The sequence below is a fragment of the Roseivirga ehrenbergii genome (assembly GCF_001593005.1).
GTDB classification, from domain to species: Bacteria; Bacteroidota; Bacteroidia; order Cytophagales; family Cyclobacteriaceae; genus Roseivirga; species Roseivirga ehrenbergii.
The window spans coordinates 346,030-441,156 of sequence record NZ_LQZQ01000001.1 but is presented as its reverse complement, the minus strand read 5'-3'; the positions used below and the strand labels follow the sequence as shown (position 1 = coordinate 441,156).

Sequence of the window (95,127 nt, the reverse complement as noted above, 5' to 3'; positions counted from 1 at the left end):
TATGACCTTTACTTTGGGAGGAAGACGCTTGTCGACAGTTTCAAGAACGCTTTTAAGGAAATTTGTTTCAAGGAATTCAGAAATTCTGTATTATAGTGAAGAATTTCTATTTGTATAAAGCAGTAGTAATTTCTACCTTGAACTGAACGCCTCAACTCGATGATCCAGATACGTATATGTCACTATACGACAAAAATATTTTTTGCACTATTTTTTTGTTTCACATTTATCCTCGTTACAAGTTCTCCGTTACACTCTCAATCTGAGAAAATTTCTGAATTAATAGAGCTGTCTAAACGAAATTCACGGTACCCAGATAGTTTAGCACTTTTTGGAAGGGAACTCATTTCATATAGTGATTCTCTTGCATTGACGGAAGGCCATTTTGCCATTGGTTATGCTTTTTATCAAAGGGGAACAATGGAAGCAGCAGGTTTACATTATGACAGTGCGTTAAACTTCATTGATTCTTCTAAGGATTACTTAACCTACAGCAGAATTAAAAGAAATAGGGGGATAGTTTACCAGAGGCAGGGTGAGTTCACAAAGGCGAAAGAAGTTTTTGAAACACTATTTCAGGAGGCTCAAGATCAAAAGAATGAATTGGGTCAGGCTTTGATGTACAATCAATTAGGGATTATTGCACAGTCGCAGGGTAATTATAATGAAGCCGCTGACGACTTTAATAGGGCTATTGAGATATATTCAAAGAAGGATTCTGCCAATGTAGCCAATACATTAATGAATTTAGGTACCCTATATGGGAGAATGAACCTGATTGACCAATCTAACCAGAAACTGTTGATCGCTGCTAAGATTGCGGGAAGCTATAAGCAGTGGGTAATACAGGCTAGATGTTTTAATAATATTTCTGTCAATTATAGAAAGGTATCCAAGCTTGACTCAAGCAATTATTACCTTAGTTTAAATGAACAACTATACAAAAGGTTGAATAATAAATTAGCCTTGACAGAAGTGTATCAAAACAAAGCGAGTAATTTTTTAATAGCTAAGAACGCTGATAGTACCTATTACTTTTTAGAGAATGCACTTTCGTTAGTTACACCAAATCAAGATTTATATAGAGAGTCTCAACTGGCTTTTTTAAGAGCTAGGGTTGAGTTGGAGTTTGGGGATGCGAAGTTAGCCATTCAATATGTGAATGAGGCTATTACTAAGGCATTAGAGCAGAATAGGGTTGATGACCTTAATGATCATTATGTTTTGCTTTCTGAGGCATATGAAAAAGAAGGCAATACAAAGGCAGCTTTGGCTATTATGAAGAAGTGGAAAAGTTTGAATGATAGTCTTGAAATATTTAAGAGTATTAAAACTATTCAAGAAATAACTTCTGCATATGATTTTGCGAGGTCTGAAGAAGTTATACAACAGAGTCGAGAACAAGCTAGTTTTTTTCAGAGATTAAGTACTCGTTTAGCTATAGGAGCCGTTATTCTAGCCGCTTTAAGCGTGTTGCTGTATTTTAAATTCAGGAAAAAGAGTAATGAAGCAGAGCTCAGAGAGAGTGAGGTAAATGAATTGAAGTCGAAAATATCAGAATTACAACAGAAAGTTAAAAAGTCAACTGAGAACTTTATTACCCTTAAAAGTAAAGCAGTAATTCCTCTTAACAAGTTGATGTTTGTTCAATCCGATGGACCATATCTGGAGTTTTTCCTAGACAATAAAGAAAGACCAGAGATTGATAGAGGTACGCTTAAGGATTTAAAATCTGATTTACCAATCAATACTTTCATCCAAGTTCACAGGTCCTATATCATCAATATTCACTTTATTCGTGAGGTTTATTCCAATAGGGTTGTTTTACAAAACGGCCACGAATTGAATATTTCAAGGAGTTTTAAGACGAACATGGAGGAGATTTTTCAGACGAAAGTTTCTTAGCTCCATTTTTGCTAAAAGAAAAACTTAAAAAAAGAGTGTCATTCATTTCGGTTTTTAGGTGATCCATGACAAAATCTTTCAATTCTACCTTATTTCGATATTCATAGTATTTCCATTCGTGTTAAGACTACTGTCACTCGTGACTTTTTTTTTGAATACCCCTTATTCCTATCGACCTTTTCCTTACAACAACTAGTACCCGAATTAGGGTAGATTTTAACACGCTTATGACTATTGTAAGATTTCGAGAAACTCGAAAATCTATTATTGAAATACTTTCTAATCGAGAAATGGAGGTTCTACTCAGGCTTGCAAAAGGAGAAAGTAGAAAAAGCATTTCGGAACAGTTAGGTATCTCAGTTTTGACTTATGATGAACATCGAAAAAATATAAAGCAAAAGCTGCGCCTAAAAACTCAGGCCGACTGGGCTTCTGCTATTGTGCTTTTTAGGAATACACGTTCGATAAGTATAGAAAAGGAAATCGATAAATAAATATCAAACACATAATAACCCACTCATGAAAAAACATTTACTACTCTTAACATTGTTTAGCGCCTTAATGCTTTTTAATGGCCTCAACAGTTATGCAAGTCCCTTTCAGGAGACAACGGTACCAGCAAATGCTGGTATGAAAATGAACTTTCAAGGAACACTTTATGAAAATGGTGAACCTGTGAATGGAGATAGAAGTATGACTTTCAGTATTGATATTGAAGGTACAGCATGGAGTGAAACCCAAACGGTTCAAGTAATTGAAGGCTTGTATTCGGTTACTTTAGGAGCTGAGAACCCACTTCCGGAAAGTTTATTTTATAACGTAGCCGAGAGGAGTCTTACAGTGAGTGTAGGAAGTAACACACTTGGGACTGTTCAACTTTTGACTCCTTTTTCACCTAAGGAAATTGGCCCAGCCAATGATTTACCTAGAAGAATCGAAATAGATAATGAAAAGGCTAATTCAGATACTATTTTTCATTTTGCTATGAGTTCTGATAATCTGACTAATGGAGCTCAAAGAGGTCTTCAGATTGACATGACCGGTGTAGGTTTCAAAATGGCGGTTAGAGGAAATATTGCATCTCAGGCTGAAGACGCGACTACTAAAATTGGATTAATAGGTAGCTCAATAGGTGAAGGTACGGGCAATCATTATGGAGTTTACGGCCAAGCTTTTGGAGCTGGTAAAACGAACGCTGCAGTTTACGGATTAGCTGGAGGTTCTGGAAACGGGGATGAAGGTTACGAAAATGGTTCTTACAACAATGGTGTGCTTGCCTATGCTCAGTCTAATCCTTGGGGGAATGTTGGAGTTGCAGGGTATGCTACAGGAACCGTTGGAGTTGACAATATTGGTGTTGCTGGTATTTCTGGAGTTGGTCAGGCAGGAAATACAGAAATTGAGAATAAAGGAGTTTTAGGTAGAGCCGAAGGGCTAGGTATTAACAAAGCAATTTGGGCTAGTGCTACAAATGGTGTTGAAAACTGGGCTGGCTGGTTTGAAGGCGATATTGCTATTAGAGGTGGCAGAAACTTGAAAATCTTTGGGCCGGAAGAAAATCTAAAGGCAGATTTAAACTATTATGAACCAAATAATGCAGGTTCTTTGGTTTTGTACGGCCATAATAACACTAGACGAGTAATTCTTGGTAGTAACTCAGGGGGACAGGCCGGATTTTTAGGACTATATGATTCACTAGATGTTAGTCGTGCGGTATTAAGGGCTTACCCATCTGGAAATGGATTTTTTAGTTTGGCAGGTAAGAACTCAACAAATATTGAGGCTGGCGCGAAATTCTGGGAAGAGAACTCAGGTTTAGATTTAGGCTACTTCAAAATTCAAGGCTCAACCCAAGTAGACGATGGAAATGGTGGAACTTATTTTCCAGATTTAGTTTGGATGGATGCTCAGAGATGGGAAGATGGTACCGAACTGGGTTCAATAGAATTTAGATCTACTGACGGTGCGCATTTCGGAATGAATGCTTACGGTTTAACAGGCAATAGACCTATTGAAATACATGATAATGAAGGTGCTGTTAAGTCTGCGCTTAGGTTTGATGAAGGTTATAACTCAGGTATTCTAGAGCTATTTGGAGCCACAAGTGATCCAGATATAAAAATGGGATCTTTTGGTAGTAGCCCGGGAGGCCGTTTGCAAATGTACAGAAGAAGCGATGATAATAGTTTTGTAAGAAGCGCTATTGCTGCGGCTGCATATGGTGAAGGGATGTCTTATTTAAACTTATACGCTGAAAACTTTACGGCAGATAATAATGCAAGATTAGTCGATTTATACACTTACAATAGAGACATTAATAATAACCCATACTCTGATAACTATAAGCGGTCGGGTATAGATTTTTATGATAACCAAGGTACGAGGTTGGTAGCCGTTGGTTCAGATAGAGAAGAAGGAGGAGCAGACCCAACTGGCAGGTCAGGCTTTATTTACTTATCTGGAACAAACTCTCCGAACGTAGAAATGTCAGGAAAAAGAGGTGAGAATAATGACTTGGGAGCCATTAGGGTTTACGGAAATACCTCAGATGGAGGTGCTTGGTATCATGCGAATGCTTCTATGGAAGTAAATACTGATGGAACCAACCAATGGGGAAGATTAAGCTTAAATAAGACAGAAATTGCGAACAGCACATCTAGCGAAAATATTGTTCTAGATGCCAACTCAGGAGATATTGTAATATCAGGTTCTTTATCTCAATCATCTGATGTGCGTCTTAAAAAGAATATTTCGACTTTAACTTCTGGCCTAGCCACAGTAAATAGATTGAGAGGAGTACGCTATAACTGGAAAGATTTATCTCAACCAGAAAACAAAATAGGCTTCATAGCACAAGAGGTAGAAAACATACTTCCAGAACTGGTAAACACAAAATCAGATGGATTTAAAACAGTGAATTACGCTGAAATGACAGCCGTTTTAGTAGAAGCAGTGAAAGAACTTAGTCAGCAAATTGAAGACTTAAAAAAGGAAAACACTTCTTTAAAAGCTGAGCTAACAAGCGTAAAGGAAATGGAAGATCGATTGGCCAGAATTGAGGCTTTATTGGGCGCACAAAACACAACTCAAAAAACTGATCAGAAATAATCATGGTGGATTTAAAAGGAATATTTAATGTGTTCCTGAAATCCATATGCTGCCTATCTCTATTGCTTTTGACATATCAAGTAGAAAGTCAAGAAGTTAATAAAGATGAGTTGCGAAACCGTAGGGTGACCAACGCAAGAGGTGGAGAATGGATTTCAGGAGGAATATACACCGGTTATACTTCGGTGGGTCAATATGGTTCTTCTAGTGTGTTAACAGTTACCGATGGACAAACAGAGCTCAAGGGTTCTTTTGGCTTCGTTATACCGTTATTTAATCTTGAAGAAAACAACGCGCCAATTGCGATTGTACCCAGTTCAGAGGTGTTTTACAATTTGGGTAGCAGTATTGAACTGAACGGATTCGATCCTGATGATGACGAAATTACTTTTGAAATAACGGGTAATCCAATGTTGGGGGATTTGACAGCTGTTGAAGGCTCTGATTATGAGTTTCAATTCTCGCCTTCATCAAGTTTGGCCGCTGGGTCAGGTTATAAGGATACCATAAGGTTTAAAGTGAATGAAGTTGAAGGTGAGCTTTCTTCAGAGGTTGCCACTTTCCCTTTTACATTTAACGTTGAAGATAAACCTCATGCAATTACAGACTTTCAGGTAATTACGGCTTCAGCCGATAGCAAAACACTAGGGCTTAGTTTTGAGGATGATCGATTCAATTCAAGTTACGATGTAAAGATTAGCTATATCGATTTGTCGCAACCAGGAGCTGTTACGCTGGTAACTTTGGTTGATCAAACGTACAAATTAGCAGACCTAACAGCATCAGGAAACAAGCTAACGGTAAATGTAAATGCAGCCAAAGCGCAATTCCCATATCTCTTTTCAGCATCACAAGTATTTATTACGGCTGAAGTGAGTGTTAACAATGGCTATGAGGATGACGAGGCCTTTGTTCTTAGCAATTCGGCCGATGGTAGTTCGAGTGGAGCCATAGCAAATTCGGAAAACACATCGGGTTTGTTTGATATTTCTTCGACAACTGCAGCCACTGGCGTAGATACACAAACCTCTGCTGATGGACAGTTTTTTACTTTTGCTACTAGAAAATCGACTCCTGAGAACCAAACGGTTGAATTGAATTTGTATGCTGTAGAGTTAGGTGCTTTTGACCTAACGCAAGCTTCAATTGAAATTCCAACACTTCCTAAAATAGGGAGCAATGAAAGTCCTGTAAAGGTAAAAAACACGGCTAATTTGGTTCAATGGTCAGTAAAGTATAAGCCTAAAGGAGAAAGGGGCTACTTAGATTCTTTACAGTTCGCGGTGAATAATACGGGAAGAGATTTCACTTCGAAATCATATGCTGTGGTGCAGGTAGTGGATGTCAACGATCCGCCAACGATGAGTGATATTCCAAACCAACAATTGAATGAGGATGGAAGTCTTACACTTACCTTGGCTTATACAGATGTTGATAGTGAATTGACCGTAACGGCCAAATCATCGGATAACACTAAGGTGGGCACTACAGTTAATGGAAACCAGTTAACTATAACCCCAGCAGCAAACTTCAATGGCAATGCGAATATTTCTGTTCAAGTGTCCGAGACGGGTACAACCGAGGCATATTCTGTTGTAAAAAGCTTTACTGTAAATGTTCTACCAGTGAATGACGCTCCTATCATTGCAGATATTAATGATGTTACTATTGATGAAGACAACTCGGGAACAATTAACATTTCAACCACAGATGTAGATTCTAAGATTTCCGTTTTCAACTATACTGTAACACCTGACAAATTAGGTGTGGTTGATATTTCGTTCTCGGGGAATACAATGAAGGTGACACCTAAACCTAATTATAATGGTACGGTGAGTTTTAGTGTAAAGGCCGATGATCGACTAGGCACAGACCAATCTATTTCTCAGCCTAAAACCTTTAACTTAGTGATTAACCCAGTAAACGATGTGCCAATTGTTGAACAGGTTATTCCTACTCAGAAGATACTGAAAAGTTTCCCTACTTATACCTTAGAGCTAGGGCGCTTTTTTCAAGATGTTGAGACTACGGATGCTAATCTTACATACAGCTTGAGCAATAGCTCATTATTTACATTATCCGAAGCTAATGGTGTGTTGAGCATAAGTCCTAAAAATGTGGCTGCCGGAAATGAGTCGGTTACAATTACGGCAAGTGATGGCACTGCGAGTGTAAGCCAAAGTGTGTCTTTCGTATTAGAAGAACTGGCAGCCGATATTCAAGTGGCGAATCCTATTTCTAACCGAAATGAAAATGAAGACTTCGGTCAATTGAGTTTTGATATTAGTAATGTGTTTACTGATGTGAATGATGCGAATGCAGTTTTCACCTATGAAGTTACAGGTAATTCATCCATTGGTGCCAGTATTTCAGCAGACGGTAAATCCCTAGTTCTTACTTCGCCTCAGAACTATTCAGGAACAGAAAAAGTGTTTTTGGTTGGTAAGACTGAGGCAAAGTCTGGATTCGTATCTTTTGACATCACCGTCAACCCAGTAAACGATGCTCCAACTTTAGGAACTGTTTCAAATCAGACGGTTCAAGAGGATTTTGCATTGAACGGACTGTTTGTATCATATGAAGATATAGATAACAGCTTAAGCGAAATGACCTTTACGGCTTCATCTTCTAACCAGAGTTTGATTAAAGATGGAGCAATTACGCTAACCCCGAGCGAAACAGGAGTGTTGGTTTCTTTAAATCCAGAAGTCAATAAAAATGGAGTTGCAGCCATCACGTTAAACGCGTCTGATGGAAATTTAAGTGCAAGCCGCACTTTTGATGTAACGGTTCAATCTGTCAACGACATCCCAACCGTAGTTTCAACAACGGTGGCTGATGCAACCGAAGATGTAGCCTATACGATAGACCTATCAGCGCTATTCAACGATGTAGACAACGATAAGCTTACATTCACTTTTGAAAACAAACCTAAATGGTTAACCTTTAGCGGAAACCAACTGGTAGGAACACCTACTAATGAGAATGTAGGGACAGCAACCTTCTTTGTAACAGCGGATGACGGAAGTGGCGGGAAGGTGCGTCAATCCTATAGTTTGAATACTATTAATGTAAACGATGCTCCAACATTGGTTACTGCGTTGCCAGCCATTAATGCTACCGAAGATGTGTTGCTGAGTGTAGCGTTGAATGAAGCTTCTTTCCTCGATGTGGATGGAGATAACCTTACTTATTCAGCTACTTTTAGCGGAAATAGTTGGTTAAGCTTCGATGCGGCTACAAAACGCTTTACGGGAACCCCAAGTAACGATAATGTTGGAGATGTTACCGTTACTGTAACGGCCACCGATGGTTCGAATATAAGTGTTAATGCTACATTCCAGTTGAAAGTCATCAATGTAAATGATGCACCAACGGACATCACTATACCTACTTTAACTATTGCAGAGAACGCAAGCTTAGGCGTTGTTTTAAGTGCGCTTTCAACAGCCGATGTGGATGCTGGTGATACGCATACTTACACTTTGGTTTCTGGAGAAGGCTCAGACGATAACGGTGTATTCAGCATAAACAACAATAATTTGCAAACAGCTTCTGCTATCGACTTTGAAAGTAAATCATCATTAAAAATCAGGTTGAAATCTACCGATGGAAGCGGAGCCAGCATTGAGAAGGCCTTTGTGGTTACGGTAACAAATATAAATGAAAGTCCAGAAGCAATAGTTTTAAGTGCTAACAGCATCGAGGAAAACAAAGCTTCTGGAACAGTGATTGGCGCATTAACCACAACCGATCCAGATAACGGTGATAGTCACACCTATTCATTCGTGGCTGGTGCCGGAGATACAGATAATGCTTTGTTCGAAATTTCTGGAGGCAATTTGGTTAATAAGTCGGCCTTTAATTATGAGACAAAAACGGCTTATTCGGTACGTATTAAAACAACAGATGCTGATGGATTGAATTTTACCCAAAATTTCACAGTGAGTGTTCAAGATGTGAATGAAGCCCCAAGTGCTGTGGCTTTGAGTAACCTGTCTGTTTTGGAAAATGAAGATGCAGGAACTTTGGTTGGGAATTTAAGTACTACCGATCAAGATGCGGCTGATAGCCATACCTATGCCTTTGTGAGTGGTGAAGGAGATGGTGATAACAGTGCCTTTATTATTAATGGAAATCAATTGGTAACGGCTCAGACTTTCGATAGAGAAGCCAAGGGTGCGTATACCGTGCGGGTGTCAACCACTGATGGAGGTGGGTTGAGTATTGAAAATAGTTTCACCATTGAAATTTCGAATGTGGCAGAACCTAATTTGAAAGTAGAAGGCGATCTAAGCTTTAACCAAACGGATATTGGTATGAGTAGTGAGTTGACTTTCACCATTACCAATAATGGAGATGGAGACGGTTTGGAGGTTACTAGTATTCAAGTGCCAGAAGGCTTTAGTGTAGATAAGAGTACCGTTAGTCTTTCAGCAGGAGCTTCTGAAGAAGTGAAGGTTATATTCAGTCCTACGGAAGGTAAAACCTATAATGGTCAAATCTCTATAAGCTCTAATGCTGGAACTGAAAGTTTGAATGTTTTAGGTGAAGGAGCAATAGTAACAGATATTGATGATGATTTAATAGATCAGGATGAAGTTCAACTCTATCCGAATCCTTCTAGAGATATTGTTACAATTGACTTAAGCCTTGCCCCTGTAGTAGCTCCAGATGTTGCCATTGTAGACATAAACGGAAATACGGTTTGGTCACTGAGTAAAGTGAAGGAACGCAAGATTCAAGTGACTGTGAGTCAGTATCCGGCAGGCACCTATTTGGTGAGAATATCTTCAGAAAAAGGTTCAGTAATTAAAAAGCTAATGATAATTAAATAGTCATGTATACTTTCAAAAATAAAATATCGAGACACTTTGAATTACTATTGTTAGCTATTGTAATTCTACTAATTACCGCCTCCTGTGGGGGAGGCGGTGGTGGTGATGATAACCCAGGTCCTTCCGAACAAGAGTTAGCCTTTGACAAGCTTAAGGGGGATTGGGGAATTACCAATAATGGTAAAATTGAACTGGATGGAGGCGATGTAGCCGCTAATTATGTGGGGTTTACACTTTCCTTTACAAATGGCGCATTCACAACTACTAATGCTGGCGATCTTTTTCCGGCAACTGGAACATGGGAGTGGGTTGGAGAAGGAATCAATCAAATCCGTACAGGACGAGGGAAGCTTGTTACAATTACATCGCTTACCACAACAAATTTTGAATTCTCTTTTACAAAAACCGCAAGTAATTCCGTAGCTGGTGTAAGCGGAAATTATGTAATTAAGGTAACTAAATAAACTTCTATTATTATGATGGAGAGGCCAATGGTCTCTCCATTTTTAATTGAAAAAAGTAAAAATACCCTAAACTGGGTATTGATACTGGAAGCCAAAAAACTCAATTTTGAATTACTAGTTGGGATTAACACTTCATATAGTAGTCTGATTTTAGTTGAGTCTCTTAGGGTATTGCGTACGGCAGTACCCTTTCTTTTTGTCCTATCATTAATAGGCATAAAAAAAGGCATCACTGATGATGCCTCTTTCATTTTGATGAGCTTTTAATATTTACATGTCTTCATCATCCTTACCAAAGTCTCCGCGAACAGCCTCGCTTACATTGATAACGTGATCTCCAATCTTTTCTGCAGCAAAGAATAAATCTCTATAGATGATTCCACTTTGAACATCATATTCTTTTTTCTCAGTGCTCTTTAAATGCTGCTTTCTCATTTTCGTTTTAAGTGCATTAATGGCCATTTCTGTTTCAATAGCTCCAGAAATATCTACTTTACCATAAACGCCATTTAAGTTGGTAATCATTTGTTCAATAGAAAGATCAACCAATCCAAATATCTCCTTAATGTTTTTGTTTTGTTTTTCTGAGAAAATGGACTTTTGTTTATTTCCACGCTCAATATCCTTCGACATCCTAAGAATAATATCGGCAATTCTTTCTAGGTCATGAGCAATGCTTAGTATAGACCTCACTTTAACTGAAGATTCAATGCTCAATTGTTGCTCAGAAACCCTTACTAGATAGTCAGCAATTCTTTCTTCAATTTCATCTGTACGGACTTCTAGTTTAGATATTTTGGCTTTTAATTTATCTCTTGTATCCTGTTTTTGCTCATTTAGAAGTTCTTTGAGGTTAGTAAACATGAGCTTAGTAATTTCAGCAAACTTAATGCTCTCCTTTTGCGCACTTAATATAGATACCTCTGCAGTTAAAGGAGCGTCATAATTAATATTTGTAAGAGAGAACTCTTCGTCTTCATCTCCTTTAGATTTCACCAATCTTGTAGCTAGCTTCACAATTGAAGGAACAAACCAAATCAAGAGCATTACATTCATAAAGTTGAATGTAGTGTGGAATAATGCCAAGGTGAATTTGTTTGGATCACCAGTTTCTGGTGCAGGCCAAATATAATGTAGAAGATCTAGCACATACGGTAGCATAATCACCATCCATGTTACTCCAATTATATTGAAGAGAGAGTGAATTTTAGCCGACCTTTTTGCGTGAACGTTTCCAACTAAAGCGGCTAATTCTGCAGTAATTGTTGTTCCAATGTTTTCTCCCAAAATCATTGCTGTTCCAATTTCAATGGGTAGGCCTTGTGCACAAAGCACAATAGTAACCGCCATAGCGGCACTGGAAGACTGAACAACAATTGTAAGTATAGTTCCCACACCAACAAACATTAACCTTGTTAAAATACCAGGGTCATTAAATTGAGTAAGGAAGGAGAGTAGTTCTGGGCTTTTTTGTATTTCTGGAACGGCCTCTTTTAGGGCTTCTAAGCCCAAGAAAAGAAGTGCAAATCCGATCATAAACTCTGACCAGTTTTTAAGGTTTGGCTTTTTAGAGAACATTAAAGGCATTGCGACTGCAATTAGAGGCAGCGCATAAGCCGAAATTTTCATTTTAAAGCCAATCAAAGAAACTAGCCAACCTGTAATGGTGGTTCCAATGTTTGCTCCCATCATTACACCGGCTGATTCCACCAATGAAATTAAACCCGCATTAACAAAGCTTACCGTCATCACTGTGGTGGCAGATGATGACTGCACAATAGCAGTGATTAAAAAGCCAGTAAGAACTCCCGTATAGCGATTGGAAGTCATGGTGCCTAAAATGCTTCTGAGGTTATCTCCTGCAGCTTTTTGAATGCCTTCGCTCATGACTTTCATACCGTAAATGAAGAAGCCAAGCGCGCCTAAAAGTTCTATTACATTCCAGATGCCGTAATCCATTGTGTTATTTTACTGTGATGACGATATTATGAAAATTCGTTTTTCAGCCGTAAAAGTAGAAATACTTTTTATAAGGCTAATGTTAAATAATCATTACCAAGCTGCGTAATCCTGTCAAGCATACTTAACAATAGGTTCATGTTACCTAAAAGTCATTGAGTCAATTAATAATTACCTTTGCGACTTTCTAAGGACGTTAAAGAAACGGGAATTTTAAACAATATGAAAGAAGTTACCTTTGAAGAGAGCATATTCTCTAGCATAGTTGCGAAGGTGACCCTTATTATATTGGCCGTTCTATTTTTTCTCGTGTCTATTGATCTAGTGATTACCGCTCTTTCGGGCTCTCTCAACTTTATAAATGAGAACTTACTCTCAAATGCACTGAATCCTTTTGTGGGGTTGTTTTTAGGGTTATTGGTTACGGCTATTATTCAAAGTAGTTCTACTACCAGTACTATGGTTGTAGCACTTGTAGCTTCGGGTACTCTTTCACTCGAAGAAGCCGTACCCATTATAATGGGGGCAAATGTGGGTACTACACTTACTAGTACAATCGTTGCTTTGGGCTTTATTTCCAATAAAAGAGCATTTAGAAGAGCTGTAGCGGTAGGTACTATCCACGATTTTTATAATATCATTTTAGTGTTGATTTTATTTCCGCTAGAGCACTACTACGGATTTCTTTCAGGCGTGTCTTTTTATTTTAGTGAGTTGTTATATGGTAGCGGTATTTCAGAGGCCCTACCACATACTGATAATGTTTTAGGAAGTGGGTTAACAAATCAGTTTGTACTTTGGGTAAATAATAGTGTTCTCATTTTAGTCATCTCATTTGCCTTCCTTTTTGCCTCTATTAAGCTTCTCAGCTGGATCATTAAAAAAACTATTATTGGAGAGTCGAAAAATAGGTTACAGTCTTTTGTTTTTGATAAACCTTTAAAGTCCTTTAGTTGGGGTGTTTTACTTACCGCGGCAGTTCAGTCCAGTTCTGTTACTACTTCTATTATAGTACCATTGGCCGCAGCAGATAAAATTAAATTAAGAAATGCCTTTACTTTTATTATAGGAGCCAATGTGGGGACTACCTTAACAGCGCTTATAGCGGCTGGCTTTAGATCTGAGGCTGCTGCCACAATCGCAATAGCCCATTTACTATTTAATTTAACTGGAGTAGTGATTTTTATGTCATTACCCATACTCAGAAAGCTGTTGGTTCATTTTGTCAAAGAATTTAGCTATGCCGTTGCCAAGTATAGAGTGATAGGTTTGGCTTATATTATTATCATGTTTTTCTTATTACCCTTCTTGCTAATTTCATTGAACAGAAACGTAGATAGGCCAGTTAATAAGAAACATGAAACCACTGTAAGCCAGCGCTTTTAAACAAAAAAATTTGAATCTAAATGTAAAGCATGCTTTACATTTTATTGATATTTATAATTAAAAAATAGATTAATGCTGAAATTTGATGATTCCAGAACGAGTGCAATATGCAGAATTATTCTCATGGCTGTACTATTTTGCGCCATGGGTTTACCTTTAAATGCGCAAGATAAGAGCAATACAAGTTTTGGTAAGGGGCTTGAGGTTGTCGCTTTAGACTCATCGTTTTCAATGAAGTTTGGGTTGAGATTTCAAACCCTCTATCAAGGATCTCTCAACGTATTTTCAGAAAAATGGGATGACCAATTTTTAATTAGAAGGGCAAGGATGAAATTTGATGGATTTGCATATCATCCTAGCCTTACTTATAAAGTTGAATTAGGCCTTTCTAGTAGAGATATTAGTGGAGGTGATGTAGATGAACACAGTAATACATCTCGGTTTATATATGATGCAGTACTCAAATGGCAGTTCAGCAAAAATTGGAGTATTTGGGCAGGCCAAACGAAGTTGCCTGGAAATAGAGAACGTGTGATTTCATCACAAAAAATGCAGTTTGTAGATCGGAGTCTTTTAAATGCTAGGTTTAACATTGACAGGGATGCTGGTATTCAGTTACATCATTCAGCAAACCTTGGTAAAAGGGCTGTGATCAAAAATATTTTGGCGATATCAATAGGTGAAGGGCGCAATCTTACCACTGATAATATTGGTGGGTACGATTACACCTACAGGTTAGAATATCTGCCTTTTGGTGAGTTTACAGGCAAAGGAGACTATTTCGGTTCTGACTTGAAACGTGAATCTACCCCCAAATTATCTATTGCTGCAGCTTTTGATTACAACGATGGTGCAGCAAAACAGAGAGGGCAACTTGGGTCCTTTGTTCAGGATTCGGACGGGAATCAATTTTCAACAGATTTGTCTACTTTCTTTATGGATGCTCACTTTAAATATAATGGGTTTTCATTTATGGGAGAATACGCCAATAAACGATCATCTGAGCAAGTGATTGTGGTATTGGACGATTCCTCTACATTAAAGTACACTACAGGAAATGCTATTAATCTTCAAGCAGGTTATTTAATTGATAAGTCGGAATGGGCTGTTCGCTATACGCATGTAAATCCCGATGACTTGGTGTATTCAAACTTGAAAGAAGAAACGCAGTATACCCTTGGGTATTCTAGGTATATTGTTGGACATAGTTTAAAGCTACAAAGTGACTTATCTTATATTGATAAACCGTTAGGAGATAACTTGGTGTCATTTAGATTTCAATTTGAAATTTCCTTTTAAGGTAGGGGCAATGTAATCGATTGTCAATCTCTGAATTATTAAACGCGTACTATTAATAAGACGATAATGGTTTATTGTTCAAACAAAGTTGCCTGAAAAAGGATTGTTTATAAGAAGCCTTGTCGGAGCTATTTTAAGCCAAATTGCCTGATAGTTCCTTTCTTCTTCTTAAATTGAAAACTTAAATCTTGGAGTTTGAAACTATTCGATTTTCATAAATTAATTGAGGCCCTTACTGGCTTTATTGAAACCAAAGTTGAACTTTGGAAGCTCGAAGCGAAAGAAGAGGTTGGTGTGCTTATCGCTAAAACACTGGTGGTGATGTTGCTGGCTTTGGGGGCTGTAATGGTCTTATTGTTTTTTACTTTGGGCTTAGCCTTTCTTTTGAATGATTTACTGGAGAGTAAAATATGGGGCTTTGTTATTATGGGGAGCATTTATGGCTTATTTACCACTGGCCTCTATGTTAAAAGAAGGGCTATTGTCGATATTATTATTAAAAGACAGAATAACGAAATTGAAGGAGTAAGTGAAGAATGATGGCTTATGAAATCTAGAAAACAGGAGCTAGAGCAGTCTAATGCTAGCTATAAAGAGTTATTAGAAGATCAGTTTGATTTGATAAAAAATAATTTTCAAGACACAGGAAAGAAGGCTCTGTGGATTGGAGGTGCATTAGTTTTGGCCTATGGATTGACTAAGTTAATCACCTCTAGTGCTTCAGAAGAGGATGAGGAAACGGAGGAAGGTCAAGTCATTGAAATTATACCAGAACCTTCAGTAAGTAAGAAGGTAAAATTAAAAAAAATAGTCCACCACGAGCCTAAAGAAGAATCGGCTGTGGTAAGTGCTTTAAAGCACCAAGCTATAGTTTTTGTGTTGGGCTTGGCCGCAAAAAAACTTGGAAGTTTTCTAAACGAACTCGGAGAAAAAGAAGAAAATAGTGGTTCTTAATTTATTCAAACAAAGAGTACGAGAAGGTAAAAAATCCCTTGCCTTGCTTATAGATCCTGACGACATAAATAAAAGTGGGTTAAACGCTGTTATAAACGCGGCCATTGAAAACAGGGTCGATTATTTTTTTGTAGGGGGTAGTTTGATCACCACTAACAATCTGTCAACCATAATTGAGACTGTTAAATCCCAAAGTAATATTCCTTGTGTATTATTTCCTGGCAATGCGATCCATATTCATTCAGACGCAGACGCCATACTTTTTCTATCTTTAATATCTGGAAGAAACCCAGAGTTACTTATTGGTCAACACGTGGTAGCTGCACCAGTTATTAAAAGGAGTAAGCTAGAGGTTATACCTACGGGTTATATGCTTATTCACTCTGGAAAGCCCACTAGTGTTTCTTATATGAGCAATACCCAACCCATTCCAAACGATAAACCAAGTTTGGCGGTGAGCACAGCAATGGCAGGTGAAATGCTTGGTTTGCAGTGTATTTATATGGATGCGGGCAGTGGAGCAATTGAGCCGGTACCTTCAAAAATGATTAAAGCCGTAAAAAGAAATATTGATTCAACTTTAATTGTAGGTGGAGGAATAAATACCACTAGAAAGGCAAAGGAAGCCCTAGAAGCAGGGGCTGACATTATTGTTATAGGTAATGCAGCACAAAAAAACCTCAGCATTTTAGCTGAGGTTTCTGATGTAGTCCAATGTTTTAATCAAGAATTAAACGTTAATTAAACTTTCTCTTCTTCTCATTTTTCCTGCAGGAATACCGAACATCATTTTAAATCTACGGCAGAAGTAGGCAGTATCTTTATAACCCACTTCGCGTCCGATATCACGAATGCTCTTTTTAGTAGTACGAAGTAAATCAACCGCAGCTTCCATTCTTTGGTATTCAATGTAATCCTGAGGGTTGATTCCAGTAAGCATTTTGAAATACTGACCAACGTAGTCTTCAGAAACGCCAGCAACACCTGCCAATACTTTGTTTGAAAGATCGCCACCAAGGTTGTTTTTGATGTAAGCAAAAATATCAATGAGTCTTGGATCCTTAAAGTAAGTACTGTTAGTTACCAATTGCTCAACAAAAAGACGTTTGTCAAGAATGTATCTTATGATTTCTACACAAAGGTATTCTGTGTTTACTTTAATAATTCTGTTTTTACCAGGCTTGGTAGAGTTTGTCTCTTCAATAATCACACGAATTAATTGTGCAATCGTATCGTTACCACGAATGGCAAAAGGGGTGATGTTTAATGAAGCAAAGAAGTTTACAGAGTCAAAAACTTTAGCTTCGAACATTACTTGACTGAATCCATCAACATCATAATCGTTGATATCAGAATCAGTAGCGTTTTGAAGGTACTTCTTTTTATTAGCAATAAAGTCTTCGCTAGAAACAACTGGCGCGGTTAAAGAGCTATATGAAATTGCTGTCGACTTTCCACCAGGAATGAAAAGCATATCTCCTTCAGAAACTTTTTCTTGGTCGGGGCCAAAAAATATATCCCCATTATTTACTATGAAAATCGTGTTTTCTACATCGTAGTGATTTTCGATAGTAACAGGCTTCGCTATTTTCATGTTTCGGCTCTTAATATAGCGTACTCCTAGCGACTCAATGATTTTGTTGTAGTCTTCCATTTACATTCTTGTTAAAATTATTTATACACTTACACACTGTAAAAGTAAAACAGAATTAACGAGAATCAAAAAAAAATGACCATTGGCAATATTTATTATTCCAATGGTCATTTTAATAGGATAATTCTAACTATTTGAGTAGCTCTCTAGAGATTACTATCTTCTGTATCTCTGATGTGCCCTCATATATCTGAGTGATTTTTGCATCCCTCATCAATCTTTCTACATGATATTCTTTAACATATCCATAGCCGCCATGAATTTGTACTGCCTCAACAGTGGTGTCCATTGCTACTTTAGAGGCAAATAGTTTGGCCATTGCACCTGCTTTTCCGAAATCCTTCTTCTGGTCTTTTAAGTAGGCAGCTTTAAGGCATAACAATCTTGCCGCGTCAATTTCAGTGGCCATATCGGCTAGTTTAAACTGAATGGCTTGGTGTTGACTGATTGGTTTGCCAAATGCTTTTCTTTCTTTTGAATAAGCCAAAGCCAATTCGTAAGCTCCTGAAGCGATTCCCAACGCCTGAGATGCGATTCCGATTCTACCACCATTTAATGTTGACATGGCGAATTTGAAGCCAAAGCCATCTTCTCCTATGCGGTTTTCTTTTGGAACTTTAACATCGGTAAACATTAAAGAATGAGTGTCTGAACCTCTAATTCCAAGTTTGTTTTCCTTTTTCCCAACAACAAAACCATCCATTCCTTTTTCAACAATAAGGCAATTAATGCCTTTGTGACCTTTTTCACGGTCGGTTTGGGCAATTACCAAATAAATTGAGGCGGTGTTTCCGTTTGTGATCCAGTTTTTGGTTCCATTTAAAAGGTAGTAGTCACCTTTGTCTTCTGCGGTTGTTCTTTGCGAAGTTGCATCAGAACCAGCTTCTGGCTCAGAAAGACAAAAAGCACCTATCTTTTCTCCAGTAGCTAAAGGCTTAAGGTATTTTTCTTTCTGTTCTTCAGTTCCGTATTTTTCAATTCCCCAGCACACAAGGCTGTTGTTAACCGACATACAAACAGAAGCTGATGCGTCAATTTTAGAGATCTCTTCCATGGCGAGCACATAAGAAATGGTGTCCATACCACCTCCGTTATACTTGGGGTCTACCATCATTCCTAAGAAGCCGAGTTCTCCCATTTTTTTTACCTGCTCTAATGGGAAAGTTTGGGTTTCGTCTCTTTCAATGACTCCTGGAAGAAGTTCTGTTTGTGCAAATTCTCTAGCGGCTTGTTGAACCGCTAGTTGTTCTTCGGTTAATTGAAAATTCATGCTTTAATATTTACCTAACGTTTGTTAGCAAATGTAATAAATTCAGCTTAATGTTTAGTCTCGATTCATGAACATTAGCACGTAATATAGCAACATGGCTAATGAACCTAATGCGGCAACTAAATATGTTCTTGCTGCTGCGTTTAATGCGTCTTCGGCCATGCCGTGTTCACCCGAGGTAACAATGTTGCGTTCATCAATCCAAGCTAAAGCTCTTTTTGTAGCATCATATTCTACTGGTAGGGTAATGAAAGCAAACAGGGTGAATATAAAGTAACAGCCAATTACTATTGGTAAGCCTACTGTGAATAAATCTAAGCCAGTCATCAAAAATGACCCGAAAAGCATGACCATAAAAATGGTATTGATAATTCTGCCACTCGCATTTTGAATTGGCACCAAGGCAGATCTCATTTCTAAAGGGCCATAAGCCGTAGCGTGCTGTACAGCGTGGCCACATTCGTGGGCGGCAACTGCGGCAGCCATTACTGAGCGACCCTCGTATATTTCCGGGCTAAGATTTACAGTTTTGTCTGCCGGATTATAATGGTCAGTTAACCTGCCTTGTACTGAAACTACTCTTACATCGTGAATGTGGTTGTCTCGTAGCATTAACTCGGCAATTTCTCGACCCGTTAAGCCAATATTCAAGCCTACTTTTGAGTATTTTTTGAATTTTCTTTTCAAATTATTCTGAACCACCCAGCTCACTAGCATGATCCCGATTATAAGTACTAAAAATCCGAAGTCCATAATTTATTATTTAAGTTTTTGAATCAAATTTGTTGTGGAGTATCCGTCCACTAAATCAATGGTTTTTACTTCTCCACCGTTCGCCAATACGATATCTGCCCCAACAATGTTGCTTAAATCGTAGTCGCTTCCTTTCACTAAAATATCTGGAAGCAAATAGGTAATCAATTCCTTTGGTGTGTCTTCCGAAAATAGTGTCACACCATCAACAAAAGCCAATGCCGCAAGCATTCTAGCCCTTGCATTTTCATTGTTTATTGGTCTTTCTTCCCCTTTAAGTCTTTTTACAGAAGGATTATCATTGAGCCCGACTACTAGTTTGGAGCCTAAAGTTTTTGCCTTTTCCAAATAGTCGATATGGCCTAAGTGAAGAATGTCGAAACAGCCGTTGGTAAAAACCACTTTTTCACCTTGGCTTTTCCACTTCAGCATGAGCGCTTTTAAGGCCTTTGGACTATAAATTTTATTTTTCGTTGGTGTCAATTCGCTTTTTCTTTTTTCTAAAGTTAAGAATCAGAAGACTCAAAAATCCAAATAATATAACTGAAACTACTTGTGATCCGTGTGATACCACTGCAAAAACATAACCATCGTTATAAGTTATGCCATAAACGACTAAAATGCTTGCCACTAAAGCTTGATAGGCCCCAATTCCGTTGTTTACCGGTGCGGCCATGCCAAGACTTCCCATTACTAGCACTGCAACGCCTGCTATTAATGACAGTTCGGCAGTAGGGGCGTAACCAAAGGAAATAATATAGAGCATAGCAAAATACAATACCCAAATTCCTAAGGTAGATACCCAAAAACCAAGTGGGTTTTCTACTTTTTTGATGGCTTTGATTCCAGAAATGAGTTCGTTGCCTTTTTGATTTATTTTGTAGTAAATTGATTTTGGATTACGCTCTTCTTTAGATTTTCTCACGAAGAATAAAATGGCTAATAAACCTAATACTCCGGCTAGTGCTAAAAACGGCCATATTGTGATTAAAAAAGGTAGCTTATCATCTATAAATTGGCTGAAATATGATTTAAGCAAATCAAACTGCATTGCGAGTAAAAACATAGCCAGCAGCATAAGCATAAATAAATCCAAAAGTCGATCTGTAATTACGGTGCCTAGTGAGAATGTTACTGGAATATCTTTCTCCTCTTTCATAATGGTACAGCGGGCAACTTCGCCTAGTCTGGGAATGGCCATATTTCCTAAATAGCATGCCATTACGGCCAAAAATGCCGTCCATGTACTCGGGCGAGGGCCTTGGGTACCTAGTAGCATAGCCCACCTGTATGCCCTTAAGCCATGACTAAAAAGGGATAGTAAAACACTAACTAAAATCCATTCATATTTAAAACTTTTCAGGGCTTCCCAGATTTGATTCCAGTCGGTGGTTTTTGTGCTGTTATATAAGATGTACCCTGTAATCCCAAGGGACAGAATAAGTTTGAGGATATCTTTAGAGCTGACTTTCAAAATAGCGTTATGCTAGCTTGTTGTTCTTATCAGGAAAAACAATTTTAGGCTTGAAGGTTTTGGCTTCTTCATAATCCATTATGCCGTATGAAACTATAATGATGATATCACCCACTTGTACTCTTCGTGCTGCCGGACCATTTAAGCAAACTGTGCCACTGTCTTTTTCTCCTTTAATAACATATGTCTCAAACCGTTCACCGTTGTTTACGTTTACGATTTGGACTTTTTCATTTTCAATGATTCCAGAAGCCTCCATTAAGCTTTCATCCAGCGTGATACTGCCTACATAATGCAGTTCTGCTTGTGTTACTTTGGCCCTGTGAATTTTTGATTTAAAAACTTCTATTTGCATACCTTCTTAAAATGCGACCGCAAAGCTAATAATTTAAAAGTAAGTTGTCTATTAACCTTACTTTTCCAATTTCAGCGGCTATACAAAGCGCTGTGGTCTTTGGGTCCGAAACTGTAGAAATTCCCGTGAAATTCTCAGTTTCAACTACTTCGAAATATTCAAGTGTCAAACGCTCGTTTTTCTCGAATAGTTCGTTGGCTTGTTCAATTACGTGATGAATTGATGTTCCTTCTAAGATAGCCTCAGCAGATTGTTTAAGTGTTTGGTAAATCAGCCCCGCTTCTAATTTTTCTTCTTGAGTAAGTCGTTCATTTCGAGAAGACATTGCCAAGCCGTTGTCTTCTCTTTTGGTCGGAATCATGTGCAGTTCAATTGGAAAACAAAGCTGATCTATTAGCTTTTTAATTATGAAAAACTGCTGCAGGTCTTTTTGGCCAAAGAAAGCGCTGTCAGGTTGAAAAATATTGAAAAGCTTAGAAACAATTTGACCAACACCACTAAAATGCCCAGGTCTAAATTTTCCTTCTAATGAGTTTTCTAGTACCCCAAAGCTAATTTTTAAATCATGGCTTCCAGCGTACATTTCTGTTACTTCAGGTGTGAAAACTATATCGCAGCCTGCTTTTTTCAGTAAGTCTAAATCGCGTTCAATATTTCTAGGGTACTTTTCTAAGTCTTCAGGGTTGTTGAATTGTGTGGGGTTAACAAAAATTGAAACCGCTACCACATCCGATTTCTCTTTGGCCTGTTCCACTAGTGAAATATGACCGTGATGTAATGCGCCCATAGTTGGAACGAGTCCAATTTTTTTGTTTTCAAGGCGATATTTGAGTAGCTCAGCACGGAGTTCCTCTATTTTTTTGAAGGTGTTCATTTGATCGCGAAGGATAATCTAATTAACGCTTATTAACAACGCTTTTTTAGATAAATCAAGGTTTTTTCGGGAAAATGGAGTAATTTTGTGCTCATTTTCTAAATGAAGGTGTCATTAAATTTCCAATAATTATGTCAAAATTTCGAATTCTTTACGTTGCGAGTGAGATCAATCCGTTCCTAGAAACTTCCGCTGTTGCCGATTTTGTGAGAAAACTTCCACAAGCTATGCAGGAGAGAGGTATGGAGATTAGGATTTTAGTTCCTCGTTTCGGACTTATTAACGAAAGAAAAAACAGGCTACACGAAGTGGTCAGACTTTCAGGTATCAACATTTCTGTGGGTGACGAAGAAAAGCCTTTAGTAATTAAGGTGGCGTCTATCCCAAATGCTAAACTACAAGTCTACTTTATTGACAATGAAGACTATTTTCATAGAAAGTCGGTATTCGTTGACAAGGAGAATAATTTCTATGCAGATAATGATGAAAGAGCAATATTCTTCTGTAAAGGCGTTCTTGAAACAGTGAAGAAGTTAGGTTGGGCTCCAGATATTGTTCATTGCAATGATTGGATGACGAGTTTGATTCCGTTGTATTTGAAGACTACCTATAAAAACGACCCGATATTTCAGAATACTAAATCAATCTTTACAATCTATAACAATGCATTCTCACATCAGTTTGATGCAGATTTACTAGATAAGGTGAAGATGATGGATATTGATGACAGTATGCTTGAAAACTTAAAAACAGCTGATTTTGCTGGTTTTATTAAAACAGGTGCTGAATATGCCGATGCTGTTATTAGAGCCGAAGAGGAAGGTCATGAAGGTTTAAATGATTTAGTGACTGAAATCGAAAAACTTAAAAAAGTAGATACAATAGAGAAAGATGATAATTTCTTAGACTCTTATTATAACTTATATAATGAACTTGTTGGGTAAGATTAAAAGTATTGGGGCCTTAATGTTAGGCCTCACTCTTTTGTTTTCTTGTGAGAAGAACGGAGATTTTGGGTTTGGGTCAGACGATGTTTCACCTGTTGAGTTCTCTGTAGAAACGGTGGGTACTAGCTCTTCAGTCGTTTTGTTAGACTCTATAGCATCTACAAACTTGGGGGTAGGGTTCATTGGCAATATTGATGACCCTGATGTAGGGAAAGTTAAAGCTACTACATACGCCAAAATGGAGTTGAATGTAGACGATTTAAACAGTATATCTGAAGAGGCTATTCTTGATAGTGTTAAACTGAGTATTAAGTTTGGTTACTTATATAAGGATTTTGCGAAAACAGTGCGCCTTAAGGTAAGCTTACTATCTGAGCAGATAGAAGATACACTGCATATCACAACTAATAGTACTGCCATTTCAAATGAACTAGTTGTTTCGGGCAACATTTTAATAGATGAAGTTGATTCTATTTATACCATAGATTTAGATATGGCTTTTGCCAATAGGTTATTTGAAATCATGAGAGATGAAGGGCCTGAGGTGGCAACTCAAGAAGCCTTTGAAGCAGCTTTTCCTGGTTTAGCTTTTCAAACAGAGGATAATTCTTCAAATGCTTATGGGATAGTTTTAGATCCAGAATCTTCGATGATTGATTTTTACTACAGTGAGGTGTCGAGCACAGGAGCGGTTAACGTGCCCTCTACACACAAGATAACGCTAGGAGACCTAACACATTATTATGGACTCGAATTTGATCGTTCGGGTACAGCGTTAGAGGGATTGACTAACACGAATGAGGAGTTTTCACCAAGTTCTGGTTTACGGTATATTCAAGCGGGTGCGGGAATTGTGACTAAAATCAACCTTTCTGAATTGGAAACATTCGCCAATTTAAAACCCGAAGCAATTGTGAATACAGCCCAAGTATCAATTGGGCCTATTGAAGAACCTGTTGATGGAGTCACACCTCCTACAAGACTTTTACTATTACTTACAGATTCTGGAAACAGAGTGATTAGAGATGGTGATAACTTCAGGGCCATACAACAAGATGGTTCAAACCCGATTGGCAGTGGTACTCCATTGACACTCTTGTACGATGAGGATTCAAAAACCTATACAGCATCAATCACTTCGTTTGTAGGGTATTACTTTTCAGATGTTTTTAGAAGAAATCAATTTTTCATAGCTCCTCCATCTGTTAATGGAGAGTTAGGGAACGTAGTGTTTCGACCTGAAGACTTTAAACTAAAAGTTTTCTACTCCGAACTTAAATAGAGTAACCCATCTTCTTATATTTATCCAATAAAACAGAAATCGTATGTGCGGAATAGTTGGCTATCTAGGCCATAGAGAAGCTTATTCAGTAATAATCAAGGGTTTACAACGCCTAGAGTATAGAGGCTACGATAGCGCAGGGGTGGCTTTACTGAATGGTGACCTTAGTGTTTACAAGAAAAAAGGTAAAGTAGCGGATCTTCATGAGTATGCTAAGGGTGAAAATTTAAAAAGCAATATTGGTATAGGGCATACTCGTTGGGCAACCCACGGAGAACCTAACGATGTAAATGCTCACCCACACTTATCGAACTCAGGTAAACTGGCAATGATCCATAATGGAATTATTGAAAACTATTCCTCACTTAAAACAGACCTGATTAAAAAGGGATTTGAATTTAAAAGTGATACGGATTCAGAGGTATTTATAAACTTTATAGAGGATATATACTTAAACTCTGGAGTTAGTCTTGCAGAGGCTGTTCGTTTAGCATTAAATAAAGTAGTCGGTGCTTACGCTATTGCTATAATTTCTTTAGAAGAACCGAACTTAATGATTGCTGCTCGTAAGGGTAGCCCTTTGGTGGTTGGCTTGGGTAAAGATGAATTCTTCCTTGCTTCAGATGCTACTCCTATCATTGAGTATACAAATGAAGTGGTATACCTAGAGGATCGTGAAATTGCCATTATTAAGGATGGGCAACTTACGATTAAAAATGTGTCTGATGTGGAAATGACTCCTTATGTTCAAACTATTGACATTCAGCTTGAGGCGATCGAAAAAGGTGGTTACGACCATTTTATGTTGAAGGAGATTTTTGAGCAACCAAAATCAATAGGTGACTGTCTTAGAGGCCGACTTCAAGCAAAAGAGGGCAAATTGGTGCTAGGTGGTATTTTTGACTACGTGACCAAAATGGTTAATGCCGATAGAATCCTGATTATTGCTTGCGGAACCTCTTGGCATGCTGGCTTAGTGGCTGAATACATATTTGAAGAATTTTGTCGAATTCCTGTAGAGGTGGAATATGCCTCTGAGTTTAGATATAGAAACCCGATCGTAAATGAAAAGGATGTAGTAATTGCTATTTCTCAATCAGGCGAAACGGCTGATACATTGGCTGCCATTGAGTTGGCCAAGTCGAAAGGAGCTACAATTATAGGGGTTTGTAACGTTGTGGGTTCTTCTATTGCAAGGGCTACACATGCTGGCTCATATACGCATGCTGGTCCAGAAATTGGTGTGGCAAGTACCAAGGCATTCACTGCTCAAATTTCAGTGCTTACAATGATGGCCTTAATGATTGCCGAGAAGAAAGGCTCTCTTTCTGAAAGCAAATACAGGTCGTTATTATTTGAGCTAGAATCTGTGCCAGATAAAGTTTCTAAGGCTTTATTGCTAAATGATCAACTTGAAGAAATTGCTAAAGTATTTAAAGATGCTAGAAACTTCTTGTACCTAGGAAGAGGATTCAATTTCCCTGTGGCATTGGAAGGCGCTTTGAAACTTAAAGAGATTTCGTATATCCATGCAGAAGGTTATCCTGCGGCTGAAATGAAACACGGTCCTATTGCTTTGATAGATGAAGAAATGCCTGTGGTTGTAATTGCTACCAAGGATAGTAGTTATGAAAAAATTGTTTCTAACGTTCAAGAAGTAAAGGCGAGAAAAGGTAAAGTTATCGCAGTTGTTTCTGAAGGCGATACTGAAATCCCTAAAATGGCTGACTATGTGATTGAGGTACCACATATTAGTGATGCATTAATGCCACTTATTGCGGTAATTCCATTACAATTGCTTTCGTACCATATTGCGGTAATGAGAGGCTGTAATGTAGATCAGCCTAGAAACTTGGCCAAATCGGTTACTGTTGAATAAAAGATCAGAAAATATAATTGAATAGAAAGGGAGCTCATTGAACTCCCTTTTTTAATGCGTAATGCGACTTAAATATTCTTTTTTGAGCAATGGGCATATCTTATATCGCTCTTCTTTAGTGTCCTCATACATGGCTTCCAGCACCTCATAAACATTGTTAATACCAATTTTGCCACACCATTCGAAAGGCCCAAAAGGGTAATTTGTACCTAACTTCATACCTGTATCTATAGCCTCTTTTGAGGCTGTGCCTTCCTGAAGCGTATAAAAAGCCTCATTAATAATCATGAAGATGATTCTAGGAGTTACCATCCCAACACGATCTTCAACCATCTCAAAGTCAGTATTTAGGTTTTTGCATAGAGCCGCTAAACCCGACTGGGCCTTATTATTCAAGGCTGACACTTCAAGAATATCTCGATTTAGGAAAGTAGGTAGGCCGTTGAAGCCATAAAGGTTACACTCGACCTCTTCTTGGTAGTAGGCCAGTTCTGCGAGTGATATTTTCGGAGCATTCACAAATAGATTTAGCCCTTTATAAGCACTAAATATCTCGAATTGCTCTGGGCTATCACCAATAAAAAAGTCAAAAACACAATCAAATGTGGAGAGGTCTTCCTCGAAATCATAGTCCGTTTCGAAGCGGCACTCATGCCCCGTATTAAATTTTAATTTAAACTCTTCGATATTCTGTTCGGAACCGATGACTAGAATTTTCATAAATGTGTAATTTGCCCCAAAATTATTCATTAAATCAAACAATCCGAACATGTCGAAAATAATCGTCAACAGTCCAGATGCTCCAGCGCCAATAGGGCCTTATAGCCAGGCCGTTAAAGCAGGTAATACATTATATGTTTCAGGTCAGATTCCTTTCGATCAGGCTACAGGCGAAATGATCAATGAGAATATTACTGAAGAAACGCACCAGGTAATGAAGAACTTAGAGGCAATTCTGTCAGCAGCAGGAATGACATTCAATAACATTGTGAAATGTTCAATTTTCATTAAAGACATGAACCAGTTTGCTACTATCAATGAAGCTTATGCTGTTTATTTCAAAGAGAACCCTCCAGCAAGAGAATGCGTTGAGGTGGCCAGACTACCTAAAGATGTGAACGTTGAAATTTCGTGCGTTGCAGTAGATCTTTAATCCAATTAAATTTTAATTCATTGTAAATCACCAAGTCATTCTTAGCGATGGACTTGACTTTTGCGTATTTTTGTGCCCAAATTAAATTTCATGAGTGTTAGAGTAAGATTTGCCCCCAGCCCAACGGGAGCTTTGCACATAGGAGGAGTAAGAACTGCCCTTTACAATTATTTATTTGCCCAGAAAAACGAAGGTAAGTTCATTATTAGAATTGAGGACACAGATCAAAACCGCTATGTAGAGGGGGCTGAAGACTATATTCTCAAATCATTGGAATGGTGTGGTATTACACCAGATGAAGGCCCGCAAACTGGAGGTGACTTTGGCCCTTATCGCCAGTCTGATCGCAAATCTTTATACAAAGAATATGCTGACAGACTGATTGCTGAAGGAAAAGCATACTATGCTTTTGACACTCCAGAGGAACTTGATGAAATGCGTGAACGACTTAAAGAAGCACGCATGGCAAACCCGCAATACAATGCCATCAGCAGAAATCAGATGAAAAACTCGTTGACAATGCCTGCCGAGGAGGTTGAGAAGAGGTTGGCGTCTGATGAACCTTATGTGATTCGCTTTAAAATGCCTAAGAATGATGATGTCCGGTTTAAGGATGTAGTTAGGGATTGGGTTGTAGTAAATACTACCACGCTCGATGATAAAGTACTGATGAAGTCTGATGGAATGCCTACCTATCATTTAGCGAATATTGTGGATGACCACTTGATGGAAATCACGCATGTAATTCGTGGTGAAGAATGGTTGCCTTCGGCTCCTTTACACGTTTTATTGTATGCAGCTTTTGGTTGGGAAGCGCCACAATTTGCCCACTTGCCACTGTTGCTCAAGCCCGATGGTAACGGTAAGTTAAGTAAACGAGCTGCAGACCAATTAGGCTTTCCTGTATTTCCAATGAATTGGTCTGACCCAGTTACAGGAGAGTTGTCAAAAGGCTTTAAGGAATCTGGTTACTTGCCAGAAGCCTGCATGAATTTCTTGGCTTTGTTGGGATGGAATCCAGGTACGGAGCAAGAAATGTTCACTATGGATCAGTTAATCTCTGAATTTTCGTTGGAGCGGATCAATAAATCGGGGGCCAAATTCGACATTGAAAAAGCGAAATGGTTCAATCAGCAATATTTGAAGAACAAGTCGAACGATGAATTGGCTCAAATGCTGAAAGCAGAAAGCAATATAGATGCAGATTTGAAGCTGTTAAGCGCCATTGCGGGCTCAATGAAGGAACGTATTACTTTCGTTTCCGATATTTTGGAAAATGGAGAGTTCTTCTTTTCTGCACCAGGTACTTACGATGAGAAAACGGTAAATAAAAAATGGACGGCAGAAGCGGTTAAGAAATTGGCTGAGTTTGCAAACGAAATAGCTAAGCTTGAAAAGGTTAGTCCAGAAGAAGCAAAAGAGAAATTTGTAGCCGTACTAGCAACAGACGATACTCCGCTTGGAAAGGTAATGCCCGCTTTACGTTTGGCTTTAACGGGAGCAGGAGGTGGCCCAGACTTAATGGAGATAATCTCTATTTTGGGAACAGCAGAAACAGTTAGCCGAATTAATACAGCTATTGAATCCTTAAAAACATCAAACTAGTTCATTCCGTTACTGACGAGGACTGATATAAATAATAATAACATGGCAAGGAAAAAGGAGAGTAAACAAAAGGATCAGAAGCCGAAGGTGAATAAAGAGCTTGAAGGAATGGAAATCAAGATCGACTCTTTTGGAGAAATTCGTAATTCTTTGTCGATTGATAAAATCAATGAGTTTCTGAATAAGAACGTAGATGATAAGAAACTCCGCGATCGAGATGATCTGGATGAAATTAAGAATAGAGAAAGTGATGAAGAGGAATGAAAATTCCTCTTCTCAAATTTTTAAAATCAATTAAACCTTCTCTTTAATACCTGAATAAAGGCGTCCATTTCATCGCCTTCAATATCCCATTTTTTATTGTAGGGCTGAGTTTTTGCCAAAGCTTCATCCATACTGTTCGCTGTATCAAGCTCTTCAAGCACCTTCGTCATTAACTCTTGATTGCCCTCAAAAAGTGTTTTGGTAAACATAATCCGCTCATTCAAGGTAAGTGTTTTCTCAAGCGGCTGTCTATTACTTTTCTGCAGCTTTTCTGCTAGTGTTGGCGCAGTTGTACTTCCGTTAAACCGATCATTAATGGTTTCTTTACCATTCTCATGCTTGGAAGCAACAGTGTTGATTACCTCTGGTGTTTCTTCTATTTCTGGTGTGTGAGTAGGCGCGGGGGCTGGTTTATTTACAACTTCTTTCTCAAAAAGGAGATCAAGTTTGTCTTCAGCTTTTAACTTTTGTAGGAACTCAATGGGTTCGGGAATCTCAAAATGAGAACTCATTGAATCGAATAAATTACCCAAATATGCAGGATTGATTGGCGTTTTTGCAGTTTCAAAAATTAATTTAAATCCTTCGGTGTAGGTTTTGATGTACCTTAGCTTGCCTTTTGGAAGATTTTCTTTGTTCACATCTAACCAATGGCTTAAGAGGAATTTCTTTGGAGCGAAAGTTAATAGTATTGTGGCTTCAATAGCCTTACTCAAAAGTGGCTCTAAATGCCCTCGGCCAATACTAATGTGATTTGAAAGGGTATTCATAAACTCTTTAAGCGCTATTTGAACCTCTTCTGCTTCGTAATTAAAATAAGGACTTCTCAGGCGGGCCATTTCGGCTTGCCATTGAGTAAATAGGGCTTCAATAATAAATGAATTCACTTGTCTGACATCGGTGAGACTCATAATCGACTCTCCGCTGATCTTATTTTTTCCAGCAAAAAACTCAGTACATATAGTTGCAGCAGTGGCAGTAGAAAAACTCGAGATTGATTCTTGCTTTAGCTTGTAGCTCATGGCTTATTTCTTTTGTTTTGTAAATTAAAAATTATGGGACAGATCACTATTGAAAACCTGAACAATAAAGAGATTTCTAACACAGATAACTCTAAATCGGTACTGGATATTATTCACGAAAGCGGAATCGACTGGATGCACGCTTGCGGGAAAAAAGGCCGTTGTACCACATGTAAAATTATAGTAGTAGAAGGAGCAGACCAACTGAGCCCGATTGAAAAAACAGAACAACTGCTTTTCGATGCTGGTAAACTTCAACCCGGAGAACGCGTGGCTTGCCAGGCAAAGTTACTGGGTGATGTGAAAGTTCGCGTAGCTGACAAAAATAAATTTCCTCATATGACCTATACCGCATAATATGTTTATCGAACCACAAGGTAAAATAGCAGGAGAGCACGCATCAGGATCCATTGAGGTGGTTTGTGGCTGTATGTTTTCTGGAAAAACGGAGGAGCTAATTAGGCGCCTCCGAAGGGCTACTATTGCCAAACAGAATGTGGAAATCTTTAAACCGGCTATCGATACGCGTTATGATGTGGAGAATGTAGTTTCACACAACAATACCGTAATTAGATCAACTCCAGTGCAGTTCGCATCCGATATTTTGCTTTTATGTGGCGAAAGCGATGTGGTGGGAATTGATGAAGCACAATTCTTCGATGATCAAATCATAGATGTGTGCCGAACCATGGCCAATAACGGGAAGAGGGTAATTGTTGCTGGTTTAGATATGGACGCCCAAGGGAATCCTTTCGGCCCCATGCCTCAATTACTTGCAATTGCAGAATTTGTAACCAAATTACATGCTATTTGTACAGTAAGCGGTAGCCTAGCTTCGTTCTCATACAAACTTTCTGACTCTGAAAAGACAGTGGAATTGGGTGAAAAGGATATTTACGAAGCTCGAAACCGCAAATATTTTTACAAAGGGCTCGAAGAAAAAAAGAGAAATAAGAAAAAGTGATCAAACGCCTGCTTAGTCTGACTTTAAGAGCCGTCATGCTCCTTGCAGTGCAAACCAGCTTTGCACAAGGTCAGATTCCGGTTTTTAATTGGCGGTCGCACATCAGTTATAATAATGTGATTGACATTGCAGCGGCAGGGGAGCTAATTTACGCAGCTTCTCCCAATGGGCTTTTCTTTGTCGATTTATCCGAAAACTCTGTCAACAGACTTACAAAAAGCAACGGACTTTCCGATGTGAGTATTGGCGCTCTTGGCTACGATTCTGACTCCAAAACACTGGTGATTGGTTATTCCAATGGAAATATAGATTTGCTTTCAGCTAATGGTATTCACAACATTAGAACAGTACTCGAAGCACCAACAACTACCAATAAATCATTTAAGGATATCGCCTTCAATGGCGGAAGAGCCTACTTGTCTGGCGATTTAGGTATTATCGTTTTAGACCTTTCCTCTGAAGAAATTATCGAATCGTACCAGAATATAGGTGTGAATGGCGAAAGTGTAAGTGTTTCAGAAATTGTTTTTTTTAATGACCGCATTTATGCCGCTAGCGAAAGCGGGATTCTTTCAGTCAGCTTAGAGAGCGGAGTTAATCGCCAAGATTACAATAATTGGAAAAGAGATTTTGTTGGGATTCCTTTTTCGAACATTCATGAAGTAGAGTCGAAGCTTTATGCTAGTTCAACTACAGATTTGTTTGCCTTCGATGGAAGCAGTTGGTCGTATCAAGCTTCAGCTAATACATCAATTACGGCAATCATTTCCGATTCAGATTTACCCTTGATTTTAACCAATTCCGGTATTTTTTCTTTCGACAATAATCAGTTTAACCTTCAATATAGCTTTCCAAAACAAGGAATTTCCCGAAATGAATTATTGCTCTATCAGAATTATTGGTGGGTTGGAGATGGCTTTGATGGCTTGCTCAAGGTAGAGTCGAATGGTCAACAATCCTTCAAACCTTCTGGCCCAGCCAACGACAATACTTGGTTGGTAGGAAAGAGTGAAGCACAAACAATAAAGCTTTCTGGTGGATTTGACGATAATCTTTCGGCTTTAAATAGAGCCTCATTTTTCTCTTCTTTTTCATTTGAAGAAGGATGGAAGAATGCTGCGGTTGTTACTCGTTCTGGTGATAGTATTAAGGATCTGGTAGATTTTGAGTTGATTAATCTTGCAGGCCAACCTTCCATGATATTGGCGGCTTTCACCGAAGGGCTTTATTTATATTCAGAGGGAAGCGTCCGCTCAATAAATGAAATTTCTTCCAATATCACTTTGAATGGAAGTGGCAAACTCACAGGCATGGCTAAAAGCGATAACTCGCTTTGGGTGACGGATTATGGAACATTGAACGTTCTTCACGAATGGAATTTTGAAGAAGATACTTGGCGCTCTTATTCTCTGACCAACCCCCGAGCAAGGTATGCTATTTCACTATTCATTGCGCCCAATGGTGATAAATGGATGCCGATTGAGGATAGCCGTGGAGGCGGAATTTTGGTGTTCAATGAAACTAATAACACTGAACGATATTTGAACACCAATGGTGGGCAGGGCGGTTTGCCAGGAAGTAAAATCACGGCTTTGGTATTGGATGAAAACCAATTTTTATGGGTGGGAACTGACCAGGGGATCGCTTTCTTCCCTAACCTAAATGCCATTCTTCAAGGCCAAGCGTTAACGGCCAGTATTCCTATTTATGAAAATCGCCTTTTGCTTCGCGATGAAAATATAACTGCTGTGGCAATCGACCCAGCCAATCGCAAATGGTTCGGAACGAAGAATAACGGGCTTTGGCTGTTTAGCGAAACGGGTGAGGAATTAGTGCAAAGGTTTACCACTCAAAATAGCCCACTTATTTCCAATGCCATCACTTCAATATTTGTGGAAGAAACTTCGGGGGAAGTGTTTGTGGGGACAGACAAAGGCTTGGTGTCTTTTAAAAGCGATGCCACCCTCGGTACTTTCGAGCACCAAAATGTAAAGATTTATCCTAATCCAGTACCACCAAATTTCGATGGGCAAATTGTAATCAACGGCTTGGCGAATAATGCTTCGGTAAAGTTTACTGACATTTCGGGTAAGCTGATAAAAGAAACCAAAGCCAATGGCAGCACAGCCATTTGGAACGGCCGCGATAACAACGGTGCAAAAGTGAAAACCGGTGTGTATTTGGTGTTTAGCTCGAATGCCGATGGTACAGAAACCTTTGTTGGTAAAATAGTGGTTATCTAATGCTACATCGTACCAGAGGCATAGTTTTGAGCTATATAAAATATAGAGAAACCTCCATCATAGTACGGGTGTTTACTGAAGCCTTTGGCATGCAAAGTTATATTGTAAATAGTGTGCGAAGCGTAAAATCAAAAGGCAAAATGGCTCTTTATCAGCCGTTAGGTTTACTTGATTTGGTGGTGTACCATAAAAATGGAAAAGACTTACAGCGGATTTCGGAAGCCAGATTTTCTTATGGTTATAGCTCTATTCCATTTAATCCGGTAAAAACCGGAATAGGGATTTTTCTAACCGAAATGCTCAGCAAAACATTGCGAGAAGAATCGGAAAACGAAGGCCTTTATGATTTTGTACATCAGGCCATGGTTATTTTCGATCATTTGGAAACGAACATAAGCAACTTTCATTTACAATTTTTAATGAAATGCAGCGGTTACTTGGGTTTCGAACCTCAATCGGCCGAAGGGTTTATTGAAGAGCTCGGTGAGCATGGTGTTCACTTTTCAACTTTAGAAGCCGAAAGAGCAATTATTTCTGATTTAATGAACAAGCCTTTGGGAGACGAAATAACATTGAGTAGCCAGCTCAGACGTGATGTGCTCTCGCATATTATTAAGTTTTATCAGATTCACGTTTCAGGATTAAATGAAATAAAATCGTTAGAAGTACTGAAAGAGGTGTTGAGTTAGTGAACTCTATAACGAATATTTAATAAATTAGACTGTTTTTAACCATTTGAGCCATGAGCGAAAAATTATACGATGAGGTTCCCTCACTAGATTTAGCCGATTTCACTTCGGGTGACCCAGCCAAAAAACAAGCATTTGTAGATGCACTAGGCCAAGCTTATAATAATATTGGGTTTGTTGCCATCAAAAATCACGGACTTTCCGATGCCCAAACGCAAAAGCTTTACGCCATTATTCAGAAGTTCTTTATGTTGCCCGACAACATTAAGCAAAAATACGAAGTACCAGAATTGGCAGGGCAGCGTGGCTATATAGGCAAGGGTAAAGAACACGCCAAAGGTCGTAAAACTGGTGATTTGAAAGAGTTTTACCATGTTGGCCAAGAAGTAACCGATGGCGATCCGATAAAAAATGAATACCCAGATAATATTTGGCCAGAAGAACTTCCAGAAATGGAGGAGATTGCGCTAGAAGTATATAAGACCATTGAGGCGGCAGGTATAAAAATGTTACAAGCCATTGCGCTTTATTTAGGTTTGCCTGAGCATTATTTTGATGATAAAGTAAAGAATGGAAATAGCATTTTGCGTCCTATTCATTACTTCCCAATAGAAAACCCAGATGAAGTGCCTGATGATGCGGTTCGTGCGGCTGAGCATGGCGACATTAACCTGATTACGCTTCTAATGGGAGCCAGTGCCGATGGTCTTCAAGTGTTGAGAAATGACGGCAAATGGATTCCGATCACTGCCTTGCCAGAGCAATTAGTGGTAAATGTGGGTGATATGCTTTCTCGTCATACCAACAATAAGCTGAAATCAACAATCCATAGGGTGGTAAATCCGCCAAGAGAGCTAATGAAGAATTCACGTTTTTCAATTCCTTTCTTTATGCATCCGCGTTCCGACATGGATTTGACTTGCCTAGAAAGCTGTATTGATGCGGATCATCCAAAGTTGTATGACGACATTACGGCTGGCGAGTTTCTGAACGAAAGGCTTATTGAGTTAGGCTTGAAAAAGAAGTAAAGCACATCCAGCTTTGATTAAGCGTATTCGATACTACATTTTTCTACGTGATGTTTTACTCATGGCGGTAAGTGCCTTTGGTGGTGCCCAAGCTCATTTTGCCATGCTCATTAAAATCATGGTGAAGAAAAGAGGCTACCTTACCGAGGAAGAGTTAATAGAATTGAATGCGCTTTGCCAGATTTTACCTGGTCCAACGTCTACCCAAACCATAACTGCCATTGGTTTTAGAATTGGTGGAGCAAATCTAGCCTACCTTACTCTGTTGGTTTGGATGTTACCCGCGGTAGCGGTAATGACAACTGCGGCTATTTTGGTAGACTCTTACCAAACCAAAAATCTCAGCTTAGAATTTACCCGATTTATTCAGCCTATGGCTGTGGGTTTTGTAAGCTATGGCGCCTATATCATTGCATCAAAAGTAGTTACTACCAGAACTGCGGGTGGATTGATGGCGCTTTCGGCCATTGTTACCTACTTTATTTCTAAACCGATTGCCTTGCCTCTGGTGCTGATTTTTGCTGGTACACTTACAGCATTCAAATACAAAAAACAGATTCCCGAAGAGAAGCAAAAGATAAAAATCAAATGGGGAAACTTCACCCTTTGGGGCCTGGTGCTTTTAACGGCTGCTGGATTAGGTGCTGTTACGCAAGATAGGTTTGTATTGCTTTTTGAGAATTTTTATCGAAACGGAAGTTTGATTTTTGGTGGAGGACAAGTGTTGATTCCCTTCTTACACACAGAGTTTGTAGAGTTTAAGGGGTTCCTTACCTCGGAAGAGTTCCTTTCTGGTTTTGCGATGGTACAAGCTGTTCCTGGTCCAGTGTTTTCAGTAAGCTCATTTGTGGGTGCTTTGTCTGTTCGTGAGATGGGCTTGGGTGCACAAATCTTGGGTGGTTTTGTAGCAGCATGCGGTATTTTTCTGCCCGGTACTTTCTTGATTTTCTTTGTTATTCGCTTTTGGGATGACCTAAAACGCTATCGTGTTGTGAGGGCTTCATTGGAAGGAATTAACGCGGCCAGTGCGGGCATGGTGGCAGCTGCCGCTTTCGTTCTTTTTCAGCCTATCGAAAACAATGTACTGAATGTAAGTGTGATTATCGGTACTTTCTTAATGCTCACTTACACCAAAATACCACCCCCATTTATCATTTTGGCTGGGCTACTGGCGGGAATTTTTATACCGAATATTTAGTAGTGGCAAACCTCCAACTTTCCAAAAGTTTCAAACTTTTGGAAAGTTAATTCTACTAAAAGCCTACAAATTTGTCATATCGAAGTTTAGGCTCACGCCTGTCTCACTAACATCGAAAGCTGCAGGAACTCCACAATAAACAGGCAAGTTTCTTTTTTCATGCCCAAGCGGAAAACCATAAGTGATTGGAATATTCAAGCCAGCCAAGTTGCGAACAACAACCTCCAAGGCTTCTGCGCCAAAACTATCCTTGTGGTCTTTCATTGAAGAAAAATCTCCAATGATTACGCCTGCCAAATCATCAAGCTTTCTAGCTCTTTTTAACTGTACCAGCATTCGGTCTAAATGATAAATATATTCCCCTACTTCTTCCAAAAAGAGGGTTTTGCCTTTGGTCTGGATTTCTGAAGAAGTGCCTATAGAATTGCAAACGATGGATAAATTTCCCCCAATAAGTTCGGCATTGGCTTGACCGAGTTGGTTTAAGGGGTGAGGAGGGATGTTGTAATTTACCTTTCCTTCAAAAAGCATAGATTTTAAGCTTTCTGTAGTCAATTCATCCCAATCGAGTGTAACCGCCATTGGGCCATGAATGCAGGCCACTGAACGATTGTTGAGTTCGGTAATGAGTGATGTAATGTCGCTAAAACCGGAAATCCATTTTGGGCTTTCGAGGAACTTGGTCCAATTGATTTGCTCCAAAATTCTTGTGGTGCCATAGCCGCCACGGGCAATGAGAATGGCTTTGATTTCGGGATTGTCTAATGCTTCCTGTAGATCCTGAAGTCTTTGGCTGTCTGTTCCTGCAAAATAATGGTCTGTCGCTAATACGTGCTCACCCAAAACGGGTGTTAAGCCCCATTCGGTTAAGGTGTTCATTGCAAAAGTCAAATCAGACTGAATTTTCTTGGCAGGAGCTACGATGGCAATAATATCGCCTTGACTTAATAATGGAGGGATCAACATGCCCCTAAAGTAAAAAGAAGACGCCTGAATAGGACGTCTTCTCTCAATTTTTATGTCGCTGTAGGTTTGAAAATCTACAACTCTTCTACTTTTTCAATATTCACAAATTCGATTTCCTTGTCTGGAGTAAGCTCAATACTTACAACGGAATCTTTATCCACTCTACCAGATAAAATCTGCTTAGAAAGTTCGTTCAACACTTTGCGCTGAATCACTCTTTTAAGCGGACGGGCACCGTACTGCGGATCCCAGCCTAACTCTCCAAGGTAATCAAGCACTTCATCAGTCGCCTCAATCTCAATTCCGTTTTCACTCAATTGGTTCTGAATTAAGCCAAACTGAATTCTAACAATTTGCCTGATGTTATCGCGATTGAGTGGCATAAACATGATCGTTTCGTCAATCCTGTTTAAGAACTCTGGCCTCACTGATTTCTTCAGCTGATCCATCACCTCCATTTTCGTTTCATCAATCACATCCAACACGTTTTCTTCGTTAATCGTTGCGAAGTTGTCTTGAATTATGGTCGAGCCAATGTTCGTAGTCATAATGATGATCGTGTTCTTAAAGTTGGCCACACGACCTTTATTATCTGTTAAACGACCATCATCTAAAACCTGCAAAAGAATGTTGAAAGCGTCTGGGTGTGCCTTTTCAATCTCATCCAATAAAATCACTGAATAAGGTTTTCTACGCACCGCTTCTGTCAATTGGCCACCTTCATCGTAACCTACATAGCCCGGAGGTGCTCCAATTAATCTACTCACTGCATGACGTTCTTGATATTCTGACATATCGATACGCACCATGTTGTTTTCGTCATTGAAGAGGTATTCTGCCAAGGCTTTTGCCAATTCGGTTTTTCCTACCCCAGTCGTTCCTAAGAAAATGAAAGAACCAATCGGACGTTTCGGGTCTTGCAAGCCTGCTCTGCTTCTTCGAACCGCATCCGATAAAGCTGTAATTGCTTCTTTTTGTCCCGCTACGCGTTTGCCCAATTCTTCCTCTAGGTGAAGAAGTTTTTCACGGTCGGATTGAAGCATTTTAGAGAGGGGAATTCCAGTCCATTTTGCTACTACTTCCGCAATGTCTTCCGCGTCCACTTCTTCCTTCAGCAAGGTTTTTTCTCCTTGCATCTCTCGCATTAATGCTTTTTGCTCTTCCAGTTTTCTTTCCGCTTCTACGATTTTACCGTAACGTATTTCCGCTACTTTACCGAAATCGCCTTCTCTTTCAGCTTTTTCAGCTTCAGATTTATAGCGGTCAATGTTTTCTTTGGCTTCGCGAATACTGGTGATCACCGATTTCTCGTTTTCCCACTTCGCTTTAAGCCCATCGCGCTTCTCGGAAATCTCGGCAATCTCTTTCGAAAGTACCGATTCCTTGTCTTTATTCTTTTCCCTACGGATGGCTTCTCGCTCAATTTCTAATTGCATTATCTTACGGTTCATCTCATCCAGCTCCTGAGGAAGAGAGTCCATTTCAATACGCATTTTGGCGGCCGCTTCATCCATTAAGTCAATCGCCTTATCCGGCAAGAAACGATCGGAAATATATCGGCTCGAAAGCTCGACTGCAGCAATTACCGCATCATCTTTAATCCTCACTCCGTGGTGAACCTCATACTTCTCCTTAATTCCTCTCAGAATTGAAATGGCATCATCACGATCGGGCTCATCGACTACAACAGCCTGGAACCTTCTTTCCAAAGCCTTATCTTTTTCGATATACTTCTGGTATTCCTTAAGTGTGGTAGCTCCAATGGCATGTAATTCCCCACGCGCTAAGGCAGGTTTTAGAAGGTTGGCCGCATCCATTGCGCCCTCGCCTCCGCCACCTGCTCCAATTAAGGTATGAATCTCATCAATGAAGAGAATGATTTCTCCGGCAGCGTCTTGCACCTCTTTAATTACCGCTTTCAAGCGCTCTTCAAATTCGCCTTTGTATTTGGCACCTGCCACCAAAAGCCCCATATCCAATGATATAATGGTTTTCGATTTTAGGTTTTCAGGTACATCACCATCGATGATTCGTTGTGCCATACCTTCTACAATGGCCGTTTTACCTACACCTGGTTCACCCAAAAGAATAGGGTTGTTCTTTGTTCTTCTTGAAAGAATTTGAAGCACCCTTCTAATTTCTTCATCGCGTCCAATTACGGGGTCAATTTTACCTTGGCTAGCGAGCTCATTCAAATTTTTTGAATACTTGCTCAACGACTGATACTTGGACTCCGCGTTGGCATCGGTTACACTGTTTCCACCACGTAATTCTTTAATAGCGGCAATGAGCTCTTTCTTTCCAAAGCCAACTTCCTTCATCAAAGAAGCTACTTTGTCTTTTCCTGCTAAAAGGCCAAGAACGATATGCTCAATGGCGACATATTCATCTTTGAAATCCTTTAAGAATTCCAATGCCTTTGTAAGGGCCGAATGGGCATCGTTGGATAAGTAAGGTTGCGAACTGCTGCCGCTTACTTTTGGGTATCCGTTTACTATATCTTCCAGTTTTGTTTCAAACTGTACCTTGTTAACACTAAGTTTTTTTATCAGGAAAGAAAGCACATTCTCATCTGATAAAAGGATCGCCTTTAAAAGGTGCCCTGGCTCAATGGCTTGTTGCTGATTTCCAGCGGCAAGCTCGGCCGCCTTTTGAATGGCCTCCTGCGATTTGATGGTATATTTTTTAAAATCCATGATTGTTGTTTTCCTTTCAATACAGTCAGTTTTTAGGGCTGACATCACTACCATTACAAACTATAAACCATTGTTGATGTTCGGAAAATTTGGCCGAAAAATATGGCTTTACTGCTTTTATTCGGACATTATGTCTTAGATTTACACAAAATTCCTTTAGAAATATGCCAAGAGTGAAGATAGAGTTACCTGATGTTTTTATGTACGAAACTGAAATCAAAGTTCGGATTTCAGATATTAATTATGGAGGGCATTTGGGTAACGATAGTGTGCTGAGTATGATACATGAGTCACGTTACCGTTTCTTTAATTCGCTTGGTTATAAAGACGAACTTTCGATTGATGGCTGCGGCACCATTCAGGCAGATGTAGCCATTGCCTACAAGGGAGAAGCCTTTCATGGGGATAATATTAAAGTTGAAATAGCGGTCGCTGAGATTAGCAGGAAAAGCTTTGAATTGGTGTATCGACTGAGCTGTGGCACCAAGGAAATTGCTCGAGCCAAAACAGGAATTGCCATGTTCGATTACAAAGAAAATAAAGTGGTGAATATCCCTTCACCATTCCTTTCAAAGATTCAAGCTTAGATCGTTACCTTTGCAAAATGGTTGAGGCAAAACGCGACATTAGACAACTCTCGCTCGAAGAAATTCAGGAGTTTTTTGTGAGCATTGGAGACAAGGCTTTTAGAGCAAAACAGGTGTATGAATGGCTTTGGAAAAAATCGGCAAAGGATTTTGACCAAATGACCAATATTTCGCTTTCTACCCGCGAACTTCTTAAAGAAAAGTTCAGCATCAACCATATTAAGGTGGATGAGATGCAGCGCAGTTCGGACGGCACTATAAAAAATGCTGTACGCCTGCATGATGGTATGACGGTGGAATCGGTATTGATCCCTACTGACACTCGTATTACTGCCTGTATTTCATCACAAGTGGGTTGTAGTTTAGATTGTCATTTTTGCGCCACAGCCCGCCTTAAGCGTATGCGTAATCTAAATCCTGATGAAATCTACGATCAGGTAGTGGCCATTAAAGAAGAAGGAAAACTTTACTTTGGTCGCTCGCTGACCAATATTGTGTATATGGGAATGGGCGAACCGTTGCTCAATTATCAAAACGTAATGGAGTCCATTCGGAAAATCACTTCGCCAGAAGGTTTAGGAATGTCGCCAAAAAGAATAACGCTTTCTACCGTGGGAATTCCCAAAATGATTATGCGCATGGCCGATGAGGATATGAAGTTCAATTTGGCTGTTTCACTGCATTCTGCTATTGACGAAACGCGCTCGAAGGTGATGCCAATCAACGAAAAAAGTGATTTGAACGAGTTAGCTGAATCGTTAAACTATTGGTATCAGAAAACGAATCGGAAAATCACTTTTGAATATGTGGTTTGGAAGGGCATTAACGATGATGAAAGACACGCGCATGCTTTAGCCAAATACTGTGGTCGTGTTGCTTCAAAAGTTAATTTGATTGAATACAACCCAATTGACGATGGCATGTTTCAGCAGGCCGACCCCGAAAAAATCGATATGTATGAAAGGATTTTAGGCGACAAGGGCATTATTGTAAATGTGCGCAGAAGCCGAGGGAAAGATATAGATGCGGCATGTGGTCAATTGGCCAATAAGTTATAAACCTTTTGGTTTTCAAGCCGTCTATAAATTATCTTGTTAATTCCCATGTATTTACGCTGATTTCATGACCAAAAAAATAGTTCTAGTATTGTTGCTTGCCTTGGTATTTAATGCCGTCTACGGTCAGAAAAACACTACAATACAAGAGAAACTCAACTTCTATAATAAGGAGTACCCTCAGGAAAAAGTTTACATCCACACCGACAGAAAGTATTATGCACCGGGCGAACCCATATGGTTTCAGTCGTATGTAACGGCTGGTTACCTTCATGAACCTTCTCCGTTTAGCGCTAATGTTTATGTTGAGCTCTATTCTAAGGCTGACAGCTTGGTGGCCGAAAAACTAATTTTTTCTGAAGGTGGATTCGGTCAAGGGGTAATTGATATTCCTCAGCAATTGGCAGAAGGTAACTATATACTACGCGCTTACACCAACTGGATGCGCAATTTTGATCAAGGCTTCTTTTTTGAAAAACCCATAGTAGTAGTCACAGGTAGCGAGTTAGAGAAGGGTGCTTCGGCTGTTGGTAGCGAAATTGATCTTCAATTTTTCCCTGAAGGAGGACATTTAGTAAGTGGAATTCCTACAAAAGTGGGCTTCAAAGCCATCAATAGATCAGGTAAAGGTGCTTATGTTGAAGGAGAAGTATATAATAGTGGAGGAGTGAAAGTAACCAGCTTTAGTACCCAGCACGATGGAATGGGCTTGTTTACGCTGCTTCCGTTGGCTGGCGAGTCCTATAGTGTTAGATTAACAGGAAAGGACGAGGTGTATAGTCTTCCTGAATTAAAAAAAGAAGGATATGGAATGGAAGCTATACTTCGCCCAAACCAGTTGAGACTAATTTTTAGAGCTAACGTAAGCAATCCGTCAAAAGGTAGATTTAAAGCACTAATACATACGCGTGGTTTGGTGTCACACACCATCGAAGTGGACCTTTCAAAAGGTGAGGCTTTAGGGGTGATTTCCACAGATGAAATACCAGCGGGCATTTCCCATATTACCCTTTTTAATGAGAATGATAGGCCTTTGCTTGAGCGCTTGGTCTTTATTGATCGTCCGATCGAAACAAGCTTGTCTTTAGATAAGAGTAGTTACAAACCAAGGGAGAAGCTAACCACCAAAATAAAACTGACCGACTTGAACGGAGATCCTTTCACAGGGATGATGTCGATGAGTGTACTGGACATGGATAAAGTAATTGACGGCAGTCCAGAACAGACCGTCTATTCTGAATTATTATTGACTTCCGACCTGAAAGGCTACGTTGACAATCCGATGTACTACTTCAATGCAGAAAATGCCGAAGCCAAAAAACACCTTGATTTGGTAATGATGACTCATGGGTGGAGTCGGTTTGTATGGGATGACTTAATGAGTGATAATTATCCAGACTTTGATTTTCCAGTAGAGTTGGGGGTTTCTTTGGAAGGTACGCTCTACAAAGAATCAAGTAATAAAATAGAATCGTCTGGTAAGGTGACCCTCGTAAATAATCGTTCTTTTCCTCCACTTATTTTAGAAGCCGAAACCGATAAAAATGGGCGTTTTTCTTTTCAAAACTTAATGGTTTACAAAACGGACAATCTTTTGCTGAAAGGAAAAAGTTCTAAAGGTAAAGACAACGTCCGCTTTGAGGTTGATACTTTGAAGGAAAGCGTGAATCCTCCGTTACCTGAGTTTAAGTCAATTTTGAGTGAAGAAGAGAAATTTGAGAAGGAAGACTTCTTGCAGTTCAAAAAAGAGCGAGATATGATTGAAAGGGCTTTCAATCCAGACTCTTTATTTACCGATTTAGGAACGGTAATGGTAGAAGGCGACAAATTACAAGTTGAGCGAGAAGACAAACAGCTGAAAGAAAAAACGGCTTATGGCAGAGGAACTGCGGCTTTTGACTTTACAGAATGGTCTGCTACGGGCGCCTATACCAATATTTTTTCTGCTTTGGTTGGCAAGTTTCCAGGGGTTACGGTACGAATGGGGCCAACGGGAGAACCTGCCGTGGTGATCCGTGCGGGAGGCTTTACTTACCCAGCGCTTTTTTTATTAGACGATGTTCCTACGGACGCAGCTTTAATTTCGGGTTTATCTCCTGTGAATTTTTCGAGAGTAGTTCTATTTAAAGGACTGGCAGCTACCGCAATTTTTGGAGATGCAGGAAAAGGTGGTGTGATGGCTTTCTATACAAAGTCTGCCGATGGTATATCGCTAAGCCCAGAAGAACTAAAAAACAGTAGCACTGTAACTGTAGAGTTGCCTTATACCTACGACCAACCTAGAGAATTCTACGTGCCTAAGTATGACGTTCAAAAGCCAGAAGATGCCAAGCCCGATAAGCGTGCTGTATTACACTGGCAAACCATGATTGAGCTAGACGAAAATGGAGAAGCCACTATCGAATTTTATAATTCAGATGATGCAAAGCAGATTATGTTTGATGTGCAAGGATTAACCAATTCTGGTATTCCGTTTTTCGTTAACAAAATTTACACCATAGGTAAGTAATGAGAAACCATAACTGTAGAAGAGGTTAGGTTATGGTCATTAAACCTAATCCCTTTTTGGATCAGTATTTGCTCAGCAAAAAACTTACTTATTGCATTTTTTATGGTAAAAAGGATAATTTTTATTGCAGCTATATATTTCGGTTGTAGTTCAGTCTATGGACAAGAGAAAACAAAAATTAAGTTTATTCAGGAAAAGCTAGAGACTTTCAGACAAGAATATCCTCACGAGAAAGTCTACCTGCACACTGATAGAAAGTATTATGCACCTGGTGAATCCATCTGGTTCCAGTCTTATTTGGTTGCAGGCTCTCTCCATGAGCCATCTCCTTTTAGCGCTAATGTTTATGTTGAACTCTATTCTGAGACTGATAGTCTTGTAGAGAAGAAACTGATTTTTTCTAAAAGTGGTTTTGGTGAAGGTACTATCGATATTCCTCAAAAATTAACCGATGGTAATTATGTGTTACGCGCCTATACCAATTGGATGCGAAATTTTGATCAAAGCTTCTTTTTTGAAAAACCTATTGTAGTTGTGGCTAGTGAGGAAAAAGATAGTACAGTTTTAATTACCAATAATAAAATTGACATTCAGTTCTTCCCCGAGGGAGGAAACCTAGTAAGCGGTATTCCTACCAAAGTAGGTTTCAAGGCGATTAATGGCTCGGGCAAAGGCATCGCTGTGGAGGGCGAAGTATATAACAGTACAGGCGCAAAGATTACTAGCTTTAGTACCGAGCATGACGGTATGGGGCTGTTTACCATGCTTCCTCAGAAGGGAGAATTCTATAGCGTTAAGATAGCGGGAAGAAATGAAACCTATAGCCTTCCCAAATTAGAGAATGAAGGCTATGGTATTCAAGTGATCCAGCGGCCAAGCCAGTTGAGGTTAATCTTTAGAGCCAACATAAGCAATTCCTCAAAAATTAGATTTAAAGCACTTATACATACCCGTGGTTTGGTATCACACACTATAGAAGTAGACCTTTCAAAGGGTGAGGCTTTAGGCGTGATTTCCACAGAAGAAATGCCAGCTGGAATTTCGCATGTCACCCTTTTTGACGAGAATGACAGGCCTCTGCTGGAGCGTTTGGTATTTATTGAACGTCCGATAGAGGCAAGCTTGGCCTTGGACAAGAATAGCTATAAGGCAAGAGAGAAGCTTACCACCATTATTAAGCTAACTGATACGAACGGAGATCCTTTCAGTGGGGTGATGTCGATGAGTGTTTTGGACATGGATAAAGTAATTGACGGCAGTCCGGAGCAAACGATCTATTCAGAGTTATTGCTCAACTCAGACTTGAAAGGCTATATTGATAACCCTATGTACTACTTTAATACTGAGAATCCAGAAGCAAAAAAACATTTGGACTTGGTAATGATGACCCACGGCTGGAGTAGGTTTTCTTGGCAGAAAATTTTGTCCAATGATGATTATGATCTAAAATTTCCAGTAGAGCAAGGATTTAACTTGACCGGAACGCTTTATGAAAAGTTTGGAAAAAAAGAAGAGGCCGATGGCAAAGTCACACTAATGAGTGGTAATTCATTTCCTGCACTGATTTTGGAATCAAGTACTGATGACCAAGGGCGTTTTGTTTTTGAGAACCTAATGATCAATAATTCAGATAATATTTTACTCAAAGGCAAAACTGAAAAAGGAAAAGATAATGTTCGCTTCGAAATCGACTCATTCCCAAAAAAGGAAGGACCCAAAGCCGAGTTCAAGACATTTTTTGGTGTTGAAGAAGTGAGAGAAAAGGATAAATTTCTGGAGCAAAAAAAGGTGCGCGATCAAATTGAAAGAGCTTTCAATCCAGACTCGATGTATACGGATCTAGGGACTTTCGTTGTGGAGGGGGATAAAAAGAAGGCTGAAATACTCGATCGAATAAGATTGGAAACTACGGATTATGGTCGGGGCACCTCGGCATTTGATTTCACTAAATGGAAGCCTGATGGCAATTCAAATATTTTATACGCTTTTTTACAGGGGTTTCGTAGGGTAAGAGTAGAATTGAGAGCAAGCGGAGATAGAATATATATAGGAGGGTCTAAAACTCCTGCTCCAACTCTGTTAGATGGCTACCCTACTGATATAGCATTCATCTCGTCTCTACCTCCTGAAACAATTTCACGAGCGGTGGTCATTGAAAATATGCTTGTTGGAACAGTGTTAGCTTTTTACACTAGACGCAAAGATGGACTACCGCCAAGCCCTGAGAGCCTGTTGAAAAGTAACAATATAGTTTTGGACTTTCCAAACACCTACGACCAACCAAGAGAATTTTATGCACCTAAGTATGACGTTCAAAAGCCAGAAGATGCCAAGCCCGATAAACGTGCTGTATTACACTGGCAAACCATGATTGAGCTAGACGAAAATGGAGAAGCTATTATCGAATTTTATAATTCAGATGATGCAAAGCAGATTATGTTTGATGTGCAAGGATTAACCAATTCTGGTATTCCATTCTTCATCAACAAAAGTTATACTATTGGAGGAAAGAACTAATCCTTACTAGCGTTAAACAGCTTCTGCTTTTCTTCTTTGGTTAGGGCATCGTAGCCTCTTTCAGAAATTTTATCCAGAATAGCGTCAATCTCACTTTGTGAGGTTTCAGGCTTTTTCTTTTCCGAAGTTCTAGTACTACTAGTTGATTTAGCACTGCTACTCGATTTTGCGCTTCTGTAGCTTACCTTAATTTTTGGCTGAGGCTTAAAAAGGCTTTTCACCCAAATTGTGAACTGAACAATAATCCTGCTCCAGTCATTACCGCTTTTGAGTTGGGTAATAAATATGAACCCAGCCAATGCACCTCCTAAATGCGCTATTTCACCTCCAGCATTGGAGCCTGTAGATTGAAGTAGTGAGGTGATTACATAAAATGCGGCAATATATTTTAACCTTACTGGCCCAAGAAAAATTAGGGGAATTGTAAAGTTGGGCATAAAAGTAGCCGCCCCAACAACAATCGCAATTACACCACCAGAAGCTCCTAAGAGGTACGTTCCGTTAATAGCTGGCGCATAATAAGGGAGTAGGTTATAAACTAGGAGGTAAAGAATTCCACCAAAAATTCCACCCCAAACATATAATCCTAAAACTTTATTCTGACCTATATATTCGGCTATAATTCTTCCAAACCAATACAGGAACAGCATATTGAATAGAATATGGAAGACACCTTCATGGTAAAAGAAATAAGTGATCAAGGTCCAAGGCTGATAGATCAATTGACTTGGGTTGGCTGGAAGCATCAAGTACTGACTAATGCTTTGAAAAAGACTTCCATAACCAGCAACTGTAAAGAAAACACCAGTTACTCCAAGCACTACAAAAACCACCACATTGATGACAATCAACTGGTTTAAGATATTTCCCGTTTTAAACGCGAGTTTAAAATCGTCTAGAATACTATTCATGTGTTTTTAGTAAAATTCCTTTCTGCTTTTCTTCCAATAAGTAACCAAGAAAAAGGCAATGATTGCACCCCCGATATGCGCCAAATGTGCCACATTATCTCCTTGCGCTCTTTGAAATTCAGCGAACAGCTCATAAAGAATGTACACCGTAACTAAATATTTTGCCTTGATTGGGAAAGGTAGAAAGAGTAAGAAAAGTTCGGTATTGGGGAATAAAAGGGCAAATGCCGCTAAAATTCCAAAAATTGCTCCCGAAGCTCCCACCATTGGGTAATCGCCAAAGAAAGCGTATAGTCCACGTGCATATTGAATAGATTCTTGTCTTAACTGAGGGCTGTCTTCGTTTCTTGAATACTCATCAATAAAAGAGTAAATATATTCTGCTTTGTAAATATTGTGCTTTGCAATCAGGCGATTAAAATCTTCAGAATTAGGATTGTCTAAATAGCTCTCAACGTCATTTCTAATAGCACTCACCTCCAAGTAATTTGCTCCTGTATAAAAAAGTCCAGCACCCACACCCGTAACCATATAAAGGATGATGAACTTCTTAGGTCCTAAAAACTGTTCAAGCAACGGCCCAAAAATAAAGAGGGCAAACATGTTTCCGAAAATATGCATTGGGCTCGACATGTCATGTAGAAACATGTAAGTAATAAACTGCACCGGATTGAAGTTATCAGAGGCAATGAAATACAGGCCAAAGCGGCTACCCAAATCCATTTTAAGTAAAAACTGAACCAACCAAATTCCGATATTGATATATAGGAGGTTTTTTACAAGGGGAGTAAGTCGTCCAAACATAGGTGTTAGTTAAAAAACTGGTCTATTTTTTCCAATTCCATTAAGAAAGATGTTTTTCTTCCATTGGGTGAATAATTCGGGTTCTTGCATGCAAAAAGTTGGTCGATCAATGAAGCCATTTCTTCGGGTGACAAAGTTGTCCCCACCTTTAGAGAAGAACGTTTCGCGATTGATCTAGCAATGTTTTCATCGGCACTAATAGAAAGCTCCGATTGATTTTGCTTGAACTGTTCAACAAAGCCCTCAAACAATTGTTTTTCGTTTGCCGCTTTTAAATCTGCTGGTACTCCATTAATCACCACCGTATTTTTTCCAAATTCTGAAAACTCAAAACCAATGGCACTGATTTCATCTTTCATACCCATAACGAGGGCAAAGTCGGCAGGGTTGAGTTCTAAACTTTGCGGAAACAACGACTGCTGAGAGGCTCCTGATCGGTTCTGGATCATCTGAAAAAAGCGTTCATACAAAATACGTTCATGTGCCTCTTGTTGTGCCACTAAAAGCAAACCAGATTTTACATGAGTTGCAATATACTTTTTATGAATCTGAAAATACTTTGCCGAGAGTAAAACCGCTTCACGATTAGGCTTATAAGCCTCAGCCGTGTTGGCTGCGCTGCCCATGGTTACAGTGCTTTGGGCTTCAGGGTGAATGTCCAGCTGAGCGTTTTGTCTTTCTTCCTTTTCTATGTCCTTCTGTAGGCCGTCATACAATTTTTCCCAATGCGAAGTAGATTCGCGTTTTTTGTCCAAGTCTCTGAACTGCCCATAATTTCTATCTGATTGACTTGAGCTGGTTCCAGTGCTTGTGCCTTGCGGCTGTGGCCGGAAAGAAGCAAAGTTGACATCGGCACCAAAGTCTAGGGCTGGAGTAATATTGTGCGTTCCTAAGGCTTGTCTTACGGCAGCTTTTACTATGGCATAAACCGTGCGTTCATCATCAAACTTTATTTCGGTTTTGGTTGGATGAACATTAATATCGATGTGCTTTGGATCAAGCTCTAAAAAGAGGGTGTAGAAAGGGAAGTTTCCATCAGGAATAAGTCCTGTAAAAGCCGTGGTTACGGCATGGTTTAGGTAATTACTTTTGATAAAACGGTTGTTCACAAAAAAGAACTGCTCGCCACGGGTTTTCTTAGCAAACTCTGGTTTTCCTACATAACCGTAAACTTTCAGCATGTCGGTTTCTTCTAAACAAGAAGCCATTTGCGCTTGGTATTTCTTGCCAAAAATACCCACGATTCTATTGCTCAACTTACCAGAAGTAAGGTGGTACATTTCCAAATCGTTGTGATACATGGCCATTTCTACTTCAGGGTTGGCCAAGGCTACGCGCTGAAATTCGTCCACAATATGACGCATTTCTACTGAATTTGATTTCAAGAAATTCCGCCTTGCGGGAACGTTGTAGAATAGATTTTTTACACAAAACGAAGTGCCAACTGGGGTAGAAGTGGGCTCTTGTTTTTTTACTTCGGAAGCCTCAATCTGGAGCAGCACCCCAAGCTCTTCACTTTCTTTTCTAGTTTTGGCTTCCACTTGGCTTACCGCAGCAATTGAGGCCATTGCTTCACCGCGAAAGCCCATAGTTTTTATGGTGAAAAGATCTTCTGTAGAACGAATTTTTGAAGTAGCGTGTCGTTCAAAACACATGCGAACGTCTGTTTCAGACATTCCTGTTCCATTATCAATTACTTGAATAAGTGCTTTGCCCGCCTCTTTTATAATAAGTTTAATACTTGTGGCTCCCGCATCAATGGCGTTTTCCAATAGCTCTTTCACTACCGAAGCAGGACGCTGCACCACCTCGCCAGCAGCAATCTGATTGGCGATGTTATCAGGAAGTAATCGTATTAAATCGGGCATGCAAGATTGAAGAAATTACTTTCGCATTTTCTTCCAAATTAAATAAGGAACATAAAGAAGGGCAAGGTAGAAAATATCCTTTCCGATGTAAACGAAACCACCTACAAACAGCACCAAAATCACGAAAATGATTAAACGGATCATAATCGTTTGATCCACTCCATTTTTGGCGTGCTTCATGTTTTTTCTGAAAGAGCCTTCAATTTGCGAACGATAACCCGCGTCAAGGTTTGCATCGTCACTCAAACCCAATTCAGCTTTAATTCTACTGGTACGGTTTTCGATGTCTTCTTTTACAGGATCGTAGTACCGAGGCTTGATGTCGTATCGCTGATAATTGGGTTTCTTTACAAGACTTGGTAGCTTCATAATATAGTTTCTTATAATTTGACGTTCTTTATATCGCAAAGAATTTCGCTATAAACTACGCCATGAGCAAATTTATAGTTTATTTGCTATAACTAAAAATTACGGCATAATGCTTAAAAAAGTTACTTACACCTTTCTTCTACTAACTTGTTTCACTATCGTAGCTAGCGCTCAAAAAATCTATTCGAAAATAGACAGAGCAAGCCAAAAAATATGGGTCGATAGTGTTTTCAACAGTATGACTCCTGAGGAAAGGCTGGGCCAACTTTTTATGGTGGCGGCTTATTCAAACAGAAATGAAGCGCACTATGCAGAGATTGACTCCCTCATTTCTAAGTATAATATTGGCGGTTTAATCTTCTTTCAAGGAGGCGCAGGCAGACAAGCCCATCTTACCAATCGCTATCAGGCAAAAGCTAAAGTGCCATTGGCCATTGCTATGGATGCAGAATGGGGAATAGGTATGCGATTAGACAGCATAATGGACTTCCCAAAACAAATGACTTTAGGCGCCATACAAGATAACCGACTGATTTATGAAATGGGCAAGGAAGTGGCCAATCAGTTCAAGCAATTAAACATGCACATCAATTTTGCGCCAGTTGTCGATGTAAACGTAAACCCTAAAAACCCTGTGATTGGCTATCGGTCTTTTGGCGAAAATAAATTTAATGTGGCTGAAAAAGGTGTGGCTTATATGAAGGGCATGCAAGATTTTGGTATAATGGCCAACGCCAAACATTTTCCTGGTCATGGCGATACCGATGTAGATTCTCACTCAGATTTACCAGTGATTAATCACAGCAAAGAGCGGATGAATGACATTGAGCTTTATCCTTTTAAGGCCTTGATGAAAGACAGTCTGATGAGCGTAATGGTGGCGCATTTGCAAATTCCTGTTTATGATAGTCGCGAAAAAACCCCAACTACGCTTTCTCAAAAAGTAGTAACCGATCTTCTGAAAAGTGAACTTGGTTTTGATGGTTTGGCTTTTACCGATGCCATGAATATGCAAGGCGTGGCAAAATATCATGAACCGGGAGAAGCCGATGTGCGTGCTTTGATGGCAGGGAATGACATTATTCTTTATCCTGTAGATGTAGCAAAAGGCATTGATCAAGTAAAGAAGGCTATCAAAAAAGGCGATTTAACGCAAGCCTCACTTGATTACCGAGTAAGAAGAATTTTGGAAGCGAAATATTGGTTAGGGCTTTCTAAGTATAAACCAATTTCAACAGATAACCTTACCGAGCGCATTAACACCAGTTATGCAGAAATGTTGAATCGTATCCTCTACCAGAAAGCAATGACGGTGGTGGATAATACCGATCAGCTTTTGCCGATCATTAGACTGGACAGCACCAAGTTTGCTTCTCTAAACTTCGGAACTGCGGATAATATAGAATTCGAGAATACCTTAAGCAAGTACGCCAAGTTCGATCATTTCAGAGCAGGAACTACTTATCAGTCTTTGTTAGATTCACTGGCTTCTTATAATACCGTAGTCGTTGGTTATGGTGGCATTACCAATTCTACAAAAGATCAGCACGGAGTAAAGTCGGAAGAGGTGCAGTTTATTCGCGACTTACAGGCCAAAACCAATGTCATTGTTGTAGCATTTGGTAATGCCTATGGGCTTCAGTTTTTTGATGGGGTGAAGAATATTATTTGCACTTATGAAGATAATGAAATTACAAGAAATATTGCTCCACAAATCATTTTTGGTGCCCTTCGTGCCGAAGGTAAATTACCAGTAACTACAGGTAATTTTAAAAGTGGAACAGGAATTAAGACAATGACCGCCTCTCGTTTAGGTTTTGGATTGCCAGAGGAAGTAGGAATGGATTCTAAAACATTGAAAGGCATAGATGCCTTGATGAAAAAAGCGATTGACGGTAAAGCAACTCCTGGTGGTCAAGTGATGGTAGCCAGAAAAGGCAAAGTGATCTTCAGTAAGAATTATGGTTATCAAACTTATGACAGCCTCATCGCTGTAAATGATGAAACCATGTACGATTTGGCTTCAATAACCAAAGTGATGGCCAGTGTGCAGGTGCTGATGTACTTGAACGAAAACGGCCTCATCGACATGAATAAAACCTTGGGTGATTATTTGCCCGAAGTGAAAGGAACGAATAAAGAAGATTTAGTCATTCGAGATGTGCTTTTGCATCAAGCTGGCCTTCAACCATTCATCCCATTTTGGAAAAGAACGGTAGAGAATGGGGTTTTGAATGAGGCTTATTATAGTGAAACCCCAGGTCCGAGTTACAATTCTACCATTGCCGATCATGTATATGGAAGCCCAGCTTTAGCAGATTCAGTTTGGAAATGGGTAATTGATGCGGACTTGAGAAAAATGCCTAAGGGTGAGAAAAAACACGATTACCTCTATTCGGATATGGGTTATTATTTTTTCTACAAGTTGGCTGAAAATATTCTAGACAAACCGTTTGATGCTTTTTTAAATGATAAGCTGTATGCTCCGCTGGGTTTACAAACCATGGGATACTTACCTACGGAAAAAGGGTTTTTGGCAGAAATTGCTCCAACCGAAGACGATAACCTTTTCAGAAAAACTTTATTGAGAGGAACCGTGCACGACCAAGGCGCGGCCATGTTTGGTGGAGTAGCAGGGCATGCGGGTTTGTTTTCCAATGCGCTCGATTTAGCCGTTCTTATGCAAATGCACTTACAGCTGGGTCAGTATGGCAATCAAAAATATTATGAACTGAATACCATTCCTGCTTTCACTTCACAGCAAACGGAAGACAATCGAAGAGGAATGGGCTGGGACAAACCGATTGTAGGTAAAGATGAAGGGCCAACTTCTCGCTATGCCTCAGCGTCTACTTTTGGACACTCAGGATTTACTGGTACTGCGGTTTGGGCCGATCCAGAGCAGGAGTTGATTTATGTATTTCTTGCAAACCGCGTTTATCCTAATGCGGATAATACAAAACTGATTCAGTGGAACATTCGTACCAAAATTCAAGATTTAATCTACGAGTCGATCTGGAACTTTAATAATGACTAACCAGTTGAAAGAAAGTTGGCTTTAAAGCGCTAGAATTAATGAATATTGGAATTGTGTGTTACCCAACCTTTGGTGGTTCGGGAGTTGTAGCTACAGAACTAGGAATAGGACTGGCTAAAAAAGGATATAAAATTCATTTTATTACCTATTCTCAACCCACTAGATTGGACTTCTTTAACGAGAATCTTTTTTATCACGAGGTAAATATTCGTTCCTATCCGCTTTTTAAATTCCCTCCTTACGAACTCGCGTTGGCAAGTAAAATGGTGGATGTGGTGAAATACGAAAAGCTTGATTTGCTGCATGTGCATTATGCAATTCCACATGCTTCGGCTGCGGTGTTGGCCAAGCAAATTTTAAAAGATCAAGGCATTGAAATCCCAGTTATTACCACTTTGCACGGTACAGATATTACTTTGGTGGGAAAAGATCCATCGTATGAACCTGTGGTAACCTATAGCATCAACCAGTCGGATGGCGTTACTTCGGTTTCAGAAGATTTAAAGAAAGATACCTACAAGCATTTCAACATCAGACGTGAAATTGAGGTGATCCCCAATTTTATCGATCTAGAAAAATTTAAGAAACAACGCAAAGAACACTTTAAAACCGCCATTTGCCCGAATGGGGAAAAGCTCATCGTTCACACTTCAAACTTCAGAAAAGTAAAGCGTATTGACGATGTAGTGAAAGTGTTCCATAAAATTCAAGAACAAATACCAGCTCGTTTACTTTTAGTGGGCGATGGCCCAGAAAGAGGCCATATAGAAACACTTTGCCGTGAGCTGGGTATTTATGACGAAGTTCGGTTTTTAGGAAAGTTAGAGGCCGTACAAGAAGTGCTTTCTGTTGCCGATTTATTCTTAATGCCTTCTGAAAAAGAAAGTTTTGGTTTATCTGCTCTAGAAGCTATGGCCTGTGAAGTACCATTGGTAACCTCAAATGCTGGTGGTATTCCTGAATTGAACTTGCATGGTATAACTGGTTTTGTATCGCCAATTGGAGATGTGGAGGACATGACGAAAAATGCTCTACATATTCTGAAAGATGAGAATTTGCCAACCTTCAAAACCAATGCACTAAAAAGAGCCAAAGATTTCGACATCACAAATATTCTTCCTCAATACGAAGCGTATTACGAAAAGGTAGTTGCTGAAATGAAAGCTCAAGCCACGATATAATCAAGTTTTGGATGAAGGTAAGTATCGTTGGTTGTGGTTGGTTGGGCTTAGCTTTAGGGGAAAAATTATGTCAAGAAGGTTTTTCTGTACTGGGTAGCACAACTTCAAAAGAGAAATTCGATTTACTTTCTAGCGCAGGAATTAGTCCGTTTTTACTCAAAATGGAACCAATGCCAACAGGCGAAAACTTCAATACTCTTTTTCAAACCGATGTATTGGTGATCAATATTCCTCCTGGGAGGAAAAGAAATACGCCTGAATTTTATGGCGAACAAATCAAGTATTTAAAATATTTGGTTGATCAGCACAAAGTGCCCAAAGTGATTTTTGTGAGTTCTACTTCTTACTATCCGAATACAGGCGATTGGGTAACCGAAACTACCAATTTCGACTTAGAAAATGGATCGACAAAAGCGGTGATATTGGGTGAAAGAGAAATTCGCCAAGTGGAAGCAAAGCTTACGGTACTCCGTTGTGGAGGCTTAATGGGCGGGGACAGAATTCCCGGGAAGTGGTTTGCAGGCAAGACCACTTCAGGAGCTTCTACTCCAGTGAATTACATTCACCGCGATGATGTCATCAATATTATTCAGCAATTAATAAAGGGTGATTTGCCAGAAGAGGACACATTCAATTTAGTTTGCCCCGAACACCCAACACGCAAAGAAGTACACGAAGCCATGGCGCATAAGTATAACTTCGACCAACCTATTTGGGAGGCGCCTGAACTTATTGATTCTAAAAAAGTGTCGGGAAAAAAGCTTACTGACCTAGGGTATAGCTTCTTAAAACCGAGTCCTCTGGATTTTTAAAGAGGGGCTATTTCAGCTCTCAATTACCTCTAAAAAAAGCTCACCGCGTTTCAGTTTATTGATGGCCTTAATGGCCTTCAGTCGGTTATTGATTTGGGTGAACATTTCATCTTCGGCTTGGGCTATTTGCCAGCCTTGTTTGTAGGTAACAGGTAGCGACTGCTGTTTTTGGTTTTTCATTTCTGAGTTATTTGACCATTCCTAAATAAAAAAATTGCTCAGTTAGTTCCCGCGATGACCATCGGGCACCATAAATTTTTTAATTACACCCTAGACGGTTAAAAGCCCATGTATGTTTAGGTGATGACAAGCTAAACGCATGGGCTTTGAAATTTGTTATTGAGAATATGGTTTTTAACGTATGTTGGCTATTTCCAAACACCCAAAATAACACCTATAATGGTGAATGCGATGGTGTGGTAAAGTGAGTCAATCATGATCAGTCCAACTCCCTTTCTAGCGAAATTATAATTAAGCGCGGTAGAAGGAATTATAAAGAAAAGGCCTGTCATTAAGCCCATCATTCCACCCATTGTGGCATCCATATCTGGGTTTTCTCCAAAACCATAAAAGAACATGGCCATTCCAAAACTTACCACAAATGAAAGAATCAGAGCGCTACCGAATAGTTTGCCCATATTTGCCTTCTTGAGTTCTTCATCAGAGAGACCAACACCCCGCTGCCAAGCTTTACCGAAAAGAGGGCCATACCATATAGCGCCCAGTGCAAAATAGGCCACTGTCGATACGACAACCGCCAACCAATTGATGTTTGAAATGTCCATAGTTTATATGTTTGGTTAAAAAATCATTTCTTGATTTGAATACCCGAGTACAAATCATCGGGTAAACCATCTTCATCCCAGTCCAAAAAACCTGTAAACTCTGCCTTGCCATCCATCCACACGAATTTGTATGCGGTAGTAATGTCATTTTCCGTAAGGTAAATACTGTCGCCTTTTACTTCCCATGTACCGAAAGTTTCCATGGATACTTCTCCAGATAAATCTGTATAGATTGAAGAATAATTTCCGTCAATTGTGTAGGTGGTCAATATGGGCTTTATTCCAAGAATTTCTTCCCAACTACCAATAGGGACTTTGAAGGCTGATTCTTCAGGCTTACCGTGATCTATGGTAACGATCATAGACTCGTTGTACCATTCCCCTAAAATCAATTCAGAAATATCGGTTTTTGAATTAGAGCAAGAAGAAATTGCGAAAAGCGCAAAGCCAAAAAGGAGCAGTTTAGTGAGTTTCATTCAGTTTGTTTTATAAAAGTTAGGTAAAGGAAGGCAAAAATAGCCGTTCGCTAAAGCATCTTTTATTTGAACAGGTTACTAAATGTAAGCAATTACCTAATAATGTAGGTGGTCAATCACAAGTTTTTGGTGCAGGTCTGATGTGGGAATACCTAGCGATAAATGGAAATAACAACCCTACGATTCATCGCTCTGCCTAATGGTGTGTTGTTATTACTGATAGGAATTTCTTCTCCGTAACCACGCACTTGAATCCTTTTTTCAGAAACTCCATTTTCTATCAAATAGTCGGCAATGGTTTGGGCACGCGATAGCGATAGTCTATTATTCAATTCAGCACTACCTGTATTGTCGGTATGGCCTTCGATGGTTACGAATTTAATTTCATCAGCCATGAGGCTGTTTAAGATAGGCCTTAATTCTTCTTTGATTCGTTCCTTAAGGGCATACTGATTGAGTGAATAATTGAACGAATAGGATTGTTCTACTTGGGCTGTTCCTGTTTTAGTGGGCTTGGTGTTTTTGGCTACAACTTGCCCAATTGGTAGCTGTGCCATTGGCACGTAACTCGGTAGCGTAATTGGCTGCAGGTTGTAGCGTTTCTCTGGTGCTGCTCTAAGTGGTTGAGAAATTTTTTTGGGACTCTGTTTTTTTCTTTTCTCTCTCTCTCGCACCAATCCTTTTAGTCTTAACCCAAACTCGAAAGCGCCCGTATTGGCTGAGTTTTTTGCGTTTACAGACAAGTCATAGTCCATTCCAATTGATAAGTTTCCTTTTTGGAGTTCGATGGAGCTTATTAAATCTCTTCCCAACAGATACTTAAGTCCCAAACCAATTTTAGTGTCATTCGCTACTTGATATTCACTGGCTAGCCCAATATTTAGCCTGTTTCTTTTGGTGTGATGAACCCAGAGAAAATTAGGGGTTACATTCAATTTTGGTGTTTGGTAAATGGAGAAGAATAACTCGCCCATGTAAGTGGGAGGGACTTTTGACCCAGTATTGAAGAATGAACTTTCAGGTCTGTTTACGTCAAAAATAGAAAAGCCTAAACGTGAAATTAATTGGCCATTCTTGTTCATATACTGATAGAGCATTCCTGTATTTATTCGGAAATAGGTGTCACTCAATTCTTGCAGAGTTTCTCCATTGTTGATGGAAGAATCAAAACCTCTATCGGGAATGTATTGGGTATTGGTCAGGAAATTGGAGAAAGTGAACCCTTGCTTATGATGAAAGCCACTAACGCCAAAAGAAAGTGTTTCACCAATATCGGACTTAAACTGAAGTGCATAGGAAAGCCCTACTTCTTGAACCTCAAAAGTATTTGTACTTCCAGATTGATCATTCATTACATTCAACCCAAAACCGCCTTGCACATTCTGGCGGTTTGGCATCAAATGAGGATATTTGAATGAAAATGAAGTACTGTTAATGCTGAAGTCGGGTGCTGTTTGCTGACTTCTATGAAGGGCATCTGCGGCCCAATAGTTATCGGTAGCCGCATAAGCAGGGTTCAACCTTTGTTCTGCATAAGAAAGCAACGAAAAATTAAACTGTTGTGAGTAGGCACTTTCAATCATGAAAATACTCAAAAGAGAAAGAATAACTAGTGACCTTCGGTTCATTCTCATTACCTCACTAAACTGATTTTACCATTGGTGGTACCATTGAGTTTTACGGGTTGGCCATTTTCAAATTGTCCACTCACGCTCCAGAAATAGACACCACTCGAAACGGTTGATCCATTTACGGTACCATCCCACCCACTATTCATGGCCTCTTGCGGATTTTTGGTTTGGTAGACTAAATTACCCGATCGGTTGAATATACTGAATTGAAATTCGTTTGGAACTTGACTTAGAAAAACCACAATGTTGTCGTTCCTACCATCGCCATTTGGCGTAAAAAGATTGGCGACTCCTCCAGTTTGGGTAACATTTACCTGAACTTCTAATGTTTCTGTACATCCATTTTCGCTTGTTATGGTCACCATATAGGTAATGTCTGATCGTGGGCTTGCCTGCGGATTTGCAATGTTAGGGTTGCTAAGACCTACAGAAGGTAGCCATTTATAGGAGGAACCCCCGCTGGCCATTAATTCTACACTTTCACCGACATTAATGGTTAAAACGGAGTCTTTGACTGAGGGCTTAAAATCTTCTATTTCTACAAAAGTTGTGTAGTTAAAAGAACAGCCGTCTTCGTTTTCGCCATAGAAAAAAACGAGCTGAGATTCTGTGGGCACAAAGCTGATGGCATGTCCAGCGCCCAGATTACCTAATTGGGCCGCTGTCCATTGAATGTTGCTCCATGCTGCATCTGCTGAGAATGACACCGTATCTCCTGGACAAATAAGGTTGTATTTAGGCATATTGAGCTCTGGAATTTCGGTATCCTTTGACTGGATAATATATGTTAGCTGGCCATCGCTACAATTTTTAAATTCCACCACAGATCCATAGATCGTGTCGTCTAAATCCGCTTCGTACCGTAATATGGAGGATTGACCTAAAGGGCCACGTTTTTCCGAAACCCAATTCCTTAAAATGGTAGGTGTGCCCAATACCAATGTGCTTCCTTTACATGTTTCAATCACTGAGGCTTCTAAATCTTCTGCTGTGCAGATGGCAAATTGATTGAGAATGTTAGTGTTAGGTTTGCAGTTTCCATTACTTAGATAATTGAATGCATTATCAGCAGCATTTATATAGTGAAAGTAATTTCCGGGTGCCAAATTGCTAAAAATGGACTGTTTGGCGTAAAGCTGATTACCGTGATTTGGGAGCCGTGGGTTAGGCGTATTAATATTAAGAGTGCCATCATTAAGGGCTACGGTATCTGAGTTGGCTATGATTACATCATATGATATAAGCTCAGTTGCTGTGAGTGAATCATAACCTGTACCCCAAACAATTAACCCTTGTCCTATTCCCGTTTGAACCGCATTGATTAAATGTGGGTTCCTAGGCCCTTCATTGAATAGGGTTTGTTCATTTTTGAAGAAGAAAACTTCCAAAGAATCACCAGAAGAAAGCAGTTGAGCGAAGTCTAGATTTCCATCTCTGGTATAATCCGCAAAACGAGTTACGGAGGCATTTTCTGTATTCATGATTACGGTGTCCTTCGGGTCGGCTAAATCATTTAGAAAATAACTAGCAAATTCGTTGTCTTCGTTGCGGGTGCTAAGCCATAAGTCTGTTTTTCCATCAGAATCAAAATCTGCCATTAGAGCATCTAAAACTTCTATGTCAGGAAGAATTTCGGTAAGGTCAAAAGTATCTTGTTTGCTTTTTATCAAGAAGTTGGACGAGCTGCCTCCCATTAAGTTTCCTGAAAGAAACATATCTGGATAGCCACTTTTAGTAAAAGCCCCATGGGTAAAAATACTGATGGATAGGTTATCAAAAGGAAAAGGTTTTTGAAAATCCTCCCATTTCGAAAGCCGGTTCTGGAGATATCGGGTCAATGAGTCTGGTCGGTTAGAAGAAGAAATCAGCAAGTCCCGGAGGCCATCACTGTTCAGGTCCAAATCGAATAGTGCATCTGCTGGTGAATCGTTGAAAAAATTTGGTTGCTCTTCCCAGCCAAGTGCTGTGCCCGTTAAGTATTTAACTTTTGCATCGGAGTCTATGTAAACCAATTCCAAAAGATTGTCTCTGTTAAAGTCTCGAAGCATAAACTCTTCAGTAAGAATAGAAGCCATTGGAGTAGGGAGCAGTTGAAATTCAAATCCTCCTTGATTGATGAGTGATGAGAACAGCGTGTCTGTGCCTGCTTTTACGCCAGAAAACACAATGTCTAATTCACCATCTTTATCGATGTCAATTATCTCTAAGGCATGAATTTTAAGGTCGAAAAAGGGCAGGCGAATAGATTCAACGAACAAGTCACCCTCGTTTTTGAAAAGAAAAAATTGAGTGGAATCGCTGCTAGGCTCTTTTCCGTAAACGAGCAGATCATAATATTTGTCAGAGTTAAAATCTGCCCAAACCATTTGAGGGTTTGTTAGAGTGGGCAGTTTTAATGAATCTTGTTTCTGGAATGTCTGAGCACTTGTAAGCTTGACGAGAAACAATAAAAACAGGCAGGCAATTGGTCTTAGCTTCCTCATGATTAATTATTGTCTCGGTCAAACTTTAGTTTTATAGAAAGCTGGCTGCGTACGGCCTCACTATTAAAAGTAGCAGGACTCCATTCATTCACCAATTTGAGCACCCGTAGGGCTTCTTTATCGAAAGACTCGCCCAAGCTTTCTTGGATTTCAAAATCAGAAATGCTGCCGTCTGGATTAATGGCAAAAAGCACTTTTACATAGCCTTCAAAAATATTTGAATTGGCATTTTCTGGGAACTTGATTTCCTGATCCAAAAAAGCATAAAATGCCTCAAAACCCATCTTTGGGCTGGCCTTTATAAAGACATCTTCTTTTTCAACTTCTTTACTAAAGGCAGCCTCTTTTTCTTTTACCGCATTGGTTTCGGTTACTTTTTGTTTGGGCTCTGGAGAAACCTGTGGCTCTGGTTTGGCTATCACAACCGCATCCTTTTCCGTTACATTTTTTTCAGTGGTATTGCTCTCAATTGTATCTAAAGGAACAGTTTGTTCGGGCATTTCTTCTGCTACCTGTTGCTCAATAGGGGGCTGTGAAGCATTTTCTAAGGGTTCGCTCGGAAGCGTATAAAAGTAAACTCCAGCAGCAAGTGGCAATAAGAGTAGTAGAAACCACATTCTGCTCACTCCAGATTTGGTGATAACATCTTTGGGAAGGTTGCCCTCCAGCATAGTAGCTGAATTTTCCAGTACGCTACTAAAGTCCATCTGAGCCTTTATTTGCTCTGAACTTACTTTTTTGCCTTTTTTCAAATATCTATATTTCATATCTGTTCGGCTCTAATTTTTTTCTAATTCTCTTTAAAATGCGGTGCGATAGGGTTTTGGCGTTGTTCTCAGTTATCCCCAAAATCTCACCGATCTCCTTAAAACTCTTCGACTCAAAAAACCTGAGTTCAATCAGCTCAAGGTCCCTCGGCTTTAACTTATCCAGTACTTCTGGCAGTAGCTTGAGCCCTCTTTGTAAATACAAAGCCTCTGGCTCAAACTCTTCGGCCATTTCCTGAGTCATAAACTCTTCTAAAACCACCGTGCGCTTTTTATTCTGGGTTCTGAAATAATCGTAGCAGCTGTTAAGCGCCAAACGATAAAGCCAAGACGAGAAACTCAATCCCTGAAATTTGTACTTGTCCAGATTCACCAAGGCCTTACAAAACACATTCGAAGTGATGTCTTTGGTTACCTGTTCGTCCTGTACCCTGCACATAATCAGCCTGAAAATGGGCTCATAGTATTTTTCGTAAATGGGCTCAAAATAGCAATGATCCTTCTTGGACCACTCTATCAGCTCGTTTTCTGAGATCGCATCGGCATTGATGTTTTCTGTGGCTATCATTCTCTCAGAAGCTTTGCATAGGTTTAGAATTTTGACAGTATAACGCCATGGTTGAAAAAAGATACACTTTTAATTGAATAGATTTTGGTTAAGCCGCTTCACTTAAAAAGAAAGGTTTAAATTAAACCAATTCATTATCAATCGCGTTGTCAAGGCATTCATGAAAGGATATCGATTTTCAAAATACATTCCGCAAAAAACGGCTGGACAATCGGCCTTTGACAATCTACTGAATATCTTCTTACAGTTGATTAGTATTACAGGAGGTGATGCTGGTGAGGCACTTAGTTGGTTGACGAATTTAGATAAGCAATACAACATCACCAATGGTAATTATGGCATTGGTGATTTTATTGAAGACCTGAAGGGTAAAGGCTATCTGACCGAACAAAACGGAGATGGTAAGTTTCAGGTGACCGATAAAACGGGGCAGGAAATCAGAAAATCTTCTTTGGAAGAAATTTTTGGGAAGCTGAAAAAATCAGGAAAAGGACAGCACAAAACTTCCTTTTCAGGGATAGGAGATGAGACGGGCACCGACAGACGCCCTTTCGAATTTGGCGATTCACTTCAGCAAATCGCCATGACGGATTCTATTCGCAACGCGCAAATCAATAACGGTTTCGGAGAGTTTAAGCTGACCGAAAATGACTTGGAGGTCATTGAAACAGAATACAAAACTCAGACTTCAACAGTGCTGATGATTGATATTTCCCATTCCATGATTTTGTATGGGGAAGATAGAATTACTCCGGCTAAAAAAGTGGCCATGGCCTTGGCCGAACTTATCAAAACCAAATACCCTAAAGACACACTTGATGTGATTGTATTTGGGAACGATGCTTGGCAGATTGAAATCAAAGATTTGCCTTATCTCCAAGTTGGGCCCTACCATACCAACACCATTGCTGGGCTAGAACTGGCCATGGATATTCTAAGAAGAAGGAAAAACGCCAACAAGCAAATTTTCATGATTACAGATGGAAAACCCACCTGTATGAAAGTTGGAATTAAATACTACAAAAACGCCTTTGGGCTCGATCCAAAGATTTTTAATAAAACACTGAACTTGGCGAGCCAGTGTAAAAGATTACAAATTCCTATTACCACTTTTATGATTGCGTCAGATCCATATCTGAAGGAGTTTGTGAAGGAATTTACCGCAGCCAATAACGGCAATGCCTATTACAGTAGCCTTAAGGGCTTGGGGCACGTTATTTTTGAAGACTTTAAACGCAATCGCAGAAAACGATTTTAATATGAGCTATTACAAATTGACCTCTGATCAATTATTGAAGATAAATACCCTTGGCGCTTTGAAAAAGGCGGGCTATCAAAGTAAATCTGTAAAGGATGAACTTCGTGATAACCTGATCAAAAAACTGGTGAACAAGGAGCCTACTTTTGAAGGTATTTGGGGTTATGAAGACACCGTAATTCCTGATGTGGAACGCGCCATTCTTTCCAAGCACAACATGAATTTGTTGGGTTTAAGGGGGCAAGCCAAAACCAGAATTGCCCGTCAAATGACTTTGCTTTTGGACGAGTATGTGCCGGTGATTGAAGGTTCTGAATTGAATGATGATCCGTTGAACCCCATCACTAAATTTGGGCTGGAGAAAGTGAAGGAAATGGGAGATAAAACCCCTGTTGCTTGGCTCCATCGCAGCGATCGTTATTCTGAAAAACTGGCTACGCCCGATGTGTCTATTGCGGATTTAATTGGCGATGTTGACCCGATCAAAGCTGCTTCTTTAAAATTGCCTTATTCAGATGAGCGTGTGATCCATTACGGCATGGTGCCGAGGTCGCATAGGGGCATTTTTGTCATTAATGAATTGCCTGATTTACAAGCCAGGATTCAGGTGGCACTTTTCAATATTTTGCAAGAAGGCGATATTCAAATCAGAGGTTTCAAATTGAGACTTCCTTTAGATATTCAGTTTGTATTTACCGCAAACCCTGAAGATTATACCAACCGAGGCAGTATTGTAACTCCGTTGAAAGACCGTATCGATAGCCAGATTATCACCCATTATCCAAAAACTTTGGAAATAGGAAAGCAGATTACGGTGCAAGAGGCAGACATTAAAGAAGCGCAGAAAGAGAAAATTGTCTTGAATGAAATTGCGCAAGATCTCATTGAGCAAGTGGCGATTGAAGCCAGAAATAGCGAGTATGTAGATGAAAAAAGTGGGGTTTCGGCACGACTGACGATTTCGGCTTACGAAAATTTATTGAGCGCTGCGGAAAGAAGGGCTTTAATGAATGGAGAAAACCAAACTTACGTTCGTGTTTCCGACTTTGTAGGAGTCATTCCTGCCATTACCGGTAAGGTAGAGTTGGTGTATGAGGGCGAACAAGAAGGGCCTGGTATAGTAGCGCATAACTTGGTGGGCAAGGCCATTCGGACACAGTTCTTGGATTACTTTCCAAACCCAGACGAAAAGAAAAAGGACAAAGGAGAGAAAACGGAAAATCCTTACAAAGCCATTATTAATTGGTTTGGAGAAGGATATACGATTGATTTACTGAACGATCTTTCTAACGAAGCATATGAGAAAGCGCTTTTATCTGTGCCTGGCTTGGCAGACTTAGTAAAGAATAAGTATCCTAAAAAATCTAAAGACGAGCAACTGTTTCTCATGGAGTTCGTGCTTCACGGCTTGGCCGAATACAGTAAACTGAGCAAGTCTGCTTTAGATACAGGCACCCGCTTCAAAGATCTACTCAGCAGTATGTTCTCCATTGATGATATGGAAGACTTTGATGAAGATGAGCTGAGTTAAGCTTTAAGGAAAAATCAAACTAATTATAAAGGCTCTTTGGAGCCTTTTTTCGTTTTATGCGGAGATTATATTCGCTATTCTCCGCATTTTATGAGTAGAATAATTTTTTAATGCGGAGAATAGTATTTATATTTACCGCATAATTTGCGGAGAATATGCGTTATGTACATCAGCTTAAAGATTGGCCAGATTTCACTTGGGACAAACCCACGGTTTTGGAAAAGCTTGTTCAAGTAAGAAACAGGCAGGGCTATCTTTTGGGTAAAATGGAGGGGCTAGGTTTTAGTTTAAAGCTAGAAGCTAATCTCAACACGCTTATATCTGATGTAACCAAATCGAGCGAAATAGAAGGGGAGTTTCTAGATACGGATCAGGTTCGTTCGTCTATAGCTAGAAAACTTGGGTTAGATTTGGCTGGGCTTGTCCCTTCTGATCGGCACGTGGATGGTGTGGTAGAAATGATGTTGGATACCACTCAAAACCATCAGAAAAAACTAACCAAGCAAAGGCTCTTTAATTGGCATAAGCTTCTTTTTCCTATAAACCAGTCGGGAGGGTTTACGATTGTAGTAGGCGAATGGCGAGATAATTCTCCAGAGGACCCTATGCAAGTGGTGTCTGGCCCCTTGGGTAAAGAAAAAGTGCATTTCGAAGCCCCATCTTCTGATCGGTTGGAGGTAGAAATGAGTGCTTTCTTGGACTGGTTTAATGCATCGAGTAATCTTGATCCTGTATTAAAAGCTGCTATAGGGCACCTTTGGTTTGTAACTGTTCACCCATTTGATGATGGTAATGGCAGAATGGCCAGGGCAGTAGGTGATTTATTACTGGCCAGAGCAGATGCCAGCAGTCAGCGATTCTATAGTATGTCAACAGAAATAAAGAACCAACGCAAGCAATATTATCAAATACTGGAGCAAACTCAGAAGGGCGGTTTAGACATTACGGAATGGTTAATGTGGTTTATGGACTGCCTAAGCGGAGCCATACAGGCTAGCGAACATTTATTGAAATCTATTGTTCAGAAGGCGAAATTCTGGGAGGTACATGCCAGTACGCCTTTGAACGAACGCCAATCCAAAATGGTCAATAAGCTCTTTGATGGCTTCGTTGGAAATTTAACTTCATCCAAATGGGCGAAAATGTGCAAATGTTCACAAGATACTGCCGGAAGAGATATTAATGATTTATTAAAGAAAGAGGTATTGATCAAGACTGAAGGTGGAGGAAGAAGTACTAGCTATCTACTCAACTATAATATCAAAACCATTCAATAATGCGAGCACTTCAGGGTTAGAGAAACTTACCTTTTTTAAGCGATTATCATTTGGGTTGAACTGGTAGCTTTAGGCCTCATCTTAAACCATTCAATCGGATTGATTTCATTATTTATCATCTTTAACCATTGTAGTTCGATCCAATCAATAGTGGAGGTGTCATTGACCTTATTAGTATTCTGAGAAGACAAAGCCGCTTGGAAGTCTAAAAAATCCAGTGTACGAATGAGCGCCTCTTCTTTTGAAAGCGGCTTTCGATTATGAGTTGGTTTCTTATCCTCAAAACTGTTGTAAGTCAGCAACTTCGACATAAATTAAAAGTACAAAAGCTTTTTGACTTGGGTGACTAAAACCTACCTGAGTAAAAAACAATATAAGAAGCTGCCAGAGCTATCAATATTAACTCAATTAGAATTCTCAATTTTAAGTTTTTTGTAATTAAGCGAATCAGCAACCCTAAGGTCAGCGCGATTGATCCATAGAGAATAATCCCTATCATACCAACAACTCCCCACCCTTCCGCGTATGATAGTTCCGCCCAATTTATAAACAGGTTTATTAGCGCTCCTATTATTGCTATCCAACCCATGATAATAAGGGGTGTTAGATATTGTTTTACTTTCATCATTCTATCACAATATCAAAGCCATTCAATAATGCGAGCACCTCAGGATTAGAGAATTTTGCCTTTTTCAGGCGATTATCATTTGGGTTGAACTGGTAACCATAGGCTTCTCGAAAATCGGCCTTGGATAAATTGCAGTTCACGAAAGTGCTCCCCACCAAGTTTGAGCCTTTAAAAATTGCGGCAGATAAATCGGTGTCTATAAAGTCGCATTCCTTGATTTCGCTATTTAAGAAACGAGTAGAAGGAATTTTCAACCCTTTGAAATAGCAATAGCTGATTTGGCAATTCTCAAAGGAAAAGGACAGCAGCATTTTACTGATGGGTTCGAAATCTATCCCGCTAAGTTTACAACCCTTGAAGCTAATGTCATCCCATTTGGCACTCACCACTTTCACCGCAGTGAGGTTACAACTTTCAAAAGTGCAGCCATCAAAAGAACTACTTCTAAAATCAGCACCAGTTAAATCACAATTAACAAAGTGGCATTCATCATAAAATTCACCATCAAACAAATGGCCTTTAAAGTCTTCATTCTTAAATTTGATTTCGCTGTGTTCTTTCATTTGAATGTTTTCATCGTTGAGTATTAGATCCTTCCCCGAAGTTTCAGGGTTAGGATGAAATGCTGTGAGCAAACAATTACAAGGCAGTTTGCTTTTACAATCACGAATTTAAATTAATCAGGACATGAAGCTTGCGCTTAATCAACTCCAATGACTGATTAAAGCTAAACTGCCTCTTTTCTTTTCCTGAGGCACGAAGGATCTAAACCTCTCGATTAGCAATACAATTTCTAGTTCCTTCGCTTCTCATCCGCTAAAGCTTCTGCGAACGCGGTTCCACTCAGGATGAAAAGCAGTCTGCATGTAATTGATACCGAGGATAGTTTTTTCATTAGGAGCTTAATTATAGAAGAAAGACCAACAATAAATAACTACTTACAAACAACCGAAGCGCAACAGCCTCCTTTCTTTTCCTGATCCCGAGAATTCGGGGAAGGAACTAGAAATCGATCCTAAATAGAAAATTCCGATTTACTAATCCCTCCTAACCAATTTCCCATAACTAATAACTATTTACCTTTTCCTGAGCCAAGCTTCTCTTCGGGCTTTTGCCTTGGCATCGGCCTTGGCGTCCATTGCGGTAGACCAAGCTTGGGCTTCTTCTAAAATAAGTTTTGAAGTTTTTTCTTCGCCCCAAATTTTGCGGTACTTAATCTCAATAGTATCGCCCGGTTTGTGAGCAGCTATAATTTCGTTGATGTTAGAATCATCTGTTAATACGGTTCCGGCTAGGCTCAAAATCACATCTTCAGATTCTACACCAGCTTTATAGATTGGAGAACCTACTGTGGCGTTGCCTGTCAATTGCCAGCCGTCTCTTTGCTTGCGAATGTTGCCGCCTATGCTTGCCCGACCTTCCGCTCGATTAGTGTAGGTCACGCCCATTTTCTTGAACAAACTGGCGTAATCTGGCATTTGACTGTCCAAAATGTATTTTCCGAAAAACTCATTGGCAAAGCTTTCACCAGCATATTCAGCCATTCGCGCTTGTAGGTCACGAACGGTGTAAGGGATTTCCGTTTTACCCTGCTTCTCCCAAACGTACTTCATGTAATCGTCTAAGTTTTTACCATTGTCCATGGTGCGTAAGGACATATCAAGTGCCAAGCCCAATACTGAACCATAGGTATAGTAAGAAATAAAAATGTTGCTCAGGTTGGTGGGGTCAATCGAAGTGGCCGCATCAACAAATGGCGCTTGGTAACTCATTTCAATGGGGTTATGGAAATTTCTACCCGGAGCATTAACCACATAACCTACACTTCCGCCCAAACCATTTATATATTGCTCGGCTGAAATGCTTCCAGAACGCGCCTGCATTAATGCAGTGTAGTAACTCGTAAATCCTTCTGCAAACCACAGTTCCCCCGACATGTTGGCGTCTTCAAAACTGAAAGGCTCTAAAGATTTTGGGCGAATGCGTTCCACATTCCAACTATGGAAAAATTCATGCGACATGGTGCCCATAGAGGTGGAGCCCAATGGTCTTTCTACTGGCAGACCGCTTACTACGTAAGTTGAGTTTCGGTGCTCCATACCATCGCCACTGGCGTTGGGCATATAGCAAGAAAGGAAAGTATACTGACCGAAATCATAAGTAGCCAATTCGCCAAAAACCGCTTTTTGCTGCATTACAATGCCCATGGTTTCTTCGAAATAAGCATCCACTTCTGCATCGGTTGTGCCGTCTTTGTGCAAAGCCAAACGAATGGTTTGCCCATCTACATTTCTTTCTCTGAAATACAAATCGGCAATTTCAGTTGGGCTGTCCATTAAGTAATAGGTGTTTGGCGCATAGAATGTATTATTGCCCAAATCTTTGAGTTGAGTAGCTACTTTCCAGTTTCTGTCTTCCCTCACATTGAATTTTACTTTTACCGGACGTTGGTCTAAACCTCTGGCCCAAGCCAAAGTAGCGGGCATGTTGAGGTGGGCGTGGCTCTCGTCAATGCCAGAATAAGTACCGCCAGCACGGTTGGCATAAAGTGTATATTCGAAATGTACTGTGCCGTTATGTCCAGCCACATTCCACTGGTAAGGATTTTCGCGTGTAATGGGCAAAGCCTTGCCATTTCCATCTGTTGCTTTTACGTTGTACACGTTTTTGGCAAACTCATGCACGGCATAGCGGCCAGGCGAACTGCGGCTCATGCGCACTTCCAATACTTTGTTTTCCAAATTGCTGAACTTGATTTTAATATTGGCCTCATGGTGCACTGCATTATCAAACGAAAGTTCGTATTCGTTGTAGGTTTGGGCTTGTAGGCTGATGGCCAAGAAGCTCAGTAAGGCTATGGTTAGGTTTCTTAGTTTCATGTTTTCGACTAAAAGATGGATGTTGTTGTATGAATACTCTCTTCCAAAGATTGCTGTATTCTTGATACAAAGGAATCAAAATAAAAAGAAAAGTAAAATGTAGAACTATTCCTTAGGAGTGACTGATATAAATGATATACTAGGTATTTCAGTCATAAAAATGAATATATTTATGGGTGTATGTCACAAACGTGACTGATGGTTAACGTCTGCTACAATAAAAAACAAAAGAATGAAGACAATATCATTTATTAATATGAAGGGTGGGGTTGGAAAAACTACGAGTGTTGTAGAAATAGGTACAATTCTCGCCACCGATCATGACAAGAGTGTTCTAATAATAGATCTAGATCCACAAACAAACGCCACTTTTTCCTTAATGAAACTTGACGATTGGGATAATATTAAAGATACAGCAACTATTGCTGACGTTCTTGGGATGAATAAAGGGTTTAGTTCAAGGGATGAAGAATATGACATAAATGATGCGATAATCGAAAATGTAGGTGGAATTGATGGCTTGGACTTGATACCTTCTCACCTAGAGTTGACGTTTTTGGATTTGGATTTAGGAGCTCAAGCCGGAAGAGAGCATATTCTATCCAACCAACTTAAAAAGTGTGTAAAAGAATATGATTATATCCTTATTGACTGCCCTCCAAATCTCACGGTTGCTCCTCAGAACGCCCTTGTAATCAGCGACTATATCCTTGTACCCGTAGCACCAGAATTTTACGCAGCAATCGGACTCCCGTTACTATCAAACCGAGTTACTCAATTGAAAAAAAGATTACCAGGATGTAAAGTTGAAATCCTCGGAGTAATTTTTACGCAAGTAAGGAATACAAATGATCATAATCATCATTTGAATGAGATAAGGACTACTTGCAACGGAGATCTTAACATTGAAACATTTCAAACAGTAATTCCTTTTACAACAAAAATAAGTGAAGCCGCAAAATGGAATAGGCCTGCAAGCCTTACAAATCCAGACTCAAATGGAGTTCAAGCATACAAAAGTTTAACTCAGGAATTATTGTTAACCCTTGAAGAAGTCTAAAATGAACTTAGAAGATAAAATAATAAGCGCAGAAGATTTACTTAAGTCACTTTCAGATTATGAAAAGAAAGGATTAGACACTTCGTCATTAAAAATTTTTATTAAGAACCTCAAAACATTTAATAAAATTCAAAAAGCACGGATGTCTAACTACAGCCAACGGCTCTCGCTTGGAGAAAAATTAAATATTATAAAATCGTTCTTAGAAGATAAGAAAGCATTTCCTAGAATTTCTGATGTAATTGAATTTGCTAATAAAGAGCTTTCTCTTGGCTTTAAAGATCAAAAGGAATCACGTGCGATAACGATTAATAGAATAATCGGAAGGATTGAACGTAGCCCAGTTCTCAAAGACCAATTAAAAGAATCTGTTATCAGAATTAGGAATCAAGAAATGCACGGGCACAGTGCCAAACCAACTAAGAAAGACAAGGAAAAAGCTGAATCTTATGCTCGTTGGGCAGAAATTTTAATCAATATATGAAAGAAAAGATTCTAGAAAAGGCAAAGAATGATCTTCCCTTGTATTTTGGCGATTTCAAGGAATTTTGGGATGAATCCATAAACAACATTGGAGACGATGACTTGTATGAAGCCTATCGCGCAACTTTAGTTTTTAAGAATTGGAAATACAATTTTCATTCAATAGAATTCAAGACTTATGACCAAATATTAGATGAAATTTATGAAGATATAAACTCCTCGTTCTTTCTCGCAATTCAGGGCTTATATAGAAGTGCTCACATGCATATGAGAAGTAGCATTGAATTGTCACTTCAACTAGTTTATTTCATTCACCACCCTATAGAGTTTGAAAAATGGAAAAACGGTGATTTTGTTATCAAGCATTCAGACCTATGTCAATATATGGTTGATCACCCAGTATTTGAGACTGATATTCAACCGTTGATAACGAACATCACTAAAAATTGGAAACATTTTTCTAAACATATTCACGGAGAATCACCGATTTTCTTTCAAAGTGAAAAAAATGCGCGAAAGACAAACTCATTTACTGAAAAAGACTTTGGGATTTGGAAAAGCAACTTTTTCAGAAACATTTACCAAATTAATAAATTACTATGCCTTTTCTTCAAAAAAGAAATAAACCGGTTTCCTGAAAACCCACGAAATCTCGTTCTTGCGCTATTAAAGGAAGAAGATTTAGGATTGATTTTTTATGAATAAAACTGTAGACAATCGAGTAACTGCCTCTCCAATTCTAACTAACCAGGCGCGCCTCTCGCATCTCAGAAAAAAACGACCAATATTTTAGTAAACCCTACTTTGATAGTATCATTTGATACTATCATAAAATCCTAATCAACTACTTATAAACCGCCCTCACCTCCACCTCAATAAACATATTTGGGTTGACCAAGGTAAATACTCCAATGGTCGATCGGGCTACTTTATTGGGGTTTTCTTGGGTTCCGAAGAACTCACCATAAGCTTTAAACCAGCCATCGAAATCAGGTTTGTTGTCGTTTTCTGGGTCGGGAGCAACATACACTTTCATGGCCACTACATCTTCCAAACCCAAACCTTCTTCGCCCAAATAATCTGCAATTCGCTTAAGGGTGCTTACGCTTTGTTCATAGGTATTTCCAAATCGCTCGCGGTCGCCTTCGGGCTTGGTTTCGTCTTTTGGGTTGGCCACAATGCCACTGGCAAAATAGATGCTTTTTCCCGCAGGTACTTTTACTCCTTTTAGAATAGAAGAGCCTTCTCTTTCGAAGCGAACAACCTCCTCTGAAGTGTGCTTATCATCATCATCGTTGTCTTCAGTTTCGCAAGAAGGAAAAACGGATAGAATAATAAAGAGAAGTAAAAGGTGTTTAGCTTTTAGTGTCATTGGTTTAGATTTTAAGTTGAAGATACAAAAGTTAACATACGGTTCGAATTGGAGCCGCCTTAATTCCTATAATCTGACCTTAGATAAAAAAACGCCAGCCAGATCAGGCTTTCTGTATTATCTTAGAAAAAAATATTTATTCTAGGGGGAAAGCGATTGGCAGTAATCGGGAGTTGAGGAATAGGTATTTGTCGATAAGATTGGTATCGACCTGGTTGAAATGAAATGATCATTGGGTTGGGTTTTCAGCTTCCGCCCAAAAAGAAAAGATAATTGGAAAGGAACATAATTGAAGAATTGGGCAGTTTGGCTTTGGCTACTCGCCTGAAAAACTTAAGCGAACGGTTGGCCAAAGATGTGGCCGCTATTTATAAAGAATCTGACTTCGATTTTGAACCCCGTTGGTTTGCTGTGGTTTATGCCCTAAAGAATGGAGAAGAGCTGGCAGTGACAGAGCTGGCGGCCAGTTTACAACAAACTCATCCTGCCGTAAATCAAGTGGCTAATATTTTAGTAAAGAAGAAGTTGGTGATAGAATCTAAAGATGATGCCGACCAAAGAAAGCGCCTTTTAAAGCTGAGTGATTCTGGAATTGAATTGGTAGGTAAAATGGAAGGCCTTTGGCTTAAAATTAAAAAGGCCAACGATCAGCTTTTAATCGATAGCAAGCAAAACTTCCTAGACGACATAAAGACCATAGAATCTGCACTAGACGAAAAATCTATGTATGACAGGGTGAAGTCGCTATTGTAAACCTTATCGGCTCAACTCAAAGCGTTTAAAACTCATGAAATCTTCATAATTCTCACCAATTATAATTGGTTAAAGAACTTCATGCTTTTGACAAGCACCACTAATTATTTCTGCCCCAGAATCGTTCAGCCCACTGTTCGTGAACGTTCATTTTTTAGTTCTACCTTATCTGAATAATTTTTTAATGTACTGTTTAACAGTGATTTATATTGATGACTTGAATTAGGTATGTTTTTTGGTAAGTGGTTACGTATTAATGTAAAAAACATGCCAAGAATCGTCATTTCTCTTTTTGTAATTTTTTACTCATTTGGTTTACAAGCCCAATCCTTTGACCAAACGAATGTGGTTACTCAACTGGCTCAAATCATGGATCGCAATTATGTATTTCCAGAGAAGGGAAAGGCCATGAGCGACCTAATCCTGTCGAAACTGAAAAACGGAGAATACAAAGCCATTGAGTCTCCTGACGATTTAGCCAAACGGCTTGATGCCGATTTAAAGTCGGTGGCAAATGACAAGCATATTCGGGTAACTTATAACCCTACACGCTTTGAGGCCATTCAGCAAGGTAGCCCGACAGGCGGTAGACCAGCCCAAGGAAATTACGGATTTGAAGAGGTTGATATTCTTGAGGGTAATATTGGTTATTTAGACCTAAGAGGTTTTTCCGATATCCGATTTGCGGAAGAGGTAGCAAAGGCAGCAATGGACAAACTGATTCAGTCCGATGCTATAATCTTCGACCTAAGAAAAAACGGAGGAGGCTCTCCTTCCATGATCAGGTTTATTTCTAGTTACCTTTTTGGTGATCAACCTGTTCACTTAAATACTTTTTATTGGCGGCCGAGCGACAGGTATTCGGAAACCTGGACAGCCCCAGACTTAGCGTCTGTTTATAAACCGAATCTGCCTGTTTATGTACTCACCAGTAATTATACTTTTTCGGCTGCTGAAGAGTTTACCTACAACTTGAAAAACTTAAAACGTGCCACCATTATTGGTGAAACCACGGGCGGAGGGGCTCATCCAGGTGGGCCAATGCTGCTAACAGATGGTTTTATTGTCAATGTACCTCAAGGCAGGGCCATTAACCCAATTACCAAAACCAACTGGGAAGGAGTGGGGGTAAAACCCAATATTGAAATCAAAGCTGATGCCGCTTTGGATAAGGCATTGGAACTTATTAAAGCAAAGAATTAGGAAGTCAAGTTTTTAAATATGATCAAGAACTACATCAAAATTGCTCTTAGAAGCCTGTTGAAAAGTAAGGCTACTTCTGTTATTAATGTACTAGGCCTTTCAATTGGCATGGCCTGTTGTATTGTTATTTTCTTATTCGTTCAGAATGAAATGTCTTATGATAAGTTTCATTCTAAATCAGGTAAAATATTTAGGGTACTCACTATCGACAAGGCCCTTGGGGTAAGCAATAGCTTGGTAGGCATTACGCTTCCCGTTTTAGGTGCTTCTATGGAAGATAATTTTCCAGAAGTTGTGAATAGAGTAAGAATGCTGCCGCAAGGAAGGCAACTGATTACCTACGAGCAGCAAGGCTTCTATACCGACTATTTTGCTTATGCCGAACCCTCAATTTTTGAAATGTTTGATTTTAAACTGGTAGAGGGAGATGTAGAGAATGCTTTGAGAAATCCCAATACTGTGGTGGTAACTCAGAGCATGGCCGAGAAAACTTTTGGCTCAGATAACCCCATTGGAAAGCGAATTGATATTGGAGGTCAGCCCGGTTTGGAAGTAGTGGCAGTAATGAAAGATGTGACCGAAAACAGCCACCTTAATTTCGATGTAATTGTTTCTATGCAGCAGGCTGACACTACATCGGGCTTTGCGCAATTTCTCAATTCTTGGCAGAGCATCAGTATGGTTACTTATGTGGAACTGGCCAATCCTGCCAGTGAAGAAAATGTGGAGGAGAAAATGGAAACCTTGATTCGAGCGAATAATGTGGGTGAAAATTTCAGCGTAACACTTCAACCATTAAAAGATGTCCATTTAAAATCCAGTGGAATTCTTTTCGAGAACTACAACTTGAATAAAACTGATGAAGGTTATGTATATACACTGGCGGCAGTTGGGCTTTTTGTAATGTTGATCGCGTCTTTCAACTTTATGAATTTATCTACGGCCAGATCGGCCAATAGGGCGATGGAAGTGGGAGTACGAAAAGTATTTGGGGCAGTGAAAAAACAGCTCATTAATCAGTTTATGGTGGAATCAGTTTTCCTTTGTCTTTTCTCGCTGTTCGTAGCGATAGGTTTAGTGGCAGCTTTGGGTTCTGTGGTCAACCTTCCGTTTAGCGATAACTTGGCCATTCATTTTATTTCTAACCCAGTTTGGGTTGTTGGCGCATTGGTTTTTACTGTAATTCTAGGCTTGTTTTCTGGAAGTTACCCAGCCTTTATGTTGTCTAGTTTCAGTCCAATTAGTATTCTTCGTGGTTCATTTAAAACCAGCGGAAAAGGAGTTTTACTAAGAAAATCCTTGGTGGTTTTTCAGTTTATGGTGTCCATAGTAATGATTATTGGAACCGCCATTGTTTATGACCAATTACAACTTTTACGCAATGCCGACAAAGGCTTTGATACAGAGCAAATTCTCACTTTAGATGTAAGTCATCCAAGCCTGCAACCTTCCATTCAAGTGCTTAAAAACAAGCTAGAGCAAAACCCTTCCATTTTGGCCACAGCCGGAACCGCTTCTATGCCGGGAAGAACCTTCGGCCGAAGAGGTGTGCGGCCTGAGGGAGCTGCGCCAGATGACACTTGGATTGTGAGTGTGCTTAATTTTGATGAGCATTTTGTAGACTTAATGGGGATGGAAATTGCCCAAGGAAGGCTTTTCAATAGAGAGATTGCTACAGATCAGCAGCAGGGAGTAATGATTAATGAGGCCATGGCAAAGCAGCTGGATTGGGAGAATCCTATTGGTAAAAAGCTAACTTTTGGTCAAAACGAATCTACCATTATTGGCGTAGTAAAAGACTTTCATTTCGCTTCACTTCGCTATCAAATAGAACCACTGGCCATGTTTTATAGTCCTGATGGTGGAGGTAGTTTGGCCATTAAATTGAATGCCGCAGATATAAGCAAAACAATGGCTTTTGTACAATCTACTTGGGACGAAGTGTTTCCCAATAGCCCCTTGGAATATCGTTTTTTTGATGAAGAATTTGGGCAGCAATATCAGTCCGATGAAAAGTTCGGCACCTTAGTTTTTAGCTTTACTTGGCTCGCCATTTTTATTGCTTGTTTAGGTTTGTTTGGCCTTTCGGCTTTTACTGCGCAACAAAAAATCAAGGAAATAGGAGTAAGAAAAGTGTTAGGAGCTTCTGTTTTGGGTATTGTTGTATTGCTTTCAAATCAGTTTACTAAGCTTATCATTCTTGCTGTGGTTTTGGCAAGTCCTTTGGCCTACTATATGATGGAATACTGGTTGAGTGATTTCGCCTATCGTGTAGAAATTAACTGGTTTTGGTTTTTAGCATCTGCCATCGTGGCATTGCTTATCGCTTTAGCTACGGTCACCTATCAATCCGTAAAAGCGGCAATGGTTAATCCTGCCAAATCATTGAGGTATGAGTAGAATTTAGCAAACTTTAACATAATGGAGAGTAAGGGTCGTAACCTAAATGATTAGAATTGGTTTAATTGTTGTTACCCAAAGAATGTGACCATCGGTAAAGACGAAAAGCGCTTATTTTCGTTAGATTTATATCCTTACCTCTATTTGGGTTTTTTGAGTTTGAAAAGCTTACTACGTATTATGAAATTGTTTAAAAAGTTGATTATCATACCTGCTCTCATATTATTGGGCAGTACCAATATTTACGCTTCCGATGCGGCTGATACTACAAAATATTTGCAGCCGAAAGCTGAGCACATCAAGGAAGCCATTATGGTCACGCAAATCCTTGATTATTTCCATTATCGAGATGTTGATTTAAATGACTCATTGTCATCTGTCATCCTTGATAATTTTATTGAATCACTAGATGCGAGTAAAAATTACTTTTTGGCTTCGGACATCAAGTCATTTCAAAAATACCGATTTGCCTTTGATGATGATTTGAAACGAGGAAATCTAGTTCCAGCATTCTACATCTTTAATATTTATAAGAAACGTGTTGAAGAACGCTTAAAATATGCGTTGGCAGAATCGAGAAAGAAATTTGATTTTACGAAAAACGAAGAGTTTGTTTTTGATAGAGAGAAGGCTCCGTACCCTCAATCACTTCAAGAGCAAGATGAGCTTTGGAGAAAAGTTGTAAAACATCAGGCTTTGAGTTTAAAGCTTAGCGGTTCTGATGATAAAAAGATTTCTGAAACGCTTGTTACGCGTTATGAACGTTTCAAAAGCAATGTAGATAAATACAATAGCACGGATGTTTTTGAGATTTTAATGAACTCTGTAACCGAAGCCTTCGATCCACATACCAATTATTTTGGACCAAGAAGTGCCGAAGATTTTCAGCGTGAAAGCTCAAAAGCCATGGAAGGAATTGGGGCAACTTTGCAGCAAGATGATGATTTCACCAAGATTGTTGAGTTGCGCCCTGGTGGACCGGCTTTCTTAAGTGGCCAAATCGATATTGACGATAGAGTAGTTGGTATTGCACAAGGAGCTGATGGTGAAATGGTTGATGTTGTAGGCTGGAGATCTGATGAAGTGGCAGGTCAAATTAGAGGGCCGAAAGGAACCTTGGTTAGAATTGAATTTTTGCCTGCCGGAAGACCAATTGGTAGTCAAACCAAAATAGTAAATATTGTTCGAGATAAAATCAAGTACGATGAAGCTAAGGCCAAAAGCCAAGTGGTACAATATGAAGAAGGTGGTAAAACATACAACTTAGGTATAATTACCCTTCCCGACTTTTATTTGGATTCAGAAGGTCTTGAAGAAGGCGAAAAGGATTTTAGTAGTGCCACCAGTGACGTTAAAAAACTAATCACCCAACTACAAGAAGATGGGGTTGATGGTGTGATGCTTGACCTTAGAAATAATGGTGGAGGTTCTTTGCTTGAGGCCATAAGTTTATCGGGGCTGTTCTTACCGGGTGGACCAGTGGTTCAAATCAAATACGCCAATGGACAAATTGCCAAAGAAGACGATAAAGAGAAAATGTTTTATTCGGGGCCATTGAGCGTAATGACTAATCGTTTTTCTGCTTCGGCTTCTGAGATTTTTGCTGGAGCATTGCAGGATTACAAAAGAGCGGTGATTGTTGGTGAGCAAACTTACGGAAAGGGTACTGTTCAAAACGTAAGGGGCTTGAATGATTTCTTAAGAGAACCGACTACCGATGAATTAGGCTTGATTAAATACACAATTGCCAAGTTCTATAGAGTATCGGGAAGTAGCACTCAACACTTAGGAGTTTCGCCTGATATTAGCCTACCGTCTGCTTTTAGTGCCGAAGAATTTGGTGAAAGCTCGAAGCCAAGTGCCCTACCTTGGGACAAAATTCCTGCGGCTAAATTTACGCCACTTGATTATGTAGACAATGATTTGATTGCTCAGCTGAGAAAGTCTCATGAGAAAAGGTTAAAGACAGATCAGAGTTTAATTGATTACCAATATGATATTAATGAACTGAACAAAGCAAGAGCGAAAACTACAGTTTCGTTAAACTATGAAGTGCGTAAGAAGGAAGCGGCAGACTTTGAGGCTAAAAGAGATGCTAGAGTGAAAATCGGAGACTCATTAAAAGAGCTAGGCTCAAGCAAAGGTGTGAAAAACCATGCTTTAGACGAACTGAAAGATCCTTTCTTAAAAGAGAGCATTATACTTTTGGCAGAACAGATTGCCGCCAAGAGAAGTAAAGGATAAGTAGAATAAGCGATTTAAAATAAAAATGGCTGGATTTCAGAAGAAGTCCAGCCATTTTATTTTTCCCTTGACCCGAACCTGTTAGAGGTTCGCAATCCGGATATAGCTTTATTTAGCGTAGTTAACCGCTCTCATTTCGCGAATCACCGTCACTTTAATTTGCCCTGGGTATTGCATGTCTTTTTCGATTTTCTGCGAAATATCAAACGAAAGCTGACCGGCAGTAGTATCAGAAACCGAATCAGCATCTACTAACACTCTCAGTTCTCTACCTGCTTGAATCGCATAACATTTGTTTACCCCATCAAAGTCTAAAGCCAGCGCCTCAAGGTCTTTTAATCGTTTGATGTACGATTCCATCACTTCTCTTCTTGCACCTGGACGAGCCCCTGAAATAGCGTCACAAGCTTGAATAAGTGGAGAGATCATTGAAGTCATTTCGATTTCATCGTGGTGAGCTCCAATTGCATTACAGATTTCTGGGTGCTCCTTATATTTTTGAGCCAATTCCATTCCCAATAATGCGTGAGGAATTTCTGGCTCTTCTGGCCATACTTTTCCAATATCATGAAGTAACCCTGCTCTTTTCGCGCGCTTGGCGTTTAAGCCCAATTCTGAAGCCATGGTAGCACAAAGTCTGGCTACTTCTCTTGAATGTTGAAGTAGGTTTTGGCCATAAGAAGATCTGAACCTCATTCTACCAACTAATTTGATGAGCTCAGGGTGGAGGCCATGAATACCTAAGTCAATCACGGTTCTTTCACCAATCTCTACAATTTCCTCCTCAATGTTTTGCGTGGTTTTGGTAACGATTTCTTCAATCCTTGCTGGGTGAATTCTGCCATCGGTAACTAGCCTATGTAATGAAAGTCGAGCGACTTCTCTTCTTACTGGATCGAAGCCAGAAATGATGATGGCTTCAGGCGTATCGTCAACAATGATTTCTACACCAGTTGCGGCCTCTAGCGCACGAATGTTTCTTCCTTCTCTACCGATGATTTTACCTTTAACATCATCGCTTTCAATATTAAAAATAGATACACAGTTTTCTACTGCGTGCTCTGTAGCAGTTCTTTGAATAGATTCAATGACAATCTTTTTGGCCTCTTTGGCTCCCGTAAGCTTGGCTTCATCAATAATATCTTTGATGAGTACTGATGCTTTTGATTCTGCTTCAACCTTTAAGGTTTCCATCAATTGTTCGCGGGCTTCGTCAGCTGAAAGTTGGGCAACTTTTTCAAGCGCTTTTACTTTTTCATCCACCTTCTTTTCAAGGTCTTCTTTTCGTTTTCTAACGATTTCTAGCTGAGCTTCTACATTCTCTTTGGTACTATCAACTTCAGCTTCTTTTCGCTTTAATTTTTCTAGTTGCGAATTGAGTGTAGCTTCTTTTTGCTTCAGCTTGTTTTCATTACTGATGATTTGATTCTTCTTACGATTAACCTCTTCTTCAAACTCAGATTTTAGCTGTAGGTACTTTTCTTTGGCCTCAAGAATTCTGTCTTTTTTGAGGGTTTCGGCTGTAAGTTCAGCCTCTTTCATTATTAATTTGCCTTTTTCTTCAAGTTCTTGGGCGGCCTTCTTGTTAACTTTTTGTAACAGAAGTCTCCCTATGAACACCCCTATAGCCAACGCTCCGATGGCCGTAATGAGGATTGTAACTGTTTCTCCCATATGTGAATCTATAGGTAGAATTGGAAGTGTACTGAAACGTATTCTAAAGCGGTATTTAAGGAATTAGGAGAGGGCGGTTTTAATTATGTTTTCAAGTTGATCTAATTGGCCAGAGGTGGTAGAATCTATTGATGCTACTTCACTTTCCACTTTCATCTTTGCGATTAAACTATCAAATGCAACCATTGCCAAGAGATCTTCTTTATCATCTATGCCAAATTGGTCTCTGTAAGATCGTAATTTCTCATTTATAATCTTGCCTGCATTACGTACCCTTTGCTCCTCTTCAGGTTTAACTTTCATGGGGTACTCTCGGTCCCCAATTTTGATTTTTATTGATAGAATGTCTACCATATGATTATACTACTCACTTAAATGAGCAATACATTTATCTATTTCCTTAATGTACTCGTTTAACTTATGTTTCAACTCTGTAGACTCTTCCTTTTCTACGGTTGTGTTTGATACAATTTTAGTGATTTTATCCTGATTTTGAAAATCAGCAATTTGAGATCGAAGACCAACAATTTGTCCTTTTAGCTCAGTGTTTTGGTTTGCTAACGCTTTGTTCTCTTGCTTCAATGCTTCATGTTTATTTACCAGTTGCTTCAACTGTTGTTGTACATGATCTAAACGTTGAAAAAGCGATAATTCTGCCATTTTATTTTCTTATTACTGCCCCAAGCTCGCGCTCAAAACCTTGCATTAATCGGCTCATACATTTGTCAATCACCTTGTCGGTCAATGTCTTTTCTTGGTCTTGAAGATAGAAACTGATGGCATAAGCCTTTTTGCCTGCATCAATTTTATCGCCTTCATAAACATCGAAAACACTAATGCGATTGACCAGTGATCGCTCAAGCTTTTCTGCTAACTTCCTAATGTCATCAAAATTTACGGCTTTATCAACAACTAATGATAAGTCTCTTTTTACCTCTGGGTATTTAGAGATGGGTTGGAAGGTGAATTCAGAAGTTGATAGTTTTTGAATATAGTCCCAATCGAAATCCGCAAAGAAAACTTCGGTAGATACATCGGCTAATTTGGCGACTTCGGCATTTACCTTTCCAAGCTGAACGATTGGTTTTTTATTGGTAGAAATGCTTAGTCCATAACCGAATAAATCACTGTCAGTTTCTTGGCTTTCGATTTTATGGATACCAAACTTGGCCAATAATTTAAGTACAATGGCCGATAAATCATGAAAATTAACTTTTCTGCTTGGCGCCAGCCAACTTTCAGGCGCGGCATTTCCTGTTATAAACAATGAAAGCCTAGAACGCTCTACATATTTTTCTTTGATGAAATGATATGTGGTTCCGAACTCGAAAAGTTTTAGGTCACCGTTCTTACGTTTCACATTTCTATCAATAACCTCAAGGCCATGGAATAAAAGTGTTTGGCGCATTACGTTCAAATCTTCACTTAAATAGTTGAGGATTTTAACGTTGTCATTTTCGTCAATAGCTGCAGTGCCATTTGAATACCCATCTTTGGTAAGTGAGTTGGTTACAATTTCATGAAAACCAGCCCCTGCCAACAAACGAGAGGTTTCTTTTTTAATTCCGTCTGCATCTGTAGTCGGAAATTCTGATAGGAAAGTGCTGCTTAAATGGTCATCAATTTCAATATTGTTGTAACCATAAATTCTCAATACCTCTTCCACAATATCAGCTTCGCGCTGAACATCTACACGGTAGGGAGGAACAATGGCGGTAAATCCAGTTTCAGTTTCATTCTGAGTTTGAATATCTAGGCTTTCTAAAATGGATTTGATTCTGTCATTACCAATTGCCTTTCCTATCAATCGGTCGATATTCGCGAATCTTACTTCTACTTTAAAATCCTCGATAGGTGTTGGGTAGAAGTCGGCAAGAGGTGATGAAACTTCGCCTCCGGCAAGCTCCTGAATAAGCAATGCTGCATATTTCAAAGCGTAAACCGTAATGTTAGGGTCAGTTCCACGCTCGTAACGGAAAGAGGCATCCGTTTTTAATTGATGCTTCTGAGCACTTCTTCGAATGTAATCAGGAGAGAAGTAAGCGCTTTCTAAAAATACGTTTTTCGTAGTTTTCTTAACACCTGATTTGATACCACCAAAGACACCCGCAATGCACATTCCGCCTGCCTCATTACAAATCATCAGGTCTGTATCGGCTAGTTTTCTTTCTTTCTCATCGAGGGTTGTGAATGTTGTTCCTTCAGGAAGCGTTTTCACGGTCACTTTATCGCCAACAATTTCATCTGCATCAAAGGCATGCATTGGCTGACCAAGGCTATGGAGCACATAATTGGTAATGTCAACCACATTGTTGGTTGGCTTTATTCCAATGGCATTTAGTCTAGTCTTTAACCAATCAGGGGAATCAGTTACAGTAACTCCAGTAATGGTAAGGGAAGAATACCTTGGGCATGCTTCGATATTTTCAACAGTTACTGGAATGATTCTTTTCTCGTTGTCTACTTTAAAGTTTTCAACAGAAGGAAACTTAACAGGCCTATTCAGTAGAGCTTTTAGGTCTCTAGCCACACCAATGTGTGAAGCACCATCGGCCCGGTTTGGTGTTAAACCAATTTCAAAAACAAAATCAGATTCTAAATTGAAATAATCCGCTGCGGGTGCTCCGTTTGGCAAAGCTGTATCGAGTACTAAAATACCATCATGAGATTGGCCAAGGCCTATTTCATCTTCGGCACAAATCATCCCTTCAGAAACTTCTCCTCGAATTTTGGCCTTTTTTATTTGGAATGAATCGCCAGAGCTTGGGTAAAGAGTAGCGCCAACGGTAGCAACAATTACTTTTTGACCTGCTTTTACATTTGGAGCGCCACAGACAATCGGAGAAAGTTGTTCTTCACCAATATCAACGGTGGTTACACTTAGTTTATCTGCGTTGGGGTGTTTTGCACAAGTGATTACTTCACCTATAACCAAGCCCTTAAGGCCACCTTTTACAGATTCTACTTCCTCCCAAGTTTCTACTTCTAATCCTGAGCCAGTTAAAAGTGCTGCAATTTCTTCTGCAGATTCAGTGATTTGAATATATTCTTTAAGCCAGTTAAGGGAAATCTTCATGCCGTTATTTTACTTGTTCCACCCAATTTAGGTGAAAGAGCAAAATTAATGATTTAAGCTTTCCAACAATGTGCTTAGTCGTTTTTGTAGAGCTTTTCGCCTGCTTTAATCGGAACTTTCAGCAAGTTTTCGGCAGGAGGGATGGGGCAGCTATATTCTGGGTTGAAATGGCAATAAGGATTATAGGCAGTATTGAAGTCTAAAACCACGGAATTTGTGCCATTTTCCATCAAATCAATATATCTGCCACCTCCATAAGTTTCATCACCGCTGGTGTCATCGGCAAACATTAAAAACAGCCGATTTGGGTTAACATCGTCCCAGTCTTTGTAGAGCAATAGCCTTTGTGGTTTTCCTTCTAACTCAAACTCGGCATGAGCAAATGGAATGTATTTTTCTTGTTCGCCAGTGGTTGTGGCAATAAAGATTGGCACCTTCTTTTCGATTTCAACTAGTCGTGCCAAGATTTTATAATCTTCGTTTACTGGGTAGTAATTCAACTTGGTGAAAGTTCTTTTGTCTTCTTCAAGTAAAGGAGAGCTAGAAGCCAGCATACGCTTGTCTTTGTCCTTTCTTTCTGTTTCAATTCGTGCTATGTATTCTTTCGAACTTTCCCCTACAGTGAGAAAGTTGAATACGGTTACACCTAAAAGCAAAACAATCAAAATACCGAAAATAGTGCTCCTTTTCATGCTGTAAAGTAAGGTTGAAAAGGCTGAAACTCAAATGGAAAGTTGATTTAAGTATGGGTTAAATTAAACTTTCGTCAGCGAAGCTGTAATATCCATCATCTGTAAAAATGATATGGTCTAAAACAGGGATTTCTAGCAGATTTCCCGCGTTTTTCAATTTTTCTGTGAGCCGTATATCTGCTTGACTAGGTTTTAGGTTGCCCGATGGATGGTTGTGAACTAAGATGATTCCACAGGCCAAATCTTCCAATGCCCTTTTAAAAATTACTTTGGGGTCGGCTACCGTGCCTGAAACACCGCCTAGGCTAATTACTCTTTTCTGAATTACCTCATTGTTTCTTTTGAGCATGACTACCCAAAACTGTTCAACGGGTTGGTCCATCAGCTCGGGTTTCATCAGCTCATATACATCTTTTGAATTGGTGATTTTTAATTTCTTCTCCGATTCAAACGATTTTCTCCTTCTGCCTAATTCTAAGGCGCTCACAATAGAAATGGCTTTTGCTTCACCAATGCCTTTGAATTGTTGAAGTTCAGTAACCGACTGTTTGGCTAATGTGTTGAGGTCGTGATTGGAATGGGCGAGTATTTTTTTAGAAAGGTCTACAGCGCTTAATTCGCGCGAGCCAGAGCCAATAAGAATAGCTATTAACTCAGCATCAGACAGGGCGGCCTTGCCTTTTAGAAGTAGCTTTTCGCGCGGCCGGTCTTCTTCAGCCCATTTAAGAATATTCAGTCCTTTTTCCATTTATATTAGAATGGGAAGACGGAATATAATAAAAGCTAATGAATATTAAATATTGGACAACAAAAAAAACCGAACCCTGAAGAGTTCGGTTTCAAGTATCGTTAATAATTAACTCTTAAAGGCTGTTTACCAGCTTGGTTAATTTTGATTTGTTATTGGCAGCTTTGTTCTTGTGGATGATATTGTTCTTTGCCAATTTATCAACCATTGAAATAACTTTCTTCAATAACTCTTGAGCCTCAGACTTATCTGAAGTATCTCTCAATCTCTTGATGTAAGTACGAGTGGTTTTGTGCTGATAACGGTTTCTCAATCGTTTAGCCTCGTTCGAACGTATTCTTTTTAATGCAGACTTATGATTTGCCATGTATTTATTACTTACAATTTCTCAAATTCGGGACGCAAAGATAGGTCTTAAAATAATATTAACAAATACATGCCAGTAAAATTATTCTGAATAAACAGCTTTACTTTTACCCGCTATTTACTCGATGTTTTTGTGAGTTTGAATGTTTCAGTTCCAGGTTTGCTGGTAAACCCCTTAGGCCTATCTGCTTCGGGGTCATCAGATAAAAGCATCATGATTTCATTTTTGCCGCTAAACTCGAAAATGCCCTTTATTCGAGAGAACTCAACACTGAACATGGTAAAAATAATGTCGATTTGGTGAGGAATAACGTCTGTGTTTAACTCATAATTAAGTCCAGCTGGAATATCTTCGATTTCAAAATTTTCACCTCCCATTACATCATCACCCGAAATTATAATGATAACATTGTTGTCTTCAAATGTTATTTCTACCTCTTCAGTATCCCCCAAACTTGTTCCATTCCATACACCTGTTATCCTGGGGTCTGTTGAGTTTTCAGGAGCACTATATGCTTTTGTTGTCTCGGTTATTGACTCTGGTTCTGGTTCTACTATTTCTTCTTGTTTAATTTCTTGGTATCCAACATTTGTGATGTAATATTGTGAATCCCAGTATTTTCTGATTTCTTCTTTGGGGAAACTCTCTGAAGTTATAAGTTCCTGCGACCGATTGTCGGTGTATTTTGAGAGGACTAAAACCCATAAATCATTTAGGTATTCTAGTTGAGTTATTGAGTAACCCAAGGCCAAATTTTCTTCGATTTCTTCTATTGGAAATGTTTCGGAAGTACGCCACTTCTGCAAGCTGATCTTATTGGTTTTTGAGCCTACTATCGCCCACTTTCCTTGACCATAAGCCAATTTAATAATGCTTCTTCCCTCATCCCAATACTCTTTAATCTTATCTTTTGGAAATTCAGTGGTTGTAGACCATTTTTGGCCAGAGTAACTACTGCCCTTAGACATAACCAAGGCCCAAACATCATTGCCATAGGTTAACTCCGTAATAGCATATCCAGCATCCCATAATTCTGTTATTTCATCTTTTGGGAAATCTACGCGCGTTCTCCATGACTGTAAACTATAATCTGAGGTTTTGGATGATATAACAGTCCATAAATTGTTATTATAGCTTAGGCTAGATAAATAATAATCGTTGTCCCAGTCATCACTTATTTCTTCTTTAGGAAATTCAGTCCTTGTTTTCCATTTCTGAGCTGTAATGTTGCTACCATAGGTCATTACTAAATGATACTGTCCAAAACTTATGTTTACCGTCAATACTAAGATGACTAGGGTGAGTATTGGAGATGAATTCTTACGCATTTTGCTTTTGTTGTAGAGCCTTAAATTTATTTATTCAAAACTGAAATTCCATATTTTATTGTTTTGAATACATACGGAATCAAGTTATGATTCATAACAGCATGCATCACAATGGGGCTTAATTGGCAGAAGGGTGAATGTTCAATTCACTCAAGCAATACCTCTTAGTTAAGGATTTTTGTAGGAGAAAAACTTTTGGCATGGAAATGGAAAGAAGGGTGTTAATGCATTAATAAAATGGTCGACCCTTGTTGAAAACTTAAATGTCAAGGTTATGAAAAGAGTAATACTGTTTGTAGGAATAATGGTGGTTGGGCTTTTTGCCGAAGGAGAGATAGAGGCTCAGAGGCGAAGTAATGATAGCCGCAACAACCGAGATAAAAGTAAAGTTGAAAAACGTGATGACAATCGTGGAAGAAACGATGATCGTAAGAAGGTATATAACACTAGAACAACAAGAAACGGAAGAACTGAGACTGTTGTCAAGAAAGTGGTAGTTAGAAATAATGGTTATCGCTATTCAGATGCCAGAAGAGATAATGGATGGAGGAGAGTTGATAATTCATATTATGACTACGACTTTAGAAACGGAAGACGAAATGTGGTGTACAGAAGTGCCGCTCCTAGCAGCAGACATATTTGGGTAAATGGTTATTGGGAATACAATAGAAGGCTCAGAAGAGATGTTTGGGTACAGGGCCACTGGACTGTTCGAAGAGATTATCATAGATGGCAAGAGGGCCGCTATAGCGTTATAGGTGGTGTTCGAATTTGGGTACCTGGTGTGTGGATCAGGGTTTTTTAAAAGTAGACAATTGATAAATGAAAAGAGGCGCCATTGGCGCCTCTTTTATTATACGTGAACGTGTCTTTCTGCGTGATAAGATGATCTGACCAATGCGCCAGATTCTACATATTTAATCCCCCGTTTTAAGCCTTCTTCTTTAAAGAACTCGAATTTATCAGGGTGAACGTATTCAATTACTTCGTGATGCATTTTGGTAGGTTGCAAGTACTGACCTAAAGTCAAGATGTCTAGCTTTACTTCCGCCAAGTCGTCCATTAGCCTGAAAACCTGTTCGTCAGTTTCGCCTAAACCTAACATGGCACCTGATTTTGAACGCTTACCATATTCTTTAATGCGTTTCAATTCTTCTAAGCTTCTTGCATATTTGGCTTGTGGGCGAACTCTTCTATACAGTTCTTCAACAGTTTCCATGTTATGCGAAACCACTTCCTGACCTGCATCAATCATTCTATATAATGCATCCCAGTTTCCTTTTACATCAGGAATAAGCGTTTCTATGGTTGTTTCTGGGCTTAGTTTTTTAGTTTCTACTACCGTTTGGTACCAGATTTCAGCGCCTCGATCTTTAAGCTCATCTCTATTTACCGAAGTAAGTACTGCATGCTTAACTCCCATCAGCTTAATAGCTTCAGCTACTCTTTTAGGCTCTTCGGTATCGTACTCTGGCGGTCTGCCTGTGGCTACTGCACAAAAAGAACAGCTCCTGGTACATACATTGCCCAATATCATAAAGGTGGCCGTGCCGGCTCCCCAACATTCACCCATGTTTGGGCAATTGCCACTTTCGCAAATGGTATGAAGTTTATATTGATCAACCAGCTTGCGGACTTTGGCATATTCTTCTCCAATAGGGAGTTTAACACGCAACCAATCCGGTTTTTTTCTTCTGGTTTCTTTTTCTTTGGAAATTACTGGTAGTTCAATCATCCTTTTTTGCTCTGACTAACAATACCACAAAGGTAACTCAAAGGTTCCAAAATGGTATGAAAGTAGCCTATCTTCTTTTCCCAAAATAAACAGCAATAAAAGCAGCAGAGTAAACACTTTTACCTTCGGCTTCTGGAAGTATATTGATCTTACGGGTGAAAGCCTCTACTACAAAGCCCGCTTGAATACCAAAAACCCTACTTTTTGTGGAATTGGTTTCGAAGGTCATAGATGTTTTAAGGTGAAGTCCTGGAACAATATTAGACTCAAAGAGCCCTTTTAATGGGCTAGAGGTTCCGTTAATGTTGTTTACCGAATGTATGTTTGGGTCATACTGTTCTTTTCTCCCTCTATAATTTACATAGTAAGGGGCTTCTAAGCCAATTGTAGGGCCTGCGGAAGCCATAGCAGAAACCCTTACGCCCTGCTGTGGTGATTTTTGAAAGAGCACTTTTTCTCTTCCGTAATAAGGACGAATAGAAATGAGGTAGTTAGATTTTCCAATTACAAAGCTACTTCCTGTAATTGTGGTTTGGCGCGATTCTCTTGGGTGGCGAGTATTGGCCAACTCAATGCCATAGTGCGCTAAATTTTTCTTGTCAAATGAGTTTGAGTGCCTCCAAAACAGAGAGCTGATGAGGCCACTGTTCGAGGCATGTGAGCCACCAAAAACATTTTCAATTTCATAATTCTCGTCTTCGATCCTCGTGTCAAAGCCAAAGCCCGACTGACTAAAAGCAGTGTTACAGATAAATAATAACAAGACGACTGTGAAAACTTTGACACTAATTTGCATACTTGGCGTTGTAGCTCTGTTTGAGATTGCTAAATTAACGAAAAAAAATACTGCTTAGTTTATGATTACAGTGAAATCGAAATATACAGGAAACCTGAGTACCGAAGCCGTTCATGTTAAATCTGGAAACGGTATTGTTACTGATGCACCTGTAGATAATAATGGAAAAGGAGAAGCATTTTCACCTACCGACCTTGTGGCGGCTGCATTGGGTAGTTGTATGATGACCGTTATGGCCATTGCTGGAGAGCAAAAGGGTTTAAACATGGAAGGAATGAATGTGGAATCGACAAAGATAATGAGCGCGAACCCTCGTAGAATTTCCGAAATTAAAATGGATTTCTTTTGGGAGAATTGTACGTTGTCTGACAAAGACAGGGCGTGGATAAAGAACATTGGTTTGACATGCCCAGTTGCGCTAAGCTTGCGTGAAGACCTTAAACAATCTATCGAGTTTCATTTCTAAGTGGATATCGCATGCTTAGAAATAAAAATACCTCATTGATTATCAATGAGGCATTTTTTATGATTGAAAACCGATTAACTCAGTTTCTTATATTTAATTCTGGTTGGTCCAGTATCTCCTAATCGTTTCTTACGGTTTTCTTCATATTCTGAATATCCACCTTCGAACCAATAAACTTGAGAGTTACCTTCAAAAGCTAGAATGTGCGTACAGATTCTATCTAAGAACCACCTATCGTGAGAGATAATTACAGCGCAACCACCAAAGTTATCCAAACCTTCTTCCAATGCTCTTAGTGTATTTACATCAAGGTCGTTAGTAGGTTCATCTAATAATAAGAGGTTAGCGCCTTGTTTAAGAGTTAACGCTAAGTGCACTCGGTTTCTTTCTCCACCAGAAAGCTGCCCTACCTTTTTATTTTGGTCTGTTCCGTTAAAGTTGAATTTACTCACGTAGGCCCTAGAGTTTATTTCCTTTCCTCCGAGCGTAATCAATTCATTTCCTCCAGTAATTACTTCCCAAACCGACTTGTTAGGGTCGAGATTATCATGCTCTTGGTCTACATAAGCGATGTCTACTGTAGGCCCAACAATGAATTCACCTTGATCTGGTGTTTCTTTTCCCGTAATCATGTTGAAAAGGGTAGTTTTACCAGCACCGTTCGGACCAATAATCCCTACAATACCTCCTTGAGGAAGTGAGAATTCCAGGTTCTCATATAAAAGTTTATCTCCGAAAGCTTTTGCTACATTATGTGCTTCAATCACTTTCGAACCTAATCTTTCTCCTGGCGGAATGTAAAGTTCCAATTTTGCTTCTTTTTCTTTGCCCTCCTGACCTAGTAGTTTGTCATAAGCGCTCAAACGTGCTTTGGCTTTAGCTTGTCTTCCTTTAGGCGACATTCTTACCCATTCCAACTCGCGCTGTAATGTTTTCTGCCTTTTCGATTCAGTTTTTTCTTCACCAGCTAAACGGGTTTGTTTTTGGTCGAGCCACGAAGAGTAATTTCCTTTCCATGGAATTCCTTCACCTCGGTCGAGTTCAAGAATCCATCCGGCTACGTTATCAAGGAAGTAACGGTCGTGAGTTACGGCAATTACAGTTCCTTTATAGCGCTGTAAATATTGCTCAAGCCAATGCACAGATTCGGCATCCAAGTGGTTGGTAGGCTCATCGAGCAATAATACATCAGGCTCTTGAATCAATAAGCGACACAAGGCAACTCTTCTTTTTTCTCCCCCAGAAAGGTTTTTAATTGAAGCATCTGATGGAGGGGTTCTTAATGCATCCATGGCTCTTTCAAGTCGGCTGTCTAAATCCCAAGCGTTGATGTGATCTAGTTTTTCCTGAACTTTTCCTTGCTCTTCAATCAGCTTGTTCATTTTGTCTGGATCGTCAAGGATTTCAGGGTCAGCGAATTTCGCGTTGATTTCTTCAAACTTGTTCAGTAAATCAACAGTTTCTTTAGCACCTTCTTCTACTACCTGTTTTACCGTTTTATTCGGGTCAAGCTGAGGCTCTTGCTCTAGCATTCCCACACTATAACCTGGTGAGAAAACCACTTCGCCTTGGTATTCTGTGTCTACACCAGCAATAATGCGAAGTAGAGAAGATTTACCCGAACCGTTAAGTCCAAGCACACCAATCTTTGCTCCGTAGAAAAACGAGAGGTAGATATTTTTTAAGACTTGCTTTTGTGGGGGGTAAATCTTGTTGACCCCAGCCATTGAAAAAATAATTTTTTCGTCACTCATAGTCTGTATCGTTCTATTTTGGAGCAAATATGCTAAAAATTCTGCTTGGGAATTTCTCTCTTGGGTTATTTAGCTAATTTCGGGCAAAATTCAATCTTAGCGTTTTGGAAGAAAAGGAATACGGGTTTATCAAAGAAGGCAAGGTTTTCAGAAAAGCATTTCTCGATTATACAGATAAGGAGATCGGGGAAGTGAAAGAAACCGAAGAGGCCGCTATGCTTTATTATACGGAGCGATTTGCTTTAGCACAGGCCAAAGTAAATGAGGTAGAAGAGAAAATTAATGCAACTGAAAATAAAGGTTCTTACCTAATGAAGGTACTTCACCTTAAAGAAACTTTGCATGACTTTGATGCCATTGGCGACTTTGAATCCCTTTATCAAAAATTGAATTTGTTGGAAGAGCAGCTAAATAGCTTTATTCAGCAGAACCGATTAAAAAATCTGGAAATAAAAACGGCATTGTTGGCTGAACTGGAAGAAGCAGTAAAAAGCAGCGAATGGAAATCGGCAACAGCGGAAGTAAAAGAGGTACAGCGCAGATGGATTAAGACTGGTGCGGTTGACGATGCTGAGAAAGAAAGAATAGAAGGAACGTTTAAGACACTACTTGATGGTTTTTTTGAGAGAAGGGCTGCTTTTTATGCCGACCTCGAAAAAATGATGAAAGAAAAAGAAGCCAATTATCAGGATTTTTTAGAGGAAGCAAAAAAGATAAAAGAGATTGAAAGCTATTCTGTTTTGGTTGAGAAAATCAGAACGCTAAAAGAAGAATGGAAAGATCTAGGTAGAATTAAAGCGGATGTCCGCACCGATTTTTGGAATCAATTTCAAACGATAATCAAAGGAGCTTTAGCCAAAGCTAAAAAAGACGGAAAAGCAAAAGTCAACACAGGTAATAAAAAGGAGAATCTAGAGAGTCGTTCTGCTTTTTTGAAAGAGTTGGCTGTTCTGAATGAGAGTATTACCCCAAATGCTAATGTTAAGTCACTTAGAGAGCAGTGGAAAAACTTAGGGCCGGTTGGAAGGGTAGAAATGAATGAACTTCAGGCTGAATTTCTGTTTTTGACAGACCAAATTGCTGAAAAGCAGTTCATCGAAAGCTTACTTCATAAGAAACTTAAGGGCAAGCAAAACGAAGCTGATAAAGAAAGACTTAGGCTAAAAATCATTTACGATTTACTCAACCGAGATAAAAATGAACTTTCCACTTTTCAAGAGAATTTGGATAAGTTCAACACAAGTTCGGGGCTTGATAAGCTGATTGGCGGTAAGCTTGAACTCCAAGAAAGGAAGGTAAAAGTAAAAGAAGAGATTTTGAGGCAGTTTAAAGCTGGTGCATAGCTTTATAATTCAGCTAGTTGCATTTTCAAAATAGCCTTGTTTTTAATAATAAAATAATTAGGTGCATAGGTTTGATTTTTAGAGTTTAATTCATTCTTTTGCACGCCATTAAAAAAGATAAGAAATGTATTGGACACTTGAACTAGCTTCTTACTTGGAAGACGCCCCTTGGCCTGCGACTAAAGATGAATTGATTGACTTTTCAATCAGGTCTGGAGCCCCACTTGAGGTGGTTGAAAACCTCCAAGAATTAGAAGACGATGGTCAGCCTTATGAAAGTATCGAAGAGATATGGCCTGACTATCCAACAAAAGACGATTTCTTTTTTAACGAAGATGAATATTGAAAATCAACCCCGGTAATTCGGGGTTTTTTTTGCTTCATGCTTTTTAGCCACTTGAAAAATTAAGTAGGCTTTTCCTTCTGGATGATAATCGCTGAGATTACGATTGATAATTCTTATATTTCTAGTCGGTCAGTAAAACCCACATTGGTTCGACCGCACTATTTTTTGAAATAAAAAGAAATTGAATGAATCTAAACCTAAAGTCTAAGGAACAGCGAACTTACGATGCCATAGTGGTTGGGTCTGGTGTAAGTGGAGGTTGGGCGGCAAAAGAGCTCAGTGAAAAAGGCCTTAAAACTGTAGTAATAGAACGTGGCCGAAAAATTGAGCATATCAAAGACTACCACACTGCCAACATGGACACTTGGGATCTTCCCAACCGCGGTAGAACCAATCCAGAAATTATTGAGAAGGATTATCCTAAACAAGATAGGACAGGCTATACCACCAATGTAGCTCATCGTCATTTCTTTGTCAAAGATTCAGAACATCCATACCAAGAAGAAAACACACGTTTCGATTGGATGCGAGGCTACCACTTGGGCGGCCGATCCATCACTTGGGGGCGCCAAAGTTACCGCTTGAGCGATATAGATTTTGAAGCCAATATTAAAGATGGTTTTGGGGTAGATTGGCCAGTTCGGTACAAAGACATTAAGCCCTGGTATGACTATGTAGAACGGTACATTGGCGTGAGTGGCGAGAAACGTGGGTTTAAGCAATTGCCTGATGGAGAGTTTCTTCCCCCAATGGAAATGAACTGCGTGGAAAAAGATTTTCAGAAAGCGGTAGAAAGTAAATGGAATAACCGCTGGGTTACAGTAGGCCGAACAGCACACCTTACTGAAGCGCTAAATGTTAATCAGCCCGATCATAAGAACCCTGGAGCTAGGAGCCAATGTTTGATGCGAAATCGCTGTATGCGAGGTTGTCCGTATGGTGGTTATTTTTCTAGCCTTTCGTCTACTTTGCCTGCTGGTGTGGCTTCAGGAAACCTCACTGTAGTTACCGATCAAATTGTGAGCGAGGTGATTTATGATGATAAAACCGGAAAGGCCACAGGCGTTAGGGTTATTGACCAAAACACTAAGGAGCAAACGGAATTTTATGCGAAAGTCATTTTCT

General features: G+C 39.5%; 82 protein-coding genes (1 of these 82 only partly in view). 44 read left to right on the top strand and 38 right to left on the bottom strand.

The features are described from left to right. Positions 1-369: 369 nt before the first annotated feature. The 5 genes from MB14_RS01990 to MB14_RS01970 all read left to right on the top strand — a co-directional run bounded on the left by MB14_RS01990 (position 370) and on the right by MB14_RS01970 (position 10,315). Positions 370-1,905, top strand: coding sequence for a tetratricopeptide repeat protein (locus MB14_RS01990; protein WP_062588128.1), 1,536 nt, complete (start codon positions 370-372; stop codon positions 1,903-1,905). 227 nt (positions 1,906-2,132) lie between these two features. Beyond that, positions 2,133-2,399: a response regulator transcription factor gene (locus tag MB14_RS01985; RefSeq protein WP_062588126.1), complete on the top strand. Its 267-nt coding sequence runs from the start codon at positions 2,133-2,135 to the stop codon at positions 2,397-2,399. Positions 2,400-2,424: 25 nt separating this feature from the next. Then, positions 2,425-5,013 (top strand): tail fiber domain-containing protein, encoded by a 2,589-nt coding sequence (locus MB14_RS01980; protein WP_084375926.1) that lies wholly within the window; start codon positions 2,425-2,427, stop codon positions 5,011-5,013. A 68-nt stretch (positions 5,014-5,081) separates the two neighbouring features. Further along, the gene (locus MB14_RS01975; RefSeq protein WP_165899488.1) at positions 5,082-9,851 is read left to right on the top strand and encodes a tandem-95 repeat protein; all 4,770 of its coding nucleotides are present in this window, start codon (positions 5,082-5,084) and stop codon (positions 9,849-9,851) included. A gap of 2 nt (positions 9,852-9,853) precedes the next feature. Then, entirely contained in the window at positions 9,854-10,315 is a 462-nt protein-coding gene (locus tag MB14_RS01970; protein WP_062588119.1) for a hypothetical protein, read from the top strand. A 270-nt stretch (positions 10,316-10,585) separates the two neighbouring features. Here the strand turns inward: MB14_RS01970 and MB14_RS01960 are convergent, their stop codons facing one another. Further along, the gene (locus tag MB14_RS01960) at positions 10,586-12,274 is read right to left on the bottom strand and encodes a Na/Pi cotransporter family protein (protein ID WP_062588115.1); all 1,689 of its coding nucleotides are present in this window, start codon (positions 12,272-12,274) and stop codon (positions 10,586-10,588) included. Positions 12,275-12,496: 222 nt separating this feature from the next. On the opposite strand from MB14_RS01960, the gene MB14_RS01955 reads away from it, so the two are divergent. The 5 genes from MB14_RS01955 (at position 12,497) to MB14_RS01935 (ending at position 16,658) form a co-directional block, all read left to right on the top strand. Then, positions 12,497-13,660: a Na/Pi symporter gene (locus MB14_RS01955; RefSeq protein WP_062588113.1), complete on the top strand. Its 1,164-nt coding sequence runs from the start codon at positions 12,497-12,499 to the stop codon at positions 13,658-13,660. 123 nt (positions 13,661-13,783) lie between these two features. Continuing rightward, positions 13,784-14,959, top strand: coding sequence for a porin (locus tag MB14_RS01950; RefSeq protein WP_062588176.1), 1,176 nt, complete (start codon positions 13,784-13,786; stop codon positions 14,957-14,959). Between the two features lie 195 nt (positions 14,960-15,154). Next, the gene (locus MB14_RS01945; protein WP_062588110.1) at positions 15,155-15,499 is read left to right on the top strand and encodes a hypothetical protein; all 345 of its coding nucleotides are present in this window, start codon (positions 15,155-15,157) and stop codon (positions 15,497-15,499) included. 6 nt (positions 15,500-15,505) lie between these two features. After that, a complete protein-coding gene (locus MB14_RS01940) occupies positions 15,506-15,913 on the top strand; it encodes a hypothetical protein (protein ID WP_062588108.1) in 408 nt (135 codons plus the stop codon). Positions 15,914-15,956: 43 nt separating this feature from the next. Further along, positions 15,957-16,658: a phosphoglycerol geranylgeranyltransferase gene (locus tag MB14_RS01935; RefSeq protein ID WP_246032632.1), complete on the top strand. Its 702-nt coding sequence runs from the start codon at positions 15,957-15,959 to the stop codon at positions 16,656-16,658. On the opposite strand, the gene MB14_RS01930 is transcribed toward MB14_RS01935, so the two are convergent. From MB14_RS01930 to panC, 7 genes are all read right to left on the bottom strand, one after another. Continuing rightward, a complete protein-coding gene (locus MB14_RS01930; protein ID WP_053223510.1) occupies positions 16,644-17,567 on the bottom strand; it encodes an AraC family transcriptional regulator in 924 nt (307 codons plus the stop codon). The two genes, MB14_RS01935 and MB14_RS01930, sit on opposite strands and share 15 nt — an antisense overlap. A gap of 130 nt (positions 17,568-17,697) precedes the next feature. Next, on the bottom strand, positions 17,698-18,837 hold the full coding sequence (locus tag MB14_RS01925) for an acyl-CoA dehydrogenase (RefSeq protein WP_062588104.1): 1,140 nt from the start codon (positions 18,835-18,837) through the stop codon (positions 17,698-17,700). 54 nt (positions 18,838-18,891) lie between these two features. After that, entirely contained in the window at positions 18,892-19,590 is a 699-nt protein-coding gene (locus MB14_RS01920) for a zinc metallopeptidase (RefSeq protein WP_062588102.1), read from the bottom strand. A 6-nt stretch (positions 19,591-19,596) separates the two neighbouring features. Next, a complete protein-coding gene (gene rfaE2 / locus MB14_RS01915; RefSeq protein ID WP_062588174.1) occupies positions 19,597-20,022 on the bottom strand; it encodes a D-glycero-beta-D-manno-heptose 1-phosphate adenylyltransferase in 426 nt (141 codons plus the stop codon). Between the two features lie 31 nt (positions 20,023-20,053). Continuing rightward, positions 20,054-21,064 carry a lysylphosphatidylglycerol synthase transmembrane domain-containing protein gene (locus MB14_RS01910; RefSeq protein ID WP_062588100.1) on the bottom strand — a complete coding sequence of 337 codons (1,011 nt, stop codon included), beginning with the start codon at positions 21,062-21,064 and terminating at the stop codon, positions 20,054-20,056. Positions 21,065-21,071: 7 nt separating this feature from the next. Then, positions 21,072-21,419, bottom strand: a complete 348-nt coding sequence (gene panD, locus MB14_RS01905) for an aspartate 1-decarboxylase (RefSeq protein ID WP_062588097.1) — start codon at positions 21,417-21,419, stop codon at positions 21,072-21,074. A gap of 25 nt (positions 21,420-21,444) precedes the next feature. After that, positions 21,445-22,293, bottom strand: coding sequence for a pantoate--beta-alanine ligase (gene panC, locus MB14_RS01900; protein WP_062588095.1), 849 nt, complete (start codon positions 22,291-22,293; stop codon positions 21,445-21,447). A gap of 131 nt (positions 22,294-22,424) precedes the next feature. On the opposite strand from panC, the gene MB14_RS01895 reads away from it, so the two are divergent. Genes MB14_RS01895 through glmS form a run of 3 tightly spaced genes read left to right on the top strand, consistent with a single transcriptional unit; the run spans position 22,425 to position 26,401 of the window. Beyond that, on the top strand, positions 22,425-23,237 hold the full coding sequence (locus tag MB14_RS01895; RefSeq protein ID WP_053223516.1) for a glycogen/starch synthase: 813 nt from the start codon (positions 22,425-22,427) through the stop codon (positions 23,235-23,237). Next, on the top strand, positions 23,230-24,522 hold the full coding sequence (locus MB14_RS01890) for a DUF4270 family protein (protein WP_172796094.1): 1,293 nt from the start codon (positions 23,230-23,232) through the stop codon (positions 24,520-24,522). The genes MB14_RS01895 and MB14_RS01890 overlap by 8 nt, the downstream gene beginning before the upstream one ends. 43 nt (positions 24,523-24,565) lie before the next feature. After that, positions 24,566-26,401 (top strand): glutamine--fructose-6-phosphate transaminase (isomerizing), encoded by a 1,836-nt coding sequence (glmS, locus tag MB14_RS01885; protein ID WP_062588091.1) that lies wholly within the window; start codon positions 24,566-24,568, stop codon positions 26,399-26,401. A 51-nt stretch (positions 26,402-26,452) separates the two neighbouring features. Here glmS and MB14_RS01880 read toward each other — a convergent pair whose 3' ends face one another. Beyond that, positions 26,453-27,121 carry a 3-hydroxyacyl-CoA dehydrogenase family protein gene (locus MB14_RS01880; RefSeq protein WP_062588171.1) on the bottom strand — a complete coding sequence of 223 codons (669 nt, stop codon included), beginning with the start codon at positions 27,119-27,121 and terminating at the stop codon, positions 26,453-26,455. A gap of 49 nt (positions 27,122-27,170) precedes the next feature. Here MB14_RS01880 and MB14_RS01875 point away from each other — a divergent pair, with 49 nt between their 5' ends. The 3 genes from MB14_RS01875 (at position 27,171) to MB14_RS01865 (ending at position 29,423) form a co-directional block, all read left to right on the top strand. After that, positions 27,171-27,554: a RidA family protein gene (locus tag MB14_RS01875; RefSeq protein WP_062588090.1), complete on the top strand. Its 384-nt coding sequence runs from the start codon at positions 27,171-27,173 to the stop codon at positions 27,552-27,554. Between the two features lie 90 nt (positions 27,555-27,644). Next, positions 27,645-29,159 (top strand): glutamate--tRNA ligase, encoded by a 1,515-nt coding sequence (gltX, locus tag MB14_RS01870; RefSeq protein WP_062588087.1) that lies wholly within the window; start codon positions 27,645-27,647, stop codon positions 29,157-29,159. Positions 29,160-29,201: 42 nt separating this feature from the next. Then, complete coding sequence (locus tag MB14_RS01865) at positions 29,202-29,423, top strand: hypothetical protein (RefSeq protein ID WP_062588085.1); 222 nt, start codon at positions 29,202-29,204, stop codon at positions 29,421-29,423. Positions 29,424-29,449: 26 nt separating this feature from the next. On the opposite strand, the gene MB14_RS01860 is transcribed toward MB14_RS01865, so the two are convergent. Next, positions 29,450-30,445, bottom strand: coding sequence for a DUF8457 domain-containing protein (locus tag MB14_RS01860; RefSeq protein WP_062588083.1), 996 nt, complete (start codon positions 30,443-30,445; stop codon positions 29,450-29,452). Between the two features lie 33 nt (positions 30,446-30,478). Here MB14_RS01860 and MB14_RS01855 point away from each other — a divergent pair, with 33 nt between their 5' ends. The 6 genes from MB14_RS01855 to chrA are packed head-to-tail and all read left to right on the top strand — an operon-like array spanning position 30,479 to position 36,567. Continuing rightward, complete coding sequence (locus tag MB14_RS01855; RefSeq protein WP_062588081.1) at positions 30,479-30,802, top strand: 2Fe-2S iron-sulfur cluster-binding protein; 324 nt, start codon at positions 30,479-30,481, stop codon at positions 30,800-30,802. A gap of 1 nt (position 30,803) precedes the next feature. Then, positions 30,804-31,409 carry a thymidine kinase gene (locus MB14_RS01850; protein WP_062588079.1) on the top strand — a complete coding sequence of 202 codons (606 nt, stop codon included), beginning with the start codon at positions 30,804-30,806 and terminating at the stop codon, positions 31,407-31,409. Next, a complete protein-coding gene (gene porZ / locus MB14_RS01845; protein WP_132644103.1) occupies positions 31,406-33,652 on the top strand; it encodes a type IX secretion system anionic LPS delivery protein PorZ in 2,247 nt (748 codons plus the stop codon). The genes MB14_RS01850 and porZ overlap by 4 nt, the downstream gene beginning before the upstream one ends. Further along, positions 33,652-34,341: a DNA repair protein RecO gene (gene recO, locus MB14_RS01840; protein ID WP_062588074.1), complete on the top strand. Its 690-nt coding sequence runs from the start codon at positions 33,652-33,654 to the stop codon at positions 34,339-34,341. Before porZ ends, recO begins: the two co-directional genes overlap by 1 nt. A gap of 53 nt (positions 34,342-34,394) precedes the next feature. Beyond that, positions 34,395-35,369, top strand: coding sequence for an isopenicillin N synthase family dioxygenase (locus tag MB14_RS01835; protein ID WP_053223527.1), 975 nt, complete (start codon positions 34,395-34,397; stop codon positions 35,367-35,369). 13 nt (positions 35,370-35,382) lie between these two features. After that, positions 35,383-36,567, top strand: coding sequence for a chromate efflux transporter (chrA, locus tag MB14_RS01830; protein WP_246032631.1), 1,185 nt, complete (start codon positions 35,383-35,385; stop codon positions 36,565-36,567). 63 nt (positions 36,568-36,630) lie between these two features. Here the strand turns inward: chrA and MB14_RS01825 are convergent, their stop codons facing one another. Together MB14_RS01825 and clpB are read right to left on the bottom strand one after the other, a co-directional pair. Continuing rightward, complete coding sequence (locus MB14_RS01825) at positions 36,631-37,533, bottom strand: S66 peptidase family protein (protein WP_062588070.1); 903 nt, start codon at positions 37,531-37,533, stop codon at positions 36,631-36,633. 74 nt (positions 37,534-37,607) lie between these two features. Beyond that, entirely contained in the window at positions 37,608-40,229 is a 2,622-nt protein-coding gene (clpB, locus tag MB14_RS01820; protein ID WP_062588170.1) for an ATP-dependent chaperone ClpB, read from the bottom strand. Positions 40,230-40,393: 164 nt separating this feature from the next. Here clpB and MB14_RS01815 point away from each other — a divergent pair, with 164 nt between their 5' ends. The 4 genes from MB14_RS01815 to MB14_RS01800 all read left to right on the top strand — a co-directional run bounded on the left by MB14_RS01815 (position 40,394) and on the right by MB14_RS01800 (position 46,897). Beyond that, positions 40,394-40,816 (top strand): acyl-CoA thioesterase, encoded by a 423-nt coding sequence (locus MB14_RS01815; RefSeq protein ID WP_062588068.1) that lies wholly within the window; start codon positions 40,394-40,396, stop codon positions 40,814-40,816. A gap of 17 nt (positions 40,817-40,833) precedes the next feature. Further along, positions 40,834-41,874: a dual-specificity RNA methyltransferase RlmN gene (gene rlmN / locus MB14_RS01810; protein WP_062588066.1), complete on the top strand. Its 1,041-nt coding sequence runs from the start codon at positions 40,834-40,836 to the stop codon at positions 41,872-41,874. A 64-nt stretch (positions 41,875-41,938) separates the two neighbouring features. After that, the gene (locus MB14_RS01805; RefSeq protein ID WP_062588064.1) at positions 41,939-44,380 is read left to right on the top strand and encodes a Plug domain-containing protein; all 2,442 of its coding nucleotides are present in this window, start codon (positions 41,939-41,941) and stop codon (positions 44,378-44,380) included. Positions 44,381-44,482: 102 nt separating this feature from the next. Next, positions 44,483-46,897 (top strand): hypothetical protein, encoded by a 2,415-nt coding sequence (locus tag MB14_RS01800; protein ID WP_062588062.1) that lies wholly within the window; start codon positions 44,483-44,485, stop codon positions 46,895-46,897. On the opposite strand, the gene MB14_RS01795 is transcribed toward MB14_RS01800, so the two are convergent. From MB14_RS01795 to MB14_RS01780, 4 genes are read right to left on the bottom strand one after another with little or no spacing between them, the layout of a single operon-like run. Further along, the gene (locus MB14_RS01795; RefSeq protein ID WP_062588060.1) at positions 46,894-47,808 is read right to left on the bottom strand and encodes a rhomboid family protein; all 915 of its coding nucleotides are present in this window, start codon (positions 47,806-47,808) and stop codon (positions 46,894-46,896) included. The two genes, MB14_RS01800 and MB14_RS01795, sit on opposite strands and share 4 nt — an antisense overlap. A gap of 6 nt (positions 47,809-47,814) precedes the next feature. Further along, positions 47,815-48,612: a rhomboid family intramembrane serine protease gene (locus tag MB14_RS01790; RefSeq protein WP_062588058.1), complete on the bottom strand. Its 798-nt coding sequence runs from the start codon at positions 48,610-48,612 to the stop codon at positions 47,815-47,817. A 5-nt stretch (positions 48,613-48,617) separates the two neighbouring features. After that, complete coding sequence (gene mutL / locus MB14_RS01785; RefSeq protein ID WP_062588056.1) at positions 48,618-50,480, bottom strand: DNA mismatch repair endonuclease MutL; 1,863 nt, start codon at positions 50,478-50,480, stop codon at positions 48,618-48,620. Positions 50,481-50,495: 15 nt separating this feature from the next. Next, positions 50,496-50,849, bottom strand: a complete 354-nt coding sequence (locus MB14_RS01780; protein WP_062588054.1) for a hypothetical protein — start codon at positions 50,847-50,849, stop codon at positions 50,496-50,498. A gap of 109 nt (positions 50,850-50,958) precedes the next feature. Here MB14_RS01780 and MB14_RS01775 point away from each other — a divergent pair, with 109 nt between their 5' ends. From MB14_RS01775 to MB14_RS01765, 3 genes are read left to right on the top strand one after another with little or no spacing between them, the layout of a single operon-like run. After that, positions 50,959-53,886, top strand: coding sequence for a serine hydrolase domain-containing protein (locus MB14_RS01775; protein WP_062588051.1), 2,928 nt, complete (start codon positions 50,959-50,961; stop codon positions 53,884-53,886). 38 nt (positions 53,887-53,924) lie between these two features. Further along, positions 53,925-55,067: an N-acetyl-alpha-D-glucosaminyl L-malate synthase BshA gene (gene bshA, locus MB14_RS01770; protein ID WP_062588049.1), complete on the top strand. Its 1,143-nt coding sequence runs from the start codon at positions 53,925-53,927 to the stop codon at positions 55,065-55,067. Positions 55,068-55,078: 11 nt separating this feature from the next. Further along, positions 55,079-55,879, top strand: coding sequence for a Rossmann-fold NAD(P)-binding domain-containing protein (locus MB14_RS01765; protein WP_062588048.1), 801 nt, complete (start codon positions 55,079-55,081; stop codon positions 55,877-55,879). A 12-nt stretch (positions 55,880-55,891) separates the two neighbouring features. Here MB14_RS01765 and MB14_RS18890 read toward each other — a convergent pair whose 3' ends face one another. The 7 genes from MB14_RS18890 to MB14_RS01735 form a co-directional block, all read right to left on the bottom strand. Then, positions 55,892-56,059: a hypothetical protein gene (locus MB14_RS18890; RefSeq protein WP_157716527.1), complete on the bottom strand. Its 168-nt coding sequence runs from the start codon at positions 56,057-56,059 to the stop codon at positions 55,892-55,894. Positions 56,060-56,247: 188 nt separating this feature from the next. After that, positions 56,248-56,664 (bottom strand): DUF1761 domain-containing protein, encoded by a 417-nt coding sequence (locus MB14_RS01760; RefSeq protein ID WP_062588046.1) that lies wholly within the window; start codon positions 56,662-56,664, stop codon positions 56,248-56,250. Between the two features lie 23 nt (positions 56,665-56,687). After that, complete coding sequence (locus MB14_RS01755; protein WP_062588042.1) at positions 56,688-57,140, bottom strand: hypothetical protein; 453 nt, start codon at positions 57,138-57,140, stop codon at positions 56,688-56,690. Positions 57,141-57,292: 152 nt separating this feature from the next. Further along, positions 57,293-58,768 carry a PorP/SprF family type IX secretion system membrane protein gene (locus MB14_RS01750; protein WP_165899487.1) on the bottom strand — a complete coding sequence of 492 codons (1,476 nt, stop codon included), beginning with the start codon at positions 58,766-58,768 and terminating at the stop codon, positions 57,293-57,295. Positions 58,769-58,773: 5 nt separating this feature from the next. Continuing rightward, on the bottom strand, positions 58,774-61,254 hold the full coding sequence (locus MB14_RS01745; protein ID WP_062588038.1) for a T9SS type B sorting domain-containing protein: 2,481 nt from the start codon (positions 61,252-61,254) through the stop codon (positions 58,774-58,776). Between the two features lie 2 nt (positions 61,255-61,256). Beyond that, a complete protein-coding gene (locus MB14_RS01740; protein WP_062588036.1) occupies positions 61,257-62,021 on the bottom strand; it encodes an energy transducer TonB in 765 nt (254 codons plus the stop codon). Next, positions 62,011-62,589, bottom strand: a complete 579-nt coding sequence (locus MB14_RS01735) for an RNA polymerase sigma factor (RefSeq protein ID WP_062588034.1) — start codon at positions 62,587-62,589, stop codon at positions 62,011-62,013. Before MB14_RS01735 ends, MB14_RS01740 begins: the two co-directional genes overlap by 11 nt. Before the next feature lie 160 nt (positions 62,590-62,749). Here MB14_RS01735 and MB14_RS01730 point away from each other — a divergent pair, with 160 nt between their 5' ends. The 3 genes from MB14_RS01730 (at position 62,750) to MB14_RS01720 (ending at position 66,655) form a co-directional block, all read left to right on the top strand. Next, positions 62,750-63,847, top strand: a complete 1,098-nt coding sequence (locus MB14_RS01730) for a vWA domain-containing protein (protein ID WP_062588032.1) — start codon at positions 62,750-62,752, stop codon at positions 63,845-63,847. A 1-nt stretch (position 63,848) separates the two neighbouring features. After that, a complete protein-coding gene (locus MB14_RS01725; protein ID WP_062588030.1) occupies positions 63,849-65,378 on the top strand; it encodes a P-loop NTPase family protein in 1,530 nt (509 codons plus the stop codon). A gap of 155 nt (positions 65,379-65,533) precedes the next feature. Beyond that, a complete protein-coding gene (locus MB14_RS01720; protein WP_062588028.1) occupies positions 65,534-66,655 on the top strand; it encodes a Fic family protein in 1,122 nt (373 codons plus the stop codon). Positions 66,656-66,690: 35 nt separating this feature from the next. Here MB14_RS01720 and MB14_RS01715 read toward each other — a convergent pair whose 3' ends face one another. The 3 genes from MB14_RS01715 to MB14_RS01700 all read right to left on the bottom strand — a co-directional run bounded on the left by MB14_RS01715 (position 66,691) and on the right by MB14_RS01700 (position 70,162). After that, entirely contained in the window at positions 66,691-66,966 is a 276-nt protein-coding gene (locus MB14_RS01715; RefSeq protein ID WP_062588026.1) for a hypothetical protein, read from the bottom strand. A gap of 313 nt (positions 66,967-67,279) precedes the next feature. Continuing rightward, positions 67,280-67,846 carry a pentapeptide repeat-containing protein gene (locus MB14_RS01705; RefSeq protein WP_132644102.1) on the bottom strand — a complete coding sequence of 189 codons (567 nt, stop codon included), beginning with the start codon at positions 67,844-67,846 and terminating at the stop codon, positions 67,280-67,282. A 513-nt stretch (positions 67,847-68,359) separates the two neighbouring features. Then, positions 68,360-70,162: a M61 family metallopeptidase gene (locus MB14_RS01700; RefSeq protein ID WP_062588020.1), complete on the bottom strand. Its 1,803-nt coding sequence runs from the start codon at positions 70,160-70,162 to the stop codon at positions 68,360-68,362. Between the two features lie 232 nt (positions 70,163-70,394). Between MB14_RS01700 and MB14_RS01695 the strand changes: the two genes are divergently transcribed. From MB14_RS01695 to MB14_RS01685, 3 genes are read left to right on the top strand one after another with little or no spacing between them, the layout of a single operon-like run. Continuing rightward, positions 70,395-71,222 carry a ParA family protein gene (locus MB14_RS01695; protein ID WP_084375922.1) on the top strand — a complete coding sequence of 276 codons (828 nt, stop codon included), beginning with the start codon at positions 70,395-70,397 and terminating at the stop codon, positions 71,220-71,222. Next, complete coding sequence (locus MB14_RS01690) at positions 71,209-71,706, top strand: hypothetical protein (protein ID WP_221405445.1); 498 nt, start codon at positions 71,209-71,211, stop codon at positions 71,704-71,706. The genes MB14_RS01695 and MB14_RS01690 overlap by 14 nt, the downstream gene beginning before the upstream one ends. Continuing rightward, positions 71,703-72,410: a hypothetical protein gene (locus MB14_RS01685; protein ID WP_062588013.1), complete on the top strand. Its 708-nt coding sequence runs from the start codon at positions 71,703-71,705 to the stop codon at positions 72,408-72,410. Before MB14_RS01690 ends, MB14_RS01685 begins: the two co-directional genes overlap by 4 nt. 139 nt (positions 72,411-72,549) lie before the next feature. Here the strand turns inward: MB14_RS01685 and MB14_RS01680 are convergent, their stop codons facing one another. Then, the gene (locus tag MB14_RS01680; RefSeq protein ID WP_062588012.1) at positions 72,550-73,077 is read right to left on the bottom strand and encodes a RidA family protein; all 528 of its coding nucleotides are present in this window, start codon (positions 73,075-73,077) and stop codon (positions 72,550-72,552) included. A 273-nt stretch (positions 73,078-73,350) separates the two neighbouring features. Here MB14_RS01680 and MB14_RS01675 point away from each other — a divergent pair, with 273 nt between their 5' ends. The 4 genes from MB14_RS01675 to MB14_RS01660 all read left to right on the top strand — a co-directional run bounded on the left by MB14_RS01675 (position 73,351) and on the right by MB14_RS01660 (position 79,677). Next, positions 73,351-73,830 carry a MarR family winged helix-turn-helix transcriptional regulator gene (locus MB14_RS01675; protein ID WP_062588009.1) on the top strand — a complete coding sequence of 160 codons (480 nt, stop codon included), beginning with the start codon at positions 73,351-73,353 and terminating at the stop codon, positions 73,828-73,830. Between the two features lie 267 nt (positions 73,831-74,097). Then, positions 74,098-75,033 carry a S41 family peptidase gene (locus tag MB14_RS01670; protein WP_165899486.1) on the top strand — a complete coding sequence of 312 codons (936 nt, stop codon included), beginning with the start codon at positions 74,098-74,100 and terminating at the stop codon, positions 75,031-75,033. Positions 75,034-75,051: 18 nt separating this feature from the next. Then, positions 75,052-77,433 carry an ABC transporter permease gene (locus MB14_RS01665; RefSeq protein WP_062588005.1) on the top strand — a complete coding sequence of 794 codons (2,382 nt, stop codon included), beginning with the start codon at positions 75,052-75,054 and terminating at the stop codon, positions 77,431-77,433. Positions 77,434-77,613: 180 nt separating this feature from the next. Then, a complete protein-coding gene (locus tag MB14_RS01660) occupies positions 77,614-79,677 on the top strand; it encodes a carboxy terminal-processing peptidase (protein ID WP_132644101.1) in 2,064 nt (687 codons plus the stop codon). Between the two features lie 108 nt (positions 79,678-79,785). Here MB14_RS01660 and rny read toward each other — a convergent pair whose 3' ends face one another. The 8 genes from rny to MB14_RS01620 form a co-directional block, all read right to left on the bottom strand. Further along, positions 79,786-81,351: a ribonuclease Y gene (rny, locus tag MB14_RS01655; protein ID WP_062588001.1), complete on the bottom strand. Its 1,566-nt coding sequence runs from the start codon at positions 81,349-81,351 to the stop codon at positions 79,786-79,788. Positions 81,352-81,414: 63 nt separating this feature from the next. Beyond that, a complete protein-coding gene (locus MB14_RS01650; protein WP_062587999.1) occupies positions 81,415-81,705 on the bottom strand; it encodes a cell division protein ZapA in 291 nt (96 codons plus the stop codon). Between the two features lie 9 nt (positions 81,706-81,714). Beyond that, the gene (locus tag MB14_RS01645; RefSeq protein ID WP_062587997.1) at positions 81,715-82,011 is read right to left on the bottom strand and encodes a hypothetical protein; all 297 of its coding nucleotides are present in this window, start codon (positions 82,009-82,011) and stop codon (positions 81,715-81,717) included. A gap of 1 nt (position 82,012) precedes the next feature. Further along, positions 82,013-84,427, bottom strand: a complete 2,415-nt coding sequence (pheT, locus tag MB14_RS01640; RefSeq protein ID WP_062587995.1) for a phenylalanine--tRNA ligase subunit beta — start codon at positions 84,425-84,427, stop codon at positions 82,013-82,015. Positions 84,428-84,501: 74 nt separating this feature from the next. After that, positions 84,502-85,119: a DUF1684 domain-containing protein gene (locus MB14_RS01635; protein ID WP_062587994.1), complete on the bottom strand. Its 618-nt coding sequence runs from the start codon at positions 85,117-85,119 to the stop codon at positions 84,502-84,504. 58 nt (positions 85,120-85,177) lie between these two features. Further along, positions 85,178-85,867: a RadC family protein gene (radC, locus tag MB14_RS01630; protein WP_062587992.1), complete on the bottom strand. Its 690-nt coding sequence runs from the start codon at positions 85,865-85,867 to the stop codon at positions 85,178-85,180. Positions 85,868-85,982: 115 nt separating this feature from the next. Then, complete coding sequence (rpsT, locus tag MB14_RS01625; protein ID WP_053223559.1) at positions 85,983-86,234, bottom strand: 30S ribosomal protein S20; 252 nt, start codon at positions 86,232-86,234, stop codon at positions 85,983-85,985. Between the two features lie 113 nt (positions 86,235-86,347). Further along, a complete protein-coding gene (locus tag MB14_RS01620) occupies positions 86,348-87,562 on the bottom strand; it encodes a DUF7477 domain-containing protein (protein WP_132644100.1) in 1,215 nt (404 codons plus the stop codon). 274 nt (positions 87,563-87,836) lie between these two features. Here MB14_RS01620 and MB14_RS01615 point away from each other — a divergent pair, with 274 nt between their 5' ends. After that, positions 87,837-88,367: a hypothetical protein gene (locus MB14_RS01615; protein WP_132644099.1), complete on the top strand. Its 531-nt coding sequence runs from the start codon at positions 87,837-87,839 to the stop codon at positions 88,365-88,367. Positions 88,368-88,415: 48 nt separating this feature from the next. On the opposite strand, the gene lipA is transcribed toward MB14_RS01615, so the two are convergent. Next, on the bottom strand, positions 88,416-89,297 hold the full coding sequence (gene lipA / locus MB14_RS01610; RefSeq protein ID WP_053223562.1) for a lipoyl synthase: 882 nt from the start codon (positions 89,295-89,297) through the stop codon (positions 88,416-88,418). A gap of 67 nt (positions 89,298-89,364) precedes the next feature. Continuing rightward, entirely contained in the window at positions 89,365-90,093 is a 729-nt protein-coding gene (locus MB14_RS01605) for a hypothetical protein (RefSeq protein WP_062587986.1), read from the bottom strand. Between the two features lie 61 nt (positions 90,094-90,154). Between MB14_RS01605 and MB14_RS01600 the strand changes: the two genes are divergently transcribed. Next, positions 90,155-90,559 (top strand): OsmC family protein, encoded by a 405-nt coding sequence (locus MB14_RS01600; protein ID WP_062587985.1) that lies wholly within the window; start codon positions 90,155-90,157, stop codon positions 90,557-90,559. Between the two features lie 74 nt (positions 90,560-90,633). Here the strand turns inward: MB14_RS01600 and ettA are convergent, their stop codons facing one another. After that, complete coding sequence (gene ettA / locus MB14_RS01595; RefSeq protein WP_062587983.1) at positions 90,634-92,313, bottom strand: energy-dependent translational throttle protein EttA; 1,680 nt, start codon at positions 92,311-92,313, stop codon at positions 90,634-90,636. A gap of 104 nt (positions 92,314-92,417) precedes the next feature. Between ettA and MB14_RS01590 the strand changes: the two genes are divergently transcribed. The 3 genes from MB14_RS01590 to MB14_RS01580 all read left to right on the top strand — a co-directional run. After that, positions 92,418-93,656 carry a DUF349 domain-containing protein gene (locus tag MB14_RS01590; RefSeq protein ID WP_062587981.1) on the top strand — a complete coding sequence of 413 codons (1,239 nt, stop codon included), beginning with the start codon at positions 92,418-92,420 and terminating at the stop codon, positions 93,654-93,656. A gap of 124 nt (positions 93,657-93,780) precedes the next feature. Further along, a complete protein-coding gene (locus MB14_RS01585; protein WP_015329640.1) occupies positions 93,781-94,002 on the top strand; it encodes a DUF2795 domain-containing protein in 222 nt (73 codons plus the stop codon). Between the two features lie 185 nt (positions 94,003-94,187). Beyond that, on the top strand, positions 94,188-95,127 hold the 5' portion of the coding sequence (locus tag MB14_RS01580; protein ID WP_062587978.1) for a GMC family oxidoreductase N-terminal domain-containing protein. The gene runs 815 nt beyond the window's last position; 940 of the gene's 1,755 nt are visible here — the first part of the coding sequence; its start codon is at positions 94,188-94,190; its stop codon lies beyond the right edge, outside the window.

Bases quoted from the DNA above. Each gene is read 5' to 3' on its own strand.
- MB14_RS01720 (WP_062588028.1), top strand. From the start codon at position 65,534: ATGCGTTATGTACATCAGCTTAAAGATTGGCCAGATTTCACTTGGGAC.
- MB14_RS01695 (WP_084375922.1), top strand. From the start codon at position 70,395: ATGAAGACAATATCATTTATTAATATGAAGGGTGGGGTTGGAAAAACT.
- ettA (WP_062587983.1), bottom strand. From the start codon at position 92,313: ATGAGTGACGAAAAAATTATTTTTTCAATGGCTGGGGTCAACAAGATT.
- MB14_RS01615 (WP_132644099.1), top strand. From the start codon at position 87,837: ATGAAAAGAGTAATACTGTTTGTAGGAATAATGGTGGTTGGGCTTTTT.
- panC (WP_062588095.1), bottom strand. From the start codon at position 22,293: ATGAACACCTTCAAAAAAATAGAGGAACTCCGTGCTGAGCTACTCAAA.
- lipA (WP_053223562.1), bottom strand. From the start codon at position 89,297: ATGATTGAACTACCAGTAATTTCCAAAGAAAAAGAAACCAGAAGAAAA.
- MB14_RS01825 (WP_062588070.1), bottom strand. From the start codon at position 37,533: ATGTTGATCCCTCCATTATTAAGTCAAGGCGATATTATTGCCATCGTA.
- MB14_RS01585 (WP_015329640.1), top strand. From the start codon at position 93,781: ATGTATTGGACACTTGAACTAGCTTCTTACTTGGAAGACGCCCCTTGG.
- MB14_RS01875 (WP_062588090.1), top strand. From the start codon at position 27,171: ATGTCGAAAATAATCGTCAACAGTCCAGATGCTCCAGCGCCAATAGGG.
- MB14_RS01805 (WP_062588064.1), top strand. From the start codon at position 41,939: ATGACCAAAAAAATAGTTCTAGTATTGTTGCTTGCCTTGGTATTTAAT.
- MB14_RS01980 (WP_084375926.1), top strand. From the start codon at position 2,425: ATGAAAAAACATTTACTACTCTTAACATTGTTTAGCGCCTTAATGCTT.
- MB14_RS01970 (WP_062588119.1), top strand. From the start codon at position 9,854: ATGTATACTTTCAAAAATAAAATATCGAGACACTTTGAATTACTATTG.
- MB14_RS01760 (WP_062588046.1), bottom strand. From the start codon at position 56,664: ATGGACATTTCAAACATCAATTGGTTGGCGGTTGTCGTATCGACAGTG.
- MB14_RS01930 (WP_053223510.1), bottom strand. From the start codon at position 17,567: ATGGAAGACTACAACAAAATCATTGAGTCGCTAGGAGTACGCTATATT.
- glmS (WP_062588091.1), top strand. From the start codon at position 24,566: ATGTGCGGAATAGTTGGCTATCTAGGCCATAGAGAAGCTTATTCAGTA.
- MB14_RS01860 (WP_062588083.1), bottom strand. From the start codon at position 30,445: ATGAGCTACAAGCTAAAGCAAGAATCAATCTCGAGTTTTTCTACTGCC.
- panD (WP_062588097.1), bottom strand. From the start codon at position 21,419: ATGCAAATAGAAGTTTTTAAATCAAAAATTCACAGGGCCAAAGTAACA.
- MB14_RS01880 (WP_062588171.1), bottom strand. From the start codon at position 27,121: ATGAAAATTCTAGTCATCGGTTCCGAACAGAATATCGAAGAGTTTAAA.
- MB14_RS01985 (WP_062588126.1), top strand. From the start codon at position 2,133: ATGACTATTGTAAGATTTCGAGAAACTCGAAAATCTATTATTGAAATA.
- MB14_RS01680 (WP_062588012.1), bottom strand. From the start codon at position 73,077: ATGACACTAAAAGCTAAACACCTTTTACTTCTCTTTATTATTCTATCC.
- MB14_RS18890 (WP_157716527.1), bottom strand. From the start codon at position 56,059: ATGAAAAACCAAAAACAGCAGTCGCTACCTGTTACCTACAAACAAGGC.
- MB14_RS01925 (WP_062588104.1), bottom strand. From the start codon at position 18,837: ATGAATTTTCAATTAACCGAAGAACAACTAGCGGTTCAACAAGCCGCT.
- MB14_RS01700 (WP_062588020.1), bottom strand. From the start codon at position 70,162: ATGAAACTAAGAAACCTAACCATAGCCTTACTGAGCTTCTTGGCCATC.
- MB14_RS01960 (WP_062588115.1), bottom strand. From the start codon at position 12,274: ATGGATTACGGCATCTGGAATGTAATAGAACTTTTAGGCGCGCTTGGC.
- MB14_RS01705 (WP_132644102.1), bottom strand. From the start codon at position 67,846: ATGAAAGAACACAGCGAAATCAAATTTAAGAATGAAGACTTTAAAGGC.
- MB14_RS01800 (WP_062588062.1), top strand. From the start codon at position 44,483: ATGGTAAAAAGGATAATTTTTATTGCAGCTATATATTTCGGTTGTAGT.
- gltX (WP_062588087.1), top strand. From the start codon at position 27,645: ATGAGTGTTAGAGTAAGATTTGCCCCCAGCCCAACGGGAGCTTTGCAC.
- MB14_RS01775 (WP_062588051.1), top strand. From the start codon at position 50,959: ATGCTTAAAAAAGTTACTTACACCTTTCTTCTACTAACTTGTTTCACT.
- MB14_RS01750 (WP_165899487.1), bottom strand. From the start codon at position 58,768: ATGAACCGAAGGTCACTAGTTATTCTTTCTCTTTTGAGTATTTTCATG.
- bshA (WP_062588049.1), top strand. From the start codon at position 53,925: ATGAATATTGGAATTGTGTGTTACCCAACCTTTGGTGGTTCGGGAGTT.
- rny (WP_062588001.1), bottom strand. From the start codon at position 81,351: ATGGGAGAAACAGTTACAATCCTCATTACGGCCATCGGAGCGTTGGCT.
- MB14_RS01620 (WP_132644100.1), bottom strand. From the start codon at position 87,562: ATGCGTAAGAATTCATCTCCAATACTCACCCTAGTCATCTTAGTATTG.
- MB14_RS01795 (WP_062588060.1), bottom strand. From the start codon at position 47,808: ATGAATAGTATTCTAGACGATTTTAAACTCGCGTTTAAAACGGGAAAT.
- MB14_RS01635 (WP_062587994.1), bottom strand. From the start codon at position 85,119: ATGAAAAGGAGCACTATTTTCGGTATTTTGATTGTTTTGCTTTTAGGT.
- radC (WP_062587992.1), bottom strand. From the start codon at position 85,867: ATGGAAAAAGGACTGAATATTCTTAAATGGGCTGAAGAAGACCGGCCG.
- MB14_RS01855 (WP_062588081.1), top strand. From the start codon at position 30,479: ATGGGACAGATCACTATTGAAAACCTGAACAATAAAGAGATTTCTAAC.
- MB14_RS01660 (WP_132644101.1), top strand. From the start codon at position 77,614: ATGAAATTGTTTAAAAAGTTGATTATCATACCTGCTCTCATATTATTG.
- MB14_RS01835 (WP_053223527.1), top strand. From the start codon at position 34,395: ATGAGCGAAAAATTATACGATGAGGTTCCCTCACTAGATTTAGCCGAT.
- clpB (WP_062588170.1), bottom strand. From the start codon at position 40,229: ATGGATTTTAAAAAATATACCATCAAATCGCAGGAGGCCATTCAAAAG.
- MB14_RS01730 (WP_062588032.1), top strand. From the start codon at position 62,750: ATGAAAGGATATCGATTTTCAAAATACATTCCGCAAAAAACGGCTGGA.
- MB14_RS01815 (WP_062588068.1), top strand. From the start codon at position 40,394: ATGCCAAGAGTGAAGATAGAGTTACCTGATGTTTTTATGTACGAAACT.
- pheT (WP_062587995.1), bottom strand. From the start codon at position 84,427: ATGAAGATTTCCCTTAACTGGCTTAAAGAATATATTCAAATCACTGAA.
- MB14_RS01790 (WP_062588058.1), bottom strand. From the start codon at position 48,612: ATGTTTGGACGACTTACTCCCCTTGTAAAAAACCTCCTATATATCAAT.
- MB14_RS01950 (WP_062588176.1), top strand. From the start codon at position 13,784: ATGGCTGTACTATTTTGCGCCATGGGTTTACCTTTAAATGCGCAAGAT.
- MB14_RS01865 (WP_062588085.1), top strand. From the start codon at position 29,202: ATGGCAAGGAAAAAGGAGAGTAAACAAAAGGATCAGAAGCCGAAGGTG.
- MB14_RS01780 (WP_062588054.1), bottom strand. From the start codon at position 50,849: ATGAAGCTACCAAGTCTTGTAAAGAAACCCAATTATCAGCGATACGAC.
- rlmN (WP_062588066.1), top strand. From the start codon at position 40,834: ATGGTTGAGGCAAAACGCGACATTAGACAACTCTCGCTCGAAGAAATT.
- MB14_RS01740 (WP_062588036.1), bottom strand. From the start codon at position 62,021: ATGAAATATAGATATTTGAAAAAAGGCAAAAAAGTAAGTTCAGAGCAA.
- rpsT (WP_053223559.1), bottom strand. From the start codon at position 86,234: ATGGCAAATCATAAGTCTGCATTAAAAAGAATACGTTCGAACGAGGCT.
- MB14_RS01600 (WP_062587985.1), top strand. From the start codon at position 90,155: ATGATTACAGTGAAATCGAAATATACAGGAAACCTGAGTACCGAAGCC.
- MB14_RS01920 (WP_062588102.1), bottom strand. From the start codon at position 19,590: ATGGACTTCGGATTTTTAGTACTTATAATCGGGATCATGCTAGTGAGC.
- MB14_RS01850 (WP_062588079.1), top strand. From the start codon at position 30,804: ATGTTTATCGAACCACAAGGTAAAATAGCAGGAGAGCACGCATCAGGA.
- MB14_RS01605 (WP_062587986.1), bottom strand. From the start codon at position 90,093: ATGCAAATTAGTGTCAAAGTTTTCACAGTCGTCTTGTTATTATTTATC.
- mutL (WP_062588056.1), bottom strand. From the start codon at position 50,480: ATGCCCGATTTAATACGATTACTTCCTGATAACATCGCCAATCAGATT.
- MB14_RS01955 (WP_062588113.1), top strand. From the start codon at position 12,497: ATGAAAGAAGTTACCTTTGAAGAGAGCATATTCTCTAGCATAGTTGCG.
- MB14_RS01735 (WP_062588034.1), bottom strand. From the start codon at position 62,589: ATGATAGCCACAGAAAACATCAATGCCGATGCGATCTCAGAAAACGAG.
- MB14_RS01670 (WP_165899486.1), top strand. From the start codon at position 74,098: ATGCCAAGAATCGTCATTTCTCTTTTTGTAATTTTTTACTCATTTGGT.
- MB14_RS01895 (WP_053223516.1), top strand. From the start codon at position 22,425: ATGTCAAAATTTCGAATTCTTTACGTTGCGAGTGAGATCAATCCGTTC.
- MB14_RS01745 (WP_062588038.1), bottom strand. From the start codon at position 61,254: ATGAGGAAGCTAAGACCAATTGCCTGCCTGTTTTTATTGTTTCTCGTC.
- MB14_RS01685 (WP_062588013.1), top strand. From the start codon at position 71,703: ATGAAAGAAAAGATTCTAGAAAAGGCAAAGAATGATCTTCCCTTGTAT.
- MB14_RS01755 (WP_062588042.1), bottom strand. From the start codon at position 57,140: ATGAAACTCACTAAACTGCTCCTTTTTGGCTTTGCGCTTTTCGCAATT.
- recO (WP_062588074.1), top strand. From the start codon at position 33,652: ATGCTACATCGTACCAGAGGCATAGTTTTGAGCTATATAAAATATAGA.
- MB14_RS01650 (WP_062587999.1), bottom strand. From the start codon at position 81,705: ATGGTAGACATTCTATCAATAAAAATCAAAATTGGGGACCGAGAGTAC.
- MB14_RS01765 (WP_062588048.1), top strand. From the start codon at position 55,079: ATGAAGGTAAGTATCGTTGGTTGTGGTTGGTTGGGCTTAGCTTTAGGG.
- rfaE2 (WP_062588174.1), bottom strand. From the start codon at position 20,022: ATGCTGAAGTGGAAAAGCCAAGGTGAAAAAGTGGTTTTTACCAACGGC.
- MB14_RS01725 (WP_062588030.1), top strand. From the start codon at position 63,849: ATGAGCTATTACAAATTGACCTCTGATCAATTATTGAAGATAAATACC.
- MB14_RS01645 (WP_062587997.1), bottom strand. From the start codon at position 82,011: ATGGCAGAATTATCGCTTTTTCAACGTTTAGATCATGTACAACAACAG.
- MB14_RS01715 (WP_062588026.1), bottom strand. From the start codon at position 66,966: ATGTCGAAGTTGCTGACTTACAACAGTTTTGAGGATAAGAAACCAACT.
- MB14_RS01940 (WP_062588108.1), top strand. From the start codon at position 15,506: ATGAAATCTAGAAAACAGGAGCTAGAGCAGTCTAATGCTAGCTATAAA.
- MB14_RS01665 (WP_062588005.1), top strand. From the start codon at position 75,052: ATGATCAAGAACTACATCAAAATTGCTCTTAGAAGCCTGTTGAAAAGT.